The sequence below is a fragment of the Comamonas sediminis genome, assembly GCF_041107495.1.
In the GTDB taxonomy this organism is placed as follows: Bacteria; Pseudomonadota; Gammaproteobacteria; order Burkholderiales; family Burkholderiaceae_C; genus Comamonas; species Comamonas sediminis.
The window spans coordinates 169,796-284,765 of record NZ_JBGBDC010000005.1 but is presented as its reverse complement, the minus strand read 5'-3'; the positions used below and the strand labels follow the sequence as shown (position 1 = coordinate 284,765).

Here is a 114,970-nt window from a genome sequence, read left to right as displayed (position 1 = left end):
CCCAGTCCATCGCCATTGCCTGCGCTGCTGTGGGCCTGGCGGGGCGTGAGTCGGACCTGTTCCGCTTCACCGTCAAGCACAGCCTGGTCTTCGCCGTCATCATCGGTTTGATGACTACGCTGCAGGCCTATGTGTTTCCGTGGATGATTCCAGGCCATTGAAGGTCGCTGCGCCATCCGCCGTTGATGGCTCCCGCGCCGAGAACACACAACCCCTGAAAGCTTCCCATGCGCCTCGCTGACCACGTCGTCGAAAAACTGCTTGCCCTGGTGCAGGCCCGCGGGCTGCAGCCGGGCCAGCGCCTGCCGGCCGAGCGGCAGCTGGCGCTGGAGCTGGGGGTGTCGCGCACGTCAGTGCGCGAAGCGCTGCAAAAGCTCATCAGCCAGGGGGTGCTGTCGGCACGGCGCGGCGATGGCACCTATGTGCAGACGGTGCCATCGGCCGATTGGCTGCAGGAGGCCATGGGCCCGCTGGCCGGCCTGATCGAGTCGGACCCCAACTACCGCTACGACGTGCTGGAGACCCGCCATGCGCTGGAGAGCAGCACCGCCTGGCTGGCCGCGCAGCGCGCCACCGCGCAAGACAAGGAGCGCATCCAGCGCTGCTTTGACGTGATGATCGACCACCAGCAAAGCGGCCATGCCGAGCTGGCCGCGCGTGCCGATGCGCAGTTCCACCTGGCGATTGCCGAGGCCTCGCACAACCTGGTGCTGGTGCAGGTCATGCAAAGCCTGTTCACCGTGGTGCTGTCCACCGTGGAGCGCAACCGCCACGACATGTTCCGCCTGAGCGCCCCCGTCACCCTGCAGCAGCTCACCGTGCAGCACCAAAGCCTGATGCAGGCGATTTTGGAGGGTGACCCGCAGCGCGCCCGCGCCTGTATTGGCGAGCACCTGGAGCATGTGCGCCACACCATCCAGCAGATGGACGAAGAGCGCGCGCGCCGCGAGCGCTCGATGCGCCTGCCCGCCGAGCTGATGCCCAGCCTGCCCGCTGCGCGATAGCCTGCGCTGCGCCACACAAAAACCCGAGACAACAGCCGAGACAAACACCCAGCCCTGAGAGAGCCACCATGATCATCTCTTCCGCATCCGACTACCGCGCCGCCGCGCAAAAGCGCCTGCCGCCGTTTCTGTTCCACTACATCGATGGCGGCGCCTATGCCGAGCAAACGCTCAAGCGCAATGTTGCCGACTATGCCGATGTGGCCCTGCGCCAGCGCGTGCTCAAGGACATGAGCCAGCTCGACACCAGCACCGAGCTGTTTGGCGAAAAGCTCTCCATCCCCGCCATCCTGGCGCCCGTCGGCCTGCTGGGCATGTTTGCGCGCCGGGGCGAGGTGCAGGCCTCGCGCGCTGCCGCCGCCCATGGCATTCCGTTCACCCTGTCCACCGTCTCCGTCTGCCCGATTGAAGAGGTGGCACCCGGCCTGGGCCGGCCCATGTGGTTCCAGCTCTATGTGCTCAAGGACCGGGGCTTTATGAAGAATGCGCTGGAGCGCGCGCAGGCCGCTGGCTGCTCCACCCTGGTGTTCACGGTCGACATGCCCGTGCCCGGCGCCCGCTACCGCGATGCGCATTCGGGCATGAGCGGCCCCAACGCCGCGATGCGCCGCTACTGGCAGTCCGTCACGCACCCGGCCTGGTCCTGGGATGTGGGGCTGAACGGCCGCCCGCATGACCTGGGCAATATCTCCGCCTACCGGGGCAGCCCCACGGGCCTGGCCGACTACATCGGCTGGCTGGGCAGCAATTTTGATCCATCGATCTCCTGGAAGGACCTGGAATGGATCCGCGACTTCTGGAAGGGCCCGATGGTCATCAAGGGCATCCTCGATCCGGAAGATGCCAAGGATGCCGTGCGCTTTGGCGCCGATGGCATTGTGGTCAGCAACCATGGCGGCCGCCAGCTCGATGGCGTGCTGTCATCGGCGCGCGCGCTGCCGGCCATTGCCGATGCGGTCAAGGGCCAGATCAAGATCCTGGCGGACTCGGGCATCCGCAACGGCCTCGATATCGTGCGTGCCATCGCGCTGGGCGCCGATGCCACCTTGCTGGGCCGCGCCTTTATCTATGCGCTGGCCACCTCGGGCCAGGCCGGCGTCAAGCACCTGCTGGAGCTGATGGAAAAGGAAATGCGCGTCGCGATGACCCTGACCAGCGTGGCCAAGGTGGCCGACATCAACGGCGATCTGCTGGTGCGCCAGTAACACCCACCAGCCATTGACCCCCTCACTGCCATGACCGCTGCCACCACCACCCCCGTCTCGCGCGATGCGCTGCTCGCCCAGCTGCGCGCCGCCGTCGGCCCCGCCCATGTGCTGACCGGCGACCAGGCCACGCGCCGCTTTCGCAAAGGCCACCGCACCGGGGAAGGCCCGGTGCTGGCGGTGGTGCGCCCTGGCAGTTTGTGGGAGCAGTGGCAGGTGCTGGAGGCGGCCGTGGCCGCCGACCGCATCGTCATCATGCAGGCGGCCAACACCGGCTTGACAGGCGGATCGACCCCCGACGGCAGCGGCTATGACCGCGAGATCGTGCTGATCAACACCTTGCGCATCACCGGGGTGCAGGTGATTGCCGGCGGCGCCCAGGTCGTCTGCCTGCCCGGGGCGACGTTGGACAAGTTGGAGCAGGTGCTGGCGCCCCTGGGGCGCGAGCCGCATTCGGTCATCGGCTCGTCCTGCATCGGTGCCTCGGTGCTGGGCGGTATCTGCAACAACTCCGGCGGCGCCCTGGTGCGGCGCGGCCCGGCCTATACCGAGCTGGCGCTCTACGCCCAGGTGCAGGCCGATGGCCGGCTGGTGCTGGTCAACCACCTGGGCATTGCGCTGGGCGCCACGCCGCAAGAGATCCTGACCCGGCTGCAAAACGGCGACTACCGCGAGGCCGATATTGCGCACGATGTGCAGCGCGCCGCATCCGATCCGCGCTATGCCGCCGCCGTGCGCGATGTGGACCAGGACTCGCCCGCGCGCTTCAATGCCGATCCCTCGCGCCTGTTCGAGGCCTCGGGCTCGGCGGGCAAGCTCTGCCTGTTTGCGGTGCGGCTCGACACCTTTCCCAAGGTGCCCAGCACCGTCTTCTACATCGGCAGCAATGCGGCCGACGACCTGACCACCGTGCGCCGCCATCTGCTCACCGCCTTGCCCGAGCTGCCCATTGCCGGCGAGTACATCCACCGCACCGCCTACGACATCGGCGAGAAATACGGCAAGGACACCTTCTTGCTGATCGACCGCTTTGGCACGGCACGGGTGCCGGCCGCCTTTGCGCTCAAAAGCAGGGTCGATGGCTTTTTTGAACGGTTGGGCCTGCGCGGCGTCAGCGACCGCATCATCCAGGCCTTGACCAACCTGCTGCCCAGGCACTTGCCGCCGCGCATGCGCCAGTGGCGCGAGCGCTATACGCACCACCTGCTGCTGCGCGTGTCCACCGACACGGCCGATGCCACGCGCGCGTTCCTTACGGAGCATTTCAGCGGCAGTGCCAGCGGCGGCTGGTTTGAGTGTGATGCGGACGAGGGCCGCAAGGCGTTTTTGCACCGCTTTGCGATTGCCGGTGCTGCCATTCGCTACCGCGAAGTGCACCGCGCCGAGGTGGAAGACATCGTGGCGCTCGATGTGGCGCTGCGCCGCAATGACCGCGACTGGGTGGAGCAGCTACCGCCCGACGTCGAGGCCGACATGGTGCACAAGCTCTACTACGGCCATTTCTTCTGCCATGTGTTCCACCAGGATTACATCGTCAAAAAAGGCGTCGATCCGCTGGCGATGGAGCACCGCATGTGGGCGCTGCTCGATGCGCGCCGGGCCGAGTACCCGGCAGAACATAACGTGGGCCACCTCTATGTGGCCAAGCCTGCGCTGGCTGATTTTTATCGGGAACTGGATCCCAGCAACAGCTTCAACCCCGGCATTGGCCACACGGCCCGGGGCAAGAACTGGGAGGCTTGCTGTGATCGGCGAACACGCTGGCCTCAGGGTTATGCGGACTAGGGCTTGAGCCCGTCCATCGTTGTGGCGTTGGCTGGCGGGTAGGCTGGCGGTATCGGAAGGTGCTGGAGGGCGCTGATAAGCGCACATTGCTGGGGTCGGCTTCGTGGGGTGCTGGCACCGCCGGGCACGCTCATAGCTCGTCGCAGAGCATGTCCCAGAAGGTCTGCACCAGCAGCGGCGTATCGGCACGCCGGCCATGCTTCATCAGGCAGATCTTTCTGGCCAGGTGCGGGCGGCTCACCGGCAGGTAGCACAGCTGCGGGTCCTGGTGCGCCTGGCGGCTCATGCTGGAAATCACGCCCACCTTCAGATCGCTGTGCACCACGGCATACAGCGACTCGATCGACGACAGGTTCTGCGGGCCGTTGATCTCCACCCCTTGCTCCTTGAGCGCCGAGGCCACCATGTCGTAAGTATTGCCCCGGCGCAGCACCACCAGCGACTGGTCTTTCAGGTCCTTCCAGTACAGCTTGGGCAGGCGGGCGAGCGGGTGCCGCTGCGACACCACCACCATCATCTCGTCGGTCGTGATCAGACGCGAATCGATGTGCAGCGGCGTGTCGAAGTGCAGGCCGATGGCGATGTCGGCATCTCCTTGCGTGATCGACTCGGCCAAGGTGTCGCTGTGCATGTCATCGAGCTCGAACTGCACCTGCGGGTGGCGCTGCTGAAAGCGCCCCATGCGCGGTGCGATCCACTGCGAGGCCGATGGAATGCAGTGCACGCGAATCAGCTGGCTTTGGCGCTGCAGGCGCTGGTGCATGTCTTCCATGCCCTGGTCAAAGGTGGCGATCATCCAGCTGACCTGGGCGCGTACCGATTCGCCGGCAGGCGTCAGCCGCACGCGCCGCATGCTGCGGTCAAACAACGTGGCCCCGAGGGTGATTTCCAGCTCGCGGATCGCGGACGAGAAAGCCGGTTGGCTCATGTCCAGCGCCTGTGCGGCCTGGGTAAAAGTAGGGTGCTCGGCAGCTTGCTTGAAACAGCTCAGCTGCCGCAGGGTGGGGATGGGTGCCGATCTCTGCGGCTGAAATACGTGCGTCATGATGAATTCATTTTTTCAAATAGCGTTAAATCATCCAATTGTAAATTCCTATGTTATGCAGTTTTTACTAAAAAGTAAGGAATTGAAGAGAATTCACCGTTCCTGTGAGGCCCGTAGCGCAATGCTGCAGCCCGAAACGGGTACTGACTTGTTGCCGGGAAAGCCTTTGTGGATGGGGTTTTCACCGGTTTACAACAGCTTAGAAGGCTCTGATTCGGGTGCGGTTCCGCAGCGGCAAAGGGCGCAAGCACCCAAAGGCATAACATTTGTTAAATTAATTAACTATTATTCCTGATAGGTGTGATATATCATTCGTGCTGCTTTTTTGGGGTGGGCACGCACCCCGCGCTGGCGGCCGGCAACCTGGTGCAGGTGCCTGGCAAAGAATGGGCGTTTGGCAAGGGGCGTGTGCACTAAAGCGCTGCGCCCGGCGGCCTGGCTGCCGCCTCACCTGGGGGTTGCAGGCACCCGGGATGCCGGCGCCCCAGGGTCGCCGTTGCAGGCAACAGCGCGCCTGGTCAACCCGGTGCCTGTATGCCCCGGCCGCCGCAGCGCACGGGGCCTGCGTTGCCGCTTCCTTCCCTCCGCATGCCCATGGCTGCATCGCTCACTGGCGATAAGGCGCAGGCCCGTCTGCCCCCGCAGTGTCCGGTGCTGCAGCCGCGTTGGACACGACACTTTTTTTCTATGTGAGCTCTGTGATGAAATTTTCAGCAATTGATTGGAACCAGGCCCCCGCCAACGCACGCTGGTGGGCGATGGACGGTGACGGCCATGCCTATTGGTACTGCACGCCGCAGATCGCGTCGGCGACGACGTTCTGGTTTGCCGCGCGCCACCCGGCGCCCAGCTTTGGCTATGCCCGCGACTTCCGGCTGTCGCTGCAGGAGCGCCCGGCTGCCGCAGACGATGCACCGGCGCTGGCAGCGGCAGCGCGCATGCTGCGCCGCTGAGCAGGCGCCTCGCGGCCCCACCGCTGCCCCACCGCCCCGGCAGGCACAGCAACGACAACGGCGCCCTCGGGCGCCGTGCTTGTGCCAGTTGCGGGCCGCCTGCCAAGGCCGCCCGCACTGCGTGTTCAGATGATGCCGAGGAACCAGGTCGCCGCCAGCAGCGATAGCGACACGCCCCAGACCCAGAAGAACGAGTAGCGGATATGCTGGCCCATCGACAGCTTGGCCAGGCCCAGCCCCATCCACAGCGCCGGTGAGAACGGCGAGACAAACGTGCCTACAATGCTGCCGATGACCATCGCGTAGGCGGCAGAGGTCGGTGGCACGCCAGCCTGCGAGGTGATCTGCTCGACCACCGGGAACAGCGCAAAGTAATAGGCATCGGTGCTCAGCACCAGCTCCAGCGGAATGCCGATGGCGCCAATGACCAGGTGCACATAGGGCAGCAGCACCTCAGGCAGCACATGGACCAGTGCCAGCGCAATGCTGTTGAGCATGCCCGACTCCTTGAGGATGCCCAGGAAGGTGCCCGCGGCCAGGATGATGCTGGCCATCATGATCGCGCCACCCGCATGCGCATTGATGCGCTCGATCTGCACCTTGGGCTGGGGGTAGTTGATCACCAGTGCCACGCACAGCGCAATCATGAAGGTATAGCCCGGCGGGAACACGCCCATCACCAGCACCGCCAGGGTCAGCAGAAACACCAGCGCGTTGACCCAGCGCAGCCGGGGGCGCAGCAGCAGCTTGCGCGCGTCGTCGGCCGTTCTGGCCGCTGCTTCCTGTATAGCCAGCTCGGTGGCCGCATGCGGCTGCAGCGCTGCGGCCAGATCGGCCAGCGGCGCAGGGGCCACCGCTGCCGCCGGGGCGGCTGCCACTGCTGCGGGCTGTGTAGGTGCCTGCGCATCCAGCAGTGTGGGCGCCGTTGTCTGCGCGTCCGCGTTCATCGCCGCATCGGCCGCCCCATCACCCGCTTGCACTGCCTGCGCTGCGCGGCGCGCCTGCAGGCGAATGCGGCGCTGCTCACGCAGACCCAGGAACACCGCCAATGCCAGCAGCATCGCCAGTCCCATGGCCTGCACCACGATCAGATCGCGCCACAGCACGACGGCATCCATCTCCAGCACCGTCGCCACACGGCCCAACGGGCCGCCCCAGGGCAGCATGTTGACAATGCCTGCACTTGCGGCCAGCAGCAGGAACAGCAGGTAAGGGCTCATCTTGAGCCGCTGGTACAGCGGCAGCAGCGGCGGCACCACCAGCAAAAAGGTTGATGCGCCAGCCCCGTCGAGCTGGGCGATCGCCGAGATCAGCACCGTGCCGACGGCCACCGCAATCACATTGCCGCGCGTGATGCGCACCATCGCGCGGATCAGCGGGTCGAACAGGCCCACATCGTTCATCACGCCAAAAAACAGAATGGCGAAGATGAACATCGTCACCACCTGCACCACCGAGCCGATGCCATGGCGGTAGAAGGCGTTGATCTCGGTGGTACTGAAGCCGGCGACCAGCGCGCCGACCAGCGGAACCAGCACCATGCTGATGACGGGCGAGACTTTCTCGGTCAGCAGCAAGGCGACGATGACAACAATAATGGCTAAACCAATCAACGTGAGCATAGGTACTTGTTTCTTATAGTGCGTGGGGGGAAGTGGCCGCTACCTGTCAGCGGGTGCGGCCGGCGGGCGCGAAGGCCACACACGCAGGGGACGGGGGCACTGGGGCCTCCCGTCTTGTCTCCTCGGCAAACCAGTGCCCGGGTGGGCGGGTTGGCCGGGCCGTGTGGGCAGTTCCTACCGGCTGGGCGGCCGGGGTGTGGCGTTGATCTTGCAAAGGCCTTTGTCCTGGACATAGCGGGCCGACCGCCTGCGGGCGTGGCGCGCCCGCAGGCGCCTGCGCGTGTAGCCGGACCAGTCGGCCCATAGCTTCCACAGCAGCGCCATGAAAGAGGGCAACAGCACCTCCATCCAAAGCCAGCTATTAACCGGTGGAATGTCATAGATTTTCAGCATCAGTACGACGACAGCAATGATCAGCAGGTACATGGCAGCGGTGCGGGAGGGCGTGCACTGCAGGCCGGCTTGCCGCGCTGGGGGAGCATGGTGGCAAGGCGCAGCGGCGCTGCAGTGCGGGCAGGCGGCGTGGGCTCAGACCAGGAGGGGCACGCCTGCCCATGGTGATGGGGGAGCCGGAGCGCCGTGCGGGAAGGCATCTGCCCAACCCCGCGCGGCAAGCGGCACGAAGCATGCCTACCGTGCAGCGCGCTACAGCGTGCGCTGCCGCCAGGCATGACTGCGCAAATTATAGCGATCTACTAAGAAAACAATTAAACCAATCATTAACGTCTATTCAATGCGTTGGTTCCTCCCCCAACCGGTGGCCTGCCTGGGTGGCCGCGTTCTGCCGCCGTCACCCCTTTTTCAGCTGTTTTGGCGCCGTACCGGCATGGCCCGGTGCCCGTGCGGGCACGCCTTTTGCCCTCGGCGCAGCGCGGTGCGGCCCCCATGCAGCGCACTGCGGTTATCCCCGCCGCCATAGGCCCGGCAGCAGCAATATGGGCGGGCTGCCATGGCGCAGCGATTCAGCCCTTTATCCGCTGAAAAAGCCCCGCATTGCCCGACCAGACTGCAGGGTTTGGTTTTCAGAAATTAACAAACAGAAGTATGTGAATAAGCACATTCATTTAACGATTAATGAATCAGAAATGATTGCCGTTCCATCATAAATTAGCAGCGAGAGGAAAATCGTATCCCCTTGCTAATACAGGAAATTTTCGGAGCAGGCCGGGAAGTTACTTTTTGATTCATTGCGCTGAAATCGCCGTGGTTCGATGCGTACATAAACCATTCGTTACAAAATACGCATAAATGCTATACCCATTGATTTTCAGTCAATCTTCAACCCAGGTAGCGCCGTTCAAAAACCGCTTTCTGCGCCATAAGCGCTAGCACTCCAGCGAATACTGGCGGGCAGATTCGGATGTTTCAAGGGGGTGGGAGCGCCCGCCACCACGGGCCGTGCGACGGCTGGGTAAACCCTGGTTTGGTGCACGTCTGCTGCACAAATGTCAATTTTTCTAAACCAATGTAGAAAAGGTGGTTTTTACGCCGTTTGTTGTGACAGATGCTACTTTCATCGCAGCAGCCATTAGAATTCTTAAATATTAATATTTTCAATGAATGGAGTTGTGATGATAAAAAATCGCATCAATCTGCTGTGGCCGGGGGCGCATGCGCACCCGCCCCGCAGCGCCGCCAGGGAGGGGGCGCCGCTACTGGGCGCATTGGGTAAAACACTGCTGGCCTTGGCCGGCTTTTGTGCTTTGGCCGCCCCGGCCCATGCCGCCATCAGCATCACCAGCGTGGTCGTCAGCGCCGATGGCCAAGGCCCCTTTGATGCCGACAACAACCCCGGCAATGACAGTGGCCCGCTGAACGGCGTTGTGCGTACGCAAGACACCGTTCTGTACACCATCAACTACAACGCGTCGAACACCGACAGCAGCACGATTACTGCGACCTTGCCGGCTGGTATGCGCTGGGATCCGACCGCTACTGCTGGTACCGTGTGCAACGGCACCGGTGGTGGTTCGCTGAATGCGGACCGTACCGTGCTGACCTGTAACCGCAAGCCGGACAGTGCGGGTGTTGAATCGTTCCAGGTGCTGAGCTGGGTCGGTGCGGTGGGCAATGGCGCTGCGGTGACGATGACGGCCGCCTCGGGTGGCTCGTCGGCGACTTCGGGGCCGGTGACGGTTTCGGCTACGCCAAGGACCGACACGCGTGTGGTTGGGGTCTCCGGCAGTACCAGTCGTGTAGAAATCTCACCAGGCGTCTGGCACCGCAGGGTGCCGCTCAGAATCAGCCTGGGTGCGTTATTGCCAGCAGCTGGCAATTTCAAGGGATATGAAGCTCTACAAAATCCGGTATCACTTTCCCTAAAAGTACAGCCCGGTGCTGTTGTGTCCAGTTGCCCAGGAGGGGTGAGCTGCACTCAGTCCGCGCCAGGTGGTGATGTAACCTTACAGATACTGAATCCTGTTACCCATTTTCTGGATGCTGCCCCTATACTCGGCCTTGAAGCAGCCTGGCGGCAGACCGCTTTGGTGACTGTAGAAATTGGGGTACCAGAAGACCCTAATTTCCCGCCAGGTGTAACAAGTTATATAACCGCGCAGCTCACTAATTTTGCGCCCTCTGGCCTATCTGGCCAAACCAACGTGGTGCCAGCGCCTGGATATGACCCGGGGTTCACTTGCCCTCCTAACGCCGTCAATGCCTCACAGACCTGTTTTGGTGCGCCTATCAACCGCTCACAACCGGTGCAGCTGACTATTGGTGGAGGTGCACTGTCAAATGCCTCCACGTTCTTGTATAACGATGGCCATGGCTACACGGAAAACCGAGAAAAGGTTTTGCCTGGCCAATCGGTGCTGGCGCTGATGGGTTTGACGAACAATGCGACCTCTGAAGAAGCAGTCACGGATACACAATCCTGCGTGGCCTGGGATCCGGCGTTGCTGGAGTTGCAAGCACCCTCTACGCTGAAAATGGGTATCAATGGACCCCTGTTCTTTCAGCCAACTAATCTGGGTCCAGATGTAGCACCAGCCAACATGGTGCTGGAATATTCTGCACAACCTTATGCGGATAACGCTGCACGTCGTGCCGCCAACTGCGGTGTCGCAGGCGACGGCAACCCATTGTGGACCAGCAACTTTGCATCGCTGCCACCCAATACCATTACCAGCGTGCGCTACGCCTACCTGCCATCGTTAAGCCCAGGCGAAGGCGTTGGCCTGCTGCTGCCTCTGCAGCGCAGTACCAGTGCGGCATCGTTGGCCTTGGCAGATGACGCACCACTGCCCTGGTTCCGCCAGTACTTCACCAATGCCACCGGCCGCGTGTATTCCACTTATGCAGGCAATGGTGGAACCAATGGCAGCACGGGCGGCGGTTTTGTGCAGGCCGCATCGGCACTGGTGCGCCATAGTGTTGACATCCCTGCCAGCGTAGCGCCAGGCGCCATCTTCCCTGTGACGGTGGTCCCACGCACCATTGGTGCTGCTGCGGCAGGCATTGATGCTGTTTCGCGCGGTGTGGAGTACGTGATTGACTTCCCGAACACCTATATCCAGCCGGTTGCCAGCTCCATTGCTGCAGGCCTGCCACCTGGCGCGACCCATACGCTGACAGCGGCTGACTTGGGTTTGGATGGCCTGCCTGGTACGGCGGATGACGGCGCCCCTGCCAAGCTGGTGGTACGCCTGGGTGACTTGGCTGCCCCGGGCGGTGCCGTAGGCCCCGCCCCGCACCAAGGCCATGTAACCACCTATCCGCCCATTACCTTCCAAGCCCAGGCGGCGTTTATCTCGCCGGTCGGTGCCTATCCATTGAGCAGCTTGATCTCGGCCACCAATGACCTGAGCTTTGCTGACTACACCGGTATTGGCAATATCCAGCCGCAAGCTCTGCTGCAAGACCGCCGCGAAGTGGCCAGCACCACAGTATCCGGCGTAGCCGGCTTTCAGATGAGCAAATCGCTGGTCGCAGGCGGCACCGTCGATAACACCGACCCGGCCAACCCTGTGACCCGCATTACTGCCGGCCAGCCCTTTACCTATGCGATCTCCTTCGGCAATGCGACGAGCCTGACCAAGGGCCAGCTGCGCATGGTCGATGTACTGCCGTTTGACGGTGACCTGCGTGGCACGACCGGCCTGGGCGCGCTGCAAATGCTGAGCATTGACGCGAAGATGGCGGACGTGAGCCAGGGCACGATTGGTGTCGAGTACACGACGGACGCTGCAGCCAATGTGCAAACAGCAGTGCGCACGCTGGGCAATGAAGACGCTGCCACCGGAGTGAACTGGCAGCCCTACACGGCGGGTGCCGCCTTCCCCGCGGGTGTAACGGCCTTGCGCTTTACCACCAGCTCGGTGCTGAACCCCGGCTTTAGCGGCCTGGTGAACCTGGAGATGCGCACGGTGTCGCCACTGTCGCCAACGACCCAGCTGTTCAACGATGTGTTTGGCCGCGAACAGGCCCCCGGCGGCCTGGTGCTGACGGCCAGCGGCTCGGTGCAACTGAGCGGCCAGGCAGCGGCCAGCCTGACGGGGAGCGTGTTCCTCGATGCGAACATGAACAACACGCCGGATGCCGGTGAAGCCGGTATTGCCGGTGTGACTGCTACGCTGACCTGCGATGCAGGCCCCGCTTGCGTGGCCGGTGAGACCCATACCGCGGTGACCAACGCGTCGGGCGTCTACAGCTTTGCGCCTGGCGCTACGGTCGATGGCCAAGCCAACTTCCCCGGCCTGGCCAGCGGATCGTGGACCCTGAGCATCACGCCTGCCGCGACGTTGCGCAATGTGGGCTCGACGGCCGGCACGGTCAACGGCGCCGCATCGGGCACGCCCGTGGGCCGCAGCATCAGCGGCATTGTGGTGGCCACCGGCGCTACCGCTGTGGACTACCGCTTTGCCGAGCATGAAGTGGGTGCGCTGACGATCAACAAGGCGCTGGTCGTGCCACCTGGCACCGGTCCGTTTGACTTTGGCTTTACCGCTACCTGCGACCTGCCAACGGCGGGCTTCACCTACCCTGCCACCCTGGTGGGCTACCCCGGCGCCACCTCGGTCGCGATTGAAGGCCTGCCTGCTGGCGCCACCTGCACGGTGACCGAAGACACGCTGCCTGCGGCCCCGGCCTTGTACGAATGGGCAGCGCCGACGACCCCGGCTGCGGTGGTGATTCCTGCCAGCAGCAATGCGGCCGTGACGGTGACCAATGCGCTGAACCCGCTGCTGGGCGGCATCACGATCACCAAGGATCTGGCCTTGCCTGGTGATGCTCCTGGTCCGTTCACGTTCACCTACACGGCGACCTGCGACCTGCCCACGGCCGGCTCGGTGTTCCCTGCGAGCCTGATCTACCCGACCGCAACGTCGACCACGATTGCCGGTGTGCCTGCCGGTGCGCAGTGCGTGGTGGCTGAAGGCCCCCTGCCAGCAGCCCCTGCGAACTACACCTGGGGCCCAGCGGCTGCCAACGCCAACGTGACCGTGCCTTTGAACGCAACGGCCCCGGTGACGATGGCCAGCACCCTGGTGCGTGTGCTTGCCGGTATTGAAGTGACCAAGACCCTGGCACTGCCAGACGGTGTGACCGGTCCCTTCAGCTTTGGCTTTACCGCTACCTGCAACCTGCCTACGCCCGGCTCGGTCTTCAGCGCCACCTTGGCCAACTACCCGGCCAACACGCGGGTGACGATCCCCGGTATCCCATCGGGTGCCAGCTGCGCGGTGACCGAGAACGCTCCGCTGCCTGCGGCGCCGAATGGCTACCAGTGGGGCGCCCCTAGCGTGCCTGCGCCGGTGACGGTGCCTGCCAGCGGTGTGGCGTCGGTCGGTGTGACGAATACGCTGGTTCAGCAGTTCGGCACGATCACCATCAACAAGACGTTGACCCTGCCCCAAGGCGTGACCGGTCCGTTCAACTTCAGCTACACGGCCACCTGCGATCTGCCGACCGCTGGCACCGTGTTCCCTGCCAGCTTGAGCTACCCGGGCGCGACCTCGACCACGATCGCCAACGTGCCTGCCGGTGCGCAGTGCGTGGTGGCCGAAGGCCCAGCGCCCGCGGCCCCCACCAACTTCACCTGGGGCCCTGCGCCTGCCAATGCGACGGTGACCGTGGTGGCCAACAGCGATGTGGCGACGACGATGGCCAGCACCCTGGTGCGCGGACAAGCCGGCATTGAAGTGACCAAGACCCTGGCGCTGCCCAGCGGTGTGACGGGCCCCTTCACCTTTGGCTTTACCGCCACCTGTGACCTGCCCGCTGCCGGTACCACCTACACCGCGACCTTGGCCAACTACCCGGCCAACACCAAGGTGACCATTGCCAACGTGCCTGCCGGCGCCAACTGCTCGGTGGTCGAAGACCAGCCGCTGCCGGCCGCCCCGGCCAACTACAGCTGGGCTGCCCCTTCGGTGCCCGCCCCTGTGGTGGTGCCTGCCACCGGTGCCGTGGCGGTGAGCGTGACCAATGCGCTGACCGGCAAGCAAGGCAACATCCAGGTGAATGCCACCACGACCTTGCCTGACGGGGTGGCCGGTCCGTTCAGCTTTGTGCTGACTGCCATCTGCGACCTGCCCACCGCTGGCACGACCCACAGCGTGACCCTGACCGCGCCGCCTGCGGCGTCGGCCATGATCACCGGTGTGCAAGCCGGTGCCCAGTGCACGATCACCGAGACGCTGCCTGACGCACCTGCCGGCTACCGCTGGGCGGACCCTGCGTTCGACCAGACCACGGTGACGGTGGAGGCGGATTCGGATATGCCGGTGGCGCTGACGAACGAGCTGACCAAGGTGCAAGCGGCTAATCCCGTGCCTGTGCCTGTGGACAGCCGTGTGGCATTGATGTTGCTGGCGATGCTGATGATGGCAGCTGCTGGCGTGCATATGCGCAAGCGTTAAATCCGCTGGGCAGCAGCGCGGGCCACTCCGCGTTGCTGTCTGGTTGATGTGAGTGAGGACCGGGGCTTTGGCCCCGGTTTTTTTGTTTGTGTTTTTGTTTTTGGTGCGGTTTTGCCTTTGCTGATGCCTGCGGCGTTGCTGAGTCTGGTTGGCTGGCCGTTGTGCTTGTTTATTGGTTTTGTTTACTACTGCGTAGGGCGGCTGGCCGGGTCTCGCCCGCCGGGCGAAATCCGGCCAGCAAAACCAAGCCGCGCCGCAGGCACATGCAAAAGCATAAACATGAACATGAACATGAACATGAACATGAACATGAACATGAACATGAACATGAACAGCCAGCTGTAGCTGCCATACATGGCAATGCGTATCCCCATCCACCGGAGCGAAACCAGGCCAGCATAACTAGGCACCGCCGCAAGCCTAAGCAAAAGCAGGCAGCTGCCTTAAAAATCCGCACCGCAGGTCAGCTTCATTTTCCGACCATCCCACTCAGACAGTATTGAAAAGTTAACAGCTTGATAGCCCCTGAATAACAGGGTTCTTTAAATCTATGGACATCCCCCATCAAACGCGCTGATGGAGCACCGTCTAAGTTGTATCTTCGTCAAGCCCAAGAGGTTTGGATACAAATAAGCCATAGCGCATACGTTTAAGCGCGCTGCATGTTGCATGAAGTAGCAGCGCGCCATGTTGTTTATTTCCGCGAAATGCGGTCACCCAATCTTGTGTGTGGCGTATACCCATCATCGCTGGGCAAAGCCAATAAACACGCGGGTTTGGCAGCAGGGGTGTTGTCTGCAGAGCGTCCGGATCGACCTCGAATTGGACGTGAGGCAGCAACATTCGTATGGGATAAACCACAGCGTCGTCAGATTTCTGAAACATCAGCTTTTTGTTGATGCAGATGCAGGAAAAACAGAAAAAAAGCTGGTTTGGACATGGTCACCATTAGACTTCCTAATTATTGATGTTATCAATCAATGGAGTTGAAGTGATTAGAAATATCTTATTTTCTCGGGATGCCAGTGGCGCCCCTTACTTGGGGCAAGCTCGCCCACTCGGTGCGCGCAGCAGCCCCGTTGGCAGGGCAAAGCGCAAGCCGGCCATGTTGGCACTGGCCAGCCTGTGTGCAATGGCGGCGTTGGCGGCACCGGCCCATGCGGCCATCACCATCACCAGTGCGGTCGTTGCGGCAGATGGCAGTGGCCCGTTTGATGCAGACAATGCACCGGGCCATGACAGCGGCACCAACAACGGCGTGGTGCGTACGCAAGACACCGTTCTGTACACCATCAACTACAACGCGTCGAACACCAGCAGCGGCACCATCACCGCGACCTTGCCCGCCGGCATGCGCTGGGATTCCACTGCCACAGCGGCCAGCGTTTGTAATGGCCCGGCCGGCGGTAGCTTGAACGATGCCAGAACCGTGTTGACCTGCGATCGCCAGCCCAGCACGCCTGGGGTGGAGTCGTTCCAGGTGCTGAGCTGGGTGGGCAATGTGGCACATGGCGCTACGGTGGCGATGACCGCTGCAGCGGGCACGTCGTCTGTCACTTCGGCACCGGTGACGGTGTCTGCCACGCCCAAGACCGACACCCGCGTGCGGGTGGAAGTGCCCAACATGACACGGGTGCAAAACCCTGCGGGTTCGGGCGTGTGGATGCGGAGCATGCCGGTGGCTATCAGCCTGGGTGCTGTAAAGCCTGCTTCAGGCAATTACAAGGGATTCGAGGCCTTGCAAAGCCCGGTGTCTGCCACCATCCAGGTGCAGCCCGGTGCAGTGGTGCTGGACTGCCCGAGCGGAGTCACTTGCAGCCAGTCGGCGCCAGGTGCTGATATCACGGTGCTGTTCAACAATCCGACGACCCATTTCCTGGACCCGGCGACCTCGCCTGGCTTTGGCGACACCTGGATGGAAACTGCACAGTTTGTGGTGCAGATCGGGGTGCCCGAGGACCCGAATTTTCCAGCTGGCCAGACCAGCCGGATCACGGCGCAGCTGACGAATTTCGCGCCGCAGGGTTTGTCGGGTCAGGCCAATGCAGCGCCCGCACCCGGGCACCAGCCTGGGTTCAGCTGTGCACCGGATGTGAACCTGAATGTCACGCAAAGCTGCTTTAACACCGTCATCGACCGCTCCCAGCCGCTGTTGCTGGAGGCCAATGGTGGCGCGGTGCATGACGGTAGCGGCTACATATACGGCGATGCCCACGGATACACCATCGGTGCCGAAAAAGTGCTGCCTGGCCAGAACTTTATGGCCACGGTCGGTCTGGTGAACCAGAGCAGTTCTGAGCTGGCAGCCACCGAGGCGCAATCTTGTGTTGCCTGGGACCCCGCCTTGCTCGAGTTACGCGCAGCATCCAGCCTCAAACTGTCCAACTCGCCGTACTTTATCTTCCCCCCCATGGTGGATTTGCCGAATGTAGCCCCAGCGGACCTGGTGCTGGAGTATTCGGCTCAGCCTTATGCCAATAACGATGCGCGCAAGGCCGCTAACTGTGGCGAGGCAGGTGATGGAAACCCGCTGTGGACCAGCAACTATGCATCGCTGCCGGCCAATACGATCACTAGCGTACGCTACGCCTACCGCCCAGAGCTGCAGCCGGGCGAAACGGTTGGTTTGGTGATGCCTTTCCAGCGCAGCACCGGTGCTGCCTCTTTGGCCCTGCCCGATGATGCACCGTTGGCCTGGTTTACCCAGTACTACAGCGAGGCCACCGGGCGCGTCTACTCTCGGTATGCTGGCGATGGATCGACTTCCGGTGGAGACGGGGGCGGGTTTGTGCAGGCCGCCTCGGCGCTTGCCCGCCACAGCATCAGCATGCCCAACAGCGTGGCTCCGGGCGAGATATTTCCAGTCAGCGTGACACCGCGCACGATTGGCGCTGTTGGTGCAGGGGTGGATGGCGTGTCTCGTAACGTCGAGATCACCATTGATTTCCCCAACACCTATATACAGCCTATTGCCAGTTCTATTGCTGCGGCATTGCCACCGGGCGCTACCCATACGCTGACCGAAGCGAACTTGGGCCAAGATGGCCTGCCAGGCACGGGTGATGCGGGTGAGGCACCTGCCAAGCTGGTGCTGCGCCTGGGTGATCTGGCAGCCCCAGGCGGTGCCCAGGGCCCAGGCCTGCACCAAGGCCATGTCACGGAGTATCCGCCCATCACTTTCCAAGCGCAGGCGGCCTATATCTCCCCAGTGGGCTCATACCCGCTGGTGGGACGTGTGGCCGCTACCAACGATCTGAGCGTGGCCGATTACACCGGTGTGGACAACATTTCGCCAGAGACTATGCAGCAAGACCGCACCGAGCGCGTCAGCACCACGGTGTCGGGTGTGGGTGGCTTCCAGATGAGCAAGTCGCTGGTCAGCGGTGGCTCGGTGGACAACTCCGACCCGGCCAACCCCGTCACGCGCATCACCGCGGGTGAGCCTTTTACCTATGCGATCGCGTTTGGCAATGCCACCAGCTTGACCAAGGGCCGGTTGCGCATGGTCGATGTGCTGCCCTTTGACGGCGACAGCCGTGGCACCACGGCCCTGGGCCCGTTGCAGATGCTGAGCGCTCAGGCCGCGATGGCCAGTGCCAGCCAAGGCGCGATCGACATCGAGTACACGCTGACAGGCGCCGCTGCGGTGCAAGCTGCCGTGCAAACGCCAGGCAATGAAGATGCATCGACCGGTGTGGACTGGACTGCGTATACGCCAGGTGCGGCTTTCCCTGTCGGCGTGACTGCGCTGCGCTTGACCACCACCCTGGGTTTGCAACCGGGCTTCAGCGGTATTGCGAATCTGGAGATGCGCAGCACCACGGCACTGACGCCGGCAACCCAGCTGTTCAACGACGTGTTCGGCCGCGAGCTGAGCCCGGGCGGTCTGGTGCTGACGGCCAGCGGAAGGGTGGAGCTGAGCGGACAGGCCGCAGCGAGCCTGACGGGCCAAGTGTTCAACGACCTGAACATGAATGCCAGCCGCGATGCGGGTGAACCTGGTGTGGCGGGTGTGACTGCGACGGTGACCTGTGAAGCAGGCCCTGCCTGTACCGCTGGTGCCTCGCACACGGCGGTGACCGATGCGGATGGTGTCTACCGCTTTGCGCCGGGCGCGACGGTGGACGGACAGCCGAACTTCCCGGGTCTGGCCAGCGGCTCCTGGACCTTGAGCATCGCGCCTGAGGCGAGCTGGACCCATCGCAGCTCGACAGCCGGTACCGTCAATGGTGTTGCGTCGGGTGATGCGGTAGGCCGCTCGATCACCGGCATCGTTGTGCCCACCGGTGCAACCGCAGTGGACTATGTGTTCAGCGAATCCCAAATGGGTAGCCTGACCATCAACAAGGCACTGGCCTTGCCCGATGGCGTGACCGGTCCTTTTGACTTTGCGTTCACCGCAACCTGCGATCTGCCAACGGCCGGTTTCACCTACGCCGCTACGCTGGCAGGCTACCCGGCCAACACGGCGGTGACGATGGACAACCTGCCCGCTGGCGCCAACTGCCTGGTGACGGAAGACCAGCCGCTGCCTGCTGCGCCCGACACCTACCAGTGGGCGGCACCCACGGCGCCAGACGCAGTGGTGATCCCCGGCGGCAGCAATGTGGCTGTGACGGTGACCAATGTGCTCGCGCCCTTTGGGCAGCTGGGCAACATTGTGCTGAACGCCACCACAAACTTGCCCGAGGGCATCACTGGCCCGTTCAGCTTTGTGCTGACTGCCACCTGTGACCTGCCAGAAGCTGGCACCAAGCACAGCGTGACGCTGGACTACCCCAGCAGCTCGTCGGCCATGATCAGTGGCGTGCAGGCCGGTGCGCAATGTGCGCTGTCGGCAGGTCTGCCCGATGCGCCATCGGGGTACCGCTGGGCAGATCCTGCCTTTGACCAGGCCATGGTGACGGTGGAGGCGGATGCCGATATGCCTGTGGCGGTGACGAATAGCCTTGCGCGCATGGAAGTGGGTAGCGCTGAGCGGGTGCCTGTGGATAGCCGGGTTGCTTTGCTGTTGTTGGCGATGGCGATGGCAGCTGCTGCTAGTTTGCATATGCGCAAGCGTTAAATCCGCTGGGCAGGAGCGCGGGCTACTCCGAGCTGCTGTCTGGTCGATGTGAGTGAGGACCGGGGCTTTGGCCCCGGTTTTTTGTTTTTAAGGCTGTGCCTTTGCATATGCCTGCGGCGTTGCTGAGTCTGGTTGGCTGGCCGTTGTGCTTATTTTTTGGTTTTGTTTACTACTGCGTAGGGCAGCTGGCCGGGATGTGCGCCCGGCGGCGCAGTCACTTTCATTTGGCGCCAAATGAAAGTAACCAAAGCAAAGGCGCCCCTGCTGCTTGCGACCCTTCGCGTTGCGAAGGGCAACCTGTGTCGTGGCATTTGCGGGGTGTGCCGCGAAACTCTCTACGCGCCGTAGGCGCTCCGTTCGGACAGACGCGGCAAGCTAGTTGACGATGCACTGGCACTCTGCGGTGCCAGCGCCACCCCGCAAACGCCATGCCCCAGGCGCAAGCAAAAGGGGGGATTCGGGATAGCTTCTTTGGGTGGTGGAGGACTTGGTCCTTTGCAGTTAAGTGTGGCTTCTGGTTTGCTTTCCGCTGCGCATATTTATAGGCGCTGTTTACTACTGGCGTAGGGCGGCTGGCCGGGATGTGCGCCCGGCGGCGCAGTCACTTTCATTTGGCGCCAAATGAAAGTAACCAAAGCAAAGGCGCCCCTGCTGACTGCGTCCCTTCGCTTCGCTGCGGGCAACCTGTGGTGCTCGGGTATGGGCTGCACCGCGAAACTCACTACGCGCCAGGGGCGCTCCGTTCAAACAGACGCGGTGAGTCAGTTCACGAAGCAGTTGCACTCTTCGGTGCAACTGCCCAGCCCCTACCCTGTGCTCCTCGGCGCATTCAGAAGGGGAGATTCGCAGACGCAGGCCATCGCTACGCTCGGCCTCCAAATAGGCCGAGCGCAGCAATGGCCTATTGGTATTTGGCTGTTTGGGGGTTGTTTGCATCCCCCTTTTGCATGCGCCTGGGGCGTGGCGTTTGTGGGGTGGCGCTGGCACCGAAGAGTGCCAGTGCTTCGTCAACTAGCTTGCCGCGTCTGTTCGAACGGAGCGCCTTGGCGCGTAGAGAGTTTCGCGGCACACCCCACAAATGCCACGACACAGGTTGCCCTTCGCAACGCGAAGGGTCGCAAGCAGCAGGGCGACCTTCTTTTGGGTACTTTTCTTGGTCGCCAAGAAAAGTACCTCGCCCGCCGGGCGAAATCCGGCCAGCAAAACCAAGCCGCGCCGCAGGCACATGCAAAAGCATGAACATGAACATGAACATGAACATGAACATGAACATGAACATGAAGAGCCCCGCGCCAAAGCAACGAGGCATGAGGGCACAGTACCCCGTTAGCTGATCAAACCAGCTTGCGGCGCGCCACACCCATCAGCAGCAAGCCCAAACCCGCCAACACCAGCGGATGACCCACCGGCACCGCCTTGGGCACAACCACCACCGGCGCATCCACCTGCAACGTCACATTGGCGGTATCGCACTGCGTCGCCTGCACCGTGCTGCAGATCTGGTAGCCCAAGGTGTACGCGCCAGCCGCCGCTGTAGGGCCGACCAGCACATTGCCATCCGGCGACACGGTGATGCCGGCAGGCCAGGTGCCCACTGCCGTCAGCGTGACGCTGCCCGGGGTGGCCGCCACGCCGTCCACCGTGTCATTGGCCAGCACGTTGACCGCTGTGACGGTGCCCGTGGCGGGGCGGGTCAGCGCAGGGGCTGCGTCGTCGGTGGCATCGACACCGATCAGCTGCACACCGCCAATGCCCTTGAACGCAAAGATGAAGGTGTTGGGCGTGCCATCGGTATTGGGGGTGCCCGGGGGGTTTTCACTGGGCTTGCCCAGCGAATAGGCCTCGGCGCCAAAGGTGGCCAGCGCGGCCAGGGCATCGGCCTGGTTGCCGGCGACACCGTAGCCGATGGTGAACTCGACCTTGGCACCGGGCGCAATGGTGCCGAAGTTGAAGCGGAAGTGCGCGCCATGGTCGGTCGGGCCGCTGTCGTCGACGTCCTGGTTCACAAACAGAATGCCGGGGTCGTCTTCAAGCGGATCGGCGGTATGGAAGCCGTTGTCGCTGGAGAACACCAGCGCCGTGCTGCTGCCGCGCTGGATCGTGGTGTATTCGTTGAACTGGGTGGGAAACACATCCCAGTCCATCGCCCGGCCATAGAGCGCCTCGACCGGTGCGGACGAGATGTTCTCGATCGTTACCTTGACTTCGTAGATGTTGTTGGTCGTCGACGGTGCAAAGGCATGGGTGACGCGGAAGGTGCCAAAGGCGTTGGCGACCGCCGTGGCCGTGGTGGCGGTCGAGGTGAAGGATTCCGAGGTAATGCCATTGATACCGACACTGGCACCGGTGAAACCGGAGGTGCTGGTGACCGCATCGGCAATGCCCCAGGCCTCGCAGTAGCAGCCGGGTGTCAGTCCATCGGCGCCATTGGCCAGGTAGGTAATGCCCGTCAAGGGAGAGATATCCTCCGGCATCAACGAGCCATCGGCCCGCACCCCAATCCGCAATGTTCCGTTCTCGATATTGGCCTGCGCCAACACCATCGCCGGCACACTGACCAGCATGCCCGCCAACCATTTTCCCCATGTCATACGCTCACCTCTTTAAGTATTTAAATTTATGATGAGCATTTCTATCATAGTTATATTGGATATCAAAATTACTATGAGTGTTTTGTTTTGTTAGTAAGAGTGGATTGAAAACATGCACTTAGGCCTGATGGCGCGCTGATTTTGCGGAAGCGTGCGCTCATTCACATTTGTCAAAGATTGTCAAAATCATGAACTCCGTCAATGCGCTGACTTATATCAAAACGGCGTTTTAGACGGTTGGCATACCTAGGGTTTACGCGTATTTAAGCCTCGACGATGGATGGCGGGGAGTTTGTATTGATTAGTGAACAGATCAATAAGCAAAACTCTCGGTATTCAGATTGCTCTGCTACGAGGCCGGTATTGCAGGCCATATGCCTGTAGGCGATTGAAGGAGTCCGGTCCTGCAAAAAAACACAGCGCTAGTCATTGAGTATGTAATATTTGCTTACTAATTCAGCTGCATTTACTTCCAAAATAAACAAGGGCTGGCTCGGGCGGCCCTGCGCTTTCCGGGTGCCTTTTTCGGCAGAGCCAGCCATTGCTGGGCACAGGGCCCTCGCCGCGAAGACTTGCGGCGATGGGGTCAGGTTCGGGTGGGAGAGAGGGCCCTCAGGCTTGCTGGCGGGTAGCAGCCAGCACAATCTCGCGGATGCAGACGCCATCGGGCTGCGCATAGGCGTAGTGGATGGCGTTGGCCACATCCTGGGCCGACAGCACCTTGCTGCCCATGGAGGTCTTCCATTCCTCGTAGCCGGCCTTGATGCTGTCATCGGTGGTGTGGCCGAGCAGCTCGGTCTCGACCGCGCCAGGGGCGATGGTGGTCACGCGCACATTGTGGGCGGCGAGCTCTTCGCGCAGGTTCTCCGTCAGGCCATGCACGGCGAACTTGGTGCCGACATAGGCGACATGGTTGGGGAAGGTCTTGCGGCCGGCCACCGAGCTCACGTTGATGATGCTGCCACGCTGGCGCTGCACCATGCCGGCGGCAACGGCATGCACGCCGTTCAAGACGCCTTTGACATTCACATCCAGCATGCGGTCCCACTGGTCCGGGTCCTGGCGCGTGATCTCGCCCAGCAGCATGACGCCGGCATTGTTGACGATGGCATCGGCCGGGCCAAAGCGGGCCTCGCCTTGCTGCACGGCGGCGGCCAGCGCAGCGCGGTCGGTCACGTCGACGGAGAGGGCCAGGGTGTCGGGCAGGTTCAGCGCCTGCATGTTTTCCAGCCTGCGCGCCAGCAGCAGCAGCGGGTGGCCCAGCGACGAAAACAGCTGGGCGGTGGCCAGCCCAATGCCAGAGCTGGCACCGGTGATGACGATCAGGGGTTTGCGGTTTTGCATAATCCGGGAGCCTTCTTAGAAATAGATATTTCTGATGAATAATTAGAGAATCTAGTGTAGAGCGAGCGTATGGCGTTTGAAAAATGGTTTATTCTTCTTCCACTCATACGTTTTGCTTATGGCTTGCCATGGATTACCGCCAGTTCCGCGCCTTTGTGGCCGTCTTTGAAGAGCGCAATATCACCGCTGCTGCGCAGCGCCTGCGCCTGAGCCAGCCGGCGCTGTCGGGCAGCATCCGCCTGCTGGAAGAGGCGCTGGGCACGGCCTTGTTTGTGCGCAAGGCGCGCGGCGTGGATGTGACGGACGACGCCCGCGCGCTCTACCCCCAGCTGCGCCGCATGGTGGCCGAGGCCGATGACCTGGCCCAGCGCTTTCGCAAACGTGATGAGCGCGAGCGCCTGACCATTGGTGTGGAAGAGGATGTAGCCCGCAGCACCGTGCAGTATTTGGCCGCCACTGCCCGCGCCTGTGTGCCCGGCGTGCAACTGCATTTGCTGGCGCAATGCGATGGCGATGCGCGCCTGGCCAGCGAAGAGCTGCGCTGCGAGGATGAGCTGTTCCTGCCCCTGCTGAGCGAGCGCTATGTGCTGGCCCTGCCCGCGCAGGCCCTGCTGCCAGACAACGCAGCGGCGGCCCCGCAAGACACCGCCACCGACTGGATCGTCTGCCCCACCCACGCCAGCCACCAGCGCCTGATGCCGATCTACGGCAGCCGCTCCGACTCGCCCGCGGCGCTGGCCAGCAACTTCTCGCTGGCGCTGGACTTGGTGGCGGCCGGTGTGGGCCGGGCCATCGTGCCCGAATCCCTGGCGCAAGCAATGCCGGGTGTGCAGACCCAACCGCTGGAGGTGGAGCTCAAACGCCGCATTGGGCTTTGCTACAACGTGCAGGCTTTAGGTAATGGGGCGCTGGCGCGCTTGCGGGATGGGGTGGTGGCTATTTAAGTGGATGCGCATTTGCTGCAGGAATATGGCTGCCATTCAGCACGCTCTTGCGCAAACTGGTTTCTGTCGTCAGGCGTTATCGCGTTGCTGGATGATTTTCAGACGGCTGTTGATACCAACCCATGGGTCTCTTAAGGAGTAACGACGCGTTGCGCTGAAATGAGACATATCGGAACCCGAACACTAAAAAGTACGTTTGTTTTGTATCAAACTGTGTAAATGTGTATAAATATTCCTGACGCTTTGCAGGGTTTGGCGGCTGTATTTGCCAGGAATTTCTAGGACGGCTGGTAATGGCGCATGCCGGTCGTGCCTAGCAGCTGCTATCCAAAAACAGAGCTGATAGCCCAATATGGATAGAGCTAAACAATGGTTTTGGGTGGGAGCGCATTTTTGCCCACACAACACGGCTTAGCGGTTAATGCTTACAAGTCGCTGACAAATAACAAGAAACCCACTGTCATTGTGACGGTTACAAACACACTAGGTGCTTTTGTAAAGCTCGTCTACATTGGCCTCCATAGTTATATCAAATGGAAACAAAATGTATATGGAGGGAGCTTTGGGGAGGGCTGCAGCCGCGCGCTGCACCGATACCGTACCGCTTTGCCGCGTGGACGAAAGCCTCACTTGATGTGTGGTGAGCAATCACTAGCCGGTCATAGTTTTTCGGCCCGTTCCTCTAAATATTGGCTGCTGTAACGCAGTTTGAGCCTGCGCCGCGTTGGCCGGCTCATCGGCCGTGGTGGCGAATCCCGAGATCAACAAACACCTGCAGATCTGAACCAGGCGTGCCTGCGCGCATCCGCCTTTCAGTGTCTGCCGCGATTTTCATAATGAACAGAGATGGATGGTGACGACGATGGTGCCAGAGGGGGAAGCATTTTTTCGTGCGCTGAGCAGGCGTTTATCAACATGGCTGTTACTGCTGCTGTTAATGGCTGCCGGAATGACGGCGGCGCGGGCCGATGGCGTGGCGCAGGCCAAAGGCTTGGCATGGTTGCAAGGGCAGGTTCTGCCATCCGGCAAACTGGCCAATAAATCGCGCTTTGGCACTGCTGCGCAAGCGCAATGCGAGGCAGCACAAACCTTGTTGCGCCTGGCAGGCAATAACAGCCAGGTGACGGCGCTGGTGAACGCCATGCCCGCCTCGGGCGATAACGTGCCCACGGAAACGCTGGCTTGCTGGCAGTCGCTCAAAACCCAGCAGGGTGTGCAGATTACCTCGCCGCTGTCGGGGCGGTTTATCTCCGATAAAGGTTTCGCCACCTATCCCGACGAAATGGTGCCCGGCATCATCGACACGGCCTGGGGCTACAGCACCATGGCCACGCCCGCAGCGGCCGTGCGCCAGGGTGTCATGCAGTGGCTGATGTCCAAACAATCGGGTGGCATGCTCAAGGCCGGCGGCTATGCCAACCTCTACACCACCGCCGTGGTGCTGCGCGCCATCAATGCCGATGCCCTGAAAGACGCTGGCACCCTGGCCTTGGCGCAGACCTTGGCCCAGGCATTGCTGGCCAAGCAAGCGGCCTCTGGCGCCTGGGGCGAGAGCCAGATGCTCAGCGCGCTGGTGTTTGAAGCCGTGCATCCCTATACCGCTTCGGCACCGCAGGTGGCTACCCAGTTGCAAAGCTATTTGTTGGCGAGCCAAAAGTCCGATGGATCTTGGGAAGCTGACAGCTACACCACTGCCCTCGCTTTGAGGGCTTTGGCTTTGGTGGCCGTCAAGCCGGCCGACCCGGACCAGCAGGCCAACTCGGGCACTGTCATGGGCATGGTGCTCGATGGCAGCAGCAACACACCGCTGGAGAACGCTACGGTCACGGTGACACCGGCCTCGGGAGAGGCTCCCATCTCGGTGCAGACCAATGCGCAAGGCTTGTACGAAATAGTGGTGTCGCCCGCCGGCCAGGTGGGCGTTGCGGCGACCAAGGAAGGCTACAGCCTGGTGACCGGATCGGGGGTGGTGCAGGCGCGTGGTAGTTTGACCTTCTCGCCCACGTTGACCAAGGCGATCACGGTGACCCCGCCCGCCAATCCGGACCCTGCAGTGACGACGGTGACGGTGCAGGGCACGGTGACCCAAGAGGCCAATGGCGCGCCCATTGCCGGCGTGACGGTGACGGTCAAGAACACGGCCGCAGGGACGAGCTACCAGGCGAGCACGAATGCCGCAGGCCAGTACAGCATTGCCAGCGTGGCAGCGGGTGCTGTTGTTCTTTCTGCTGACAAAGCGGGCTGGGTCAGTGCATCGGGCACGGCCAATCTGCCTGCCGGCAGCACGGGCGTGTTCTCGCCTGCGCTGATCGATGCGAGCTCTGCCAGCGCTACGTCTGTGCCGGTGAGCGGCCAGGTCATCGATGCGGCGACCAAGGCGCCGCTGGCGGGCGTGTCCATCACCATCCAGGGACCGTCATCGCAGACAACGGGTTTGTCTGGGGCTGATGGCAAGTTCACGATGACGGCTCCCATTGGCGCCATCACCTTGAACTACGCGTTGGCGGGCTACAGCAGCATCAGCCAGTCGGGTACCTCCAGCATTGGCTCGCGCCTGGATGCAGGCACCATTGAGATGTCTGCGGCGCGCCAAACCAGCGTCTTGCACGGCCTGGTGACCGATACATCGGGCGCAGCGATTGCCAATGCGACGGTGGCGGTGGGTGCGAACAGTGCGCTGACCAATGCGGCAGGTGCTTACGTGCTCGATGGGCTGACAGGCACCGCCTGGAATGTGCAGGTGTCTGCCAGCGGCTTCCAGTCGCGTAGTTACCAGCTGACAATTGCCGAGCCCGGCGATATCACGCAGGACTTTGTGATTCCGGCATCGGCAGGGGTGGGCTTTCTGGATCTCGCCGATCTGGTGGTGGTGCCCACAACCACGGGTTTGAACAAGCCCGTCAAGGCGAGCGTCAAGCTGAAGAACAACTCGGCCGCGGCATCGACCACCAGCATCGTGCTGGAGATCCAGGGCCCCGCCGGTGATGTGATGGCCACCTTGTCTGCGCTGGATGCGGCGGCCATCCCGCTGGGCGATGCGACGCTGAACCCTGGTGAAGCGCTGGAGGTGTTTTTTGAGTGGAACACCGCCAGCCACGCAGCGGGCCGGTATGCAGTGATTGCCAAGCTGGTCGAGCCGGGCTCGCGCGGCAAGGACAACCCCACGGGTGTGGTCACCGGCAGCTTGCGTGCCGCGCTGGACATCACGCCGCAGGCCGCCTTCTCTGGCTCGGCCAATGCAGAGCCGCCCGTGGTGCAGGCGGGTGCCAATACACCGGTGGCCTTCAGCGCCTTGGTGAAGAACGCCGGCAATGTGGTGCTGCCCGCATCGGGCTACCTGCTCAAGGTGGTGGATGCCACCACCGGCGCGCTGGTGTACCAGACAACGGCCCAGGCTCCCAGCATTGCGCTGGGCGGTCTGCAGGACATCAGCTTTGGCACCTGGATGCCTGACCAGGCCGCCAGCCTGAAGGTGGAGGTGACGGCCGGTATTGCACCGGGCGCTACCATCCAGTCCAGCCTGTATGTGGGGGATATGGCGCAAGCCGAGTTCACGGTCGACAAGCCGGTGGTACCACCGGGCGACCAGACCGTCAAAGGCAAGATCAAGATCACCGGGCTGGACATGGCGTCGGGCAGCAGCACCGACCCCTTGGCGCCGGTGATCCGCGAAGCGGTGACCAAGGCGGTGCGCTACGGCGACAGCTATGCCTACCAGCACCATGTGAGCGACCTTAAGTGCTTTGCCTGCCATGTGCAAACCCAGGCCGTGGTGGGGGGCGAGAAGAACCTGCGCTTTGTGCAGCCGCTCGACCAGAACAAGCGCAATGAGCTGATGAATGCCATCTTGCAGCAGGTGCGTGGGGACGGCAAAGTCAATTACTCGGGTGATACCTACATCCGCACCACGACCACCTTGGGCCTGTGGGCGACCAAGGAGTGGCACAACCCGCAAGAGATTGCATCGAGCAACCGCAAGCTGGCCGAAGCCATTGTCTCCATCGCCAACAATGGCGAATGGAATCCGGACTACGGTGGCCACTGGTGGGGCTCGACCGGTCAATCGACCGGCATCAATGTGGCCAGCCTGGTGGACTACAGCACGCTGCTGGACAAGCACGGCCCCGGAACCGTCAAAACCAATACGCCTGTGAGCATTGCAGGCCTGAGCACCGGAGACCAGCGCTTGGCCGTGGCGGTTAACGGCCAGGTTTATGTGGGCGACAAGGGCAGGCAAACCGTCTATGCAGTAGATATGGCCTCGGCCCAAGCGACACCAGTGGCGACGGGTTTGCCGATCCAGAACCTGCGCGTGCTGGCCACTGGCAAATTGCTGATCGCCACCACCTCGGGCGTCTACCTGTCGGACACTGTGGGCGCGCCCGTCCAGATCAGCAGCCAGGCCAGCAGCGATGCGATGGCGCTGGCCGGCGGGGGCTACCTGCTCAAGGCCTATGGGCAGACCAAGCTCTTCAAACTCGATGACGCAGGCAACCTGTCGGAGTTCCTCAGCAGCAGCCTGCTTGAATCGGCGGGTGGGCAGCTGGAGCAGGAACCTGATGGCGCCATCCTGGTGACAAACCCTGGGCAGAACCGCGTGCTGCGGTTTGAGCTGGATGGCCGCTTCCGAGACACGCCTGCGGCGTTTACCAATGGCGTGCCCTATCAAATGCTGCGGTTTGGCGACAAGGGCTATCTGCTGAGCACCAGCAATGGGCTGTATTGGTACAACGAGAACTGGATTGTCGAGCGCCTGGGCTTTGCCTCCGTCAACTCGGCGGTGGGCTTGCCCGATGGCTCGCTGCTGTGGAGCGACAGCTACGGCCTCAGCCGCATGGCGTTCACGCCGGCGGACGCGGCGGAGGTTGCAACCAAGATTGATGCGACCTTGGCGCAATCGGCCACCAAGCTGGTGGCGGGCTCCATATTCAATGCATCGAACAATGCGGATATGGCTTTCCGGATGATGGGCCTGTCCAAGCTGCGCGAATACTACCAAGGCAGCGCACGCGCTGGCGAGTTTGACACGCTGATCTACGACATTGCGCAGACCTTGTGGAGCCGCCAGAACAGCGATGGCGGCTGGGGCAATACGACGGGCTACACCACCAGCGACCCGGTGGCCACGGCCATCGTCGGTGTGGCGTTGGACTTTACCAACCCCTCGCGCAGCGACCCGAGGCTGCGGCGCGCCATCCAGTACGTGCTGAACCAGCAACGCGCCGATGGCTCGTGGCTGAGCACGCAGGGGCTGGGCGGATCGCTGCTGTCCTCGACCTGGATCGAGATCTGGCTGCCCACCATGCTGGACCGCCTGGGTGCGCTGGATGCCGATCTGGTGGTGGACTTTGCCGCCAATGCGGTACCCACCAACCTGCAGCCCGCGCCCACCAAGACACTGCCGCAGGCCGATGGCTCCACGCAGTACCTGTGGTCGTTCACCGGCATTACCGAGACCGGCCGTGAAGTGAACTTTGACCTGGCGCTGGCCAACATAGCGATTGAAGAAGTGCGCCCTGCTGCGCGGATCGCCAGCCTGAAGTTCCAGAACAGCTTTGTAGTGGGCGAGGTGGTGTCGCCCATTGTGGTGCCGCGCATTGCCGCCAATGCCAACATCAGCATCCAGGCGTTGACGGACAAGCCGGTGTACACCAGCCAGGAGAGCGCAGTCTTCTCCGGCCCGGTCAGCAATGGCGGCGTGGCTGCGCGCGATGCACAAGTGCGCTTTAGCGTGCTCGATGTCCAGGGTGACCCGGTGGCGACCCTGCCGCTGCCAGCCGCCGTGAGCGTGGCGGCGGGGCACACAGCGCAGGTCAGCAGCAACTGGCCGGTATCGGGCGTGCTGGCGGGCGACTATGTGCTGCTGGCGGAGCTGGTCACCGCAGATGGGGTGGTCTATGGCAGCGCCACGGCTCCCTTCAAGGTGGTGGGCGGCCCGGGCCCTAGCAATGCCACCAAGATCAGCACCGACAAGGCCGAGTACCTGGTGGGCCAGGCCACGCAGATCACCTCACGTGCGGGCAACACCTCATCGAACGTGGTGCAGCAAAACCTGCGCGCAGAAACGGTGGTGCTGCAGTTGGCAAGCAGCAAGCGCGTGCTGGTGGCCAAGGCCGCCACCTCGTTCCAGCAGGTGGAGGCCATCACGCAACTGGTACCAGCCGGATCGCGCGAGTTTGGCTACACCTTGCCGGCCGGACAGCTGGGCGCGGGTACCTACCAGGCGCAGCTGAGGCTGTACGACAGCGCAGGCAACCTGCTGTCTGAAAGCACGACGGGCTTCCAGGTCAAGGCGGCAGCCGCCTGTGTGCCCGGTGCGGCCGGCGCCATCACGGCCACGCCGAGCACGGCCAACATCGGCGACAGCGTTGCGCTGGGCTTCAAGCTGGACAACCCCGGTGCTGCGCTGGCCAACGGCGCAGTCACCCTGCGTGTGGTCAACCCCGACAGCGGCGCGCTGCTGATGGAAGAGGCCAGCGCCAACGTGTCGGTAGCAGCTTCTGGCCAGTGGAGCCAGAACTACCGCTGGACCGTGCCGCAAGGCGCGCCCGCCAACGTGCTGGTGATTGCCAGCTTGGGCGCAGCGGGCTGCGAGGAAGCGGTGGCCACGGCAAGCTTGAAGATTGGCAACGGAGGTAATGGCAATGGCACCGGAACAGACCCCGGCAATGCCAAGAAGGTGCCAGCCAATGGCCCTGTTGGATTGCTGCTGCTGAGTGCCGCACTGGCCTGCTTGGCCGCTGCGGGCCTGCGACGCCGGCAAGCGGGCCGCTAAGCACCACCACAACGGGCCCATGCGCCAGCGCATGGGCCCGCACATGACAACGACAAAAACGAGAGAGAGAACGACATGGCGATCGTTAATGCAAACAGCCAGATGGCAGCCGCAGCGGGTGACGAGGCAACCGAGGCGGTGATGCGCGGCTTCAAAAAAATAATGCGGCCGGTGGCCCATGTGGTGGCTGCGGCCCACATCGCCTTGGCGCTGCAACCGCTCAGTGCCATCGCCCAGGAAAAAGCCGAACAAACCTACAGCCCCTTGGCGCAAAGCCAAATGCAGCGCCTGCACGACTGGGATGCCAAGCTCAAGGCCGCGAATTACCAGGCTCAGAAAAATGACCAAGCCGGCCCCCAGCGCTTGCAATACCTGATCCAACAAGCCAGCGAGCAAACCCAGGATTTGTTGGTGCAGCAGTCGCTGGTGCTGCCCCAGCAAAAAAAGGCAGGTCCAGCGCCCATCTACAACGCCAAGACGACACCTGCATCGCTGCGCGACACCCTCGCCGCCATCCAGGACGAGAGCGGTACTGCGCGCGAAGACCTGCAAAACATGCGTGCCGAGCTGGTGCATAAAGGCCTGAGCGCAGAGATGTTGGCCCGCCATGACGCGGCGGTTGCCGAGTTTGAACAGCGGGTGCAAAGGCTGGATGCGCTGGCTGCACGCCTGGTGGGCAACAACGGCGGCCTGGCGTCTAAATCTGCGGTAGCGGTGAACCGCAGTGATCTGCAGACGCTGGGCGCGTTTCTTGCCGAAAACGCCCATCACCCGGCCGTAAACACCAGCAAAGACTTGCCGTGGCACGCGTCTCAACCGTACAAAAAAGCGCCTGCACAAACACGCCAGGAGTGGAATCTACGGCTTGGCATCGGTGCCCCTGGTTTGGCGAAAGTGACCCAAGTCACGAATGTGGGTGGCGTGCAATTTACAACCCTTCCATCCGCTGAGGAGGCGCTCTCCAACGCCGATTTGGCCGAAACGGAGGAAGTCATTTTGACCGATGCCATCAAAGCCAAGGCGGTAGAACTCCAAAAAGATCCGGTCGCGATTCAGAACTGGGTCAAGAACCACATTGAATGGCTTCCCTCCTGGGGCAGTATGCAGAATGCGGATTCCGTTTTGCAGTCCGGAAAAGGTAATTCTTTAGATATTGCAAGCTTGACCATCGCGCTTTTGAGAGCAAGCGGTATTCCCGCTCGTTACCAGTTTGGCACCATCGAATTACCGGTAGACCGAGCAAAAAACCTCATTGGAAATTTCGATGATGCCTCCTCAGCCCAAAACATGCTGGGCCAAGGCGGTATCGCAAATGTTGGCGTGGTGTCTTCGGGAGTGATTCAGAAGATTAAAATGGAGCATGTATGGGTTTCTGCATATATTAATTATGCAGCCAGCAAAGGCTCGGTTCAGGGGGGCACGGATGTCTCGCCTCCCCAGCATAACAATACCAATGCTTATATCAATGCATGGATTCCATTGGATGCGAGTTATAAACAATACAACTATGGTGCTGGCGTTGATTTTAAAGATTTTTCTGGAATAAGTCAGGCAGAAGCCTTGGCGCTGGCTGGCAATGGATCAGAGGCTAATAACGCCGAAGGCTGGGTGGCAAAAGCAGATTTCGCATCGCTGCAAAATTTTTTGGATGACAACAGCGCGAAGATTCAAGCCCATATCAAAGCCAATCTGAGTGACCTCAGTGAGGATTCGATCATGGGTAAAAAAATCATCAAGGAATCCGCACCTGCGACACTCTCGGGACAGCTGCCTTATGTGGTTGTCACAGAGTCTTCCGCAGTGGCTCAGATTCCAGATTCACAAAAGTGGTCCGTGTCCATCAAATTGTTCGAAAGTGCGATGGACAAGTCTTTTGGTGAAGCCAGCTATACCCAAAAAATACTGCTGTCGAATATTGGGTCTAACAAGATAAGCTCCATTGGTGTTCCCGCATCGGCAGCGGATGCAGAGTTGTTGCAAACTTATGCGGCGCAAAATGCTGAAAGCCTGCCGGTATACCTTGTCAATCAAAAGACAAAACTCCTGCTCAATGACCAGGAATTGTTTACGTCTGGATCGCGGCGGATGGGCAGTGAGCAGTGGTGGGGATTTGATATCTATTCACCCACCTTGGGAAGTGGGCAGAAGAATTTCTCAGTAGATTCGGCTGTCGGTGATGCCATTGTTTTTGGCGTTAGCTCCGTAGGTGTTACGGAAAAAATTGTCAAAGCCCGATACCACAGTACCAACCCCAATACATTCACTGAGAATCTTCATCATTTGAATCTGGGGTATTTTCTCAGGGCCGATGTATCCGATAAAGTGCTTGCTAAATTGAATGGGTTTGCGTATCTAAGGCTTCCTTCGGTGGGGATGTTTTCCAATCCCCTGGAGGTGACTTATTCCTGGGGTGTGCCCAGAATAGGTGCCTATAAAGCTTATTCTATCGATATTCCTCGGATCACCCATGCCATTTCAAAGAACAAAGGGGTTTTCAGCAACCAAGCCTTTGTTAATATGAACATGATGATGGGGATGAAGAACTCTTCATTGGAAGGGTCCGTCATTGATGAAGTGTTTCAGTGGCCTTCCGGGTTGGGCGTGGCGGCTGCTCAAGTTTTATCGCAAGCCAATAAAAATGGTCAGAAAATTTATTCCATCACGAGTGATAATTTGTCCACGTTTCTGTCGTCATCTGGGCTGAATACTACGTTGAAGCAGCAGATAGCCAATTACGCTTCTTATGGATATATTGTTTACGCGCCTCAGAACAAAGTTAGTTCTACCTATTGGGATGCCGAAGCCTATGTGGCGATAGATCCACAAACTGGGAGTGGCGCATATATAATTGGGACTGGCGCCAATGGTGGCGAAGGAATGACGTGCGAGACCAAGTCGGAACCTCTAGCCAGGGCCATTGAGCTTATCGTCACCACACTGATCATCTTGGCGATGATTGCCATGCTGATCGCGCTGGGGTATCTGGTTGCCGGCGTGCTGGGTGGAATTGTCGTCGGCGGCGGTAGCGCTGTGGCACAGGTCATGGCTGCGTTTGGTGTCACGGCGCTTGTTTTCTCTGGATCAGCCTATGCCGGGAAAAATAGTTGTCCGAATGACAATAAATGCCATCGAGGAACTATTCAAGCGCAGGGCCTTGATATCCCCGGAAATGGAAACACCAAGTCTTTGGCTTGGGCGCAACCTATGCCGTTCACCGTCGTCCAAGGCTTGAATATGCTGGAAGGGGTGCAGAATTTGCTGACGCCTGCTGAGCTGAGCAGCCGAGTGGTTTACTTTTCTCAGGCTGCCGCATGGATCTCTGCGCGGCCGCCTGCTGGGGTATGTGCAGGCCCTACCTTTTCTTTTGGCCCCAACCCTGCGGACAAAGACCATGTGAAGAAGCAAATCCGCGTTGATATCAAGGTATACGCTGGAGAAGCGTTCTCTAACTGATGATGTTTATGAAAACCAGCGATCCAGTCATTGAAATAAGGCGGCAGCACCGGATTGTCAATGGGTACATTGCCGTGCCAGGCCTGGTAGTGACCCATTCCGACTTTTTGGAAGTGGCTGAACTTTTCAAAAGCATATCCCACTCCCAACGAGAATACTTTATTTTGAGAATTCCAAATGGGGCGGCAGCAGATGTTAGGTATATCTCACTGCGATGCTGGAATGATAGTGATGTGCAATGTGATTTTTCAAAAATTACGCTGAATGAATTTTCAGCCATTTTGCCCTTTTCCGGATTTGCTGCTGAATTGGTATTTGGTAAAAATACAGCAGAGCCATTTTTAAATTTACCGGTAGCTGGCCTTATAGAGGAGGCTTGGCCCTGTTCAGTCCAGGTCAATGGGAAGACAATAGGCAAAGAACTGAAGCCGCAGACGGCGTACCTTGCTGCGCCAAAGCATATTTTTTATATGCTGGCGCTTATTTTTGAAGAATTTGCCAAGCGCGAAAGTGTGCCTATTTTGAAGTTGGAGCAGTCAGCGGCTGGCGGCGGTGTGGGAATGCCGAGCTATGAGTTGGAGTTCCGAAAAGCAAATTTTTCTGAGTAGGGCCGCAGTTAAAAGCGCCGCAGCGGCAGCCATGTGTTGAAGCCGGGAGTCCCCGGCTCCACGCAAGCTGCCATGGCGTCAGCCTGCCATACAGTGCGCATTCAGGACAGCACATCCCGCAGCGACGCATCCTTGGCGAACTGGGCCTTGGCAAAAGGGCACAGTGGCAGCACCTTGGTGTGCGTCTCACGGGCCCAGGCGACCAGCGCATTGAGCAGCTGGCGGCCGGCGCCTTCGCCGCGCAGCGAATCGTCCACTTCCGTGTGGTCGATGATGATCATCGTGGCATTGGTGCGGCTGTAGGTCATCTCGGCCACGCGCGCGGCATCGCGGTTGATAAAGAACGCGCCTTTGGAATCGGCTTCTTCGTGTTGGACGGTGTAGGGCATGCGGGCCTTTGGCTGAACAAAACCCCAAGAATAAGGGAAGGCTGCAGCCTTGCGATCGGCAGGGCTGTGTTCCTTGTCGTATCAGCTCTCCGTCGCAAACAGCTCGACGGCATCGTCGGACCATTCATGGCCGCTCCAGCCGGAATCTGCATCGGGCGGCGGGAAGGCGGTGCGGCAATAGCCGTGCTTGGCCGCAAAATCAAACACCGCATGCGGGTAGCCATTGATCAGCAGGACGACCTTGCTGCCATCGGTGGACCAGCCCATCGTCACCTCGGACGGCAGGTGCTTGTCCGAGACATCGGCCACGTTGTAGATGTGCAGCGCGTTCTGAATGGGTTGCTCGGCATTCGCAAAATCCAGCGCGTAGAAGTAGGCAGTGTCGCCATCGTCTTCGAATACTGCGGCATAGCTGCCTTCAGGGGCGTTGCCTTGGATGGGCTCGGCGGCGCCGATCTAGATGGTGTCCTGGGCAGTAACGACGATGGGCATGAACAGTCCTTGTCATGAATGAGAGGGAAGCCGTGGCGGCCAGCAAGGGCCCAGCATAAACCGGCTATGGGGCAGCGCTGGGTAGGCCAAGGTAGTTATCGCGTGCCCCGGATATGGGCGATCACTTCGCGCAAGGTGGTGGCATCGGGCACCCACCAGTCGGCCAACGCGCCTAGAGCCACGGCGCAGACCAGGGCGCCGAGCAGCGGCTTCCAGGTCAGTCGCACGGCAGAGGCGAGCCAGCCTGCGCGCTCCACCTGCACCAGCGCGCGGGCGGTCATCATCGAAAAGGCCAGTTCCACCGCGACGGACAGCAGCACATCGACGCCAAAGTACAGCCACAGCAGCGCGCCAAAGCCAAAGAAGGCGAGCAGCAAACCGGCAAACACCGCCAGGATTGGCGCGATGATGATGGCGGCTTCGTCACCGCCGACATCCACCACATCCACGGCGTCAGTCCAGGAGCTGGAGGCCTCTGAAGCGTTGGATGCTGCCGACGATACCTCTATATCGACCCAATCACCCGATGCGCCCCCGCCCCCAAAATCACCACCCCCTCCGGCCTCCCAATCTGGTGTGCGCTCGCCAAACTGCAGGCCCGGTGTAGGGTCCACGCCATCCACCCAGGAGTCATCGCGCTTGCGCGCATAGGCATTGCGCACCAGGTAGGCGGCCCACAGCCGCAGCGCCAGCAAATAGACCCCATACCCGACCCCCAAGCTGATGGCATAGCGCATTGCCATCGAGTGGACCCCGGAATGGAGCAGCGCTGCCGTGACGGCCCACATGACCAGCATGACCAGCAGCCCCATGCACAGGCCATGCAGGCGCAGCCAGTGCTTTTTCTGCAAGGTCGCCGTAATGCGTTGGGGCATGCGCAGCGACGCCCAGCTGGACTTGCGCTTGCGCAGCGCGGCGCGGTTTTGGGGTGCTTGGGCCAAGGCTCTGGGGCGGGGAGTGGGGTCGGCAGCAGTGTAGCAGTGCGGGTTTTGCGGCTGGCTCCTGTAGTCATGGCATGCAAAATCAGGTGCGGTGGATGCATCAGGCGCCTATTACCCCCCAGAGCTTCTGTGAACCGCCAAGCGCATGCGCAGGGGGCGGGCGCATACACCCATTGCGGCGGAAGGCAATTCTCGGACTACCTCCGCCGCTCCAGCATCTCTGCCATCACGATATGGCGCATGGCCAGGGCAACACGCAGGTGTGGTGGGTTGCTCTGGATGTGCGGTGCATCGTCGCGCAACAACTCTGCGGCGGCCTTGTCGATAGGGCCACGCGTCTCATCCAGAATGCGGCCCGCCATGCCTGCAGCCAAGCCCAGCGCGTCCCCGGCTTCAACCACACTGGGCCGCCATTGCTGTACACCACGAGCGCGCGGTTGAAGGGATGCTCAGCCATTGCGGGGCTTGGGCTGTGGCGCCGGCTCGGTGGTTGCTGGCGCCGCTGTCTTTGCCAAGTCCTCCATGGCCAAGTAAAACCCTGAAGGCTGAATCTGGGTGGGAGGCTTGTCCAGCGCTGCCGTAATGCGCTCAACCGCATCCGGGTCGCCGCTGGAGAGCTTGAGCAGCTGCTGCATGGCCTTCGGGTCACAGATGTCGGCATACAAGCGGATACCGAGCTCCTCCAGGTGGCGCAGAACCGTTCCCAAGGACACGGTGTCCTTGTCATATTCCGGATTGGACGTCGTTTGTTTGCTGACGCCGACGATGCCCGAGAGGTCATCCAGCTGAATACCTGAGGCTTTGCGCACGGCTCGGATGGCATGGCCGAGGTCTGATGAGGACTTGATTTCGTGCTTCACTGTTCCTAGTTAACGAGGCATTTTTAAAAATCTCCCACCATGGATTCAACAATGCCTGGCAGACTAGGATTTTGGGATGCAGTCACGCGTTACTTGCTTGAAATCCTAGTGCAATAGGATTTATGGCGGCATAGTCAACCACGTTGGTGGAAAACGAGCGTGCTAACCGCAGGCAGAGTACGACTGCATGCCTGAAGCGGAAGTGCGCCAGCAGACGTAAAAACAGCCGCTTTCGCGGCTGTCTGTAGGGAGGCATTAGGCTGAAGCTAAGCAACAGTCAAAAGAGAGGGTGCTAAAACGGCGCCTCAGTCTTTGACGGCCCACAGGCCATCACACATCAATATTCCCCGCCCGCAGCGCATTGGTCTCGATAAAGTCACGGCGTGGTTCCACCTCGTCGCCCATCAGCATCGTGAAGACGCGGTCGGCTTCGATGGCGTCGCCGACCTTGACTTGCAGCAGGCTGCGGACCTCGGGGTCCATCGTGGTTTCCCAGAGCTGCTCGGGGTTCATCTCACCCAGGCCCTTGTAGCGCTGGCGCGCGGTGGTGCGTTCGGCTTCGCTGATGAGCCATTGCATGGCCTGGCGGAAGTCGGTGACCTTCTCCATCTTGGCTTTTTCGCCTTCGCCGCGGGTGACCTTGGCGCCTTCGGCGAGCAGGCCGTGGAAGTTCTGGGCTTCGGCGGCCAATGCGGCGTAGTCCTGGCCTTCGACGAACTCCTGGGTCAGGATGGAGCTCTTGATGTTGCCGTGGTGGTGGCGGCTGATGCGCAGGATCGGCTTTTCGGTATGCGGATCGAGCTCACCGGTCACCTCGGCGGGCACGCCGGTGGTGGTCAGCTCGCGCAGCTTGGCTTCCAGCACAGGGGCGCAGACCATGGCATCGTCCAGCGTGTCGAGGCGGATCTGCACGCCGTCGGCGATGGCGCGCAGCGCTTCTGCGTCGAGGTAGGACGACAGGCGTTCGATGACGGTTTCGGCTGCCAGGTGCATGGCCGCCAGGCGGCTGAGCTCTTCCCCATCGATGTTGCGCGGGTTGGCGCCGCCGGTGCTGACGCTGGCGCCTTGCAGCGCCACGCGCAGCAGGAACTGGTTCAGCGCGGGGCCGTCCTTCAGGTACAGCTCTTCCTTGCCGTTTTTGACCTTGTACAGCGGCGGCTGCGCAATGTAGATGTGGCCGGCTTCGACCAGGTCAGGCATCTGGCGGTAGAAGAAGGTCAGCAGCAGGGTGCGGATGTGGGCGCCGTCGACGTCCGCATCGGTCATGATGATGATGCGGTGGTAGCGCAGCTTGGCGAGGTTGTAGTCATCGCTGCTGCTCTTGCCCGAGTCTTCGCTGACCTTGCCGATGCCGGTGCCCAGCGCGGTGATCAGGGTGACGATTTCGCTGCTGGAGAGCAGTTTCTCGTAGCGGGCTTTTTCGACGTTCAGGATCTTGCCGCGCAGCGGCAGGATGGCCTGGAACTTGCGGTCGCGGCCTTGCTTGGCCGAGCCCCCTGCAGAGTCACCCTCGACGATGTAGATTTCAGACAGCGCCGGGTCTTTTTCCTGGCAGTCAGCCAGCTTGCCGGGCAGGCCCATGCCGTCGAGCACGCCTTTGCGGCGCGTCATTTCACGGGCCTTGCGGGCGGCTTCGCGGGCGCGGGCAGCTTCAACGATCTTGTTGCAGATGATCTTGGCGTCGTTGGGCTTTTCTTCGAGGTACTCGGTCAGCAGCTTGCCGACGATGTCTTCGACAGGCGCGCGCACTTCGCTGGAGACCAGCTTGTCCTTGGTCTGGCTGCTGAACTTGGGCTCAGGCACCTTGACGCTGAGCACCGCGCACAGGCCTTCGCGCATGTCGTCGCCGGTGACTTCAACCTTGGCCTTCTTGGCCAGCTCGTTGTCGGCAATGTACTTGCCGATGACGCGGGTCATCGCCGCGCGCAGGCCGGTCAAATGGGTGCCGCCATCGCGCTGGGGGATGTTGTTGGTGAAGCACAGCACCTGCTCGTTGTAGCCGTCGTTCCACTGCATGGCCACTTCGACACCGATCTCGGTGCCGGGGATGCCGCCATAGGTTTCTGCCGGGCGGCTGCCTTCGGCGTGGAACACGGTGGGGTGCAGCACTTTCTTGGTGCCGTTGATGAACTCGACAAAGCCCTGCACGCCGCCGGCGCCAGAGAAGTCGTCTTCCTTGCCGTCGCGCTCGTCCTTGAGGCGGATGCGCACGCCGTTGTTCAGGAAGGACAGCTCGCGCAGGCGCTTGGCCAGCACTTCGTAGCGGAACTCGTAGTTTTCCTTGAAGATCTCCTGGTCGGGCAGGAAGTGCACTTCGGTGCCGCGCTTCTCGGTCGCGCCGACGATGCGCATGGGCGAGATTTCCACGCCCCCGACGACTTCGATCAAACGGTTTTGCACAAAGCCGCGCGAGAAGTCGATCTGGTGCACCTGGCCTTCGCGGCGCACGATGAGCTTGAGCTTGACGGACAGCGCGTTCACGCAGGAAACGCCCACGCCGTGCAGACCGCCCGAGACCTTGTAGCTGTTCTGGTTGAACTTGCCGCCCGCATGCAGCTCGGTCAGTGCGATTTCAGCGGCCGAGCGCTTGGGCTCGTGCTTGTCATCCATCTTCACGCCGGTGGGAATGCCGCGGCCGTTGTCCACCACCGACAGCGAGCCGTCGGCATGGATGGTCACCAGGATGTCGTCGCAATAGCCGGCCAGGGCCTCGTCGATGGAGTTGTCCACCACTTCGAACACGAGGTGGTGCAGGCCGGTGCCGTCCGAGGTATCGCCGATGTACATGCCCGGGCGTTTGCGCACAGCCTCCAGCCCTTCCAGGATCTGGATGGCGCCTTCGCCATAGCCGCTGGCATCGGGGCCTGGCGTGCTGGGGGTTTGTTCCGGCTGGTTTTCTGCGGTCATGAAGCTGCCTTGGTACTGCACTGGCAGGGCGCGGCGCCCTGCCATGTCTTTGAATCAAATAAATCTCGGTCCTGCGCCGGCCTGCATCTGCGAGCCGGCGCGCGGGTCGTGTCCGTCGCTTACATGCGCATTGGCATGACCACGTACTTGAAGGTGTCGTTTTCCGGGTTGGTGATCAGCGCCGAGTTGTTGTTGTCGGCAAAGTCGATGCGCACCATGTCTTGGCCCATGTTGGAGAGCACATCGATCAGGTAGGTGACGTTGAAGCCGACTTCGACAGCCGGGCCGCCGTAGTCGATGTCCAGCTCATCCACCGCCTCTTCCTGCTCGGCATTGTTGGCCGCGATGCGCAAGGTGCCGGGCTCGATGGTCAGGCGCACGCCCTTGAACTTGTCGCTGGTCATGATGGCCGTGCGCTGCATGCTGGCGAGCAGCGGCGCGCGGCCCAACGTGATGCTGTTGGGGTGGTTGCGCGGGATGACGCGGTTGTAGTCGGGGAACTTGCCCTCGACCAGCTTGGTGACGAATTCCATGCCGGCAAAGGTGAAGCGCGCCTGGTTGCTGGCGAACTGCATCTCGATGACGGGCTGGTTGTCGCCGCTGGCATCAGACAGGAGGCGCTGGAGTTCCAGCACGGTCTTGCGCGGCAGAATCACTTCCTGCTTGGGCACTTCCACATCCAGGGTGGCGCTGGCAAAGGCCAGGCGGTGGCCATCGGTGGCCACCAGGCTCAGGGTGTTGCCTTCGGCCACGAACAGGATGCCGTTGAGGTAGTAGCGGATGTCCTGCACGGCCATCGCGAACGAGACCTGGCTCATCAGGTCCTTGAGCACCTTTTGCGGCACGCTGAACACGGGGCCGAAGGAGGGCGCCTCCTGCACCAGCGGGAAGTCTTCCGCAGGCAGGGTCTGCAGGGTGAAGCGGCTCTTGCCACCCTTGAGGATCATCTTGGACTGCTGCGTCTCCAGGCTCACGGTCTGGTCGCTGGGCATGGTCTTCAGAATGTCGATCAGCTTGCGGGCACCCACGGTGGTGGTGAAGTCACCCATGTCACCGCCCAGCTCGGCCGTCGTGCGGATCTGGATTTCCAGATCGCTGGTGGTCAGCTGCAGCGCATTGCCGGTCTTGCGGATCAGCACATTGGCCAGAATCGGCAAAGTGTGGCGCCGCTCGACAATACCGGCGACCGACTGCAGTACTGCGATGACTTTGTCTTGTGTGGCCTTCAGAACAATCATTTCAACCTCTTGTCAAATTGCGGTGTTGTTGTGGACGGCAGCTGTGCACGGAGCCCCCTCTGCACCTGTCCCATTTGCCATTGTGCCTGCGGCGCGCAGGCAATTGGCGAAAACAAAAAATTCCATCGGCTAGCCCTTGAGGGTCTGCTCCAGCACGTGCAATTGCTGGTTCAGCTCGGTCAGTTGCTGGCGCTCGCCACCGATCTTGCGCACGGCGTGCAGCACGGTGGTGTGGTCGCGGCCGCCAAACAGCTCGCCAATCTCGGGCAGGCTCTTCTGGGTCAGCTCCTTGGCCAGGTACATCGCAATCTGGCGCGGGCGGGCAATGCTGGCCGGGCGCTTCTTGCTGTACATGTCGGCGACCTTGATCTTGTAGTAGTCCGCGACGGTCTTCTGGATGTTCTCCACGCTGATCTGGCGGTTCTGGATCGACAGCAGATCGCGCAGCGCCTCGCGCGCCAGCTGGATGGAGATCTCCTTCTGGTTGAAGCGCGAGTAGGCGAGGATCTTGCGCAGCGCGCCTTCGAGTTCGCGCACATTGGAGCGCACGTTCTTGGCGACGAAGAAGGCTACTTCCTCGGGCATCTCGGTGCCTTCGACCCTCGACTTGTTGATCAGAATCGCGACGCGCATCTCCAGCTCGGGCGGCTCGATGGCCACCGTCAGGCCGGAGTCAAAGCGCGAGACCAGGCGTTCGTGGATGTTGGCCAGACCCTTGGGATAGGTGTCGGACGTCATCACGATGTGGCTCTTCTTGGCCAGCAGCGCTTCGAAGGCGTTGAAGAATTCTTCCTGCGTGCGGTCCTTGTTGGCGAAGAACTGCACATCGTCGATCAGCAGCAGATCGAGCGAGTGGTAGCGCTCCTTGAACTCGTCAAAGGTGCGGCGCTGGTAGGACTTGACCACATCCGAGACGAACTGCTCGGCATGGATGTAGAGAACTTTGGCGTCCGGGTTGTCGGCCAGCAGCTTGTTGCCCACCGCATGCACCAGGTGGGTCTTACCCAGACCGACGCCGCCGTAGATGAACAAGGGGTTGTACAGATGGCCGGGCGAGGCTGCCACATGCATGGCCGCCGAGCGCGCCATGCGGTTGGCGGTACCTTCGACCAGCGTGTCAAAGGTGAGCACCGGATTGAGCCGGTTGCGGAAATTGCCGCTGGCGTTGCCGGTATCGCCCTCGGCGCTGCCCTGGCTTGCTGGGGCAGCGCTGCCGTCGCTGATCTGGATGCTGTTGCGGTACTGCTCGGCAGCACTGGCGGCGGCTTGGGCAGGGTTGCGGCTGGCCGGCCCGTACGAGGGGCCCAGGCCCAGGCCGGACGAGGTGCCGCTGCCTTGCGCGGAGGCCGCGAGTGCGCCTCCGCTGCGCAGCGGCGGGCGCACGACGGTGCGCACGGCGGCATCGCGCTGCGCAATGGCCAACTCGATGGCCACCGGTTGTCCGTAGGTTTCTTCCAGCATGGCGGCCAGGCGGCCGGTGTATTGGGCGCGGATCCAGTCGAGCTTGAAACGGTTGGCCACATAGAGCGTGACCTTGGACAAGTCGTCCGACACGACAGCGGTCAGCGGCTTGATCCAGGTGTTGAACTGTTGCTCGGGCATTTCTTGGGCGAGTTGCTCTACAACTGCGCGCCACAAACCTTGGCCCAGGCTGGCTTCATCCATTGTTATCCCACGGAAATATTCGTCCCCCACGCTGTTGTTGTTGTGGATAAGGGGGAAGGTTGATCGGCTGCCTATTGTAGCTTGTGCAAAAGTTATCCACACGGCGGACGGGTCTGCACATGCCCCATGCTCGGGTTTCCTCGATGGTCTCGCCGCCGACTTGGCAAAAGTCTGCGCATATTACAGAAAAAACCGAGGACAAAGCCAAGTAATTGCCAAGGACAGTAAACACTGCGATAATTTGCGGTTTCCCTGCATGTCAGGGCGAATTTTACGCGCGTGTCCGCCGCGCTGGCAGCCTGGCTTGCGCCATTGCCATGGGGGTGGTCCGCACTATTTCACCGGTGTTGCGCTTGAGCAGGGCTTGAGCTTGGTTGCCTTTGTGTTCATTCATTTGGGCGCAAGCAGCCAACAAACCGGAACCAAGCCTCTCTAGGAATTGCATCATGAAACGTACTTACCAACCTTCCAAAGTCCGCCGCGCCCGTACCCACGGTTTCCTCGTCCGCATGAAGACCAAGGGTGGCCGCGCTGTTATCAACGCACGCCGCGCCAAGGGCCGCAAGCGTCTGGGCCTGTAAGGCCAGCAGGGTGACAGGCACCTCTCGGGTGCCAGGTAGTGCACCAGTGGATGACACTTATGCATCGCCTTAAGACTCGCCCTCAGTTCCAAGCCGCCATGGCAGGCGGAACCATCGCCCGTACTGCGCACTTTGCGCTGCACAGGCTGGTTTTGTCTGCTGACGCCTCGGGCAGCGATGCTGCCCCATCAGGGCCTGGTGACCAACCTGCCAAGGTTGTGCCACCGGCTCTTTTTGCGTTTGAGGCGACCTGGCTGGGCGCCATGGTGCCCAAGCGCTGGGCACGCCGCGCGGTCACGCGCAATGCCATCAAGCGGCAGATCTATGCCGTCGCTGCGCTGCATGAAGCGCAGTTGCCGGTGGCCGCCCACGTGGTGCGCCTGCGCAGCACGTTTGACCGCAAGCAATTCATCAGCCCCAGCTCCGACGTGCTCAAGCAGGCGGTGCGGGCCGAGCTGATGCAGCTGTTTGCCCGGGCACACAAGAACAGCCTGCCCGCCAAAGCCGAGCGCAACGAGGGCGCCAAGGCGCTTAGCGTATGATGCAACGCTTGCTCATGGGTTTGGTGCGCGGCTACCGGCTGCTGCTGAGCCCTTGGCTAGGTTCTGCCTGCCGGTTCGAGCCCACGTGCTCTGCCTATTCATTGCAGGCGCTGGAACAGCACGGTGCTGCCATGGGCAGCTATTTGACGGTGCGCCGCCTGGTGCGCTGCCATCCCTGGTGCGAGGGCGGCCATGACCCGGTCCCCGCGCATCCGCGCTGGTTCAGTCGTCTGGTGACTCCCGCCGATTCATCCTCTTCCCCCTCTGAGAAGTCTTCATGAACGATATTCGCCGCACCATCTTGTGGGTGATATTTGGTTTCTCCCTGGTCCTGCTCTGGGACAAGTGGCAAATCCACAATGGTCGCAAACCCACATTCTTCCCCACACCTGAGGTGACGGCCCAGGCGCCTGCAGACGCAGTCAGCACCGACAACGGTCTGCCCGCTGCCAGCGCTACCAGCCCTGCGGCAACTGCGAACGCCAGCAACGTGCCCGGCACGGCAGGCGCCGATGCAGCAGCCCCCGCTGCTGCACGCGAGAAGCTGACCGTGGCCTCCGACCTGCTGCGCCTGACCTTTGACAGCGAAGGCGCATCGCTGGTGGGTGCCGAGCTGCTCAAGTACGCGGACCAGGACGACAAGACCAAGCCCGTGAAGCTGCTCGACGAAAGCGCCAACCGCGTCTACGTGGCACAGACCGGTCTGATCGGTGGCAACTTCCCGACCCACAAGACGGCGATGACCCTCAAGCCCGGTCCGCGCGAGCTGGCCGAGGGCCAGAACGAGCTGAACGTGGTGTTCGAGTCGCCCGATCTGGGCGGCGTCAAGCTGGTCAAGACCTGGACGCTCAAGCGCGGTGACTACGCCATTGGCCTGAAGCAAGAGGTGGTCAACACCGGCTCTGCGGCGGTCAACCCGCAGCTGTACCTGCAGCTGACGCGCGACGGCAACAAGCCTGCCGGTGAATCCTCGTTCTATTCCACGTTTACCGGCCCTGCCGTCTACACCGAAGCCAAGAAGTACCACAAGGTCGACTTCAAGGACATCGAAAACGGCAAGACCGACAGCGTGGACAAGGCAGCCGACAACGGCTACGTGGCCATGGTGCAGCACTACTTTGCCAGCGCCTGGCTGCTGCCCCAAGGCACGCAGCGCGACATCTATGTGCGCAAGGCCGGCACCAACCTGTACTCGGTCGGCGAGATCACCCACCTGGGCGAGATTGCACCCGGCCAGAGCAAGGCCATCGATGCGCGCCTGTTCGTGGGCCCGCAGATCGAAAAGACGCTGGAAGCCATCGCTCCCGGTCTGGAACTGGTCAAGGACTACGGCTGGGTGACGATTCTGGCCAAGCCGCTGTACTGGCTGCTCGACAAGCTGCACGGCTTCATCGGCAACTGGGGCTGGTCGATCGTCGCGCTGGTGCTGCTGCTGAAGATTGCGTTCTACTGGCTCAATGCCAAGGCCTATGCATCGATGGCCAAGATGAAGGCGATCAATCCCCGCATCATGGAGATGCGTGAGCGCCTCAAGGACAAGCCCCAGCAGATGCAGCAGGAGATGATGCGCATCTACCGCGAAGAGAAGGTCAACCCCATGGGCGGCTGCTTCCCGATCGTGATCCAGATCCCCGTGTTCATCGCGCTGTACTGGGTGCTGCTGTCGTCGGTGGAAATCCGCAACGCGCCCTGGATCGGCTGGATCCATGACCTGTCGGTGCCCGATCCGTTCTTCATCCTGCCGGTGCTGATGACCCTGTCGTCGCTGCTGCAGACGGCGCTGAACCCCGCACCACCCGATCCGATGCAAGCCAAGATGATGTGGATCATGCCGCTGATGTTCAGCGTGATGTTCTTCTTCTTCCCGGCCGGTCTGGTGCTGTACTGGCTGACCAACAACTTGCTGTCGATTGCCCAGCAGTGGATCATCAATACCCGCATGGGTGTGCCACCGCAGTTCAATCTGCCAAAGTTCAAGTAGCCGGCATTTGTCAATGCAGGGATTGCCTAGGCGGGCATTCCCGGATACTCCTCCCAAACGGTCGCATTTGCGACCGTTTTTTCGTTAGCATCAACTGTTTGAAAGTGTGTTCAACAAAATAGGGGTTCAGGTATGGCGAAAGTATCGGTTTTTCGACCTAGCGCGCTGGCGCTGGCAGTGTTGCTCTGTGCAGGCGCAGCCCAGGCGGCCACCTTGCGCTGGGCAGGTGCCAACGACATCCTGACCCTGGATCCGCACGCACAGAACCACCAGACCACCCATGCGTTCCTGCAGCAGGTCTATGAGCCCCTGGTGCGCTATGGCAAGGATTTCCAGCTGGAGCCCGCGCTGGCCACCAAGTGGACCGAGGTGAGCCCCACCCAGTGGCGCTTCGAGCTGCGCAAGGGCGTCAAATTCCATGACGGCGCGCCCTTCACCGCCGATGACGTGGTCTTCTCGCTGACCCGCATCATGACCCCGCCATCGAACATGATGAGCGCCACGCAGAGCATCAAGGAGGTCAAGAAGGTCGATGACTTCACCGTGGACCTGATCCTCAAGGGCCCCAACCCGATCCTGCTGCGTGAGCTGACCGAGGCGCGCATCATGAACAAGGCCTGGGCGGAGAAGAACAATGCCGTCAAGACCCAGGACTATGCCGGCAAGGAAGAAAGCTACTCCAGCCGCAACACCAACGGCACGGGCTCCTTCATCGCCGTCAGCTGGCAGCCCGATGTGAAGCTGACCCTGAAGAAGAACGCCGCCTGGTGGGACAAGCCCACCGGCAACGTGGATGAGATCGTCTTCACGCCCATCAAGTCGGCCGCGACCCGCACTGCGGCGCTGATCTCCAACCAGGTGGACTTCATGGTCGACCCGCCACCGCAGGACCAGGAGCGCATCAAGAAGACCGCCGAGCTGAAGCTGCTCGAAGGCACCGAGAACCGCACCATCTACCTGGGTCTGGACGTGTTCCGCGACGAGCTGCCAGGCGCTGGCACCCCGGGCAAGAACCCGATGAAGGATGTGCGCGTGCGCAAGGCCATGTACATGGCGATCGACACCGAAGGCCTGCACAAGCGCACGATGCGCGGCATGTCGATCACCGCAGGCACCATGGTCGCGCCAATGGTGCATGGCTGGAGCAAGGAGCTCGAAGAGCGTGCTGCCAAGTACGACGTCGAAGGCGCCAAGAAGCTGCTGGCTGAAGCGGGCTACCCCAATGGCTTCAACCTCAAGCTCGAATGCCCGAATGACCGCTATGTGAACGACGAGGCGATCTGCCAGGCCGTCACCGCAATGTGGACCCGCATTGGCATCAAGACCAGCCTGCAGGCCACGCCGATGGCCCAGTTCGTGACCCGCGTGATGAACTCCGACCCGAACGCCTACCTGTTCGGCTGGGGCGTGGCGACCTTTGATGCGCTCTACTCGCTGGACGCGCTGATCCACAGCAAGGGCGCCGCGGGCGGCGGCGTCTACAACGGCGGCCGCATTGCCGACAAGGAGCTGGACGCCAAGATCGACGCGCTGAAGACCGAAACCGACACGGCCAAGCGCGATGCCTTGATGAACGACGCGTTGAAGATGGCCAAGGACAACTTCTACACGATCCCCGTGCACCACCAGATCTTCCCCTGGGCCATGCGCAAGGGCATCGAGACAGTCTACCGCGCCGATGCACGCCCCATCCCCGCCTGGACCACGGTCAAGTAAGCAGCCGCTGCTGGATCCGACTACCCCAAAGCCTGCGTAAGCAGGCTTTTTTCATGGGCGTTTCAGGGGGGCACCTGGGCGGGCACCGGGCCGGTCAATAGCCTGCGGTGCAGGCGGCTGGCGCAGCCGCCCGATAATGTGGGCCTTGCCCCACTAGCGCCAGAGACCTGCCCATGCTTGCCCGCCACCACGATCCGATTGTTGCCATTGCCACTGCCCCCGGGCGCGGAGCAGTGGGCATTGTGCGCGTGTCGGGCAAGGCGATTGCGCCGCTGGTCGAGCGCCTTTGCGGCAAGGCCCTGAAGCCGCGCGAGGCCAGCTACCTGCCTTTCAAGGCGGCGGACGGCCAGGCCATCGACCAGGGTCTGGCCTTGTACTTTCCCGCGCCGCACAGCTACACCGGGGAGGACGTGCTGGAGCTGCAGGCCCATGGCGGCCCCGTGGTGCTGCAGCTGCTGCTGGCCCGCTGCCTGGAAGCCGCGCAGGCAGAGGCCGATAGCGGCAAGCCGCTGCTGCCCGGCCTGCGCCTGGCCGAGCCAGGGGAGTTCACCGAGCGCGCATTTCTGAACGACAAGATCGACCTGGCCCAGGCCGAGGCGATTGCCGATCTGATCGATGCCAGCACCGAGGCGGCGGCACGCAGCGCCAGCCGCTCCTTGACCGGCGCCTTCTCGCAAGAGGTGCACCGCCTGCGCGATGCGCTGGTGCACCTGCGCATGCTGGTCGAGGCCACCTTGGATTTCCCCGAAGAGGAAATCGACTTTCTGCAAAAGGCCGATGCCTATGGCCAGCTGGACCAGCTGCGCGCCACCGTGCAGGCCGTCATGCAGCGCACCCGCCAGGGCGCCTTGCTGCGCGAGGGCATCAAGGTGGTGATCGCCGGGCAGCCCAATGCCGGCAAAAGCTCGCTGCTCAACGCGCTGGCCGGCGCCGAGCTGGCCATCGTCACCCCCATTGCCGGCACCACGCGTGACAAGGTCGCGCAGACCATCCAGATCGAAGGTGTGCCCCTGCATGTGATCGACACGGCCGGCCTGCGCGAGAGCAGCGACGAGGTCGAGCGCATCGGCATTGCCCGCGCGTGGGAAGAAATCGCTGCCGCCGATGCCGTGCTGTTCCTGCACGACCTGACCCGCATGGCCGCGCCCGACTACGCCGAGGCCGACCGCCAGATCGCCGCCACCTTGCAGCAGCAACTGCCCGCCACCGTACCGGTGCTGCAGGTCTGGAACAAGGCCGATGCCATGACCGCCGACGAGGCCCGCCGCCAAAGCGCCGAGGCCGCCGCGCAGTTTGGCACTGCTGCTGCCGCTGCCCCGGCGGGCGGCCAGGCCCCGCTGGTGCTGTCGGCCAAAACCGGCGATGGCCTCGACACCCTGCGCCAGCAGCTGCTGGCCATGGCCGGCTGGCAGCCCGCCGCCGAAGGCACCTACATCGCCCGCGCCCGCCATGTGCAGGCGCTGCAACAGGTCGAAGAGCACCTGGACATCGCCTATGCCCAGCTGCATGTGGACAGCCCTGCGCTCGACCTGCTGGCCGAAGAGCTGCGCCTGGCCCAGCATGCGTTGAATGCCATCACCGGCGAATTCACGTCGGATGATTTGCTGGGGGTGATTTTTTCGAGCTTTTGTATTGGGAAGTGATCGCGAAGTTCTGGCGCGTGCGCAGCGCCAGTTCACATCTAGGGAAGCTTAGAACTATCCGGAAATTCCGGATAGTTCAGCATGAGGCCACGCCCAACGTATTGGGTTCTGCTGAGCTTTCGGAAGACGGTCACCGGGCTACGTGTAAGAACTGCTGTCGTTCATAGCGGCAGCATCCCCCCGAGGCAACACCAGCACCGCCTCCAACCCGCCTCCATCCGCCGCGCGCAACAACAGCTCGCCACCATGGGCCTGCGCCACCGTCTGCGCAATCGACAGCCCCAGCCCCACCCCCCCGGAATCGGCATTGCGGGAGTGCTCCATGCGGTAGAAGGGCTCCAGCACCCTCGCCATCTGCGCGGCGGGGATACCCGGGCCGTGGTCGCGCACGTGGATGCGCAGTTGTTGGCCATCGTCGTCGACGTGGAGCTGCGCATCGCCGGCATAGCGCAGTGCGTTTTCCACCAGGTTCTGCAGGCCCCGACGCAGGCTTTGGGCGTAGCCGGTGTAGGGTTGCAGCGCCTGCCCACTGACGGGGACCGGCAGGCCGCTGGACTCGTGCATGTCTTGTGCCACGCCATGCACCAGCGCATGGATGTCCATGGTCTGGCGCGGGCCGCTGGCGTGGGCGCCGGTGAGCGTGTCGAGGGTGGAGGCGACCATGTGCTCCATCTCTTCCAGGTCCTTGCGGAACTTGGCGCGCAGCGCATCCGGCTCCAGCATTTCAGCGCGCAGGCGCAGCCGGGTGATGGGGGAGCGCAGGTCATGCGATACGGCGGCCAGGAAGCGGGTGCGCTCGGCCAGGCCTTCGTTGATTTTTTGCTGCATGGCATTGAAGGCCTGCGCAGCCTGCTGCACTTCGCGCGGGCCCCGCGCATCTATCGGCGGGCTATGCAGGTTGCGGCCCAGTGCCTCGGCGGCGGCGGCCAGGCGCTGCAGGGGGCGCATGGCCAGGCGCACTGCCACCAGGGCCACGGCCACAATCACCAGGCTGCGCAGCAGGTAGACGCGCAGCACATAGTCGGCCAGCGCCTGCAAGGGCTGCACCGGCTGGCCGATTTCCCCTTCCTGCGCATCGATCTGCAGCCAGGGGCCGTCCTGCAGTTGCAGCAGCAGGCGTACATGGGCTTCGGGTTTATCGGCCAGCAGTACGGGGCTGCGGTGGCCGTCGGTGCTGCGCTCGCCCAGCAGCGCCAACTGCTGCAATTGCAGCGGCACGGGCTGGCCCAGGCGCTCGCGCACCACCTGGGCCATCAAGGTCTGGGCTTCGGGGTAGGGGGATGTCTGCGTGCCATCGGGTGCATCGACCAGATGCAACTGGTAGCGGCTGCCTTGCCACTGCGCCAGCAGCGCGGCACGCTGCTCGGGCGGGCTGGCTTGCAGCAGGGCCAGCGTATCGGCGCTGCGTGCCGCCACCAGGCGCAAGGGCACATCCAGCAGCTGGCTTCGGCGCATTTCCCACCAGATGGTGCCGGTCATTGCCTGGGCGGCCAGCATGCCGATGACCAGGATGGCGGCAATGCGGCCGGACAGGGTTTGCGGCCACAGCCGCGCCAACCACGACAACCAACTGGGAAGCCAGCGGCCGGTGCGCTGCGTGGCGGGGGTGTCGGGGGTGTCGGGGGCGGTGCTCACGCCAGCGTCTCGACCTCGCAGGCCAGCACATAGCCGGCATTGCGCACGGTGCGCAGCAGCTGGGCCTGGCGTGGCTGGGGCTCCAGGTGCTGGCGCAGGCGGCTGATGCAGACATCGACGGCGCGGTCCAGCGCCTGGCGCTCGCGGCCAAAGGTGTATTCGGCCAGGTAGTCGCGGCTCAGGGTGCGCTGCGGGTTTTGCGCCAGCGCGCAGAGCACGCGGTAGTCCGACTGGGCCAGGCTGATCAGCAGGCCCTTGGGGTCATGCAGGCTGCGGCTTTGCATGTTCAAGGTCCAGCCGGCAAAGCGCAGGGTGGCCAGGTGCTCGGGCTCGTGCATCGATGCCGGCACCTGGCGCGTGCGCCGCAGCACGCCGGTGATGCGGGCCAGCAGCTCGCGCGGGTCAAAGGGCTTGGGCAGGTAGTCGTCGGCCCCCATCTCCAGCCCCAGGATGCGGTCCATCAGCGCGCCACGTGCCGTCAGCATCACCACGGCGATGGGGGTGCGCTCGCGCAGGCTGCGGCACAGCGCCAGGCCATCGACGCCGGGCAGCATCAGGTCCAGCACCACCAGGTCTGCGCTGTGGCGGGCCAGCCAGTCCCACATGCCCTGGCCATCGGCCACGGCAGCCGCCTGCATGCCCTGGGCACGCAGGTAGTCGCAGAGCAGCTCGCGGATCTCGGGGTCGTCATCGACCACCAGGATGCGGGCCTTGCCGGGCAGGCTGGCGGGGGGCGAGGTCACGGTTTTCTCCGGATAAGTAATGGATTGTGTTGGAGGGCAGGGCGAAAACATGGCATTGCAAATCAGGCGGGCGGTGGCGGCTGGGCCGCTGCGGCGCTGATTAGAGTGGCGGCTCACTGATCAATAAGAACGATTTTCATTCTAGTTTGTTGTGACCATGACCGCATCGAAGCTCTCCCCGGCACTGCAAGCTGCAGGCGCATCCCTGGTCCGCATGCCGGACCTTTTTCGTACTGCCGCACAAGCGGGCATGCGCTTGCGCGCCCTGGGTGTGGCGCTGGGGCTGGGCCTGGCCACGGGTCTGACCATGGCAGCTCCGGCGCAAGCTGCAGCTAATGCCCCGGCCGCGCAGGGCAGCACGGTGGTGGATATCGTCGGCCGCACCGTGCAGATCCCCGCCAAGGTGGACCATATTCTGCTGGGCGAGGGCCGTTTTCTGTACGCGCTGGCGCTGATGGAGGGCGCTGAGCCCTTGAAGCGCATTGTGGGCTGGCAAGGCGAGCTGGCCTTTGCCGATCCCAATGGCTGGGCGGCCTACCAGCAGCGCTTTCCGCAGATCACCCAGATTCCGCTGATTGGCCGCAGCTCGGAGGACAGCGTCAGCTACGAGAAATCGGTGTCGACCCAGCCCGATATCGCCATCTTCGGCCTGGGCGGTCATGGCCCGGGCCGCCAAAGCAGCCTGGTGCAGGCACTGGAGAAGTCGGGCGTGCCCGTGGTGTTCATCGACTTTCGCGCCCAGCCGGTGCGCAATACCGCCAAGAGCATCCGCATCCTCGGCCAGGCAGTGCACCGCGAGGCGCAGGCCAATGCCTATGCCGATTTCTACGAGGCGCATTTGCTGCGGGTGCAGTCCCGGGTCAAGGACATCCCTGCGCAGCAGCGCCCGCTGGTGTTTGCCGAGCTGCTGGCCGGTGTCTGGGATGGCTGCTGCCACACGGCGGGCAAGGGCAACGTCGGGGAGTTCATTGACGCCGCTGGCGGCATCAACATCGCGGCAGGCAAGATCCCCGGCGCGATCGGCGACCTGAACCAGGAAGCACTGATCGCCCAGGACCCGGCCATCTACATCGCCACCGGCAGCCGGCCCCAAGGCAGCCGCCCCATGGTGCGGGCGGGCGAAGGAGTGAGCGCCGCGCAGCTGGGCAGCAGCCTGCGCGAGCTGGCCCAGCGCCCCGGTTTTGAGATGCTGAGCGCCGTGCGCTCGGGCCGCGCCCATGGCCTGTGGCACAACTTCTACGATGCGCCCACCAATATTTTGGCGATCGAGGCCATGGCCAAGTGGTTCTACCCCGAGCGCTTTGCCGATGTGGACCCGCAGGCGACGATGACCGAGATCAACCGGCGCTTCTTGCAGGCGCTGCCGATGCAAGGCGCGTACTGGGGCGATATCGCCCCCTTGAAGGCCAAGCCATGAGCGTGTCCCTGCCGCCGCTGGCAGCCACTTCGGCTGCGCTGGGCGTAGATGCAGGGCAGGCTGGCCAGCACGCCAAGGCCTACCGTCGCTTGACGGGCTGGCGCCTGCTGGTGCTGGCGCTGCTGGCTGGTGCCATTGTCGCGGCCCTGCTGTTTGACTTCACCACCGGCCCATCGGGCCTGGCGCTGCGGCAGCTGCTGCAGACCCTGTACACGCCCGATGCCGCGCCGCCGGCGCTGCGGGTGATTGTCTGGGATATCCGCCTGCCCTATGCCTTGATGGCGGTGGCCGTCGGCCTGGCGCTGGGCCTGGCGGGTGCCGAGATGCAGACCGTGCTGGCCAACCCGCTGGCCAGCCCTTTTACCTTGGGGCTGTCGTCGGCCGCCGCCTTTGGCGCAGCGCTGGCGATTGTGCTGGACTGGAACCTGCCGGGCGTGCCTGCATCCTGGGCGGTGCCGGCCAATGCCTTTGTGTTTGCGATGGCCTCGGCCTTGCTGCTCGATCTGGTGGCCCGCTGGGGTGGCATGAGCGCCACCGGCGTGGTGCTGTTTGGCATTGCGCTGGTGTTCAGCTTCAATGCGCTGGTGTCCTTGCTGCAGTTTGTGGCCACGGCCGAGGCCTTGCAGGGTCTGGTGTTCTGGACCATGGGCAGCCTCTCGCGGGCGACCTGGCCCAAGCTGGGTGCGCTGGCATTGGCCTTGGCGGTGGTGCTGCCGCTGTCCATGCGCAATGCCTGGCGGCTGACGGCGCTGCGCCTGGGGGAGGACCGCGCGGCCAGCTTTGGTGTGGATGTGCGGCGCCTGCGCCTGGGTGCGCTGCTGCGCATCAGCGTGCTGGCGGCCCTGTCGGTGGCCTTTGTCGGCAGCATCGGCTTTATTGGCCTGGTCGCACCGCATATTGCGCGCCGGCTGGTGGGCGATGACCACCGCTTTTACCTGCCGGCCTCGGCCTTGACTGGCGCGCTGGTGCTGTCCTTGGCCTCGGTGGCATCCAAGGCGCTGGTGCCGGGCGTCATCGTGCCGGTGGGCATTGTCACCTCGCTGGTGGGCATTCCCTTCTTTCTGGCCATTGTGCTGCGCACCCGGGGGCGGGCATGAGCGGCGGCGGTTTGCAGATCAGCGGACTGCATGTGGCCTATGGCCGGCGCGTCGTCATTCCTTCGTTGTCGGTGGCCGATCTGCAGCCAGGCACCGTCACCGTGGTGCTGGGCCCCAATGGCAGCGGCAAATCGACCTTTTTGCGGGCGCTGGCGGGGCTGACCCGTGCCAGCGGTCAGGTGCGCTTGCAAGGGCAGCCGCTGGACAAGGCCAGCCTGGCCGAGCGCGCCCGGCGCGTGGTCTACCAGCCCCAGGCCTTGCCGGCGGCGGTGCACCTGCGCGTGATCGAATCGCTGATGGCCGCGCGCAAGGCCTCGCCCCACAGCCTGCATGCGGGCGCCGAGCCAGCCCAGGATGCGGTCGTGCAATGCGCTGCTGTGCTGCAGCAACTGGGCATTGACCACCTGGCGATGCGCCACCTCGATGAGCTATCGGGCGGCCAGGCGCAGCTGGCCGGCCTGGCGCAGGCGCTGGTCCGCCAGCCCCAGGTGCTGATGCTCGATGAGCCGCTGTCGGCGCTGGACCTGAACCACCAGTTCCATGTGATGGCGCTGGTGGGCGAACAGACCCGGCGCAGCGGCATGGTCACCCTGGTGGTGCTGCATGACCTGGGCCTGGCGCTGCGCCATGCCGACCGCGTGCTGGTGCTGCAGAACGGCGAGCTGCAGGCCGATGGCCTGCCCAGCGATGCGATCAACCCCGAGCTGCTGGCCCGTGTCTATGGCGTGCAGGCCCGTGTCGAGCCCTGCTCGCGCGGCATTCCGCAGGTGATGGTGGACGGCCTGCTGGCCTGAAGGGCTGCGCATGCACCGCCTCAGCGCCGATTCCCTCTTTCTCAACGACCCAAGCGACCAACCATGAAGATCTCTCTGCACCACCTCGCCCTTTGCGCCGCCACCCTGGGCGCCAGCAGCGCCGCCTTCGCGCAGCCCGCCGCATCCGCATCGGCGCCAGTCTGTGAAGCCCATGTACAAGGCCAGCCCGGCAAAAAGTTTGACCTGACCGAGCTGCGCGTGAGCAAGCGCTGCGTGCAGTTCACCGTGCACCTGCTGCACACCGGCAAAAAGCCTTGGCAGGAAGCGGGCCACAACTGGGTGCTGACGCGCAGCAAGGACACCGAGGCGGTGATCCGCGAAGGCCAACGCTCCGGCCCTGAGCGCGCCTGGCTCAGCCGGGGCGATGCCCGCGTGCTGGCTGCCACCCAGATGCTGTCTGGCGGTGAGCATGCCTCGGTGAGTTTCCCGGTCGAGCGCCTGAGCCAGGGCGAGGACTACACCTATTTCTGCTCCTTCCCCACCCATGCGGAGCCTATGCGCGGCAAGCTGGTGGTTGTTGACTAAGCCCAGCAACCAGTAACCGGCCCAGCCTTAGCTGGGCATGCGGTAGGCCAGCACCTTGAGCGCCCGGTCGGGCGAGACATCGGCAAAGATCGCCGGGTTGGCCACCTGCTCGATGAACTCCAGCGCCGGCGCCAGTTCGGCCATCTGGTCTTGCAAGAAGGCCAGCGGCAGCTCGGGGGCGTTCAGGCAGAGCAGCGCAAAGCCGCCCGGTGCCAGCAGGTCGGGCAGGCGCTTGATCAGGCGCGCGTAGTCCTTGGTAGCCACAAAGCTGCCCTTTTGGTAGCTGGGCGGGTCCATGATCACCAGCTGGTAAGGCCCGGTGCGGGTGATCTTGCCCCAGCTGCTGAAAATGTCATGGCCCCAGAACTGGCCGCCGGCCAGCTGGTTGAGGCGGTGGTTCTGCTGGCCGCTGGCCAGCGCAGCCTTGCTCATGTCGATATTGACCACCTGGCCGGCGCCCGCCTGCAGTGCTGCGACCGAGAACGCGCAGGTATAGGCAAACAGGTTGAGCACCTTGCAGCGCTCGGGTTCCGGCTGGCGCGCTATGAACTGGCGCACCCAGCGCCTACCCTCGGCCATGTCCAGAAACAGGCCATGGTTCTGCCCGCGCAGCACATGCACCTGGTAGCGGGCATCGTCCTCCTGCACGGTATGGGGCTCGGGCAGGCTGCCCTGGACCAGGCGGGTCTCGGCCGCGCCCAGCGCCCGGCATTGGTAGACCCAGGTGAGCGGCTCACCTGGGTAGAGCTGCTGCCAGCGCTGCTGCAGCGCCTCGCCCACGCTGTGCAGCGCCTCGTCGGCCAGCGGCGCAAAGCTGGTCAGCACCACGGCCGGCGGGTACAGGTCCAGCGACAGGTGTTCGCAGCCCGGAAACAGGCCGCCTCGGCCATGGAACAGGCGTTGCGCCTGCTGGCTTGCGGGCATGGTGGCGATGGCCTCAAGTAATGCTTGCATGGATTCAAATGTCGGGAAGAGAAACGGGGGTGCAGTGCTGGACCAGAAATGTGGGCTGCGGGATACTTCTTACAAATATTCCCCGGCCCGCCCTCCAATTGTGCGGCTGCTCGGTTAGATTTCTTGGGTTATGAGTTTCGACAGATCACTGGTGGATCACCGCCAGGATTGAGGAGGAGGTTTTCATGTTCAGTAGCGCCAATGACATCAAGCCCCTGGTGACCGCCATCAACAACTGCCAGGACGAGGAAAGCATGATCAACCCGCTGACGGCAGCGCAGTGGGAGATCCTGGCCCCATATCTGACGCAGACCCAGCTGGCGGCATCCCAGGTGTTGTTTCAGCAAGGCACGCAGGAGCGCACCTTGTTCTTCGTCGAAAGCGGCAGCTTGAGCGTGCATTTCGAGGACGAAAAACAGCGCATTCGCCTGGCCATCGTCGGCGCGGGCTCCATTGTCGGGGAAGGCGCGTTCTTCTCGCACCAGCCGCGCAATGCCACCGTGCAGGCGGTGGCCGGTTGCCGCCTCTGGGGGCTGTCCAGCATCCGCTTTACCGAGCTGTGCAACCGCCAGCCCACCGTGGCCGTCGCGCTGGCGATGGCCGCCGGATCGGTGCTGGCCAAGCGCCTGGGCAACCGCAAACGCCGCGTTGCCGCAACATAAAAGCTTGGCATGTGTCAAATGGCACGCGCTTTTCTGACAAGTGTATGCAATACTCCATCCCTACAATTACAAATGCCTGTTGCATGGTGAAACGGGTGACCGTTTTGCATTCTGATCAGGGTAGGGAGTGGCATGTCTATATTTGCCAAATGGTTCAGTCGACCAGAAAAAAAACCGGCCGTGGCTGCCTTTGGGCCGCAAACAATGTTCGCCGAGCCGTTGGGCCACAGCCAGCACGATATGCTGGCCGCCCAGAGCCCGTTGGTGGGCGCCAAGTCCATGGCTGCGGCGTCCCCGCACGACAGCGCCGCGCCGCGGCCCGGTGAGCGTTCGGCCCGGCGGGAAATGGTGTATTCGGCGGTGCGCGAGTCCATGGTGCGCTCGGGCATTCTGTCGGCAGCTTACAAATTCAAGGTGCTGGCGCTGGACAAGCGCGCGACGCAGTTCATTGTGATGGTGGACCTGGCGCAGCAGCACTGCGCCTCGCCGGACAAGCTCACCCAGATCGAAGCCTTGATCGCCTATTCGGCCAAGACCCGTTTCGAGATCGTCATCACCTCGGTGTACTGGCGCCTCAACGCCCAGCTCGGTGCCGTCAGCAGCAAGGCACCCCGTGTCGCCAGCGCTGGCGCCGCGCCGTCCCAGGCGCCGATGGCACCGGTGCCGCTGGGCATGGACCCGGTCGATGAGGCAGAGATTGCCGCCTTCAAGAAGGCCTTGCTCGACGCCGCGATGAACCCGGTGCCGGCGCTGGAGGGGGCACCGGCCAGCCAGCGCGCCGCGACCAGCACCGCGCCACGGCCGGCGCCGATTGTCCCGCCCGCACGCCGTGCCACTGACCCGACCCAGATCGCACGGGAAGCGGCCCGCCGGGGCGGCGCGCCTGCGCCCACCGCCGACACCAGTTTTGGCGGCCTGAGCAATACCCAGTACGGCGATCTGCATTGAGCGTCCACGCCGCTGCAGCGGAGGCTCAGTGGCCCGCGAAATCCACCAAGGTGAACAGCGGCAGGCCTGCGTCGGTCAGCCGCTTGGAGCCGCCCAGCTCGGGCAGGTCGACAATGGCAGCGCCCTCCATCACCTGGGCGCCGAGTTTCTCCAGCAGGTTCTTGCCGGCCATCATCGTGCCGCCGGTGGCAATCAGGTCATCGACCAGCAGCACCTTGTCGCCGGGCTTGACCGCATCGGCATGCAGCTCCACCGTGGCGCTGCCGTACTCCAGCTCATAGGTCTCCTCCACCGTGGTGAAGGGCAGCTTGCCTTTTTTGCGGATCGGCACAAAGCCCACCTTGAGCTGGTAGGCAATGACGGCGCCGAGGATGAAGCCCCGCGCGTCGAGTCCTGCCACCACATCGGGGCGCATGTCGCGCGACATGTAGCGGTGCACAAAGGCGTCGATCAGCACATGGAAGACCTGCGGGTTCTGCAGCAGCGGGGTGATGTCCCGGAACTGCACGCCCGGCGCTGGCCAGTCGGGGACAGTGCGAATGTGGTGACGCAAAAAGGCGTTGACGTCGGGAGCGTGCATGGTGGGGCCGGAGAAGGGGAGAGGACCCGCCATGGTAGTGCATGTGGGGTTGCTGCAGTCCAGCGGCGGTGCTTTGTTAAGCATGTTTGGCAATGACCTGCGTCCGCCGGGGCGCGGGCGCTCCGATAAAATCGGCCTCCATGAGCACCCTACAGCCCAAGCGCCCCCTCGAAGCGGCGCAGATTCTGCGCCTGGCGGCGTCCACCTTCGCGATCGAGGCCGAGGCCATTGCCGCGCTGACACAGCGCCTGGACGACAACTTTGTCCAGGTCGTGCAGCGCATGCTGGAGATTCCCGGACGTGTGGTGGTCACCGGCATGGGCAAGAGCGGGCATGTCGGACGCAAGATTGCCGCGACCTTGGCATCGACCGGTACGCCCGCATTCTTTGTGCACCCGGGCGAGGCCAGCCATGGCGACCTGGGCATGGTGACCGGCCAGGACCTGGTGCTGGCCATCTCCAACAGCGGTGAGAGTGGCGAGATTTCGGTGCTGCTGCCGGTGCTCAAGCGCCTGGGCGTGCCCATCGTGGCGATGACGGGCAACCTGCAGTCCTCGATGGCCCGCCATGCCGACTGGGTGCTCAACACCCAGGTGGACAAGGAAGCCTGCCCGCTGAACCTGGCCCCCACGGCCAGCACCACGGCGCAAATGGCGATGGGCGATGCGCTGGCCGTCGCGCTGCTGGATGCGCGCGGCTTCAAGGCCGAGGACTTTGCCCGCTCCCACCCCGGTGGCGCGCTGGGCCGCCGCCTGCTCACCCATGTGGCTGACGTGATGCGCAGCGGCGATGAACTGCCTACCGTGTTGCCCAGCGCCAGCTTCAGCGATCTGATGCGAGAGATGAGCGCCAAGGGCATGGGCGCGGCTGCCATCGTCGATGCGAACGGGCTGCTGCAGGGCGTCTTCACCGATGGCGACCTGCGCCGCCGTATTGAGGCCGGTGCCGATTTGCGTGGCCTGACTGCGGCCGAGGTGATGCATGCGGCGCCGCGCCAGATATCGGCTGACGCGCTGGCGGCCGATGCCGCCGCGATGATGGAGGCCCACCGCATCACCAGCGTGCTGGTCACCGATGCGGCCCGGCGCCTGGTGGGCATCGTGCATGTGGGCGATCTGATGCGGGCCAAGGTGATCTGATGGCCAGCACCCTGACCTTGCCCCCCATCACCCCCGCCCAGCAGTGGCCCGCCGGGTTGCTGCTGCGTGCCCAGGGCATCAAGATCGTGTTTTTCGATGTGGATGGCGTGCTCACCGATGGCGGCCTGTACATCAGCGAGCAGGGTGAAACGCTCAAGCGCTTCCACACGCTCGACGGCCATGGCCTCAAGATGCTGCGCGAAGCCGGCATCGTGCCGGCGGTCATCACCGGGCGTGACTCGGCCCCGCTGCGCCACCGCCTGGCGGCATTGGGCATCGCGCATGTGCGCTATGGGACCGAGGACAAGCTGCCCGCCGCCCAGGCCATGCTGGAGGCGCTGGGCCTGGACTGGCACCAGGCCGCTGCCATTGGCGATGACTGGCCGGATCTGCCGGTATTGCGCCGCTGCCAGCTGGCCTGCGCCCCCGCCAATGCCCACCCCGAAGTGCTGGGCGTGGCACACTGGGTGACCACCCGCCACGGCGGCGCAGGCGCCGCGCGCGAGCTGTGCGATGCCGTGCTGGCCGCCAGCGGTGCCTATGTCAACCTGCTCGATCGGTACGGACAATGAAATCTCGTGTGCGACGCCTCATGGACCTGTCGTCCATCTACCTGCCGGTGATCCTGATGGGTCTGCTGGCGCTGGGCACCTGGTGGCTGGTGCGCAATGCCCCCAAGCCGCAGAGCGTGCGTGAGGCGGTGGTGCCCGGCCACGAGGTGGATTACTACATGAGCGATTTTTCGGTGCGCAACTTTGACGGCACCGGCGTGCTGACCAGCGAGATCCTGGGCAACAAGATGCGCCACTTCATCGACACCGACACGCTGGAGATCGATACGGCCACGATGCGCTCGTTGCGGCAGGATGGATCCACGACGGTGGCGACGGCCGACCGCGCGCTGTCCAATGCCGATGGCTCGGAAGTGCAGCTGTTCGGCAATGCCAAGGTGGTGCGCAGCAGCAACAAGCCGGGTGTGCCGCAGATGGAGTTCCGGGGCGAATTCCTGCACGCCTTTGTCAATGAAGAGCGTGTGAGCTCGAACAAGCCAGTCGAGATCATCCGGGGCAAGGACCGCTTCACGGCCGATTCCATGGTCTTCAACAACCTCACCCAGGTGGCCGAGCTCAAGGGCCGGGTCAAGGGTGTACTGCAGCCCGCACGCTGAGCGCCCATGGCCACCCCCCTGAGCGACGCACCGTTGGTGCTGATCACCGGCGCCTCCAGCGGCATCGGCCAGGCGCTGGCCTGGCGCTACTACCAGGCCGGCTACCGGCTGGCGCTGGTGGCCCGCCGCAGCACAGTGATGCAGGCATGGGCGCAGGCACAAGGCATGGACAGCAGCCGCTATGCCATCTATGGCGCCGACGTGGCCAATCAGGACCAGATCATTGCTGCCTGCGCACAATGCCTGCAGCAGCAGGGCCTGCCCGATGTGGTGGTGGCCAATGCCGGGGTGAGTTACGGCATCGACACGGCAGAGCGCGAGGACCTGGACGTCATGGCCCAGACCTATGCCACCAACGTGATCGGCATGGCCGCGACCTTCCACGCCTTTGTGCGGCCCATGCAGGCGCGCGGCAGTGGCAAATTGGTGGGTATTGCCAGTGTGGCCGGCATACGCGGCCTGCCCGGCCACGGCGCCTACTGCGCCAGCAAGGCGGCGGTCATCAGCTACTGCGAGAGCCTGCGGGTGGAGCTGCAGCGCAGCGGTGTGCAGGTGGTCACGATCAGCCCGGGCTTTGTGGCCACGCCGCTCACCAGCCATAACCGCTACGGCATGCCGTTCCTGATGCAACCCGAGGCCTTCGCCGACAAGGCCTTCGCGGTGATTGCCAAGGCGCGCAGCTATGCCGTCATCCCCTGGCAGATGGGCTGGGTGGCCAAGCTGTTGCGCTGCCTGCCCAATGCGCTGTATGACCGCGCGCTGGCCAACCGCCCGCGCAAGCACCGCCACCGCGAACGGGTGCAAGAGCTGCCGCCAGGCCGGGATTGACGCAGGTCTGCGCCGGCCATGAAAAAAGCCCCTGTCGGGGCTTTGTCGTTGCTGGAGGCGCACCGCCAGGGTGTGCCTGCAGACATCAATAATCGTCGTTGTTGTCGTAGCCTTGGTTGCCGCCGCGGTTGCGCGAACCATTGCCGTAGGGGCTGCGGAAGCCGCCATCGCGGTCGCCGCCGCGATCACCGCCACCAAAGCCACGGTCATTGCCGCCACGGCCGCCGCCGCCATCGCGACCGCCACGGTCGCCATAACCACCGCCACCGCCGCCGTAGCCGCCACGGTCACCGCCGCCGCCGTATCCACCACCACCGCCGCCGCCGTAGCCACCGCCACCACCGCCGCCGTAGCCACCACCGCCGCCACCGCCGCCACCGAAGCCGCCGCGGTTACCGCCGCCACCGAAGCCACCACCGCGTGGGCCGCCAAAGCCACCACCGCCGCTGCGGGGAGGACGGGGCTCCATCGGACGCGCTTCGTTCACGACCAGATTGCGGCCGCCCAGAGGCTGACCGTTCAGACCGTTGACCGCTGCTTGGGCTTCGTCATCGCTGCCCATTTCTACAAAACCGAAACCCTTGGAGCGACCCGTGTCGCGTTCCATCATCACCTTGGCGCTGGTTACGCTGCCAAACTGACCAAAGGCCTGTTCCAGATCGTTGTCGCGAACCTGGTATGGCAAATTACCGACGTAAAGCTTGTTGCCCATTTGAGGGACTCCTGATAACTCTTAAATAATGCGATAGCGCCCTGTAGAACACCGGTCATTCATCGCAGTAGCCCGATGGAGGAATACTCCATCCTTTATTTTCTGGCATAAAAACCGACAATGGCATAGTTCCGCCCCTCAGTTGTGGCGCGGAAGCTGCAACCAGATGCAAAAAAGGCCTCAAAGAGGCCTTTTTTTCGGGAAAACCCGTCATCTAACCGTCAAAACCCTTAAGAGGTTTTGGAGGTGAGGTGTTTAGTAGCTGCCGCCACCGTAGCCACCACGGCCACCGCCGCCGAAGCCACCGCGATCGCCGCCGCCGAAGCCGCCACGGTCACCGCCGCCGAAGCCACCGCGGTCACCGCCGCCGAAGCCGCCACGGTTGCCACCACCGAAACCACCGCTGCGTGGAGGACGGGCTTCCATGGGACGGGCTTCGTTCACAACCAGGTTACGGCCGCCGTAGCCTTGGCCGTTCACGCCTTCGATAGCAGCTTGTGCTTCAGCGTCCGAACCCATTTCCACAAAGCCGAAGCCCTTGGAGCGGCCGGTGTCACGTTCCATCATGACCTTGGCGCTGGAGACGGTACCGAACTGGCTGAAAGTGCTTTCCAGATCGCTGTCACGGAAAGAGTAGGGCAGGTTGCCCACGTAAAGTTTGTTGCCCATTTGAGGACTCCGAAAAAAGTAAAAAAAGCGATGGAGCCTGATGCAATCAACAAACCTGTGACAACTTCCAAGACGGATCACCGCGCGCTCTAGTGTACCCGGGGGCACATTGAGCTTCACCATTATGGGTGAATCGCCTTACGCTGTGTTGACAGTTCCCGCAAGCGGGGCTTGGTATTTTCCCTGGCGGCAGTGGGTGTTGCGGCGCAGCATCGCTTTTGGGCGTATGATGCGCCGGTCTTTGGGGAGTAGCCTGCCGGGCGTGCAATGCGCCGCGGAGTGTGCGTCAACAAACTTGGGCCTTCGCGGCCTATGGCGTACACGGCACCTTGTGATGAGGATGCTGGGCGAGACCATTGACCACGTTGCGATCCAATGCCGGAGTCGCGATGCGGTCAATGCTGTCTTGCTATATCCGGCTGCAATAACGATCCCCACTCATGGAAGCCTTTCTCCTCTCAACCGCTGTCGTTGCCCTTGCCGAAATGGGCGACAAGACACAGCTGCTCTCGCTCGTCCTCGCTGCCAAATACCGCAAACCCTGGCCCATTGTGCTGGGCATCTTTGTCTCGACGCTGGTCAACCATGCACTGGCCGGTGCCGTCGGTGCCTGGATCACCACGATGCTCGGCCCCGATGTGCTGCGCTGGATTCTGGGCGTGTCCTTCATCCTGATGGCCGGCTGGATGCTGATTCCCGACAAGATCGACGAGGACGAAGCCGGCAAGAGCAGCGGCCGCTGGGGCGTGTTCGGCACCACGGTGCTGCTGTTCTTCCTGGCCGAGATGGGCGACAAGACCCAACTGGCCACCGTGGGGCTGGCCGCCAAGTATCCGGCTTCCTATTACTGGGTGGTCGCCGGCACCACGATCGGCATGATGCTGGCCAATGCGCCGGTGGTCTGGTTTGGCGACAAGATCACCAAGAAGCTGCCGATCCGCTGGATCCACCGCGTCTGCGCAGTGATCTTCCTGGTGCTGGGCGTGGCTGCGCTGTTCACCACGATGGACTGACAGCGCTGGCAGCGCTAGCAACACCGGCAACGCACTAACTAAATAAAAGGGCTGGGGATCTTGCGATCTCCAGCCCTTTTTGGATGGGGCGGCGCCCCAAGCCTCAGCCTCAGTCCAAGGTCATCAGGCTCGCATTGCCGCCCGCTGCTGCGGTGTTGATGCTGATCGCATGCTCGGCCAGCAGGCGGAACAGTGGCACGCTGCCATCGGCGGCCTGGGCGGTGATCGGCACAATGGCGCCGGGGCGGCCCGCCAGGCTGCTGCCGATGGGCAGCCAGCCGCTGGCGGCATCGGCGATCAGCGCATCGAAGGCTTCGGACTGCAGGAAGGCCTGCGCGCTGTGCGCCGACAGTTGCACCGAGGCACGCACCGATGCGGGCAGCTGTGCCAGCAGGCTGGCGTACTGGCTGTTGGCGGGCCACACGGCGGTGGAGCCAGCCGCCAGTACGGCGGCGAGCTGGGCCAGCAGCAGGCTTGTGGTGCTGGCCACGCAGCCCACGCGCTCGCGGCCGCTCAGCACATACAGATTGCGCTCACCGGTCGGGCCGGGCAGCTCGGCCGCAAAGCCATTGCCGGTATGGGCGGCATAGCGCTGGCACAGCGCTGCCAGCTCGCCCTGGCCTTGCTGGCTGGCCCAGCTTTGCAGCGCATCCAGCGCAGCGGCAGGGGCGGCATCGGCCTGCTCCAGGCCATGGGCATGGCCGCGCTGGCCAGTGGCGGGCGCGGGCGCCTCATTGCCCGCCATGCGGGGCAGGTGGGCCAGCGCATCGACCGTGGCCGTGGCCGGCATGCGGCTGAGCAGGCGCAGCATGTACAGCGGGCCGCCGGCCTTGGGTCCCGTGCCTGACAGGCCTTCGCCGCCAAAGGGCTGCACACCGACGACGGCGCCGACGATGTTGCGGTTCACATAGATATTGCCGGCATGCGCAGCAGTGACCACCTGGCTGATGGTCTCGTCAATGCGGGTGTGCAGGCCCAGGGTGAGGGCGTAGCCGGTGGCATTGATGTCGGCCAGCAGCTGGGGCAGGTGCTCGCGGCGGTAGCGCAGCACATGCAGCACCGGGCCGAAGACCTCGCGCTTGAGCTCGGACAGCTGGCGGATGGCGATCACCGTCGGCGGCACAAAGGTGCCCTGCGCGCTGGCGCCGCCGTTTTGCCAGACCTGGTGGCCGGCGGCCTGCATGCGGGCAATGTGCTGGTCGATGACGCCCTTGGCTTCGGCATCGATGACGGGGCCGACATCGGTCTTGAGCTGGCAGGGGTTGCCGACCTGGAGCTCCTGCATCGCGCCGCGCAGCATGTGCAGCAGGCGGTCGGCGGCCTCTTCCTGCACGCAGAGCACGCGCAGCGCCGAGCAGCGCTGGCCGGCCGAGTCAAAGGCCGAGGACAGCACATCGACCACCACCTGCTCGGCCAGCGCGGAGGAGTCCACGATCATCGCGTTCTGGCCGCCGGTCTCGGCCACCAGGGTCACGGGCTGGCCTTGGGCATCGAGGCGCTGGGCCAGGGTCTTTTGCAGAATGCGGGCCACTTCGGTCGAGCCGGTGAACATCACGGCCTGCACGCGGCTGTCGCCCACCAGGCGCGCGCCGACGGTCTCGCCGGTGCCCGGCAGCAGCTGCAGCACATCGTGCGGCACGCCCGCCTGCCACAGCGCCTGCACGGCAGCGGCGGCGATCAGCGGGGTCTGCTCGGCCGGTTTGGCCAGCACCGTGTTGCCGGCGGCCAGCGCAGCAGCAATCTGGCCGCTGAAGATGGCCAGCGGGAAGTTCCAGGGGCTGATGCAGACCACCGGGCCCAGGGCCTGGTAATCCGCCTGGCCCCAGCTGCGCACCTGGGCGGCGTAGAAGCGCAGAAAGTCCACCGCCTCGCGCACTTCGGCAATCGCGTTGGAGCAGGTCTTGCCCGCCTCGCGCACCAGCACGCCCATCAAGGTGGGCATATGGGCTTCGAGCAGGTCACCGGCCTTGGCCAGGCAATCGGCGCGCTGGGCCGCCGGGGTGGCCTGCCAGCGGGCGGCGGCGGCCTGGGCGGCGGCCAGCGCAAACTCCACCTGATCGGCCGATGCCTGCGTGACCGTGCCGACCTGGTCGCTGTGGTCGGCCGGGTTCAGCACGGGCTCGCTCGGTTGGGTAGAGGCGGGGGCGCCGTCTGCCAGGAGGGGCTGGGCATGCCAGGCCATCTGTGCGCTGGCCTGCAGGTCGTGCTGCAGCGCGCGCAGGCGGTTGTCGTTGGACAGGTCCAGCCCGGCCGAATTGCTGCGGCTTGCGCCATACAGCGCGCGCGGCTGGGCAATGTGCGGGTTGGGCAGGCCCAGCTGGCCTTCGCTCTGCGCCCATTGCTGGGCGGTGGTCACGGGGTTTTCCACCAGCTTGGCCAGGGGGATGTCCTGGTCGGCGATGCGGTTCACAAAGCTGGTGTTGGCGCCGTTCTCGAGCAGGCGGCGCACCAGGTAGGCCAGCAGGGTTTCATGCGTGCCCACGGGGGCATAGATGCGGCAGGGGCGGCCCAGGTTCTCGCTGGCATTGCGGCCCACGACTTGCTCGTACAGCGGCTCGCCCATGCCGTGCAGGCACTGGAACTCGTACTGGCCGGGCTGGTAGCGGGCCGGGTCGGCCAGGTGGTAGATGGTGGCCAGGGTGTGGGCATTGTGCGTGGCGAACTGGGGGTAGACCGCATCGGGCGCGGCCAGCAACTGGCGCGCGCAGGCCAGGTAGGACACATCGGTATAGGCCTTGCGGGTGTAGACCGGGTAGCCTTCGAGACCGTCGATCTGGGCGCGCTTGATCTCGCTGTCCCAGTAGGCGCCCTTGACCAGGCGCACCATCAGGCGGTGCTGGCTGCGGCGGGCCAGGTCGATGATGAAGTCCAGCACATAGGGGCAGCGCTTTTGGTAGGCCTGCACGACAAAGCCGATGCCGGCAAAACCGGCCAGCTCGGGCGCAAAGCAGAGTTTTTCCAGCAGGTCCAGCGACAGCTCCAGGCGGTCGGCTTCTTCGGCGTCGATATTGAGGCCGATGTTGTAGCTTTTGGCCAGCACGGCCAGCTGCAGCACCACCGGGTAGAGCTCGGCCATCACGCGGTCGTACTGGGCGCGGCTGTAGCGCGGGTGCAGGGCCGACAGCTTGATCGAGATGCCCGGGCCTTCGTAGACGCCCCGGCCATTGCTGGCCTTGCCGATCGCATGGATCGCGTTTTCGTAGTCGCGCAGGTAGCGCTTGGCGTCATCGCTGGTCATCGCCGCTTCGCCCAGCATGTCGTAGGAGTAGCGGAAGCCCTTGGCCTCCAGGCGCTCGGCGTTCTTCAGCGCTTCGCCAATCGTCTCGCCGGTGACGAACTGCTCGCCCATCATGCGCATGGCCATGTCCACGCCCTTGCGGATCAGCGGCTCGCCGCCCCGGCCGATCAGGCGGGTGAGCGACTGGCCCAGCGAGCCCTCGCTATGCGTGGCCACCAGCTTGCCGGTCAGCACCAGGCCCCAGGCAGCGGCATTGACGAACATCGACGGGCTCTTGCCCACATGGGCCTTCCACTGGCCGTGGGCGATCTTGTCGCGGATCAGCACATCGCGGGTGGCCGTATCGGGGATGCGCAGCAGCGCCTCGGCCAGGCACATCAGCGCAATGCCTTCTTGCGACGACAGTGCAAACTCCTGCAGCAGGCCTTGCACCAGGCCGGAGCGGCCGCTGTCGGCCTTGCGCTCGCGCAGCGTGCGGGCCAGTTGCAGCGCCAGCGCATCGCCGGCCTGGGCGATGGCGGCGGGTGGCGTGGCCTGGGGCAGCAGTGCTTGCAGCGCTTCGGTCTCGGGCTTGCGGTAGGCGGCAGTGATGGCCGCGCGCAGTGCCGAGGCGGGCTGCAAGGCCGACACCAGCTCATTAAAAACAGGAGCACTGGCGCCAGATGGGCTGCTGCCCGTGGCCGAAAATGGCGAGGTAGTGGAGGGCTGGTTGTCAACAACGGCGTTGGCAGTCATGGCGGGCTCGTGTTCAGAGTAGATAGTGAATGCCGCCAGTGTGATCGTTTGTGGTTTGAATTTCTCTCCATAATGTGGCCCATTCTTAGTGAAAAATTCTGCCCATGACCGCCATCATCGACCCGCCGGACGACCTCGACCGCATCGATCTGCGCATTCTGGCCGTGCTGCAGCGGGACGGCCGCATCTCCAACCTGAAGCTGGCCGAGGCGGTATCGCTGTCGGCCACTGCCGTGCTGGCCCGGGTGCAGCGCCTGACCAAGGAGGGCTACATCACCGGCTACGAGGCCCGGCTGAATCCGCAAAAGCTGGGCGCGGCGATGCTGGTCTTCATCGAGGTGCTGCTGGACCGCACCACCCCGAATGTGTTTGACGAGTTCAAGGCGGCGGTGCAGGTGCGGCCCGAGATCATGGAGTGCCACATGGTGGCAGGCGGCTTTGACTACCTGGTGAAGATCCGTGTGGCCGACATGAACCACTACCGCCACTTTGCCGGTGAGGTCTTGTGGCAGTTGCCCGGCGTGCGCGAGACCCGTACCTACGCGGTGATGGAGGAAGTCAAAAGCTCCAACCGGATCTACCTGGGCGGCAGTTGACGCAGCCCATGCGCGGCCGATTTGCAGTACACTCAAATCTCACGGCGCCGATTTGCTTCAGCTTGCGGGCGCTTTATAAATCCAGCTAAAGACTCGGTAGGCGACTGCATTCCATCGACCCGGCCTCGTTTTTAGCGTTGCCGGGTTTTTTATGTCATTCGTTGCGACACCCCAATCAATGCATTTCCCGGAGGCGCTCCCTCTTCAAAGTGGCGCCTCCATCCGCGACTACCATCTGGCCTACGAGACCTACGGCCAGCTCAACGCCGACCGCTCCAACGCCATCCTGGTCTGCCATGCACTCAATGCCTCGCACCATGTGGCCGGCCATTACGAGGGCCAGGCCAAGAGTGAGGGCTGGTGGGACAACATGATCGGCCCGGGCAAGCCGGTCGATACCAACCATTTCTTTGTCATCGGCGTCAACAACCTGGGCTCCTGCTTTGGCTCGACCGGGCCCATGCACCTGAATCCGGACACCGGCGCGGTCTACGGCGCCGATTTCCCGGTCGTGACGGTGGAGGACTGGGTCAATGCCCAGGCGCTGCTGCTGGACCGGCTGGGCATCCGCCAGCTGGCCGCCGTGCTGGGTGGCAGCCTGGGCGGCATGCAGGCGCTGTCCTGGACCCTGCAGTACCCCGACCGCATGCGCCATGCGGTGGTGGTGGCCAGCGCCCCCTGTCTGTCGGCCGAGAACATTGCGTTCAACGAGGTGGCGCGCCGCGCCATCGTGACCGACCCGGACTTCCACGGCGGCCACTTCTACAGAGAAGGCGTGGTTCCCAAGCGCGGCCTGCGCATTGCGCGCATGATCGGCCACATCACCTACCTGAGCGATGACGTGATGAACCAGAAGTTCGGCCGCCAGCTGCGCGAAGGCCTGGACTTGAAATACAGCACCCAGGATGTGGAGTTCCAGATCGAGAGCTATCTGCGCTACCAGGGCGACAAGTTCAGCGACTACTTTGATGCCAATACCTATTTGCTGATCACCCGTGCGCTCGACTACTTCGACCCGGCCAAGCCGTTTGGCGGCGACCTGACCCAGGCGCTGGCCGGCGCCAAGGCGCGCTTCATGCTGGTGAGCTTCAGCACCGACTGGCGCTTCTCGCCAGCGCGCAGCCGCGAGATCGTCAAGGCCTTGCTCGACAACCGCCGCACCGTCAGCTACGCCGAGATCGACGCGCCCCATGGCCACGATGCCTTCTTGCTCGACGATGCCCGCTACATGGGCGTGATGCGCTCCTATTTTGAAAACATGGCCCGCGAACTGAGCGCCGGCCTGCCCCGCAGCCAGGAGGCCGCATGACCGAGTCTTCTTCCACCTTCCAGGCCATTGCCAACCTGGTACCCAAGGGCGCCCGCGTGCTGGACCTGGGCTGCGGCGATGGCAGCCTGCTGGCCTACCTGCAGCGCGAGCGCGAATGCAGCGGCTATGGCATCGAGTTTGACGACGCCAATGTGCTGGCCTGCGTGCGCCGGGGCGTGAACGTGCTGCAGCTGAACCTGGAAGACGGCCTGGCCATCTTCGAGGACAACAGCTTTGATGTGGTGCTGCAGATCGACACCTTGCAGCATCTGCGCAATGCCGAGGTGATGCTGCGCGAGACTGCGCGCATCGGCAAGCAAGGCGTGGTCGCCTTCCCCAACTTTGCGCACTGGCCCAACCGCCTGTCGATCCTGCAAGGCCGCATGCCGGTGACCAAGCGCCTGCCCTACCAGTGGTACGACACGCCCAACATCCGCGTCGGCACCTTCAAGGATTTCGAGGTGCTGGCGCTCAAGAACAAGCTGCACATTCTGGACAGCTTTGGCCTGCAGAACGGCGAGGTGCGGCGCTGGCTGCCCAATGCCCGTGCCGGCACGGCGGTGTTCCACTTCGAGCACGCCTGAGCCCACGGCGCGCCACGCGGCGGACTCTGCGCTGTACAACGGCAGCAGGGCTTTGCCGCAGGCGATAGCCGGGTGGCGCCTGCGCTGGTACGCTTATGCCTGCGGCTGCCCTTTTCGTGGCAGCACCTCCAGGAGATTCGCCCATGAACGCCCGCCTCGACGCCGCCCAGCTGCAAGCCGATGCTGCCCTCAGCCATATCAGCCAGCAGTGGGACCGCGATATTCTTCGCCAGCTGACCGACTACATCGCCATCCCCGCCAAGTCGCCGGGCTTTGATGGCAACTGGGAGCAGCATGGTTTCATCGACACCGTGGTGCGCAATGCCGCCAGCTGGATCGAGGCGCAGAAGGTCGAAGGGCTGAAACTGGAAGTGGTGCGCGTGCCGGGCCGCACGCCGGTGCTGTTCTTCGAGGTGCCTGCGACCCAGGCCCAGAGCGAGCAGACGGTGCTGATGTACGGCCACCTGGACAAGCAACCCGAGTTCTCCGGCTGGCGCAATGACCTGGGCCCCTGGACCCCCAAATACGAAGACGGCAAGCTCTATGGCCGGGGCGGCGCCGATGACGGCTATGCCACCTACGCCAGCGTGGCCGCCATCCAGGAACTCAAGCGCCAGAATGTGCCGCATCCGCGCATCGTCGGCCTGATCGAGACCTGCGAGGAAAGCGGCTCGGGCGATCTGCCGGTCTACATCGACATGCTCAAGCCCCGCCTGGGCGATGTGGGCCTGGTGATCTGCCTGGACAGCGGCGCCGGCAACTACGACCAGCTGTGGCTGACCACCAGCCTGCGCGGCATGGTCGCGGGCACCCTGAAGGTCGAGATCCTCACCGAAGGCGTGCACTCGGGCGATGCCTCGGGCGTCGTGCCATCGTCCTTCCGCATCATGCGCCAGGTGCTCGACCGCCTGGAAGACAGCAAGACGGGCCGCCTGCTGCCCGAGAGCTTTCACTGCGCGGTGCCGGCAGAGCGCCTGGCCCAGGCGCAGGCCACGGCCGGCATTCTGGGCGACGAGCTGTACAAGCGCTTCCCCTGGGCGCATTTCGACTGCAATGGCTCCAGCCTGTTTGCGCTGCCCACCACCACCGACCCGACGCAGGCGCTGCTCAAGCGCACCTGGGAGCCGACCCTGTCCGTCACCGGTGCCGAGGGCCTGCCCGCGCTGCAGGATGCCGGCAATGTGCTGCGCCCCTACACCGCCTTCAAGCTGAGCCTGCGCCTGCCCCCGCTGGTCGATGCCACGCAGTGCATGCAGGAGCTCAAGACCCTGCTCGAAGACAACGCGCCCTACCAGGCCAAGGTCACCTGGGAAGGCGCCAGCGGCGCCAACGGCTGGAATGCCCCCAACACCAGCGACTGGTTCCTGAACGCGCTCAACCAATCGAGCCGCGCGCACTTTGGCGCGGACTGCGGCTTTATCGGCCAGGGCGGCTCGATCCCGCTGATGGGTATGCTCAGTGCCGGCTTCCCCAAGGCGCAGATGATGGTCTGCGGCGTGCTGGGCCCCAAGAGCAATGCGCACGGACCCAATGAGTTCCTGCATGTGCCGTATGCCAAGAAGCTCACCGCCGCCGTGGCCCAGGTGATTGCCAGCATGCCCACCACGGCGGCCAGCGTATAACGGCCACCAGCCCGCCGGGCAGCTGCTGCGTGCACCCGGGCACGCAGCGGCTGCCTTTTCTTTTTGACGACCACAACCACGACAGCGCGCCCGCCATGACCGAGCCCACCGCCCCCACCATCTTGTTTGACGGCACTGAACCGCTGGGTGCCAGCGCCGACCTGCAGGACAATGGCAAGCCCTTTTTCTTCCAGCTGCCCAATGGCCAGAAGGCCTTTGTGATCCGCTGGCAGGGCCAGCTGCACGGCTGGATCAACGAGTGCCAGCACGCCAGCGTGCCCATGGACTTTGATGGCGACATTCTGGAGAGTGGCCGCCAGTTCATTCTGTGCCCCTACCATGGGGCCATCTACCAGCCCGATACCGGCAAATGCGTCGGCGGCCCCTGCCGGGGTGCCAGCCTCGACGCGGTGGCGGTGGAAGAGCGCGATGGCGCGGTGTGGCTGAAGCAGGGCTGAGCGCCTGCCAGGTCACCATGCCCCAGCGCGCGCCCCAGACATCGCTTTGGCGCGATACTGGCGGCCTTCAAAAATGAGCGGCCGCTCCTGCCGGGCCGCTCGCGCAGCGCCCCGCCATGAAAGCCCCGATCCGAATCGTTGATGTTGACCGCCTGGAGACCTGGACCAAGTACAAGGCCGGGCTCTGCGACAGCTGCGCAGCCAACTGCTGCACGATGCCGCTGGAGGTGCAGCTGCCCGACCTGGTGCGCCTGGGCCTGGTCGATGCCTTCGAGGTCGACAACATCGCGCACAAGCTGATCGCCAAGCGCCTGCTCAAGGCCCGGCTGATCGACCATTACAACCCCAAGCACAATATCTTCACGATGGCGCGCCGCGCCAGTGGCGATTGCCAGTTTCTCGACCCGGTGGCGCGGCGCTGCACCGTTTATGAAAAACGGCCAGAGACCTGCCGCCTGCATCCGAAAAAAGGGCCCAAACCGGGTTTTTGTGCATATGGGCACAAAGATTTGCAATAAATGCCGCGCCCCTGATGATCCAGCGCTGTGCGGAGCGGACTGTTGGCTCAGCGCCCGGCCTGGCTTATACAGAGGCTTAATACTCCTCTAGAATGGCTCGCGCACCTGCCGCAGGTGCTGCCCGGTCCCTGCAAACGCAAGGCTGGGGCACTACTGAGCCAACTAGCCGATGCAAAAATCAAAAATTTTCTGGTCTTTGGGCGTGCTGGCGCTCCTGGCCGCCGTCCTCACGATTTATGGCCTGGGCCTGCACAACAGCCTGGTATTTGACGACGGACGGCTGTCGGACGGCACCATTTTTGGCCGTTATGGCAGCCTGATCGAGCCCAAGGTGCGGATGCTGTCCTATGGCAGCTTTGTCTGGATACAGTCGCTGTTCGGCGAGAGTATGGCCGTGCAGCGTGCCTTCAATATCGTGCTGCACCTGGCCACCTGCTATGCCATTTGGCTGCTGGTGACCGAACTGTTCAGGCACACCGCGTTTTCCGATGAAGCGCGGGCCGAGCCGGGTTTTGACACCCATATCCGCATCGCTATTTTTGCCGCCGTCGCGCTGTTTGCGGTGCATCCCGTGGGCGTCTATGCAGTAGGTTATCTGGTCCAGCGCAGCATGGTGATGATGACCTTGTTTTCCGCGCTGGCCTGCTGGGCCTATATCCGCGCGTTGGCCGGTGCAGGCCTGCAATGGGCAGCGCTGGCGGTGGTCTTCCTGCTCTGCGCACTGGTCAGCAAGGAGCATGCGGTGGTGCTGCCGGCTCTGGCCTTGCCGCTCTATGTGTTTGTCAAACGGCCGTCCTGGAAAAAGCTGCTGGCGATTGGCGCGGCGATCGTGGTGCTCATCGGCGTGCTGACCGCGCTGCTGTGGACGCAGCTGGGCGCCTTTGTCGGCGCCGTGGCCACCGATGACACCTCCTGGGCCTATGTGCGCCAGCTCGAGCAGCTCTACCCGGGGATCACCGCGTCGATCTACCCGCTGAGCCTGCTCAACCAGGGCAAGCTGTTCTTCGAGTATGGCCTGCTGTGGCTGCTGCCCAATGTGCAATGGATGGCGCTGGATCTGCGCCCGGTCTTCCCGCTGGGCTTTGGCAGCCTGCCCCATCTGCTGGGGGGCTTGGGCTACGTGGCGCTGGTGATTGGCAGCGCGGTGCTGCTGCTGCGCAAGCGCGATGCCTGGGGCCTGGTGGGCCTGGTGCTGCTGTGTACGGCACTGTTGTTCAGCACCGAGTTTGTTACCAGCTGGTTGCAAGACCCGTTTGTGCTGTACCGCAGCTACATCTGGGCGATGCTGCTGCCGGCCCTGCTGGCACTGGTGCTGCTGCTCTTTCCGCGCAAGCTGATGGTGGCGCTGGCCTGCGCGGCCGGTCTGGTGCTGACGGCGCTGGCCGCAGAGCGCAGCCTCAGCCTCAAGACCGAATACAGCGCCTGGAGCGATGCGGCCCAGAAGGTGGACCTGCAGGCGCCATTCAATGCCTTTGGCCGCTGGCGCCCGTTCATCAACCGGGGCGCCTACCTGCTGGAGAACCTGAACTACGAGCAGGCGCTGCAGGATTTCGAGAAGGCCGTTGCGCTGCAGGAGCCACTGGGCTCTGCGCAGTTCAACCGGGGCATGGCGCTGGAGCTGCTCAAGCGCTACCCAGAGGCCATCACTGCATTCGACAGCGCCCAGAAGCAGGGCTTTGACAATGCAGCGCTGGCCTACCACCAGGCGACCGCCTACAAGATGACCCAGCAGATGGAGCCGGCGTTCCAGGCTTACGCCAAGGCGCTGAGCATGCAGCCCGAAGCGGTGCTGTTGCCCAAGATTCTGCTCGAGCAGGCCGAGGTGGCCATTCCCTCGGGCCACTACGATGTGGCCATTGCCAATTACCAGCGCCTGCTGCAGATGTCGCCGGGCAACACCCGCCTGGAAGTGGGCCTGGGCATCGCATTCATCGGCAAGCGCGATTTTGCGCAGGCCCTGCAGATCTTTGATGCATCGCTGGCACGCCAGCCCAACCCGCCGGCCTACTACGGCAAGGCCCTGGCCTACCGCGAGCAGGGCGACCGGGCCCAGGCCATTGCCAACCTGCAACGCGCCAGCGCCATGGACCCGGCCAATCCGGTCTACCAGCGGCTGCTGCAGCAACTGCAAGGCGGCCAATAACATGGGGCGCAATTGGTGGCGCCGGCCTGGCGCCGAGCCCTTGCATGCACCGCCCGAGCAGGCGCCGCAGCGGGTGCTGCATGTGGGCAAGTTCTATCCGCCTTACCGGGGCGGCATGGAATCGTTTCTGGCCGATCTGATCGAGCAGCAGCGTGCCAACGGCATCGATGCCCGCGCGGTGGTGCATGGCGACCCCTTGCCCGATGACCCGCCCTGGCTCATCCGCGTGCCGGTGCAGATCACCCTGGTGTTCGCGCCGATTGCGTTGGGCTTTCCGCTGGCGTTGCACCGGGCGATACGCGCCTTCAAACCCGAGGTACTGCATCTGCACATGCCCAATAACGCGGCATTCTGGGCCCTCATCATGCCGGCCGCGCGCCGCGTTGCCTGGGTGACGCACTGGCACTCGGATGTGCTGATCTCCCAATGGGACCGCGTGCTGCAGCTGTGCTACCAGATCTACCGGCCGTTCGAGACCAAGCTGTTGCGGCAAAGCGCGGCCATCCTGGCCACGTCGCCACCGTATATGGCCGCCAGCGTTCCACTGCAGCGCTGGTTGTTCAAAACACTGGCCATTCCGCTGGGCTTGAAGCCGCTGCACCAGGAGGTGCTGGAGCAGGCCCAGGCCGAGGCGCCGCAACTGCAGCTCTGGGGCGATGCGCGGCTGCGCGTGCTGTCGGTGGGCCGGCTGACTTACTACAAGGGCTTTGACACCCTGATCTCGGCGGTGGCCGGCTTTGCCGATGTGCAGCTGATCATTGCCGGTGAAGGCGAGCAGCGCAAGGAGCTCGAAGCGCTGATTGCGCGCGAGCGTGCGCAGCAGGGCTGCGCCAACGTCCTGCTGCTCGGCCAGGTGAGCGAGGCGCAAAAGCATGCGCTGTTCAACAGCTGCGATATCTTCGCGCTCGCGTCGCGCGAGCGCACCGAGGCCTTTGGCCTGGTGCTGATCGAAGCCATGCAGCATGGCAAGCCCTGCATTGCCTCCGACCTCGATGGCTCGGGCATGTCCTGGGTCGTGGGGCAGTCGGGCAGCGGGCAGTGCTATGCGCCCGACCAGGTCCAGGCCTGGAAAGAAGCGATCCGCCAGGCGCTGGCCGCCAAGGCGCTGCTGGCCGAGCGGGGCCTGGCGGCGCAGCAGGCGGCGGACGCCTATTTCACGATCGGCCAGTGCGAGCGCCGCATTGCCGAGGTCTACGCCAGCATCCGGCCTGCCACGGAGGGGCTGCCCATTCTGCGCCCGCCAGCGGCAGCAGCCCGGCCCCTGCAGGTGGCCGTGGTGCAGCAGGCCGCGCAATGGCCGTTGCTGCAGCGGTGGCAGGCTGCCCATCCCGGGAGCCTGCTGCTCTGCGTCGATGCCAGCGGCGAGCGCAGCCCGGATCCGCAAGCGCTGGGCGGCCTAGCGTATGTGTCACTGGCCGAGCTGGGTTGGTCCGATGTGGTGGCACTGATCCAGCGGCTGGCCCGCGAGCAGGTGCTCAGTGCGCTGTCCATCCGGGCGGCTGCCGATCTGCTGGGCGAGACGGGCAGTGAGCCGCCCCAGGCAGCACCAGCGGGCATCTGGCAGCGCTGGCTGGCGCGGCGCGGTATCCGCCACCTGCAGTTGGGGCGCACCGCCTTGCTGCTGCGCGGTGAGGAAGTGGCCGCCTGGGCCCGCGCACGCCATGCGCTGGTCGGCCGGCATTTGTTTGTGCGTTAGGGGTGCCTGGGCGCTGCTGGCTCAGCAGCCCAGCAGCATCGGCGGGCGCACGACGGCCAGCACACTGGCGGCCATGCCCGCGCCCAGCAGCAAGCCCCGGCGCCAGCGCGGCCAAAGGCGGGTGACATGCTCCATGCCCAGCGCAGCGGGTGCTGCGGCAAAGAAGATGCCGTAGTTCAGCACGCGCAGCATCCAGTTGGTGTCCAGCAGCCACCACGAGGCGGCAACGGCCAGCAGGCCCAGCAGCGCAATGCCCGCCAGCACACAGACCAGGAAACGCGCCATGCCCGGATCGATGCGGTGGTGGTGAAAGCCGCCCAGCCAGCGGCCGGCGCCCACCAGCAAGAACCCGGCAAACAGCAGATTGCCGGACTGGAACAGCACAAACCGCAGCCAGGAGCCGCCATAGGGCGCCCAGGCCGCAGGCGGCAGCAGATAGGCCTGCATCGTCAGCATCAGCAGCGCAGCGATGCACAGCGACCATCCCGCAGCGCGCTGGTGGCGCAGCAGGCCTGCCACTGCGGCCGTGGGCCAATGGATGTCGCCGTGCCACCAGCGGCGGCTGGCCCAGGCCGCTGCCGCCACGGCCACCAGCATCGCCAGGGAGGCCGGCAGGCTCAGCGGCCAGTGCTGGAAATGGGCCTGGCGCAGGTCGCGCAGCATATCGGTATACGGCCCGCCGGGCCAGGCATAGACGGCAAAGCTGGCGGTGCACAGCACGCCAACGGTCAGGTGGCGCAGGCTCCAGCGGCGCTGCGCCATGCCATGGGCTGCCACCAGCACCAGGCAGAGAAACACCAGCACCGCATGGCTCAGGATATGGGTGAAGGCCACCCCCGGCAGCGCCAGGAAAAAGGCCAGGCCGCCCCGGTGCTGCAGCCAGCGCCAGGCCGAAATGGTGCCCAGAAACACCGCCAGCTGCCCCCATTGCTGCGGGCGTGCCTCCATCAGCGGTGCCCAGAAGTAGCTTGACAGCGCCAACGTGGCAAACACCGGCACCAAGCTTTTGAGTCCCAGGCGGTAGTAGCCCCAGCTCAGGCCGCCGACGACGATAAACACGCCGCAGACCCCCATCCAGGGCATCACTTGCGCATGGCTGGAATTGGTCACCCATGCCGCCTGGCGCAGCGTGTTCACAAACGCAGGCCCGGAGACCGGCCAGGCAACGCCCTGGTCGAGCTGCTGGGCGATGCCAATCCAGTTGCGCTCGTCGTTGACGCACAGCGGGTAGCTCAGCAGCATGCGCATGGCGCAGGCCAGCAGCGCAAACAGCGCCGCCCAGGCCAGCAGCGACCAGACCCGGGTGCGCAGCGCCAGATAGGGCAGAGGAGGGGCGCCGACGGGCGTTGTCAGGGGCGGGCTGGTCAAAGGCATCAGCGCTGCAGTGTAGAGCGCATCAGCCAATATGGGAGAAATCTGGGCGTTTTTGTTGCATTAATTGGTACAGCGCCTGCGCCACCAGCGACAGGCTGGGCTCGCGCCTGCGCACCATGTAGATCTGGCGGTCCCTGCCGGGCAGATCCAGGGGCCGGGTGACCAGGCCAGGCTGCACAAAGTGAAACAAGGTCAGGGCCGGCACCACGCTGATCCCCAGGCCGGCCTTGACCAGGCCCATCACGGTGGCCAGCTGCTCCACCTCCACCAGGGTCTGCATGGTCTGGGGGAAGAAGGCGGCATCCAGGTACTGGCGCACGCTGCTGTGGCGGGCCAGGTGAACAAAGGGCCAGGCGGCCAGGTCGGACAGCTGGACCTCGTCCCGCGCAGCCAACGGGTGGTCCACCGGGCAGACCAGGTGAAAGCGGTCGCTGCAAAAGGGCTCGGCGCGCAGATCGGGCGTGTCCGCACGGATGGCGGCCAGTGCAAAGTCTGCATCGCCATTGGCCACGGCGGCAATGCAGGGCTCGGACAGCACATCAAGCACCTGCAGTTGCACGCCTGGGTGCTGGCCCGCAAAGCTGCGCAGCACCGGGGGCAGCCAGCCCGCCGCCAGCGACGGCAGCAGCGCCACACTCACCCGGCCCTGGGCGAGCTGGGCGGTATCACGCATGGCTTGTTCGCAGGCAGCGAATTCGGCGGCCAGCCGCTGGGCCGACAGCAGGAACTGCTCGCCCTCGGGCGTCAGCAGCACATGCCGGGTGCTGCGCTCGAACAGGCGCAGGCCCACCGTGGCCTCCAGCGCGCGGATGAGCGCGCTGAACGCCGGTTGGGACAGGTGGCACAGGCTGGCTGCGCGGGTGAAGTTCTTCTGGCTGGCCAGCGCCAGAAAGGCCTGGATATCGCGGTGGGAAAGATTCATTTGCGTTGCAGATTAATCAATCTCAATTATCGATTTCACAACATAGAGCCTATTTTCTATAGTGGCCTGCAGGAGATGCTATGCAGACAGACAAGACACCGAGTGCGCCGATGCTGATTGGCTGCGCGGCTGGTTTTTCAGGCGATCGGGTGGATGCGGCAGCGCCGGTGGTGCAGGCGCTGATCGCGTTGCAGCAGCCCGCGTTTCTGATTTTTGAAACCCTGGCCGAGCGCACCTTGGCGCTGGCCCAGCTCGCCCGGCGCGATGACCCCGATGCCGGCTACGAGCCGCTGCTGCTGGAGCTGCTGCGCCCGGTGCTGGCCGATTGCCTGGCGCACCGCATCCGTATCGTCAGCAATTTTGGCGCCGCCAACCCGCAGGGCGCTGCCCGCGCCATTGCCGCGCTGGCCCGCAGCCTGGGCCTGCGCGCCCCCCGTATTGCCGTGGTGCAGGGCGATGACCTGAGCGGCCCGGCCCACCGGCCCATGTTGGCCCAGGCCCTGGGTGCGCAGATGCCAGAGCAGCCGCTGGTCAGCGCCAATGCCTATATTGGCGCGCGGCCAATTGCCGAGGCCTTGCAGGCGGGCGCCGATATTGTGGTCTGTGGCCGCGTGGCCGATCCTTCACTGGTGCTGGGCCCGGCAATGGCGCATTTTGGCTGGGCCTGGGACGACTGGGACCGCCTGGCCCGCGCGACGATGGCTGGGCACCTGCTGGAATGCGGCACCCAGGTCAGCGGCGGCTATTTTGCCGACCCCGGCTACAAGGACGTGCCCGGCATGGACCAGCTGGGCTACCCGATCGCCGAGATCGACGACAGCGGCCACTGCAGCATCTTCAAGCCCGAGGGCACCGGCGGCTGCATCACCACCGCCACCGTCAAGGAGCAGCTGCTCTATGAGATCCACGACCCGCGCTGCTACCTGACCCCCGATGTGGTGGCCGACATCAGCCAGGCCCAGGTGTGGGCCGAGGGCGAGAACCGCGTGCGGCTGGAGGGCGTCGTCGGCCATCCGCGCCCGGAGGCGCTCAAGGTCAACGCCTGCTATGCCTCGGGCTGGTTTGCCGAGGCCGAGATTTCCTACGCCGGCCCGCGTGCGGCCGAGCGTGCGCGGCTGGCCGCGCAGACCGTCGCCCAGCGCCTGCAGGGCATTGCGCCGCTGCGCAGCGACCTGATCGGTGTCACCAGCGTCTGGGGCAACGATGCCAGCGACTGGCTGGCCGGCGTCGACCTGTCGGCCGCATCGCCCGATGTGCGCCTGCGCATGGCCTGGCAGCATGCCGACAAGGCCACCGCAGCCCGCCTGCCGCGCGAGATCAATGCGCTGTACTGCTGCGGGCCCGCCGGTGGTGGTGGCGTGCGCAGCCATATGCGCCAGCGCCTGGGCATGGTCTCCTGCCTGGTGCCCCAGGCACTGATTGCCACGGGCTTTGTCTGGGCTGCGCAAGAGGAGGCCACCGCATGAACGACCACATCACCGTCCCGCTCTACCGCCTGGCCCATGGGCGCACCGGCGACAAGGGCAACCGCTCCAACATCAGCGTGATCGCCTGGCACCCCGCGCTCTGGGATGCCATCTGCGCACAAGTCACCGAAGCGGCGGTTGCCGCGCTGTTTGCCGACCGCCAGCCCCGCCAGGTGCAGCGCTATCTGCTGCCCCAGCTGCAGGCGATGAACCTGGTGCTCGACGAGGTGCTGGACGGCGGCGTCAACGACGCGCTGAACCTCGACAGCCATGGCAAGACCCTGTGCTTTCGCGTGCTGCAAATGCCCATCGTGCTGCCGCTGCATTTGCAGGCCCATCTGGTGGGGCCGGCCGATGCGGCCCTCCCAGCCCCCACGGAATAAGAAACCAACCGGAGACAAAAAGATGAAATTTTCCACCCGCCGCCACCTGCTGGCCTGTGCCTCGGCCCTGGCCATCAGCCCGCTGGCCTTCGCGCAAACGAGCTTCCCGTCCAAGCCCATCACCTTTGTCGTACCCTTTGCGGCCGGCAGCGCCACCGACCAGTTGGCCCGTGCGCTGGGCCAGGCGGTGACCGAGCAGACGCACCAGCCGGTGATTGTCGAAAACAAGGCCGGCGCCAGCGGCATGATTGCGGCGCAGGCGGTGGCCAAGGCCCCGGCCGATGGCTACACGGTGCTGATCACCACCAACACCACGCATGCGGCCAATATCCACCTCTACCGCAAGCTGTCCTATGACCCGGTCAAGGACTTCACGCCGATCACCGGTCTGGGCAAGGGCGGTCAGGTGCTGGTGGTGCCGGCCAATGCGCCTTACCAATCGGTGGGCGAGCTGCTGGCCTATGCCAAGGCCAACCCGGGCAAGCTCAGCTTTGGCAGCGGCAGCTCGTCCAGCCGGGTGGCCGGCGAGATGCTCAAGCAGCTGGCCGATGTGGACATCCTGCATGTGCCCTACAAGAGCAATCCGCTGGCCATCACCGACCTGCTGGGCGGCCAGATCAACCTGATGATCACCGACGTCTCCACCGGCGTGCCGCAGATCAAGGCCGGCAAGCTGCGCGCGCTGGGCTACTCGACGCAAAAGCGCAGCGCCCAGCTGCCCGATGTGCCGACGATTGCCGAGGCCGGTGTGAAGGGCTATGACATGGGCTACTGGTTTGCCGCCTATGCGCCCGCCAACGTGCCCGCTGCCGTCAGCGCCAGGCTCAACCAATTGCTGGGCCAGGCGGTGGGCAGCGCCGCTGCCAAGTCCTTCTTCGAGATGTCGGGCTCGGATCCCTGGACCACCAGCCAGACCGAGCTGGCGCAGTTCCAGGCGACCGAGACCACCAAATGGGGGCAGGTGATCAAGGCGGCAGGTATTACGCCGGAGTAACCCGCGCTTCTCAAAGAATCCAGCGTTTGGGCAGCATGCGTTTGATTTCTGCCTTGGCCAGGTCGATGAAGGGCTTGAGCACCAGGGTAGAGGCATGGCGGTTGGAGACCACCATCGAGTACTCGCAGGGCACGGCGGGCTCGAACAGCACAAACTTCACATCGGGCCCGTGGTAGCTGCAGGCGGTCAGCGGGTCGATGATCGCCAGCCCGGCGCCAGCCTCGACCAGCTTGATGGCGGCGTACGAGATCTGGGTCTCGATGTTCACGCGGCGCTGCACGCGGTTGACGAGGAACAGGCTGTCGAGCTTGGTACGCGTCTCCATCATCGTCGGCAGCGACACCAGGGGTTCATCGACAAAGTCGACCGGTGACAGGCTGCTTCTGCGGGCCAGCTTGTGGCCGGCGGGCACGGCGACCACCAGCTTGCCGATCACCAGGGTCTCCAGCCCCTTGAAGCGGGTGTGGTCGGGCGAGAGCATCACAAAGCCGATGTCGCAGCGCTCGGCCTGCACCATGTCCAGTGCGGCCGGCGAGGCCTGCATGTGCAAGGTGACCAGGGTCTCGGGGAACTGGGCGCTGAACTTGGCAATGGCGCTGGGCAGGAACGAGGTCGCCATGGCGGGGGCGGCTGTCACCTCCAGCCGCTGCAGACGCCGAAAACGCACGTTCTCGGAGATGTTGCGGATGCGCTCGATGCCCATCAAGGCCTGGTGCACGTCTTCCAGCAGCAAGGTCGCAGCCGACGTCGGCTGCAGCCGGCTCTTGACCCGCTCGAACAGCGGCATGCCGATGCGCGCCTCGAATTCGGCGATCAGCCGTGTCACCACGGGCTGGGTCACTTCCAGCGACTGGGCCGCTGCGGTGACCGAGCGGCGCAGCATCAGCGCGCGAAACGCCTCCAGATGGCGCAGTGTGATCTTCTTATCCATGTTGTAAAGACATGAGTTAATGGCCTAATGCAATCGAATAGTCTACAAAATTACTAATTTTGTCGTTATTTCAATGACTTATCGATTGAGAAATTTCCATCCCATTAAGGCATTGAAGCAGGAATCCACCGATTCAATTTTGCCTGCAGATGCCTATCATTGGCTACCAGACAGATTGAATTCCACTTGGTTCCCATCTACTTTCTGGAGGTAATTTCGATGACTGCATCCCGTCTGGCTCTCTCCCTGGCCGCAGCCTTTGCTGCCACCGCTGGCATCGCCCATGCTGAAGACATTTATGTCGGTGGTTATGGCGGCTCTACCGAGACCGCCTTCAAGCAAAAGATCATTCCGGCCTATGAGAAGCTGACCGGCAACAAGGTCATCTATGTGCCCGGCAACTCCACCGACACCCTCGCCAAACTGCAGGCCGAAAAGAACAACCCGCAATACGATGTGGCGCTGATGGACGACGGCCCGATGGAGCAGGCGGTGCAGTTCGGTTTCTGCGGCGACATCGAGGCCGCACCGGTCTACAACGACCTCTACCCGATGGCCAAGACGGCGGGCAACAAGTCGCTGAACCTGGGCGTCATCGCCACGGGCCTGTTCTACAACGAAGAGGCCTTCAAGAAGGCCGGCTGGGCCGCTCCCAGCTCGTGGAACGACCTCAAGGACAAGAAGTTCAAGAGCAAGACCGTGATCCCGCCGATCAACAACGGCTACGGTCTGCAGACCCTGCTGATGTTTGCCGAAATGAACGGTGGCGGCGCCAACAACATCGACCCCGGCTTCCAGGCGCTGATCAAGGAGGTGGGCCCGAATGTGCTGGCCTGGGAACCATCGCCGGGCAAGATGACCGAGCTGTTCCAGAACGGCGATGCCGTCATCGGCGTCTGGGGCAGCGGCCGTGTCAAGGCGCTGGCCGATACCGGCTTTCCGGTGAAGTTCGTCTACCCCAAGGAAGGCGCGTTTGCGCTGTTCACCTCCGTCTGCCCTGTGGCCAAGAAGCAGCCCAAGGCGGGCGCGCAGAAGTTCGTGCAGTTCCTCTACACCCCGGAGGCGCAAACCGCGCTGGCCGAGACCCAGGCCTGGGGCCCCATGAACAGCAAGGTCAAGCTCGACGACAAGGTCGCCAAGCAAGTGCCTTATGGCCCGGAACAGATCGCCCAGTTGAAGACCGTGGACTACAAGATCGTCAACGTCAAGCGCTCGGAGTGGACCAACCGCTGGAACCGTACGGTAGAGCGTTAAACCTTCATCCCTGGCCCCACTCAGGACGCCAGGGATAGGCGTTCACCCGCCAGCAGTCATACACAGGCCTGCCGCGCCGCCCCACGCGGGCTGCAGGCCCCGGAGTTTCACATGAGTTTTCTACGTATCGAGGGCCTCGCCAAGAGGTTCGGGGATTTTGTTGCCGTTAAGGACTTCCACCTGGACGTCCATCGCGGGGAGTTTGTATCGCTGCTCGGCCCTTCGGGCTGCGGCAAGACGACCACCTTGCAGATGATTGCCGGCTTTCTGGACCCCAGCCAGGGCCGCATCGTGCTCGACGGCAAGGACATCACCCAGCTGCGACCCGAGCAGCGCGGCATGGGCGTGGTGTTCCAGAGCTATGCGCTCTTCCCCCACATGACGGTGGAGCAGAACATCTCCTTCGGGCTGGAGATGCGCAAGCTCAGCCGCGACGTGATGCAAAAGCGCATCCAGGACGCGCTGGCGCTGGTGCGCCTGCATGGCCTCGGTGCCCGTTACCCGCGTGAACTCTCCGGCGGCCAGCGCCAGCGCGTGGCCATTGCCCGCGCCCTGGCGATCCAGCCCGAGGTGCTGCTGCTGGACGAACCCATGTCCAACCTGGACGCCAAGCTGCGCCAGGAAATGCACGTCGAGATGCGCGCCATCCAGCGCCAGCTGGGCATCACCACCATCCTGGTGACGCATGACCAGGTCGAAGCGATGACGATGAGCGACCGCATTGCGGTGATGCACAACGGCCAGATCGCCCAGGTCGATACGCCGCAGAACATCTACGACAAGCCGAGCTGCGACTTTGCCTCGGTGTTCCTGGGCAAGACCAACCGCTTCGAAGGCCAGGCCCAAAGCCGCGAGACCGTGAAGATTGCCGACATGGTGCTGGGCGCGCCCAGCCCGGTGGACAGCGGCCCGGTCGTGGTCTACCTGCGGCCCGAGCGCATCGCGGTGGCCCCGGCTGGCGAAGGCGGCCTGCCCGGCACGATCAAGACCTTGCTGTTCCTGGGCAGCCAGTGGGTGGTCAATGTCAGCACCGCGCTGGGCGACATCCACATCAGTCTGCCCAATGCGCGCCGCGCTGCGTTGCATGAGGGCGATGAGGTGGGCCTGAACTGGTCGCCCGACGATGTGCGCGTGCTGACCCAGCAGGAGGCCAGCCGTGGATAGCAAGAACCGCTGGAAACCCTGGGCCATGTCCGGGCCCGGCCTGCTGGTCTTTGTGACCATGCTGCTGGCGCCGCTGGCGTTGACGGCCATTCTGTCACTGAATGTCTTCAATGGCATGGAAGGCATCCAGAAGGTCTATTCGCTGAAGAACTACCTGGAGATCTTCAGCGACAGCTACTACCTGGAGATCTTTGGCCGCACCGCGCTGATGTCGGCCATCGTCACCGTGCTCTGCGTGGTGCTGGGGGTGCCCGAGACCCTCATCATCTCCCGCATGCGCGGCCGCTGGCGTGGTGTGTTTCTGCTGATCATCCTGGCACCGCTGCTGATCTCGGTGGTGGTGCGTACCCTGGGCTGGTCCATCCTGATGGGCAACAACGGCCTGATCAACAAGGGGCTGATGCTGTTCCACATCATCGATGAGCCACTGCGCCTGGCCTTCACGATGACCGGCGTGACCATTGCGATGGTGCATGTGATGGTGCCCTTCATGGTGATCTCCGTCTGGGCCTCGCTGCAAAAGCTCGACCCCCAGGTCGAGAACGCCGGCCTCTCGCTGGGTGCCAGCCCGCGCACCGTGTTCCGCCGTGTGGTGCTGCCCCAGCTGCTGCCGGGCATCCTCTCGGGCAGCATCATCGTCTTCGCGCTGTCGGCATCGGCCTTTGCCACGCCGGCACTGCTGGGCGGGCGCCGCCTCAAGGTGGTGGCCACGGCCGCCTACGACGAGTTCCTCAACACCCTGAACTGGCCGCTGGGCGCTGCCATTGCCGTGGTGCTGCTGGTCGCCAATGTCGTCATCATCGTGGGCTGCAATCGCTGGATCGAGCGCCGCTTCAAAGCTGTCTTCGAGGGTTGAGCCATGCAAAAAAACAGTCCTCTGGCGCTGGTCTACCACGCGCTGTTCATCACCTTCATCCTGGCGCCGCTGGCCGTCGTGGTGGCGGTGGCCTTTACCGACAAGGGCTTCATCTCCTTCCCCACCGATGGCCTGTCCTTGCGCTGGTTCCGCGCCATCCTCGACGCGACCGAGATCAAGTCGGCCTTCTGGTTCTCGGCCAAGCTGGGCCTGGCGTCGGCATCGATCGCCATCGCGCTGGCGGTGCCCGCTGCGCTGGCCATTACCCGCTACCGCTTTGCCGGCCGCGAGGTGCTGATGGCCTTCTTCATGTCGCCGCTGATGATCCCCCACGTCGTGCTGGGTGCGGCTTTCCTGCGCTTTTTCAACATCGCCGGGCTGTCGGGCTCGTTCTTCTGGCTCATGTTCACCCATGTGATCTGCATCATGCCCTATGCGTTGCGCATGGTGCTGGCTGCGGCCACCGGCATGAACCGCGAGATCGAGCATGCCGGCCTGTCGCTGGGCGCATCGCGCAGCACCGTCTTCATGCGCATCACCGTGCCGATGCTGATGGCCGGTATCGCCGGCGGCTGGATGCTGTCCTTCATCCAGAGCTTTGACGAGCTGACCATGACGGTGTTCGTGGCCACCCCCGGCACGATGACCTTGCCGGTGGCCATGTACAACCACATCGCGCAGACCATCGACCCGCTGGTGACCTCGGTCTCCACCGTGCTGATCGTCGGCACGCTGGTACTGATGGTCATCCTGGACAAGCTGGTCGGCCTGGAGAAGGTCCTGATTGGCAAAGGTTGAGAGACAACAATGAACAACAACACACATAGCAGCGATGTCATTGTGATCGGCGGAGGCCTGGTGGGCAGTTCCGTGGCTTACGGGCTGCTGCGCCAGGGTCTGTCGGTCACGGTCCTCGATGGTGCGGACGACACGATTCGCCCTTCGCGCGGCAATTTCGGCCTGGTCTGGGTGCAGGGCAAGGGCCACGGCATGGCGGACTACGCCCGCTGGAGCTTTGGCTCGGCCCGCCAGTGGCCTGCGCTGCGCGATGAACTGCAGGCGCAGACCGGCATCGACGTCGAGCTGATGCAGCCCGGCGGCCTGCACATCTGCCTGAGCGAGGAAGAGATGTCCCAGCGCGTGGCCAAGCTCCAGTGGCTGGAGTCCGAGGTGGGCGACCCCGGCTACCGCACGACGGTGCTGAGCCGCGACGAGGCCGCGCAGCACCTGCCGGGCCTGGGCCCGGAGGTCGCGGGCGCCACCTACTCGGCGATGGACGGCCACTGCAACCCCTTGAAGCTGCTGCGCGCGCTCTACAGTGCCAACATCGCCAACGGCGCACGCATCCACAACCGCATGCAGGTCAGTGCGATCCGGCAGGAAGGCGGCATCTTCCATGTCAGCGCGGGCGCGCATGTCTGGCAGGCGCCGCGCATCGTGATTGCCGCCGGCCATGCCACGCAACAGCTGTCGGCGATGGTGGGCATGTTCGTGCCGGTGCGGCCCAACAAGGGCCAGGTCTTCATCACCGAGCGGGTGCAGCCCTTTTTGCCGCACCCCACCAACTATGTGCGCCAGACCGATGAGGGTACGGTGCAGATCGGCGACTCGATGGAAGAGCTGGGCTTTGACGACATGGTGCGCGTGCCGGTGAACGCCAGGATTGCGGCGCGCGCGGTCAAGTGCTTCCCGGCGCTGGCCAACGCCCGCGTGGTGCGTACCTGGGCTGCGCTGCGGGTGATGTCGCCCGATGGCTTCCCGATGTACCAGGAGTCCGAGAGCCACCCGGGCGCGTTTGCCGTGACCTGCCACAGCGGCGTCACCCTGGCGGCCCAACACGTCTTTTGCATCGCCCCCTGGGTGGCCACGGGCCTGCGGCCGGCCGCCATCGAGGCATTCCCGGCAACCCGATTTACGCCGGAAACGGAAGTGAAACCCTATGGCATCTAAAGCCCTTTTCAAATACCTCCCTGGCCACCAGGCCGGGGCCGCTGGCACGGTGTCGGTGCTGGTCAACGGCACCGTGGTGCGCATGTCGCCGGCCGCCAGCCTGGCCGCTGGCCTGTTGGCGGCCGGCATCACCGCGGTGCGCGTCTCGCCGGTGGGCCAGGGCGCCCGCGCGCCGTACTGCATGATGGGCGTGTGCTTTGAGTGCATGGTCGACGTCAATGGCCGGCCCAACCAGCAGGCCTGCCTGATCACCCCCGCAGACGGCATGGAAGTGACCACCATGCAGGCGGCGCCCAGCCTGCTGGACGCGCAGGAGGCCAAGCATGTCTAACCCCGCTATCCCTTTGAACGACGCGCCCAGCCAGGTGCGCGACCTGGTCGTGATCGGCGCCGGCCCTGCCGGCATGGCCGCCGCGCTGGCGGCCCAGCGGCGCGGCCTGGATGTGCTGCTGCTCGACGAGCAACCCCAGGTGGGCGGCCAGATCTACCGCAGCATCACCGAGACCGATGGCCAGCGCGAGCGCATCCTGGGTGCGGACTATGTCTACGGCAAATCGCTGGCCGGGCAGGTCCGCGCCAGTGGCCTGGCGCACTGGGCCGGCGCCTCGGTCTGGCAGATCGACCCCGACAAGACCGTGCATGTGCTGCGCAATGACCGCACCATCCGCATCGAGACCCGGTCGCTGGTGATCGCCACCGGTGCGATGGAGCGGCCCTTCCCGGTGCCGGGCTGGACCCTGCCCGGTGTGATGACCGCCGGTGCCGGCCAGATCCTGCTGAAGAACGCCGCCGTCGTGCCCCAGGTGCCGGTGGTGCTGGCCGGCTGCGGCCCCTTGCTCTATCTGCTGGCGGCGCAGTACCTGCGCGCCGGTGTGGACATCCGCGCGGTGCTCGACACCTCGGCGGGCACCGACTGGCGTTTGGCGATCCGCCATGCCACATCCTTGCTGGCCGGCTGGGGCTATGTGCGCAAGGGCCTGGGCCTGCTGCGCGAGATCAAGTCGGCCGGCATTCCCTTCTTCAAGGATGTGGGTGGCTTGCGCATCGACGGGGATGACGCGGTGCGGCAGGTGGGCTTTACCAGCGCCGGCCGCGCCCAGCAGATCGACTGCGAGCTGGTGCTGCTGCACCAGGGCGTGGTGCCCAACACCCAGGTGTCCTGGTCCTTGCGGGCCGAGCACCGCTGGGACGATGAACAGCTGTGCTGGGTGCCCGTGCTCGATGGCTGGGGCCAGACCAGCCTGCCCGGCATCTATATCGCCGGTGACGGCGCCGGCATTGGCGGCGCGCTGGTGGCCGAGCTGCAGGGTGCGTTGGCCGGCATAGCCGTGGCCAACAGCCTGGGCTTTGGTGCGAGCGAAGACGGTGCCCAGCAGCGCGCGCAGATTGCGCAGCACCTGCGCATCCGCCCCTTCCTGAACCAGCAGTACCGCCCCAAGGACGAGTTCCGCATCCCGGCCGACGAGGTCGTGGTCTGCCGCTGCGAAGAGGTGACCGCCGGCGCGATCCGCGAGCAGGTGCAGCTGGGCTGTGTGGGCCCGAACCAGACCAAGTCCTTCAGCCGCTGCGGCATGGGCCCCTGCCAGGGCCGCCAATGCGGTTTGACGGTGACCGAAATCATCGCCAGGGAAGCGAAGCTCTCACCGCAGGACGTGGGCTACTACCGCATCCGTCCGCCGCTCAAGTCGTTGTCGCTGGCCCAGCTGGCCGCAGGCGTGTGACATGGGCGGCATAGCCAGCCCGGCATCGGGCAGCAGCGATGTGCTGGTGATTGGGGGCGGCCTGCAAGGCCTCTCCAGCGCCTTCCAGCTGGCCAAGGCAGGTTTGCGCGTGCGCCTGCTGGAGGCCGAGTACTGCGGCCGCCATGCCTCCGGCGTCAATGCCGGTGGCGTGCGCACCCTGGGCCGCCATGCGGCCGAGATTCCGCTGGCCTTGGCCGCGCGTGAGCAGCTCTGGCATGGCCTGGCCGACATCATCGGCAGCGATGGCGGCTTTGTGCCCTCGGGCCAGCTGCAGGTGGCCGAGAACGAGGCCGATGCCATCAAGGCCAAGGCACGCGTGGCCATGCTCAACGGCCTGGGCTTCTTCCACGAGCAATGGGTGGACCAGCAGCAGGTGCGCGAGCTGGTGCCCAGCATCTCGCCCCATGTGGTGGGCGGCATCTGGGCCGACCGCGATGGCTATGCGCTGCCTTACAAGGTGGCCACGGCCTACCGCCTGGCGGCAGAAAAACGGGGCGTGCAGATCGTCGAGCAGGCGCCGGTGCTGCGGGTGGACCACCAAAGCGGCATGTGGCAGGCCAGCACCGCGCAGGGCGCGTTCCATGCGCCCTGGCTGGTCAACACAGCGGGCGCCTGGGCGGCCGATTTTGCCGCGCAGGTGGGCGACCCGGTACCGATGGTGGCGGGCGGCCTGATGCTGATGGTGACCCAGCGTGTGGCCCCTTTCGTCAAGCCGGTGCTGGGCGCGATGGGCCGGCCGCTGTCGTTCAAGCAGTTCGACAATGGCACGGTGGTGATTGGTGGCGGCCTGCGCTGCGAGGCCGATGCCAGCCAGCGCCATGCGATGGTCGACCTCAACCGCATGCCCAAGAGCGCGCAGACGGTGATCGACCTGTTCCCGCATCTGCGCGATGTGAGCATTGCACGGGCCTGGACCGGTATCGAGGGCTTCATGCCCGACGAGATTCCGGTCATCAGCCCGAGTGCCGGGGCTGATAACCTCGTGCACGCCTTTGGCTTCTCTGCCCATGGCTTTGAGCTCAGTCCGATTACCGGCTGCATTGTGGCCGAGCTGGTGACCCAGGGCACCAGCACCTTGCCGATTTCGGCGTTTCGTGTGGACCGCTTTACCGCAGCCTAGCGGCGCGGCGGTCGTATTTTTATCTCAGGGAGTAAATGATGAGCAACGACATCCAACGTATCGACAGCAATGAACGCCTCAGCCGCATCGTTGTGCACGGCGGCGTGGTCTATGTGGCGGGCGTGACCGCTGGCGATATCTCGGGCGATATTGGCGCCCAGACCCGCGACGTGCTGGCCAAGATCGACGGCTACCTGCAGCAAGCCGGCACCAGCAAGTCGCGCCTGCTGACCGTGCAGATCTGGCTCAAGGACATCGACAAGGACTTCGCCGGCATGAACCAGGTCTGGGGCGAATGGGCCGACAAGGCCAACATGCCCACCCGCGCGACCTGCGAAGCCAAGCTGGCGCGTCCCGAATTGCTGGTCGAAATCATCGTGAGCGCAGCCGTCTAAGCAACCGCCTGCAAAGCAAAATGCCAGCCCTCGGGCTGGCATTTTTTGCTAAGAACAAAGCAGATCAGGGGATCAGCAAACCGCGCTGCACGGCCGGACGCTGCAGCCAGTGGCTGAGCACGCGGCTGACTTCGGGGTACTGGCCCCAGCCGATCAGGGCCTCGGCGTTGTAGCGCACGATCATGTTGCGGATCCAGGGGAAGATGGCCATATCGGCAATCGTGTAGGTATCGCCGGCCACCCATTCCTTGCCCGCCAGGTGCTTGTTCAGCACGGTCAGCAGGCGCTTGGATTCGTCCACATAGCGGGTCAGCGGGCGCTTGTCCTCAAAATCCTTGCCGGCAAAGATGTTGAAGAACCCGACCTGGCCAAACATCGGGCCGATGCCGCCCATCTGGAACATCAGCCACTGCAGCGTCTCGTAGCGCAGCACCGGGTCCTGCGGCAGGAACATGCCGGTCTTCTCGGCCAGGTAAATCATGATGGCGCCGGACTCGAACAGTGCAATCGCCTGGCCGCCCGGGCCGTTGGGGTCGATGATGGCCGGAATCTTGTTGTTCGGGAAGGTGCCGACAAACTCGGGCGAGGTCTGGTCACTGCTCTCGAAGCTGATCTTGTGCACTTCATAGGGCATGCCCAGCTCTTCGAGCAAGATGGAGACTTTGACGCCATTGGGCGTGGGCAGCGAATACAGCTGCAGCAGATCGGGCCGGGTGGCCGGCCATTTGCGGGTGATACTGAAATCGGCAAGGGTGCTCATGGGGAAATCTCCAGACGATAGGCAGGCGGTTGGCAGGTGTGCGCCCTGCCAGCAGCATAAAGCAGATTGTGCGCGGACCTGTCGGCCTACTTCGCGTCCTGGGGCTTCACAAATTCGATGCGCAGGCCTTCGGCGGTGACCTGGAAGGTGGCAGGCAGATCGGCCGCCTTGTCCAGCCGGTCGAGGTCTTCCTGGCGCAAGGTGTGCACGACCACATCCTCCATCGCATGCTCGGCTGCGCGCGGCGCATAGGCATGCAGCATCGCTTCCATGGCCTCGGGCAGGCCGTTCATCTGCAGCGACTGGACCTGCACCTGGGTGGCGCGCAGGCTGTGGTCGGCGGGCGAGTAGCGCAGTGCAAAGTCCAGCACCATCGTGCCATCGAGCCGGTGGGGCAGCACCTTGCCCGACATCTCGGCGCGCATCGTCGCCTGGATGCGGTTGGTCTCGGGCAGCAGCTGCAGGCTGGGCGCCTGCACATCAAGCTGCAACAGGCCGAGCAACGGATAGGAGCGGGGGAAGGACTTGGCCACAATCGTCTGCAGCTCGGCGGCAGACAGCGTGTAGCTCGGAGGGGCAAGCAAGGAGCAGGCGGCCAGCAGGCTGGCGGCGAGCAGGCTGGAGGCCAGAAAAAGGCGGCGGCGCATAGGGAGTGGAAAGCGTATTGGCAGAGGTCGGGTGGAGCGCATCGTACCTATCGGAGGCCGGGCGCTGTGCTGGATTTTCCCACCCACAGGGATCGCATTGTTGCGCAGCTTGCATAACATTGTGTGTTGCACGAACAATAAGCTTTGATTAATTCCCATCTCCTTGTTTTATTGGGGTAAATGCCCACTTTTCGCAGTCTGCGTGCGCGTGAGTCGATGTAATTTTCGTGTGAGAATTCGCAGGCTTTCCGGCTGCGGACGATGGCGCACGCGGGTGCGCCATCGTCCTGCCTTCCGGCTCGAAAGCGCTGCCTGCGGGCAGTGCTAGCCAAGATCCCAAGGACAGACATGAATTTCGCATTGAACAAGCGCGCCCTGGCGCTGGTGGGTGCCTCGCTCATTGGCGCAGCCCACGCCCAACACCTGACCATCGCCCTGGCCTCCGAGCCGACAGCGGCCGATCCCCACTACCACAAGATGACGACGAACGACTCGTTCTCGGCGCATGTCTATGACTCGCTGGTGGGCCGTACCGCGAGCATGGAGCTGGTGCCGTCGCTGGCCACTTCATGGAAGAACCTGGACGACCTGACCTGGGAGTTCAAGCTGCGCAAGGATGTGAAGTTCTCCAACGGCGCGCCTTTCACGTCGCAGGACGTGCTGTTCACCATCTGCCGCACGTTGAACAACGAGACCAATGTCTCGCAGTCGTACATGGATACGACCAAGCTGATCACCGATGTGCAGACCCCCGATGACCTGACGGTGATCGTCAAGACCGCCGAGCCGGTGCCGCTGATCCCGGCCGAATTTGCACGCAACCTGCCCATCATCTCCAGCAGCATCATCAAGCACGACAAGCTCAGGTTCGCGCCCAAGGAAGGCTGCGGCTACAAGGGCCCCTGGCCCACGGTGGCCGACTTCAACAGCGGCAAGATGGCCATCGGCACCGGCCCGTTCAAGCTCAAGTCCTATGTGAAGGGCAATGCCATCACCCTGGAGCGCAATGACGGCTACTGGGGCGCCAAGCCTGCCTGGCAGACCGTGAAGATGGTGGCCGTGCCCAATGCCGGCCCGCGCCTGACGGGTCTGATGTCCGGTGACTACGACCTGATCGAGAACCCGGCCGCCCGCGACCTGGCCCGCATCAAGGAAGACAAGAAGCTGGCCTTTGTTGCCACGCCATCCACCCGCCTGGTGTTCTTCCAGCCCGACATCGGCCGCGACAAGTCGCCCTTTGTGACCGCCCCCGATGGCAAGAACCCGCTGCAGGACCTGCGCGTGCGCAAGGCCATCAACATGGCGATCGACCGCAAGGCCATCGTGCAGCGCCTGATGGACGGCATGGCCACCCCCGCCTACCAGTACATGCCCGATGGCATGTTTGGCAGCGTGAAGGCCCCCGAGATCAAGTTCGACCCCGAAGGCGCCAAGAAGCTGCTGGCCGAAGCCGGCTATCCCAATGGCTTCGAGATGACCCTGTCGTCGACGAACGACCGCTACATGAACGATGCGCAGATCTCGCAAGCCGTCGCGCAGTACCTGACCCGCATCGGCATCAAGACCAAGGTCGATGCGATGACCGCCTCGATCTACTTCCCCAAGCGCGCCAAGCGTGAGTTCAGCTTCCCGATGGGTGGCTGGCCTTCGGAGAACGGCGAAGCCTCGGGCCTGTTCCAGCTGTGGGTCGCCAGCACCGATTCGCCCAAGGGCCTGGGCACCAGCAACTACGGCGCGTTCAGCAATGCCGATTTCGACAAGGTCTACATCCCGGCGGCCAAGACGGTGGACTCTGCCAAGCGCAAGGCCATGCTGGAGCAAGCCACGCAGATCGCACTGGACAACGTGCCGCTGATCCCGCTGCACTTTGAAAGCAGCATCTGGGCTTTCAAGAAAGAGCTGAGCTACGAAGGCCGCCGCGACCAGTACACGCTGGCGACGTCGGTCAAGCCCGCCAAGTAAGCAAGGCGCTTGCGGCAGCCGGGGTGTTGCACCCCGGCGTGGGCGATGAGGAATAGGTAGTGGCACGGCACTTGCATTGCCCTACGAGGCTTTTAACCAAGGAGGAACGACCTGTGTCTATCAAGAAGATCTCGCGCCGCACACCCTTGTCGCTGGCCAGCCTGGCTGCGTTGGCCCTGCCTGCGGGCATGGCTGCCGCCCAGTCGCTGACCATCGGCCTCGCCTCCGAGCCCACCGCCGCTGACCCGCATTACCACAAGGTCACCACCAACGACGCGTTCTCGGCCCATGTCTTCGAGTCGCTGATCAACCGCAATGCGCAGATGGAGCTGGTCCCGGGCCTGGCCCAGTCCTGGCGCGCCATCGATGACAACACCTGGGAGCTGAAACTGCGCCAGGGTGTGAAGTTCTCCAATGGCGAGCCCTTCACCTCCAAGGATGTGCTGTTCACCCTGTGCCGCGTGCTGAACAACGAGACCAATGTTTCGCGCTCCTACATGGAGCCGGCCCAGAGCTTCAGCGATGTGCAGACGCCCGATGACTACACCGTCATCATCAAGAGCGAGCGGCCCATCCCGACGATGCCCAATGAGCTGGCGCGTTCGCTGCCCATCATCTGGAGCGGCATCGCCAAGTTCGACAAGCTGCGCTTTGCGCCCAAGGAGGGCTGCGGCGTCACCTCGCCCTGGCCCACGGTGGCTGATTTCAACACCGGCAAGCTATCCATCGGCACGGGCCCGTACAAGCTCAAGTCCTATGTCAAGGGCACTGGCATCGAGTTGGAGCGCAATGAAGGCTACTGGGGCAGCAAACCGCACTGGAAGACGGTGAAGATGGTGCCTGTGCCCAATGCCGGCCCGCGCCTGACAGGCCTGATGTCCGGCGACTACGACATCATCGAAAGCCCCGCTGCGCGCGACCTGCCGCGCATCAAGGACAACAGCAAGCTCGACTTTGTCGCCACGCCCTCGACCCGGCTGGTCTTCTTCCAGCCGGACGCGGGCCGCGCGCAAAGCCCGTTTGCCAAGGCTGCCGATGGCAAGAACCCGCTGCAGGACCTGCGTGTGCGCCAGGCCATCAACATGGCCATTGACCGCAAGGCGATCGTGCAGCGGCTGATGGATGGCATGGCCACCGTCGCCAACCAGTACATGCCCACCGGCATGTTCGGCAGCCTCGACCAGCCGACCGAGATCAAGTTCGATCCCGAAGGCGCCAAGAAGCTGCTGGCCGAGGCCGGCTACCCGCAAGGCTTTGAGCTGACCCTGACCACCACCAATGACCGCTACATCAACGACGGCCAGATCGCGCAGGCGGTGGCCCAGTACCTGACGCGGATCGGCATCAAGACCACGGTGGATGCGCAGGCGGCAGCCATCTATTTCCCCAAGCGCGCCAAGCGTGAGTTCAGTTTCGCGATCGGCGGCTGGCCCTCGGAGAACGGTGAGGCCTCGGGCCTGTTCCAGTACTGGGTGGCCACCACCGACAAGGACAAGGGCCTGGGCACCAGCAACTACGGCGGCTTTAGCCTGCCCGCGTTTGACCAGGTGTTTGTACCGGCGATGTCGCAGATGGACGCGAACGCACGCAAGGCCGCCTACCAGCAGGCCACGCAGATTGCGCTGGCCAACGTACCGCTGATTCCGCTGCACTTCGAGAGCAGCATCTGGGCATTCAAGAAAGGGTTGAGCTACGAAGGCCGACGCGACCAGTACACGCTGGCCATGTCGGTCAAACCGAAATAGCAAGCTGATGCCACACCGGGCGCAACGCAAGGCCCGGTCCCTGGCATGGCCCGCATCCAGCTCCAGTGGTGGGGCCATGCGGGCTTTGTGATTTTGTACGCCCCCCGATGAAAAGACTCCACAGAGGGCGACAACCATGCAGGTGACAGCGCATGGCATTCTAATTTTGAGGACGTAATGTGATCGTCTATATCCTGCGCCGCATGGTGCAAAGTTTTCTGGTGCTGCTGGCGGTCTCGCTGGTGGTGTTCATGGCGGTCTACGCGGTGGGCGACCCCATCGAGCTGCTGGTGAGCGCCGAGGCCAGCGATGCAGACCGCCAGGCGATGATCCAGCGCCTGGGCCTGGACCTGCCGGTCTGGCTGCAGTACTGGAGTTTTCTGACGCGCGCCTTCCAGGGTGACCTGGGCACCTCGTTTGTGCATGGCATTCCTGCGATCGAGCTGATCGTGCAGCGCTTTCCGGCCACCTTCGAGCTGGTCGTGGTGGCCATTGGCCTGACCTGCCTGATCGGCATTCCGCTGGGCCTGGTGGCCGGCCTCTTCAACGACAAGCCGCTGGGCCGCAGCCTGATGGGCGGCTCGGTGCTGGGCTTTTCGCTGCCCAACTTCTGGCAGGGCATGATGCTGATATTGATGTTCGCCGTCTGGCTGCAATGGCTGCCGTCGTCGGGCCGGGGTGACACGGTGAATGTGCTGGGCGTGCCGCTGTCGCTGTTCACCGCCGATGGCTGGAGCCATGTGATGCTGCCAGCCATCAACCTGGCGCTGGGCAATATCGCGCTGGTGCTGCGGCTCACCGCCACCGGCGTGATGGAGGCCAAGACCCAGGAGTATGTGAAGTTCGCGCGCGCCAAGGGCATCAGCGAGCGCCGCATCCTGACCCGCCACATCCTGCGCAACATCCTGATCCCCGTGGTCACCGTGATCGGCATGGAGTTCGGCACCCTGATTGCCTACTCGACCATCACCGAGACCGTCTTCGCCTGGCCCGGCATGGGCAAGCTTTTGATTGACAGCATCTACAAGCTCGACCGCCCGGTGGTGGTGGCCTATGTGATGCTGGTCACCTTCATCTTCGTGATGATCAACCTCCTGGTGGACCTGGCCTATGCCGTGCTGGATCCGCGCGTACAGCTGCAGGAGGCCCCATGATGCAGCCCGACAAATCCCTGATGACCATCGATCCCAGCAAGCGGGCCCAGCCCCTGCAAGACACGCCCCAGCGGCGTGCCATCCTGAAGAAACTGCGCAGCAAGCCCTCCGTCAAGGGTGCGGTGATTGCCCTCGTGCTGCTGCTGGCCGTGGTGCTGCTGGCGCCGTTTCTGTCGCCGCAAAACCCCTATGACCTGGGCGCGCTCGACCTGATGGACGGCCGCCTCAAGCCGATGTCCGAAGCCGCTTCGGGCATGACCTACTGGCTGGGTACCGACGACCAGGGCCGCGACATGCTCTCGGCCATTCTGCATGGCCTGCGCATCAGCCTGTTGGTGGGCCTGAGCGCCGTGGTGCTCGCCACCATCATCGGCAGCCTGGTGGGCCTGGTCGCCGCCTATTTTGGCGGCTGGGTCGATACGGTGCTGATGCGCATCGTCGACTTCATCCTCGGCTTTCCCACCATCCTGGTGGCGCTGGTGCTGCTGGCCATTCTGGGCCGGGGCGTGGACAAGGTGGTGATCGCCATCGTGATGGTGCAGTGGGCGCATTACGCGCGCATCATGCGCGGCCGTGCCCTGCAGGAGCGCAAGAAGGAATACATCGAGGCGGCCAAGAACCTGGGCTTCCCCGGCTGGCGCATCATGACGCGCCACCTGCTGCCCAACTGCATGGGCCCGGTGATGGTGTTTGCCACCATCCAGATTGCCAATGCCATCGTGCTCGAAGCCACCCTGTCCTTCCTGGGCGTGGGGGTGCCGATCACCGAGCCCTCGCTGGGTCTGCTGATTGCCAACGGCTTTCAGTACCTGATGTCGGGTGACTACTGGATCAGCATGTTCCCCGGCCTGGCGCTGCTGGCCCTGATCCTGTCGATCAACCTGATCGGCGACCGCCTGCGTGAAGCTCTGGACCCGAGGAAGTAATGACTATCCCTTTGCTTGAAGTACAAGATCTGCAGACGGTGTTCCACACCGAAGAGGGCGCATGGCCCGCCGTCAGCGACATCGATATCCGCCTGGAGGCGGGTGAAATCCTGGGCCTGGTCGGTGAATCCGGCTCGGGCAAGTCGGTCACCGGCTTCTCCATCTTCGGCATGATCGATGCGCCCGGCGAAGTCACCCAGGGCAAGGTGCTGTTCAAGGGCCAGGACCTGCGCGCGCTGTCGGCCGAGTCCATGCGCAAGCTGCGCGGCGACCGCATCGCGATGATCTTCCAGGATCCGCTGATGACGCTCAACCCGGTGCTGCGCATCGAAGAGCAGATGCTTGAGGCCATCGACGCGCACCAGAAGCTGCCCAAGGCGCAGGCGCTGCAGCGCTGCGTGGAGGCGCTGGCGATGGTCGGCATCCCCGCGCCGGAGAAGCGCCTGCGCAGCTACCCGCATGAGTTCTCGGGCGGCATGCGCCAGCGCGTGGCGATTGCCATTGCGATGCTCAACCGCCCCGACCTGATCATCTGCGACGAGCCCACGACGGCGCTGGATGTGACCATCCAGGGCCAGATCCTCTACCGCATGCAGCAGATCTGCCAGGCCCAGGGCACAGCGCTGATCTGGATCACCCACGACCTGGGCGTGATCGCCGAGCTGGCCGACCGGGTGGCCGTGATGTATGGCGGCCGCATTGTCGAGACCGGCACCGTTGCCGAGGTGCTGGATGCCCCGCGCCACCCCTACACCCAGGGCCTGCTCAATTCGCTGCCCGCCCAGGCCACGCCAGGCGAGCGCCTGACGCAGATCAACGGCATGGCGCCCAGCCTGTCGGGCCGCGTGCCCGGCTGTGCCTTTGCGCCGCGCTGCAGCCGCGCCATCCCGCGTTGCGTTGATGAGCAGCCCCCCGTCACTACCATTCCCGGCCGCGCATTCCGCTGCTTTGTACCGCTGGAGGCACCTGCCGCATGACCGCGATGACCCCCCCTGTGATTGAACTGCGCGATGTGCACAAGCGCTTTGTCAGCGCGCCCGACCTGCTGCAGAAAATCGTCGGCGCCGTCGCCCGGCAGCCCGCGCAGACGCGCACCGTGCATGCCGTCAACGGCGTCAACCTGCAGATCGCCAAGGGCGAGGTGCTGGGCCTGGTGGGCGAATCCGGTTGCGGCAAGTCCACCTTGGGCCGCGTTGTGGCCGGCCTGCACCCTGCGACCGAAGGCAAGCTGCTTTACCAGGGCCAGGATGTGAGCCAGCTGGGCGGCCAGGACAAGCTGGCCTACACCCTGGGCGTGCAAATGGTGTTTCAGGACCCGCAGGCCTCGCTCAACCCGCGCCAGAAGCTGCACCAGATTCTGGGCGAGGCACTGCATGTGCACAAGCTGGCCCCTGCGGCCGAGGTGCCCGCAAAGGTCGATGCCGCGCTGGCCGAAGTGGGCCTGGCCAGCGAGTACCGCGCCCGCCTGCCGCACCAGATATCGGGCGGCCAGCGCCAGCGCATCGGCATTGCCCGCGCGCTGATGGTGACGCCGGAGTTCCTGGTCTGTGACGAGCCGGTGGCCGCACTCGATGTGTCCATCCAGGCGCAGGTGATCAACCTGTTCATGGACCTGCGCGCCCAGCGCGGCCTGACCTACCTGTTCATCAGCCATGACCTGGGCGTGGTGCGCCACATCTCCGACAAGGTGGCCATCATGTACCTGGGCAAGATCGTCGAGATGGCGCCCACCGCCGAGATCTTTGGCCAGGCCCAGCACCCCTACACCCAGGCGCTGCTGGCCGAGGTGCCCGATGTGGGCCGGCGCAGGCGCGTGTTCACCCCTATCAAGGGCGAGATCCCTTCGCCGCTGAACCCGCCCTCGGGCTGCACCTTCCACCCGCGCTGCCCGCATGCGATGGAGCGCTGCAAGCAGGAGGTGCCACGCCTGCGCGAGACGGCAGCCGGCCATGTGACCGCCTGCCATTTGTTGGACTGACCGCCTGGACGGCTACAAGGAACACCACCGCATGGACTGGCAACGTTTTACCCGGCAGCACGGCCGTTTTGCCATCGACTGGCAAGCCGGTGACGGCGCGCTCTACCTGCCGATCACCCTGAACTGCTACCGCCCCGAAGGCGTGGCCGCCGATGCGCCGGTGGTGCTGGTGCAGCACGGCGTGCTGCGCAATGGCGACGACTACCGCGACTTCTGGATGCCCGCTGCGGACCGCTATGGCCTGCAGATCATCGCGCCGACCTTTGGCAACGCGCACTGGCCGGGGGTGGAGAGCTACAACAACGGCAGCGTCTGGAGCGAAGAGGGCGACCTGCAGCCGCGTGACTACTGGGCCTACCAGGCGGTGATGAATCTGGTCCGGCAGCTGCGCGATGCCGGGGTGGTGCAGCAGCAGCCGCTCTACCTGTTTGGCCATTCGGCCGGCGGCCAGTTTGTGCACCGCCTGGTCAGCACCCTGGGCGCCGACGGTTTTGCCGGCGTGGCGGCGGGCAACCCGGGCTGGTACACCTTGCCCGATGCCCAGCAGGACTTTCCGCAAGGCCTGGCCGGCATTGGCCTGGCCGATGGGGCGCTGGCCCGGCTGCTGCGCACCCCGCTGGTCATTTTGGCGGGCGACCGCGACACCGACACCCAGGACCCCAACCTGCCGGCCGAGCCCGCCGCGCTGCGCCAGGGCCCGCACCGCTTTGCCCGTGCCCGCCACTACTACGCAGCCGGCCTGCAGGCTTCAGCACGGCTGGGCATGCCGCTGGCCTGGCAGCTGCATGAGGTCGCAGGCATCGGCCACGATGGCGAGGCCATGAGCCATGTCTGCGCCCATCTCTGGTTTGAAGGGCGCATGCCCGATGCGGACTGGCTGGCCCCCTGGGCCGGCCGCGTGACCGCCTGACTCCCACCGATCACTTTTCGACAAGACCCAAGGAACAAGGATGCAAGCAACAACGCAACAACTGGTGGACGGCATCTCGGAATGGATGCGCTGCGAATCGCCATCGAACAACCCCGCATCGATCGCCCGCATGGTCGAGATGATGCGCGCCCAGGCCGCAGCGGCGGGCCTGCGTGCCACGGTGATCGAGACCCAGGCCGAGGGCAAGCATGCGCCCGGCCCGGTGCTGCCCGTGCTGCACATCACCAACCGCGCCGAGGGCGATACCCGTGAAGGCCTGCTGATTCTGGGCCACGCGGACACCGTGCACCCCATCGGCATGCTGGCAGACAACCCCATCCGCATCGAAGGCGACCGCCTCTACGGCCCCGGCGGCTACGACATGAAGGCGGGCATCTACCTGGCACTGACCGCACTGAGCGCGGTGGCCACGCCGGGCAGCACCCCGCTGCCGGTGGACCTGCTGATCGTGCCCGACGAGGAAACCGGCAGCCACGCATCACGCAAGCACATCGAGGCCTTTGCCCGCCATGCCCGCTACTGCCTGGTGGCCGAGCCTGCCCGTGCCAATGGCGGCCGCTGCGTGACCGCGCGCAAGGGCACCGGCATGCTGCGCCTGGGCGTCAAGGGCCTGGCATCGCATGCCGGCGTCGCCCATGACAAGGGCCGCAGCGCGATCCGCGAAATGGCGCACCAGATCCTGGCGCTGGAAGCGATGACCGACTACCAGCGTGGCGTGACCGTGAGCGTGGGCACCATCGAAGGCGGCACCACCACCAACACCGTGCCCGCCTTCTGCAAGTGCGTGGTCGATTTCCGCCTGCCCGATCTGCAGGCTGCCGATGAGCTGGTGGGCAAGATGCGCGCACTGCGCCCTGTCGGCGAAGGCCTGGCGCTGGATATCGATGTGGAGGTGAACCGCCCGCCAATGGTCAAGGACGCGCGCGCCGAAGCGCTGCTGGCCAAGGCCCAGCAATCGGCCCGCGAGGCCGGCTTTGCGCTGGAAGAAGCGCCCCCTACCGGTGGCGGCAGCGATGCCAACTTCACCTCGGCCATGGGCGTGCCATCGCTGGACGGCCTGGGAGCCGATGGCGACGGCGCCCATACGGTGTACGAGCACATCCTGGTATCCACCCTGGAGATGCGGGCACGCTTCTGGCTGCACCTGCTGACCCATCTGGATTAAGGCGCCAAGGCTGGCACTGAGGAGGTGCCAGTCTTATTCGGGCTGCTGCCCTTTGAAGGCTACCTGTGCGGTGCGTCCGCCCTTGCGGCGCACCACCACCGTGCCGGCAATTTTGTCGTGCCAGCCCTGTTTGCGGGTGTCGAATGCGACCCAGATGAGGCCCAGGCACAGCGGCGCGGTTGACAGGAAGTAGCCCAGGTAGCGGATGACCGCTTGCTTAAGGCTTATGGTTTCGCCAGTAGTGGCGTCCACCACCTCGGCACCCACCAGCATCTTGCCTGGCGTAGCCCGCAGCTTGTGCCACAGCCAGATATAGGCGACTGCTGGCAGCACCCAGCTGATCAGCACATCGGCAGGGCCTTTTATCAGCCCCTCGTCCAGGAAGTAGTCCCCACCGTACACGAGGTAGAGCGCCGGTATCAAGAGCACCAGAAGCACTAACGAGTCGATCAGCGCTGCCCCTACGCGCGGCCAAAAGCCGACATACTCCAAATCGTTGCTATCCATTTTGATTCCTCCTAGTTTGGTTTCTATCATTGTGAATGCCTATCATAGGCTTGAAGGCAAAAGCCCAGGTGCTATAGGCGTCGTGTTGGCATGGCAAAATGCGACCCTTTTCACTGCCCAGGCACGCCAATGGAACAACCCCATCCCGAGCCCCGCATGGCCCCCGATATGTGGGCCTTTGAAGCGCTGTACGCCCAGCCGGCGATGCTGGATGGCGAAACCCTGCGCGCCGCGCTGGCAGAGCGCCTGGGCGCGGTAGATCTGGTCGCAGACGGCGACACCATCTTGCTGGCGTTGCGCGACTACTGCGTGGACTACAGCGACAAAAAAGGGGTGCCCAGCGAGATCGCGATCATCCGCGCAGGCGAGGCTATGGACCCCACCGACTACGCCAGCGCGCTGGAGCAGACCTGGGACTGGCCCGAGAAAGAAAGCGCATTGGCCCAGTGCCAGCACTGCGTGCTGGTGAGCGAGTTCATGGGTAGAGGTCTTTCAGTGCCCGAGCGGCTGGAGATTCTGCAAGCGGTCATGCATGTGCTGATCGAGAACGGGGGCGTCACGGCGATCAGCCAGACCAATGCCGGCTGCCTGCTGAACCCGCAGCGCTACCTGCAGGCCCATGCCGACGGCTTTGTCTACTACGGCGTCGTCAATGTGCGCTTTTTCAACATCAGCAACCGCCCCGGCGAGATGCTGATGGACAGCCTGGGCGGCGCCACCTTTGGCGTGCCTGATGTGCAGTTGCTGTTCTCCGAGCTGGACCCTGCTGAAGTCTCGCGCTTTGTGTTCAATACCAGCGTCTACCTGGTCGAGCACGGCGATGTGATCGCCGACGGCCACACGGTGGCCGGCATCGATGGCCACAGCAAATGGGCCTGCAAGCACCTCGATGCGCTGGTCGAGCCGGAGCGGCTGGTGGTCGATATCGATCCACGGCCTGCTGACGGGGCCGACCAAGCGAACTGAGGCTCAGACCGGTGCGTAGCTGCCGGTGCCGTTCGGCCAGGTGGTCAGCACCTCATGGCCATCAGGCGTCACCGCCACCATGTGCTCCCACTGTGCCGACAGCGAATGGTCCTGGGTCACGACGGTCCAGCCATCGGCCAAGGTCTTGACCTGGCGCTTGCCGGCATTGAGCATGGGCTCGATCGTGAACAGCATGCCGGCCTCCAGCACCAGGCCCTCGCCCGGGTTGCCGTAGTGCAGCACATTCGGGGCATCGTGGTAGGTCTGGCCAATGCCATGGCCGCAGAACTCGCGCACCACACCAAAGCCCGCGCCCTTGGCCACCGTCTCGATCGCATGGCCGATATCGCCCAGGGTGGCGCCCGGCCGCACCTGGGCAATGCCGGCACGCAGCGCCTCGTAGGTGGTCTCGACCAGGCGCTTGGCCAGAATGCTGGGCGTGCCGACAAAGTACATGCGGCTGGTGTCGCCAAACCAGCCATCCTTGATGACGGCGACATCGATGTTGACGATGTCGCCCTTTTTCAGCACCCGGTCCTCGGACGGAATGCCATGGCAGACAACATGGTTCACCGAGGTGAGGATGGTCTTGGGGTAGCCCTGGTAGCCCAGATTGGCCGGCACCGCCTTTTGCACGTTCACGATGTAGTCGTGGCAAATGGCATCCAGCGCCGCGGTGCTGACCCCCGGCACCACATGGGGTGCAATCATCTCCAGCACCTCGGCCGCCAGCTGCGCGGCCTGGCGCGCACTGGCCAGCTCGCTGGCGGTATGCACAGGCGTGATGCGCTGCGTCATGCCGCCATCCTTGCCTTGGCCACCAGCGAATGGATATCCAGGCCGCCGTCCAGCTCCGCCTGCACCAGCACCTGGCAGATTGCGCGGTGATCCAGATCGGGGTACATCTCGGCGAGCATGCCCACCCGCATCCAGTGCTCGGCCTGCGCATTGATAGAACGGCTCAGCGCCGCGCCCGCGACCCGCAGGTTCTCATGCATCGGGTCGGAAATTTTGACGATGCCCATGGCGATCCTCTATAAAACATATGCGGATTGTATATGTTTTATATATCTCTGGCATGAAGGCGTCGATATATCCCTTCCGAGCCGCTTGTCAGCGTCAACAAATCAGGTGTTGCGTTGCGCGAGTCGACGCAACGTAGACCAACCGGGCTTCCAGCGCAGCGTCCTTATGCACGTCCTTGGCCTTGCGCTCTACATCGCTGGTGACCACCGCTACCACCGGCCATTCAAGGCCCTTGCTGACATGCATGGTCATCAGTTTGATGGCGTTTTCTTCAGGCTTGAACTGCCCGGAGCGCTCACGCACGCGGTGAGGCAGATTCCGGTGGCGCAGCGCGTCGGCGCAAACCAAGAGCTCGTCCTTGTGGCGGCAGAGTACGGCCATCTCTCCCCAGGCCATGCCTTGTGCATGTTGATCCGCTAGGAGTTCCGCGACGCGTGCAGCCCTTTGGGCCAAGCTGGGCATGTCGATGATGACCGGGTCAGGACCTTCGCGGCCACAGCTCAAAGGCTTGAGCAATGGTATGCCGTCGTCATCCTTGGCATCTTCCTGCACAAGCATGTCACCGGCTACACGGTGTGCCAGCTGCAGTATCTGCCTGGTGTTGCGGTAGTTGATCTTGAGGATGGTGGTTCGGCCGGCTGCCTGGATTCCCACGCTCTTCAGGCTGAAATTGCGCTTTTGTCCCCGGTCGTAGATGCTCTGAGCATCGTCGTAGAGCAGCAGCAGGCTATTGGTACTCGGGTCCACCATCTGGGTGACGAGTTTGAGCCATTCGGGTGCGAAATCATGGCCTTCATCGATCAGGATGGCATGGTACTGACCTGTGGGTATCGATTTGCTTTCTACGCCCTGGATGAGGCACTGCTCAAACTCCCGCATGGCCTTGCTTGGAGGCCAGTTATTGCTGCCTTCTGGGAGCTGGTTGTAGGCGACGAGCTGGTCGCGACACCACTTGTGAAAATGGCGTACATGCACACGGTCTTGCAAGCCCTTGGCTTCGATGCTGGCCGCCAGCTTGATGCCCAGAGGCTCGTTGTAGCAGAGCACCAGAATGGGCTTGCTGCCTGGGCCCTGGGTCTGAGACAGATGTTCGGCGCGGTAGCCTAGGATCATGGTCTTGCCCGAGCCCGCTACGCCGTGGATGACGCGGTGGCCGTCGCCCAGGCTGCGCGCCAGCTGTTCCTGCTGTATGTCCATTACGCGCATGATGTCCGGCAGATCTTCTGCAGGGTCGCCAGCATCGCCGCCAAACAAATGCTGCTGCTGGGGAACGCGCACCTCCGGGAAAAGCTGCCACCGGATACGGTCCAGCTGGCTGGCTGTGATGGTCTGCTTGAACCGGTAGGGAAACATCGCCCACAACCGCTGCTGGAAGGCCTCCGGATCAGCATCTTCCTGCATCTCGTCCTGGCAGATCACCAGATGGCTCGGAATGGCCGCATCCAGCCCCGCTTGTTCAAATTGCTTTCTGCTGATGCGGGTGAGCACGACACCATGGCCCCAGGGAAAAGCCAATTTTCCTTGGTAGTCGCCATCGGTCTGTACCAATTGAGCATCGCGCTCCAAGGCGTTGACGACCTGGATGGCGCAGTGGCGCGCCTGTTGCAGCGGGCTCATCACCACCTTGGGCTGTGGGCTGTCACTGGCCAAAATCTCGAAGTACTCCCGGGTGGCCTTGCGAATCGTGCTGAGATGCCAGTCCTTGGTCTCCAAAATCAGCGCGCCTCGACGGGGGTGCACGAGCACGAAGTCTGGCCGGGTCTGCCTGGGCCCGATAGGCACATCCCACCAGAGCAGGTAGTCGGCATCCAGCTTTTGCTGCAAACGCTCGGCCAAGCGCTTTTCTCCTCCGGTCATCCTTCCAGCGCAGCTGCTCAGTGCAGGTATCAGCACGGCCATCCCATCTCCTTCGCTCTCATTTCGTTGTGTGTAAATGTAAACCACTGAGCACATATATCAATGTCAGGACTTCTGCACATCGACGTGGAGCATGAAGTTGCCAAGGATAAAGATATATCTTTACAAAAACCCGCTTGAAATCTTTGGTTGAAAGATATATCTTAGATGCATCTTAGTAAAGGAACACAGATGCCACATCCCCATCACCACTTTCAGCACCACCATCACCTGCACAGCCCCCGTGGACGCCATATGGGCGACGAGGGCGGCCCTGGCCGCGGGCCGCGCCACCATGGCGATGGACCCGGCCACGGCCCGCACGGCCATGGCCACGGGCCGGACGCTGCGCGCCACCTAGCGCACAAGCGCGAGCGCATGTTCGAGGCCGGCGGCCTCAAGCTGCTGGCGCTGCATTTGATTGGCCAGCAACCCAGCCATGGCTACGACGTGATCCGCGCCGTGGGCGAGCTGGTCGGCGGCGACTACCAGCCCAGCCCCGGCACCATCTACCCCACCTTGAGCTACCTGGTGGACATGGGCCACGCAACGGCCAGCGAATCCGAAGGCGGCCGCAAGCGCTACACCATCACCGCCGAAGGCGAGCAGGCCCTGGCCGAGCAAGCCGATGCACTGCAGCTGCTGCTGACGCGCCTGGCCCGTGGCAAGGACCGCGATGCCCGCCAGCGCCCGCCGCAGCTGGTGCGTGCGATCGAGAACTTCAAGATGGCCCTGCGCCTGAAGATGGCCGGTGACGGCGAGACGGCGCTGTCGGCCGAGCAGATCGACAAGATCGCTGCGCTGCTCGACGAGGTCGCTCTGAAGATCGAAAAGGCCTGAGCGCGTTCCGGGCCTGTTGCCCGGGCGCCGCAAAGCTTGCGCCATATCGTGTCGCCAGGCCCTGGGCCGGGGTATGCTCGGTAGCTATCCATCCTCCGGGATGACAACCACCTCTACCGAGCAAAACCATGCAACGACGCCACTTTGTAGCCGCCACCCTGGTCATGGGTAGCGGCTCCGTTTTTGGCCTGGCCGGATGCGCATCCCGCCAGTCTGCCCATCCCCGTGCCGACCGTGCCTTGCACAAGGCGCTGACCCTGATTGAAGCCCAGAGCGGTGGCCGCCTGGGCGTTTATGCGTTCGATGCCGAGACCGGTGGCGAGGCCGGCTACCGCAGCGATGAACGCTTTCCGATGTGCAGCACTTTCAAGACCCTGCTGGCCGCCCATGTGCTGTACCTGGGGCAGACCGGTGCGCTCGACCTGGGCCAGCAGGTGCTGGTGACCTCGGCCGACATGGTGCCCTATGCGCCGGTGACGGAAAAGTACAAGGACCAGCCTGGCGGCATCAGCCTGCTGGAGCTGAGCGAGGCGATTGTGGTGCTGAGCGACAACGTCGCCGCCAACCTGCTGCTGCGCGCCAGCGGCGGGCCCGAAGCCTTGACGGCCTGGCTGCGCACCCTGGGCGACAAGGCGACACGCCTGGACCGCATCGAGCCCCTGCTCAACACGGCAGAGCCCGGCGACCCGCGCGACACCACGACGCCGCGTGCGATGCAGGCCACCCTGCAGGCACTGCTGCTGGGCGATGTGCTCAAGGGCTATGGCCGCGCGATGCTGCAGCAATGGCTGAGCGACAGCCGCACCGGCGACAAGCGCGTGCGCGCGGGCCTGCCATCGGAGTGGCGCGTGGGCGGCAAGACCGGTGCCGGTGCCCACAGCACCGCCAACGACTGCCTGATCGCCTGGCCCCATGCGGCGTCGGAAGGCCTGATCATCACCGCCTACCTGACCGGCGGCGAGCGCACGACCGCGCAAAGCGACGAGGTGATGGCCAAGGTGGGCGCAGCGATTGCGCAATGGCACGCCGCGCTGTAAGCGAGCCTGCTCCTACGATTTGGCAACTGGCTGGCGTGGCCCCGCCAGCAAGCCCTTGCACAGCTGCAGCAGCGCCCAGACCAGCACCAGCGGTATTACCAGGGTCTGCAGCGCAAACACCACCATCAAGGTCACGAGCCGTTCCACCTGCTGGTCGAGCTGCTGCTGCAGCTCGCCGAGCTTGTCGCGCAGCGCATCGCCCGGGTTGCGCACGAGATCCTGCACCCCCGATGCCGCCTGGCTGGCCGATTGCTGGGCCTGCTGCCCCCATAGTTTGAAGCGCTCCCAGAGGCTGGATGACGGCGCCACGGCGGGGCTGGCCGGCGGGGTCGGCGTGGCTGCGTCCGCAGCTGGCGCCTTGGCCGGGGCGCGCACATCAAACTGCTGCAGCTGGCCCACCGCACCTTCGGTGGCGATCTGGTTTTCCTGGTAGGTCTGCGCGATGAAGTGCTGGAACAGCGCCTCGCTGCCGATGATGGTGACGGGCATCACCAGCCGGGTGAACAGCAGCACCACCAGCAAGCGGCTGAGCCAGGTCGGCACCGCCTGCTGGCGCCAGCGCAGCAGCAGCCAGGCCAGTGCGATGAGGCTGAGCAGCCCCGTCACACCATAGCTGCCCCCCATCGACAGCAGCAGCTTTTGCAGCCCAAACGCAATGCTGGCCCAGAGCATCCAGTCGGCAAACTGGGCGACCAGGTCGCTGATGGGGGCCAGCACCTGGCCCAGGGTCAAGGTCAGGCCCACGCCCATGGGCTGCACCGCCAGCTCGGTGCCCTGCAGCACCGAGACGACGCTGTGCAGCGCACGGGCGGTGGCAAAGCTGAGCAGGGAGCGTTGCAGGCCGTCATCCACATAGCGGTCGGCCATGGTCTGAAAAGCCGGCAGCCAGCACAGCACAACGGCCAGCACCAGCAGGCTGGCCAGTGCGATCTGGCGAGCTGTCCAACGGAAGGCGCCCGGCGGGCGCGGGGAGGAGGGAAGATTGTTCATCGGCGGGCGGCCAGCGGGATGGCCGTGGGTCGAAGGAACAACCGATTATTCCAGATACATCTGCGCGAGCTTTTGCTGGGCTTTTGCATCCACGCCCAGCACCTTTTCCACATAGTTGGGGATGCTGCCGTAGTCTTGCAGCACCGGCTGGATCGCGGCGGTCAGGAAGGGCTCCTGCACCCGCCACAGCACCTGCAGCACGTCCTCGGGGATGTGGGCGGCAGCGGCCACGGCTTCGGCCGGGCGGTGGTAGTAGTCGTTGGTCAGCAGGTAGTCCTGCAACACAACATCCTGGGGCACGCCCAGGGTGGTCAGCAGCAAGGTGGCGGCCCAGCCGGTGCGGTCCTTGCCGGCGGTGCAGTGGAAGACGATGGGCGCATCGCTGTCAAGCAGCATCTCGAAGAACTGCGCAAACGGGGCCGCATGGTCGTGGATGAAGCTGCGGTAGGTGTCCTGCATCAGCTCCACCGTGTGGGCGGGGGTCAGGCGCTGGCCCTGCTGCATCAGGCTGAAGGCGCGCTGCACCAGGGTCGGCTCGATGGCCAGCGAGTGGTGCTGGAGGCCGTCGATCGCATAGTGGTCCACCGTCTGCTCGCGCTGGCCACGAAAATCGGCCGAGCGGGCCACGCCCAGCTCGCGCAGCAGCTGCAGTTGGGATTCGGGGCTGAGCAAGGCCAGGTGGTCGGAGCGGAACAGCTTGCGCCAGCGCACCGTGCGGCCGTCCAGGCCCTGGTAGCCGCCCAGATCGCGGAAATTGGTGGTGCCCGCCAGCGGCAGGTGGCGGGTATAGGCCTCAGCGGTGGCCACGGGGGTAAGAGCTGCAGATTCGGCTTGGATGGGCATCCTTTGTTTATAGCCCATCTCCAAGTCCGGGGTACGACGCCAGGGCGTCTTGGGCAGGCGCTGGTGTGCAGTGCCGGGCCGCTCTGTCTCAACTGTGACGGCCTGGCACGCGGCGCATGGCACCATTTGCAGGCCCCCTTACCCGAAGACCGCACCATGGATTTTTCCCTGTCCCCCGAACTGCTGGCGCTGCGCGACAAGACCCGCGCCTTTATCGCCGAGCAGGTGATACCGCTAGAGAACGATGCCCGGCAAAGCCGCCATGGCCCCGATGAGGCGCTGCGCCGCGAGCTGGTCGGGCGCGCCCGCGCGGCCGGCCTGCTCACGCCCCATGCGTCGCGCGAGCTGGGCGGGCTGGGCCTCACCCATGTCGAGAAGGCGGTGGTGTTTGAAGAGGCCGGCTACTCCTGGCTGGGCCCGACGGCGCTGAACATCCATGCGCCCGATGAAGGCAATATCCACCTGATGGAGGCGGTGGCCACCCCGGCCCAGCAGGCGCGCTGGCTGCGCCCGCAGGTCGCGGGCCAGCTGCGTTCCTGCTTTGCGATGACCGAGCCCGCGCCGGGTGCCGGCTCCGACCCGGCCGCGCTGGCCACGGTGGCGGTGCGCGATGGCGATGACTACCTGATCAGCGGGCAGAAATGGTTCATCACCGGCGCCGAAGGGGCGGACTACGCGATCATCATGGCCCGCACCGAAGACGGTGGCGCGACGATGTTTCTGAGCGATATGGACCAGCCCGGCATCACGCTGGAGCGCTCGATGGATGCGATGGATGCCTGCTTTACCGGCGGCCACGGCGTGCTGCGTTTTGACAAGTTGCGTGTGCCCGCCAGCGCCATTCTGGGCGAGGTCGGCAAGGGCTTTCGCTATGCCCAGGTGCGCCTGGCGCCCGCGCGGCTGACGCACTGCATGCGCTGGCTGGGCCAGGCCCGGCGCGCGCAGGATGTGGCGCTGGCCTATGCCCGCCGCCGCACGGCCTTTGGCAAGCCGCTGTCATCGCACGAGGGCGTCGGTTTTATGCTGGCCGACAACGACATGGACCTGCACACCGCGCGCCTGCATATCTGGCACACCGCCTGGCTGCTGGACCAGGGCGAGCAGGGCAGCTATGAATCGAGCCGCGCCAAGGTGGTCTGCTCCGAGGCCGAATGGCGCGTGGTGGACCGCTGCGTGCAGATCCTGGGCGGCCAGGGCGTGACCATGGAGACCCCGGTGATGCGCATCTTCATGGACATGCGCGCTTTCCGCATCTACGACGGCCCCAGCGAAGTGCACCGCTTCAGCATGGCGCGCAAGCTGGTGCAGGCGGCCGAGAAGGATGCGCAGGCCGAGCGCGGCGTGCCCGCGACCATCCAGGCGGTGCCCGCAGCGCCGCGCCCGCTGTGAGCGCTGCCAGCCACAGCCCGCAGGCGCTGGCGCAGCGGCTGCAGCCCTATCTGCACGGCCTGGGCCTGTCGAATGGGGAGCCGGTTGCCGTCAGCGTGCTGGCGGGCGGCCAGTCCAACCCCACCTACAAGCTGCAGGTGGGCGGCCGGCAGATGGTGCTGCGCAAGCAGCCCGCGGGCAGCCTGGTGGCCGGTGCACATGCGATCGACCGCGAGCACCAGGTGATGCAGGCCTTGGCCGGCACAGCCGTACCCGTGCCCCGCATGCTGGCCTACTGCGACGATGCCGGGCTGCTGGGCACGCCGTTTTACCTGATGGATTTTCTGGACGGCCGGGTGCTGGTGGACCCGGCCTTGCCCGGCATGCAGCCCGCCGAGCGCGGCGCGCTGTATGGCGAGATGAACCGCGTGATTGCCGCGCTGCACCAGCTGGACCCGGCTGCGCTGGGCCTGGGCAGCTATGGCCGCCCGGGCGGCTATGTGGCGCGCCAGACCAGGCGCTGGAGCCAGCAGACCCAGCAGCTGCGCGTGCCGGTAGACCCTGCGATGCAGCAGCTGATGGACTGGCTGCCCCTGCATCTGCCGCAGGCCGAGGAGACCACGCTGGTGCATGGCGACTACCGGCTGGACAACCTCGTCTGGCACCGCAGCGAGCCGCAGATCATCGGCGTGCTGGACTGGGAGCTGTCTACCCTGGGCGATCCGCTGGCCGACCTGGCCTACCACGGCATGGCCTGGCGCGTGCCGCCTGCGCTGTGGCGCGGCATGGGGGGTTGTGATCTGGCGGCCTTGGGCATCCCTGACGAGCGCCAATACCTGGCGCTGTATGCCGAGCGCACGGGCCGCGACCCGGGCCCCTTGTGGGAGTACTACCTGGCCTTCAACCTGTTCCGCATGGCCGCCATCCTCTACGGCATTGCGCAGCGCGCTGCCGATGGCACGGCCGCTGCTGCCGATGCCGTGGCCACCGGTGCCAAGGCCGGCCCGCTGGCAGCGCTGGGCTGGCAATGTGCGCAGGCTTTTGAGCGCGGCTGATCGGCTTTGAGGCGGCTGCACGCCCGGCGGCAGCGGCGGGCGTGCAGGCCCCTTTCAAACGCAGCACCCAGGCGGCCGGTGGGCAGCCTGGGTGGCCAGGTTCAATGGTCAGGCATGGCCTTGGGCGGGGTGGTTCACCGACAGGAAATGCTGGACCACCGGGGGTTCGCTGCCTTGGTGGTACTGCGCCACTTCGCTTTGCACATCGGCATCGCTATGGGTCACCCGCTTGTGCTGGCGCAGGTGCTCGGCCCAGGATTCCACCTGGAACCACTCCATGAAGTGGTCCTCGGAAGCGGTGTCCTGCACAATGCCCCAGGCATAGGCGCCATCGCGGCGGCGGGCGGCAGACAGGCGGGCGAGGGCCTTGAGGAAGGGGGCGTGGTTGTCCTTGGCCACGTGGTAGCGGATCTGGATCATCACCGGGCCCCGGTCCTTGTCGACCGGGTGGGCGGTCAGCGGTTCGGGCCAGTGGTTGGACGGCACCAGGTCGGCCTCGCCTTCGGGCAGCTTGATGCGGTGGGCGATCAGCCCCATCACGACCAGGCCAGCAGCACCCGCCAGCAAGGTGTTGGGCACTCCCAGGGCCTTGGCGGTAAAGCCCCAG

General features: G+C 64.0%; 97 protein-coding genes and 1 riboswitch (2 of these 98 cut by a window edge). Of the genes, 63 read left to right on the top strand and 34 right to left on the bottom strand.

Annotated elements, in window-relative coordinates:
* The 4 genes from lldP to dld form a co-directional block, all read left to right on the top strand.
* Positions 1 to 161 carry the final stretch of an L-lactate permease gene (gene lldP / locus AB7A72_RS13435; RefSeq protein WP_369460263.1) on the top strand. It extends 1,522 nt beyond the left edge of the window, so the window shows 161 of its 1,683 coding nt (coding positions 1,523-1,683); its start codon lies beyond the left edge, outside the window; its stop codon occupies positions 159 to 161.
* A gap of 66 nt (positions 162 to 227) precedes the next feature.
* On the top strand, positions 228 to 1,004 hold the full coding sequence (lldR, locus tag AB7A72_RS13430) for a transcriptional regulator LldR (RefSeq protein WP_239809951.1): 777 nt from the start codon (positions 228 to 230) through the stop codon (positions 1,002 to 1,004).
* Positions 1,005 to 1,072: 68 nt separating this feature from the next.
* Positions 1,073 to 2,209, top strand: coding sequence for an FMN-dependent L-lactate dehydrogenase LldD (gene lldD / locus AB7A72_RS13425; protein ID WP_369460262.1), 1,137 nt, complete (start codon positions 1,073 to 1,075; stop codon positions 2,207 to 2,209).
* Between the two features lie 30 nt (positions 2,210 to 2,239).
* Positions 2,240 to 3,994, top strand: coding sequence for a D-lactate dehydrogenase (gene dld / locus AB7A72_RS13420; protein WP_369460261.1), 1,755 nt, complete (start codon positions 2,240 to 2,242; stop codon positions 3,992 to 3,994).
* Between the two features lie 130 nt (positions 3,995 to 4,124).
* Here the strand turns inward: dld and AB7A72_RS13415 are convergent, their stop codons facing one another.
* Positions 4,125 to 5,039 (bottom strand): LysR family transcriptional regulator, encoded by a 915-nt coding sequence (locus AB7A72_RS13415; protein ID WP_239809948.1) that lies wholly within the window; start codon positions 5,037 to 5,039, stop codon positions 4,125 to 4,127.
* 1 nt (position 5,040) lies between these two features.
* On the opposite strand from AB7A72_RS13415, the gene AB7A72_RS13410 reads away from it, so the two are divergent.
* A complete protein-coding gene (locus tag AB7A72_RS13410) occupies positions 5,041 to 5,334 on the top strand; it encodes a hypothetical protein (protein ID WP_369460260.1) in 294 nt (97 codons plus the stop codon).
* Between the two features lie 406 nt (positions 5,335 to 5,740).
* Positions 5,741 to 5,992, top strand: a complete 252-nt coding sequence (locus tag AB7A72_RS13405; RefSeq protein WP_239809947.1) for a hypothetical protein — start codon at positions 5,741 to 5,743, stop codon at positions 5,990 to 5,992.
* A gap of 125 nt (positions 5,993 to 6,117) precedes the next feature.
* Here the strand turns inward: AB7A72_RS13405 and AB7A72_RS13400 are convergent, their stop codons facing one another.
* The 3 genes from AB7A72_RS13400 to AB7A72_RS13390 form a co-directional block, all read right to left on the bottom strand.
* Complete coding sequence (locus AB7A72_RS13400; protein WP_369460259.1) at positions 6,118 to 7,614, bottom strand: CitMHS family transporter; 1,497 nt, start codon at positions 7,612 to 7,614, stop codon at positions 6,118 to 6,120.
* 174 nt (positions 7,615 to 7,788) lie between these two features.
* Complete coding sequence (locus tag AB7A72_RS13395; RefSeq protein ID WP_239809945.1) at positions 7,789 to 8,040, bottom strand: TIGR04438 family Trp-rich protein; 252 nt, start codon at positions 8,038 to 8,040, stop codon at positions 7,789 to 7,791.
* Positions 8,041 to 9,472: 1,432 nt separating this feature from the next.
* Positions 9,473 to 9,775 (bottom strand): hypothetical protein, encoded by a 303-nt coding sequence (locus tag AB7A72_RS13390; RefSeq protein WP_369460258.1) that lies wholly within the window; start codon positions 9,773 to 9,775, stop codon positions 9,473 to 9,475.
* Positions 9,776 to 10,610: 835 nt separating this feature from the next.
* Between AB7A72_RS13390 and AB7A72_RS13385 the strand changes: the two genes are divergently transcribed.
* The 3 genes from AB7A72_RS13385 to AB7A72_RS13375 all read left to right on the top strand — a co-directional run bounded on the left by AB7A72_RS13385 (position 10,611) and on the right by AB7A72_RS13375 (position 19,542).
* Positions 10,611 to 14,477, top strand: a complete 3,867-nt coding sequence (locus AB7A72_RS13385; RefSeq protein ID WP_369460257.1) for a DUF5979 domain-containing protein — start codon at positions 10,611 to 10,613, stop codon at positions 14,475 to 14,477.
* A 48-nt stretch (positions 14,478 to 14,525) separates the two neighbouring features.
* Positions 14,526 to 14,822, top strand: a complete 297-nt coding sequence (locus tag AB7A72_RS13380) for a hypothetical protein (RefSeq protein ID WP_369460256.1) — start codon at positions 14,526 to 14,528, stop codon at positions 14,820 to 14,822.
* 760 nt (positions 14,823 to 15,582) lie between these two features.
* Positions 15,583 to 19,542, top strand: a complete 3,960-nt coding sequence (locus tag AB7A72_RS13375) for a DUF5979 domain-containing protein (protein ID WP_369460255.1) — start codon at positions 15,583 to 15,585, stop codon at positions 19,540 to 19,542.
* Between the two features lie 901 nt (positions 19,543 to 20,443).
* Here the strand turns inward: AB7A72_RS13375 and AB7A72_RS13370 are convergent.
* From AB7A72_RS13370 to AB7A72_RS13360, 3 genes are all read right to left on the bottom strand, one after another.
* Entirely contained in the window at positions 20,444 to 20,821 is a 378-nt protein-coding gene (locus AB7A72_RS13370) for a hypothetical protein (RefSeq protein ID WP_369460254.1), read from the bottom strand.
* A gap of 55 nt (positions 20,822 to 20,876) precedes the next feature.
* The gene (locus AB7A72_RS13365) at positions 20,877 to 22,133 is read right to left on the bottom strand and encodes a hypothetical protein (protein ID WP_369460253.1); all 1,257 of its coding nucleotides are present in this window, start codon (positions 22,131 to 22,133) and stop codon (positions 20,877 to 20,879) included.
* A gap of 612 nt (positions 22,134 to 22,745) precedes the next feature.
* Positions 22,746 to 23,477: an SDR family oxidoreductase gene (locus AB7A72_RS13360; RefSeq protein WP_239809939.1), complete on the bottom strand. Its 732-nt coding sequence runs from the start codon at positions 23,475 to 23,477 to the stop codon at positions 22,746 to 22,748.
* A gap of 128 nt (positions 23,478 to 23,605) precedes the next feature.
* On the opposite strand from AB7A72_RS13360, the gene AB7A72_RS13355 reads away from it, so the two are divergent.
* The 4 genes from AB7A72_RS13355 to AB7A72_RS13340 all read left to right on the top strand — a co-directional run bounded on the left by AB7A72_RS13355 (position 23,606) and on the right by AB7A72_RS13340 (position 35,257).
* Positions 23,606 to 24,421, top strand: a complete 816-nt coding sequence (locus tag AB7A72_RS13355) for a LysR family transcriptional regulator (RefSeq protein WP_369460252.1) — start codon at positions 23,606 to 23,608, stop codon at positions 24,419 to 24,421.
* Positions 24,422 to 25,358: 937 nt separating this feature from the next.
* The gene (locus AB7A72_RS13350; protein ID WP_369460251.1) at positions 25,359 to 31,196 is read left to right on the top strand and encodes a carboxypeptidase regulatory-like domain-containing protein; all 5,838 of its coding nucleotides are present in this window, start codon (positions 25,359 to 25,361) and stop codon (positions 31,194 to 31,196) included.
* Between the two features lie 75 nt (positions 31,197 to 31,271).
* Entirely contained in the window at positions 31,272 to 34,649 is a 3,378-nt protein-coding gene (locus tag AB7A72_RS13345; RefSeq protein WP_369460250.1) for a transglutaminase-like domain-containing protein, read from the top strand.
* A gap of 8 nt (positions 34,650 to 34,657) precedes the next feature.
* Positions 34,658 to 35,257 carry a hypothetical protein gene (locus AB7A72_RS13340; protein ID WP_369460249.1) on the top strand — a complete coding sequence of 200 codons (600 nt, stop codon included), beginning with the start codon at positions 34,658 to 34,660 and terminating at the stop codon, positions 35,255 to 35,257.
* A 101-nt stretch (positions 35,258 to 35,358) separates the two neighbouring features.
* Here the strand turns inward: AB7A72_RS13340 and AB7A72_RS13335 are convergent, their stop codons facing one another.
* The 8 genes from AB7A72_RS13335 to dnaA form a co-directional block, all read right to left on the bottom strand.
* Entirely contained in the window at positions 35,359 to 35,646 is a 288-nt protein-coding gene (locus AB7A72_RS13335; protein WP_133859135.1) for a GNAT family N-acetyltransferase, read from the bottom strand.
* Positions 35,647 to 35,727: 81 nt separating this feature from the next.
* Entirely contained in the window at positions 35,728 to 36,084 is a 357-nt protein-coding gene (locus AB7A72_RS13330; RefSeq protein WP_369460352.1) for a DUF2251 domain-containing protein, read from the bottom strand.
* A 149-nt stretch (positions 36,085 to 36,233) separates the two neighbouring features.
* The gene (locus AB7A72_RS13325) at positions 36,234 to 37,079 is read right to left on the bottom strand and encodes a hypothetical protein (RefSeq protein WP_369460248.1); all 846 of its coding nucleotides are present in this window, start codon (positions 37,077 to 37,079) and stop codon (positions 36,234 to 36,236) included.
* 197 nt (positions 37,080 to 37,276) lie between these two features.
* The gene (locus tag AB7A72_RS13320; RefSeq protein ID WP_369460247.1) at positions 37,277 to 37,480 is read right to left on the bottom strand and encodes a hypothetical protein; all 204 of its coding nucleotides are present in this window, start codon (positions 37,478 to 37,480) and stop codon (positions 37,277 to 37,279) included.
* Between the two features lie 48 nt (positions 37,481 to 37,528).
* A complete protein-coding gene (locus tag AB7A72_RS13315) occupies positions 37,529 to 37,939 on the bottom strand; it encodes a helix-turn-helix domain-containing protein (RefSeq protein ID WP_369460246.1) in 411 nt (136 codons plus the stop codon).
* 330 nt (positions 37,940 to 38,269) lie between these two features.
* Positions 38,270 to 40,846 carry a DNA topoisomerase (ATP-hydrolyzing) subunit B gene (gene gyrB, locus AB7A72_RS13310; RefSeq protein ID WP_239809929.1) on the bottom strand — a complete coding sequence of 859 codons (2,577 nt, stop codon included), beginning with the start codon at positions 40,844 to 40,846 and terminating at the stop codon, positions 38,270 to 38,272.
* A 119-nt stretch (positions 40,847 to 40,965) separates the two neighbouring features.
* Positions 40,966 to 42,084 (bottom strand): DNA polymerase III subunit beta, encoded by a 1,119-nt coding sequence (gene dnaN / locus AB7A72_RS13305; protein WP_133856196.1) that lies wholly within the window; start codon positions 42,082 to 42,084, stop codon positions 40,966 to 40,968.
* 129 nt (positions 42,085 to 42,213) lie between these two features.
* A complete protein-coding gene (gene dnaA / locus AB7A72_RS13300; protein ID WP_312414898.1) occupies positions 42,214 to 43,749 on the bottom strand; it encodes a chromosomal replication initiator protein DnaA in 1,536 nt (511 codons plus the stop codon).
* Positions 43,750 to 44,195: 446 nt separating this feature from the next.
* On the opposite strand from dnaA, the gene rpmH reads away from it, so the two are divergent.
* The 6 genes from rpmH to mnmE all read left to right on the top strand — a co-directional run bounded on the left by rpmH (position 44,196) and on the right by mnmE (position 50,212).
* A complete protein-coding gene (rpmH, locus tag AB7A72_RS13295) occupies positions 44,196 to 44,330 on the top strand; it encodes a 50S ribosomal protein L34 (protein ID WP_084635723.1) in 135 nt (44 codons plus the stop codon).
* Positions 44,331 to 44,389: 59 nt separating this feature from the next.
* A complete protein-coding gene (locus tag AB7A72_RS13290; protein ID WP_239812800.1) occupies positions 44,390 to 44,872 on the top strand; it encodes a ribonuclease P protein component in 483 nt (160 codons plus the stop codon).
* Entirely contained in the window at positions 44,869 to 45,153 is a 285-nt protein-coding gene (yidD, locus tag AB7A72_RS13285) for a membrane protein insertion efficiency factor YidD (RefSeq protein WP_084635722.1), read from the top strand. The genes AB7A72_RS13290 and yidD overlap by 4 nt, the downstream gene beginning before the upstream one ends.
* A complete protein-coding gene (gene yidC / locus AB7A72_RS13280) occupies positions 45,150 to 46,853 on the top strand; it encodes a membrane protein insertase YidC (protein WP_239809927.1) in 1,704 nt (567 codons plus the stop codon). Before yidD ends, yidC begins: the two co-directional genes overlap by 4 nt.
* A gap of 132 nt (positions 46,854 to 46,985) precedes the next feature.
* Positions 46,986 to 48,569 carry an ABC transporter substrate-binding protein gene (locus tag AB7A72_RS13275; RefSeq protein ID WP_239809926.1) on the top strand — a complete coding sequence of 528 codons (1,584 nt, stop codon included), beginning with the start codon at positions 46,986 to 46,988 and terminating at the stop codon, positions 48,567 to 48,569.
* Between the two features lie 173 nt (positions 48,570 to 48,742).
* A complete protein-coding gene (mnmE, locus tag AB7A72_RS13270) occupies positions 48,743 to 50,212 on the top strand; it encodes a tRNA uridine-5-carboxymethylaminomethyl(34) synthesis GTPase MnmE (RefSeq protein ID WP_312835108.1) in 1,470 nt (489 codons plus the stop codon).
* Positions 50,213 to 50,350: 138 nt separating this feature from the next.
* Here the strand turns inward: mnmE and AB7A72_RS13265 are convergent, their stop codons facing one another.
* Complete coding sequence (locus AB7A72_RS13265) at positions 50,351 to 51,847, bottom strand: ATP-binding protein (RefSeq protein ID WP_369460245.1); 1,497 nt, start codon at positions 51,845 to 51,847, stop codon at positions 50,351 to 50,353.
* Positions 51,844 to 52,590 (bottom strand): response regulator, encoded by a 747-nt coding sequence (locus AB7A72_RS13260; protein WP_369460244.1) that lies wholly within the window; start codon positions 52,588 to 52,590, stop codon positions 51,844 to 51,846. Before AB7A72_RS13260 ends, AB7A72_RS13265 begins: the two co-directional genes overlap by 4 nt.
* Before the next feature lie 250 nt (positions 52,591 to 52,840).
* Here AB7A72_RS13260 and AB7A72_RS13255 point away from each other — a divergent pair, with 250 nt between their 5' ends.
* From AB7A72_RS13255 to azu, 4 genes are all read left to right on the top strand, one after another.
* Positions 52,841 to 54,007 carry an ABC transporter substrate-binding protein gene (locus tag AB7A72_RS13255; protein ID WP_407064984.1) on the top strand — a complete coding sequence of 389 codons (1,167 nt, stop codon included), beginning with the start codon at positions 52,841 to 52,843 and terminating at the stop codon, positions 54,005 to 54,007.
* Complete coding sequence (locus AB7A72_RS13250) at positions 54,004 to 55,104, top strand: FecCD family ABC transporter permease (RefSeq protein ID WP_369460242.1); 1,101 nt, start codon at positions 54,004 to 54,006, stop codon at positions 55,102 to 55,104. The genes AB7A72_RS13255 and AB7A72_RS13250 overlap by 4 nt, the downstream gene beginning before the upstream one ends.
* Positions 55,101 to 55,898, top strand: coding sequence for an ABC transporter ATP-binding protein (locus AB7A72_RS13245; RefSeq protein WP_369460241.1), 798 nt, complete (start codon positions 55,101 to 55,103; stop codon positions 55,896 to 55,898). The genes AB7A72_RS13250 and AB7A72_RS13245 overlap by 4 nt, the downstream gene beginning before the upstream one ends.
* A 63-nt stretch (positions 55,899 to 55,961) precedes the next feature.
* Positions 55,962 to 56,444: an azurin gene (gene azu, locus AB7A72_RS13240; protein ID WP_369460240.1), complete on the top strand. Its 483-nt coding sequence runs from the start codon at positions 55,962 to 55,964 to the stop codon at positions 56,442 to 56,444.
* A gap of 27 nt (positions 56,445 to 56,471) precedes the next feature.
* On the opposite strand, the gene AB7A72_RS13235 is transcribed toward azu, so the two are convergent.
* A complete protein-coding gene (locus tag AB7A72_RS13235; RefSeq protein WP_369460239.1) occupies positions 56,472 to 57,398 on the bottom strand; it encodes a class I SAM-dependent methyltransferase in 927 nt (308 codons plus the stop codon).
* A gap of 185 nt (positions 57,399 to 57,583) precedes the next feature.
* Between AB7A72_RS13235 and AB7A72_RS13230 the strand changes: the two genes are divergently transcribed.
* Together AB7A72_RS13230 and AB7A72_RS13225 are read left to right on the top strand one after the other, a co-directional pair.
* The gene (locus AB7A72_RS13230) at positions 57,584 to 58,060 is read left to right on the top strand and encodes a Crp/Fnr family transcriptional regulator (RefSeq protein ID WP_021024746.1); all 477 of its coding nucleotides are present in this window, start codon (positions 57,584 to 57,586) and stop codon (positions 58,058 to 58,060) included.
* A gap of 204 nt (positions 58,061 to 58,264) precedes the next feature.
* On the top strand, positions 58,265 to 59,008 hold the full coding sequence (locus tag AB7A72_RS13225; RefSeq protein WP_239809917.1) for a hypothetical protein: 744 nt from the start codon (positions 58,265 to 58,267) through the stop codon (positions 59,006 to 59,008).
* Positions 59,009 to 59,033: 25 nt separating this feature from the next.
* On the opposite strand, the gene AB7A72_RS13220 is transcribed toward AB7A72_RS13225, so the two are convergent.
* Positions 59,034 to 59,588: an adenine phosphoribosyltransferase gene (locus AB7A72_RS13220; protein WP_133856207.1), complete on the bottom strand. Its 555-nt coding sequence runs from the start codon at positions 59,586 to 59,588 to the stop codon at positions 59,034 to 59,036.
* Between the two features lie 140 nt (positions 59,589 to 59,728).
* Between AB7A72_RS13220 and AB7A72_RS13215 the strand changes: the two genes are divergently transcribed.
* The 4 genes from AB7A72_RS13215 to AB7A72_RS13200 are packed head-to-tail and all read left to right on the top strand — an operon-like array spanning position 59,729 to position 62,723.
* A complete protein-coding gene (locus AB7A72_RS13215) occupies positions 59,729 to 60,727 on the top strand; it encodes a KpsF/GutQ family sugar-phosphate isomerase (RefSeq protein WP_312835113.1) in 999 nt (332 codons plus the stop codon).
* The gene (locus AB7A72_RS13210) at positions 60,727 to 61,299 is read left to right on the top strand and encodes a KdsC family phosphatase (RefSeq protein ID WP_239809915.1); all 573 of its coding nucleotides are present in this window, start codon (positions 60,727 to 60,729) and stop codon (positions 61,297 to 61,299) included. The genes AB7A72_RS13215 and AB7A72_RS13210 overlap by 1 nt, the downstream gene beginning before the upstream one ends.
* Positions 61,296 to 61,895, top strand: a complete 600-nt coding sequence (gene lptC, locus AB7A72_RS13205) for an LPS export ABC transporter periplasmic protein LptC (RefSeq protein ID WP_312835114.1) — start codon at positions 61,296 to 61,298, stop codon at positions 61,893 to 61,895. Before AB7A72_RS13210 ends, lptC begins: the two co-directional genes overlap by 4 nt.
* Positions 61,896 to 61,901: 6 nt before the next feature.
* Positions 61,902 to 62,723 (top strand): SDR family oxidoreductase, encoded by an 822-nt coding sequence (locus AB7A72_RS13200; RefSeq protein ID WP_369460238.1) that lies wholly within the window; start codon positions 61,902 to 61,904, stop codon positions 62,721 to 62,723.
* A gap of 85 nt (positions 62,724 to 62,808) precedes the next feature.
* Here AB7A72_RS13200 and AB7A72_RS13195 read toward each other — a convergent pair whose 3' ends face one another.
* Together AB7A72_RS13195 and AB7A72_RS13190 are read right to left on the bottom strand one after the other, a co-directional pair.
* Positions 62,809 to 63,435, bottom strand: coding sequence for an RNA recognition motif domain-containing protein (locus AB7A72_RS13195; RefSeq protein WP_369460237.1), 627 nt, complete (start codon positions 63,433 to 63,435; stop codon positions 62,809 to 62,811).
* Positions 63,436 to 63,690: 255 nt separating this feature from the next.
* Entirely contained in the window at positions 63,691 to 64,104 is a 414-nt protein-coding gene (locus AB7A72_RS13190) for an RNA recognition motif domain-containing protein (RefSeq protein WP_256460942.1), read from the bottom strand.
* 231 nt (positions 64,105 to 64,335) lie between these two features.
* A riboswitch (yybP-ykoY riboswitch) is annotated at positions 64,336 to 64,449 on the top strand.
* A 95-nt stretch (positions 64,450 to 64,544) separates the two neighbouring features.
* Here AB7A72_RS13190 and AB7A72_RS13185 point away from each other — a divergent pair.
* Positions 64,545 to 65,117: a TMEM165/GDT1 family protein gene (locus AB7A72_RS13185; RefSeq protein WP_021025439.1), complete on the top strand. Its 573-nt coding sequence runs from the start codon at positions 64,545 to 64,547 to the stop codon at positions 65,115 to 65,117.
* Positions 65,118 to 65,226: 109 nt separating this feature from the next.
* Here AB7A72_RS13185 and putA read toward each other — a convergent pair whose 3' ends face one another.
* Entirely contained in the window at positions 65,227 to 69,090 is a 3,864-nt protein-coding gene (putA, locus tag AB7A72_RS13180; protein WP_369460236.1) for a trifunctional transcriptional regulator/proline dehydrogenase/L-glutamate gamma-semialdehyde dehydrogenase, read from the bottom strand.
* Between the two features lie 104 nt (positions 69,091 to 69,194).
* On the opposite strand from putA, the gene AB7A72_RS13175 reads away from it, so the two are divergent.
* The 8 genes from AB7A72_RS13175 (at position 69,195) to AB7A72_RS13140 (ending at position 78,016) form a co-directional block, all read left to right on the top strand.
* Entirely contained in the window at positions 69,195 to 69,686 is a 492-nt protein-coding gene (locus tag AB7A72_RS13175; RefSeq protein WP_369460235.1) for an Lrp/AsnC ligand binding domain-containing protein, read from the top strand.
* Positions 69,687 to 69,837: 151 nt separating this feature from the next.
* A complete protein-coding gene (gene metX, locus AB7A72_RS13170; RefSeq protein ID WP_312412145.1) occupies positions 69,838 to 70,995 on the top strand; it encodes a homoserine O-succinyltransferase MetX in 1,158 nt (385 codons plus the stop codon).
* Positions 70,992 to 71,579 carry a methionine biosynthesis protein MetW gene (gene metW / locus AB7A72_RS13165; protein WP_239809909.1) on the top strand — a complete coding sequence of 196 codons (588 nt, stop codon included), beginning with the start codon at positions 70,992 to 70,994 and terminating at the stop codon, positions 71,577 to 71,579. Before metX ends, metW begins: the two co-directional genes overlap by 4 nt.
* A 143-nt stretch (positions 71,580 to 71,722) precedes the next feature.
* Positions 71,723 to 73,201: a M20 family metallopeptidase gene (locus AB7A72_RS13160; protein ID WP_312412144.1), complete on the top strand. Its 1,479-nt coding sequence runs from the start codon at positions 71,723 to 71,725 to the stop codon at positions 73,199 to 73,201.
* A gap of 95 nt (positions 73,202 to 73,296) precedes the next feature.
* Positions 73,297 to 73,659 (top strand): Rieske (2Fe-2S) protein, encoded by a 363-nt coding sequence (locus AB7A72_RS13155; protein WP_312412143.1) that lies wholly within the window; start codon positions 73,297 to 73,299, stop codon positions 73,657 to 73,659.
* A 116-nt stretch (positions 73,660 to 73,775) separates the two neighbouring features.
* On the top strand, positions 73,776 to 74,177 hold the full coding sequence (locus AB7A72_RS13150) for a YkgJ family cysteine cluster protein (RefSeq protein ID WP_369460234.1): 402 nt from the start codon (positions 73,776 to 73,778) through the stop codon (positions 74,175 to 74,177).
* A gap of 169 nt (positions 74,178 to 74,346) precedes the next feature.
* Positions 74,347 to 76,320, top strand: coding sequence for a tetratricopeptide repeat protein (locus AB7A72_RS13145; protein ID WP_369460233.1), 1,974 nt, complete (start codon positions 74,347 to 74,349; stop codon positions 76,318 to 76,320).
* A gap of 1 nt (position 76,321) precedes the next feature.
* Positions 76,322 to 78,016, top strand: a complete 1,695-nt coding sequence (locus AB7A72_RS13140; RefSeq protein ID WP_369460232.1) for a glycosyltransferase — start codon at positions 76,322 to 76,324, stop codon at positions 78,014 to 78,016.
* Between the two features lie 21 nt (positions 78,017 to 78,037).
* Here AB7A72_RS13140 and AB7A72_RS13135 read toward each other — a convergent pair whose 3' ends face one another.
* Together AB7A72_RS13135 and AB7A72_RS13130 are read right to left on the bottom strand one after the other, a co-directional pair.
* Positions 78,038 to 79,390 carry a hypothetical protein gene (locus AB7A72_RS13135; protein ID WP_369460231.1) on the bottom strand — a complete coding sequence of 451 codons (1,353 nt, stop codon included), beginning with the start codon at positions 79,388 to 79,390 and terminating at the stop codon, positions 78,038 to 78,040.
* Positions 79,391 to 79,412: 22 nt separating this feature from the next.
* Positions 79,413 to 80,312 carry a LysR family transcriptional regulator gene (locus AB7A72_RS13130; RefSeq protein WP_239809902.1) on the bottom strand — a complete coding sequence of 300 codons (900 nt, stop codon included), beginning with the start codon at positions 80,310 to 80,312 and terminating at the stop codon, positions 79,413 to 79,415.
* A gap of 80 nt (positions 80,313 to 80,392) precedes the next feature.
* Between AB7A72_RS13130 and AB7A72_RS13125 the strand changes: the two genes are divergently transcribed.
* Genes AB7A72_RS13125 through AB7A72_RS13115 form a run of 3 tightly spaced genes read left to right on the top strand, consistent with a single transcriptional unit; the run spans position 80,393 to position 83,155 of the window.
* Positions 80,393 to 81,778 carry an acyclic terpene utilization AtuA family protein gene (locus AB7A72_RS13125; RefSeq protein ID WP_369460230.1) on the top strand — a complete coding sequence of 462 codons (1,386 nt, stop codon included), beginning with the start codon at positions 80,393 to 80,395 and terminating at the stop codon, positions 81,776 to 81,778.
* Positions 81,775 to 82,161 (top strand): AtuA-related protein, encoded by a 387-nt coding sequence (locus AB7A72_RS13120; protein WP_369460229.1) that lies wholly within the window; start codon positions 81,775 to 81,777, stop codon positions 82,159 to 82,161. Before AB7A72_RS13125 ends, AB7A72_RS13120 begins: the two co-directional genes overlap by 4 nt.
* Positions 82,162 to 82,183: 22 nt before the next feature.
* Positions 82,184 to 83,155 carry a Bug family tripartite tricarboxylate transporter substrate binding protein gene (locus AB7A72_RS13115; protein WP_369460228.1) on the top strand — a complete coding sequence of 324 codons (972 nt, stop codon included), beginning with the start codon at positions 82,184 to 82,186 and terminating at the stop codon, positions 83,153 to 83,155.
* A gap of 10 nt (positions 83,156 to 83,165) precedes the next feature.
* Here the strand turns inward: AB7A72_RS13115 and AB7A72_RS13110 are convergent, their stop codons facing one another.
* Positions 83,166 to 84,086 (bottom strand): LysR substrate-binding domain-containing protein, encoded by a 921-nt coding sequence (locus AB7A72_RS13110; RefSeq protein WP_021028161.1) that lies wholly within the window; start codon positions 84,084 to 84,086, stop codon positions 83,166 to 83,168.
* 219 nt (positions 84,087 to 84,305) lie between these two features.
* Between AB7A72_RS13110 and AB7A72_RS13105 the strand changes: the two genes are divergently transcribed.
* The 9 genes from AB7A72_RS13105 to AB7A72_RS13065 all read left to right on the top strand — a co-directional run bounded on the left by AB7A72_RS13105 (position 84,306) and on the right by AB7A72_RS13065 (position 92,567).
* Positions 84,306 to 85,340, top strand: coding sequence for an ABC transporter substrate-binding protein (locus tag AB7A72_RS13105; RefSeq protein ID WP_239809898.1), 1,035 nt, complete (start codon positions 84,306 to 84,308; stop codon positions 85,338 to 85,340).
* 111 nt (positions 85,341 to 85,451) lie between these two features.
* A complete protein-coding gene (locus AB7A72_RS13100) occupies positions 85,452 to 86,504 on the top strand; it encodes an ABC transporter ATP-binding protein (RefSeq protein WP_312835125.1) in 1,053 nt (350 codons plus the stop codon).
* Between the two features lie 25 nt (positions 86,505 to 86,529).
* A complete protein-coding gene (locus AB7A72_RS13095; RefSeq protein ID WP_312412202.1) occupies positions 86,530 to 87,360 on the top strand; it encodes an ABC transporter permease in 831 nt (276 codons plus the stop codon).
* A gap of 3 nt (positions 87,361 to 87,363) precedes the next feature.
* Positions 87,364 to 88,158: an ABC transporter permease gene (locus AB7A72_RS13090; protein ID WP_230780082.1), complete on the top strand. Its 795-nt coding sequence runs from the start codon at positions 87,364 to 87,366 to the stop codon at positions 88,156 to 88,158.
* A gap of 9 nt (positions 88,159 to 88,167) precedes the next feature.
* On the top strand, positions 88,168 to 89,310 hold the full coding sequence (locus AB7A72_RS13085; protein WP_369460227.1) for an NAD(P)/FAD-dependent oxidoreductase: 1,143 nt from the start codon (positions 88,168 to 88,170) through the stop codon (positions 89,308 to 89,310).
* Positions 89,300 to 89,641, top strand: a complete 342-nt coding sequence (locus AB7A72_RS13080) for a (2Fe-2S)-binding protein (protein ID WP_312527823.1) — start codon at positions 89,300 to 89,302, stop codon at positions 89,639 to 89,641. Before AB7A72_RS13085 ends, AB7A72_RS13080 begins: the two co-directional genes overlap by 11 nt.
* Entirely contained in the window at positions 89,634 to 91,031 is a 1,398-nt protein-coding gene (locus tag AB7A72_RS13075) for an FAD/NAD(P)-dependent oxidoreductase (RefSeq protein ID WP_369460226.1), read from the top strand. Before AB7A72_RS13080 ends, AB7A72_RS13075 begins: the two co-directional genes overlap by 8 nt.
* A gap of 1 nt (position 91,032) precedes the next feature.
* Positions 91,033 to 92,172, top strand: coding sequence for an NAD(P)/FAD-dependent oxidoreductase (locus AB7A72_RS13070; RefSeq protein ID WP_369460225.1), 1,140 nt, complete (start codon positions 91,033 to 91,035; stop codon positions 92,170 to 92,172).
* 38 nt (positions 92,173 to 92,210) lie between these two features.
* Positions 92,211 to 92,567 carry a RidA family protein gene (locus AB7A72_RS13065; protein WP_230780068.1) on the top strand — a complete coding sequence of 119 codons (357 nt, stop codon included), beginning with the start codon at positions 92,211 to 92,213 and terminating at the stop codon, positions 92,565 to 92,567.
* A gap of 64 nt (positions 92,568 to 92,631) precedes the next feature.
* Here the strand turns inward: AB7A72_RS13065 and AB7A72_RS13060 are convergent, their stop codons facing one another.
* The gene (locus AB7A72_RS13060; protein ID WP_239809892.1) at positions 92,632 to 93,327 is read right to left on the bottom strand and encodes a glutathione S-transferase N-terminal domain-containing protein; all 696 of its coding nucleotides are present in this window, start codon (positions 93,325 to 93,327) and stop codon (positions 92,632 to 92,634) included.
* Between the two features lie 86 nt (positions 93,328 to 93,413).
* Positions 93,414 to 93,974: a DUF1439 domain-containing protein gene (locus AB7A72_RS13055; RefSeq protein WP_239809891.1), complete on the bottom strand. Its 561-nt coding sequence runs from the start codon at positions 93,972 to 93,974 to the stop codon at positions 93,414 to 93,416.
* A 348-nt stretch (positions 93,975 to 94,322) separates the two neighbouring features.
* Here AB7A72_RS13055 and AB7A72_RS13050 point away from each other — a divergent pair, with 348 nt between their 5' ends.
* The 8 genes from AB7A72_RS13050 (at position 94,323) to AB7A72_RS13015 (ending at position 103,835) form a co-directional block, all read left to right on the top strand.
* A complete protein-coding gene (locus tag AB7A72_RS13050) occupies positions 94,323 to 95,936 on the top strand; it encodes an ABC transporter substrate-binding protein (RefSeq protein ID WP_369460224.1) in 1,614 nt (537 codons plus the stop codon).
* 128 nt (positions 95,937 to 96,064) lie between these two features.
* Entirely contained in the window at positions 96,065 to 97,681 is a 1,617-nt protein-coding gene (locus AB7A72_RS13045; protein ID WP_239812798.1) for an ABC transporter substrate-binding protein, read from the top strand.
* 179 nt (positions 97,682 to 97,860) lie between these two features.
* The gene (locus AB7A72_RS13040; RefSeq protein ID WP_239809889.1) at positions 97,861 to 98,835 is read left to right on the top strand and encodes an ABC transporter permease; all 975 of its coding nucleotides are present in this window, start codon (positions 97,861 to 97,863) and stop codon (positions 98,833 to 98,835) included.
* Complete coding sequence (locus AB7A72_RS13035; RefSeq protein ID WP_312528277.1) at positions 98,835 to 99,761, top strand: ABC transporter permease; 927 nt, start codon at positions 98,835 to 98,837, stop codon at positions 99,759 to 99,761. The genes AB7A72_RS13040 and AB7A72_RS13035 overlap by 1 nt, the downstream gene beginning before the upstream one ends.
* A complete protein-coding gene (locus AB7A72_RS13030; RefSeq protein WP_312412115.1) occupies positions 99,761 to 100,738 on the top strand; it encodes an ABC transporter ATP-binding protein in 978 nt (325 codons plus the stop codon). The genes AB7A72_RS13035 and AB7A72_RS13030 overlap by 1 nt, the downstream gene beginning before the upstream one ends.
* Positions 100,735 to 101,739, top strand: a complete 1,005-nt coding sequence (locus tag AB7A72_RS13025; RefSeq protein ID WP_369460223.1) for an ABC transporter ATP-binding protein — start codon at positions 100,735 to 100,737, stop codon at positions 101,737 to 101,739. Before AB7A72_RS13030 ends, AB7A72_RS13025 begins: the two co-directional genes overlap by 4 nt.
* Positions 101,740 to 101,770: 31 nt before the next feature.
* Positions 101,771 to 102,649 carry an alpha/beta hydrolase gene (locus AB7A72_RS13020; RefSeq protein ID WP_369460222.1) on the top strand — a complete coding sequence of 293 codons (879 nt, stop codon included), beginning with the start codon at positions 101,771 to 101,773 and terminating at the stop codon, positions 102,647 to 102,649.
* A 40-nt stretch (positions 102,650 to 102,689) separates the two neighbouring features.
* Entirely contained in the window at positions 102,690 to 103,835 is a 1,146-nt protein-coding gene (locus tag AB7A72_RS13015) for a M20 family metallopeptidase (protein ID WP_239809885.1), read from the top strand.
* A 33-nt stretch (positions 103,836 to 103,868) separates the two neighbouring features.
* On the opposite strand, the gene AB7A72_RS13010 is transcribed toward AB7A72_RS13015, so the two are convergent.
* Complete coding sequence (locus AB7A72_RS13010) at positions 103,869 to 104,342, bottom strand: RDD family protein (protein WP_312450989.1); 474 nt, start codon at positions 104,340 to 104,342, stop codon at positions 103,869 to 103,871.
* A gap of 129 nt (positions 104,343 to 104,471) precedes the next feature.
* On the opposite strand from AB7A72_RS13010, the gene AB7A72_RS13005 reads away from it, so the two are divergent.
* Entirely contained in the window at positions 104,472 to 105,308 is an 837-nt protein-coding gene (locus tag AB7A72_RS13005; protein ID WP_369460221.1) for a DUF4261 domain-containing protein, read from the top strand.
* A 3-nt stretch (positions 105,309 to 105,311) separates the two neighbouring features.
* Here the strand turns inward: AB7A72_RS13005 and map are convergent, their stop codons facing one another.
* From map to AB7A72_RS12990, 3 genes are all read right to left on the bottom strand, one after another.
* On the bottom strand, positions 105,312 to 106,106 hold the full coding sequence (map, locus tag AB7A72_RS13000; protein WP_312450986.1) for a type I methionyl aminopeptidase: 795 nt from the start codon (positions 106,104 to 106,106) through the stop codon (positions 105,312 to 105,314).
* Positions 106,103 to 106,333 (bottom strand): ParD-like family protein, encoded by a 231-nt coding sequence (locus AB7A72_RS12995; protein ID WP_133856246.1) that lies wholly within the window; start codon positions 106,331 to 106,333, stop codon positions 106,103 to 106,105. Before AB7A72_RS12995 ends, map begins: the two co-directional genes overlap by 4 nt.
* 94 nt (positions 106,334 to 106,427) lie before the next feature.
* On the bottom strand, positions 106,428 to 108,233 hold the full coding sequence (locus tag AB7A72_RS12990) for a DEAD/DEAH box helicase (protein WP_369460220.1): 1,806 nt from the start codon (positions 108,231 to 108,233) through the stop codon (positions 106,428 to 106,430).
* A 189-nt stretch (positions 108,234 to 108,422) separates the two neighbouring features.
* Here AB7A72_RS12990 and AB7A72_RS12985 point away from each other — a divergent pair, with 189 nt between their 5' ends.
* On the top strand, positions 108,423 to 109,070 hold the full coding sequence (locus tag AB7A72_RS12985; protein ID WP_312527843.1) for a PadR family transcriptional regulator: 648 nt from the start codon (positions 108,423 to 108,425) through the stop codon (positions 109,068 to 109,070).
* A 128-nt stretch (positions 109,071 to 109,198) separates the two neighbouring features.
* A complete protein-coding gene (gene bla, locus AB7A72_RS12980) occupies positions 109,199 to 110,107 on the top strand; it encodes a class A beta-lactamase (RefSeq protein WP_239809880.1) in 909 nt (302 codons plus the stop codon).
* 12 nt (positions 110,108 to 110,119) lie between these two features.
* On the opposite strand, the gene AB7A72_RS12975 is transcribed toward bla, so the two are convergent.
* Together AB7A72_RS12975 and AB7A72_RS12970 are read right to left on the bottom strand one after the other, a co-directional pair.
* Entirely contained in the window at positions 110,120 to 111,097 is a 978-nt protein-coding gene (locus AB7A72_RS12975; protein ID WP_369460219.1) for a hypothetical protein, read from the bottom strand.
* Positions 111,098 to 111,142: 45 nt separating this feature from the next.
* A complete protein-coding gene (locus AB7A72_RS12970) occupies positions 111,143 to 111,940 on the bottom strand; it encodes a tyrosine-protein phosphatase (protein WP_312412093.1) in 798 nt (265 codons plus the stop codon).
* A 156-nt stretch (positions 111,941 to 112,096) separates the two neighbouring features.
* Between AB7A72_RS12970 and AB7A72_RS12965 the strand changes: the two genes are divergently transcribed.
* On the top strand, positions 112,097 to 113,329 hold the full coding sequence (locus tag AB7A72_RS12965; protein WP_369460218.1) for an acyl-CoA dehydrogenase family protein: 1,233 nt from the start codon (positions 112,097 to 112,099) through the stop codon (positions 113,327 to 113,329).
* Entirely contained in the window at positions 113,326 to 114,363 is a 1,038-nt protein-coding gene (locus AB7A72_RS12960) for a phosphotransferase family protein (RefSeq protein ID WP_407064980.1), read from the top strand. The genes AB7A72_RS12965 and AB7A72_RS12960 overlap by 4 nt, the downstream gene beginning before the upstream one ends.
* Before the next feature lie 108 nt (positions 114,364 to 114,471).
* On the opposite strand, the gene AB7A72_RS12955 is transcribed toward AB7A72_RS12960, so the two are convergent.
* Positions 114,472 to 114,970 carry the 3' end of an MFS transporter gene (locus AB7A72_RS12955; RefSeq protein WP_369460217.1) on the bottom strand. The gene runs 1,145 nt beyond the window's last position, so 499 of the gene's 1,644 nt are visible here — the last part of the coding sequence; its start codon lies off the right edge, out of view; its stop codon occupies positions 114,472 to 114,474.

Coding starts and splice junctions, on each gene's coding strand:
- lldR (WP_239809951.1), top strand. CDS start 228: ATGCGCCTCGCTGACCACGTCGTCGAAAAACTGCTTGCCCTGGTGCAG.
- lldD (WP_369460262.1), top strand. CDS start 1,073: ATGATCATCTCTTCCGCATCCGACTACCGCGCCGCCGCGCAAAAGCGC.
- dld (WP_369460261.1), top strand. CDS start 2,240: ATGACCGCTGCCACCACCACCCCCGTCTCGCGCGATGCGCTGCTCGCC.
- AB7A72_RS13415 (WP_239809948.1), bottom strand. CDS start 5,039: ATGACGCACGTATTTCAGCCGCAGAGATCGGCACCCATCCCCACCCTG.
- AB7A72_RS13410 (WP_369460260.1), top strand. CDS start 5,041: ATGAATTCATTTTTTCAAATAGCGTTAAATCATCCAATTGTAAATTCC.
- AB7A72_RS13405 (WP_239809947.1), top strand. CDS start 5,741: ATGAAATTTTCAGCAATTGATTGGAACCAGGCCCCCGCCAACGCACGC.
- AB7A72_RS13400 (WP_369460259.1), bottom strand. CDS start 7,614: ATGCTCACGTTGATTGGTTTAGCCATTATTGTTGTCATCGTCGCCTTG.
- AB7A72_RS13395 (WP_239809945.1), bottom strand. CDS start 8,040: ATGTACCTGCTGATCATTGCTGTCGTCGTACTGATGCTGAAAATCTAT.
- AB7A72_RS13385 (WP_369460257.1), top strand. CDS start 10,611: ATGGTGCTGGAATATTCTGCACAACCTTATGCGGATAACGCTGCACGT.
- AB7A72_RS13375 (WP_369460255.1), top strand. CDS start 15,583: ATGTTGGCACTGGCCAGCCTGTGTGCAATGGCGGCGTTGGCGGCACCG.
- AB7A72_RS13370 (WP_369460254.1), bottom strand. CDS start 20,821: ATGTTCATGTTCATGTTCATGTTCATGTTCATGTTCATGTTCATGCTT.
- AB7A72_RS13365 (WP_369460253.1), bottom strand. CDS start 22,133: ATGACATGGGGAAAATGGTTGGCGGGCATGCTGGTCAGTGTGCCGGCG.
- AB7A72_RS13360 (WP_239809939.1), bottom strand. CDS start 23,477: ATGCAAAACCGCAAACCCCTGATCGTCATCACCGGTGCCAGCTCTGGC.
- AB7A72_RS13355 (WP_369460252.1), top strand. CDS start 23,606: ATGGATTACCGCCAGTTCCGCGCCTTTGTGGCCGTCTTTGAAGAGCGC.
- AB7A72_RS13350 (WP_369460251.1), top strand. CDS start 25,359: ATGGCTGCCGGAATGACGGCGGCGCGGGCCGATGGCGTGGCGCAGGCC.
- AB7A72_RS13345 (WP_369460250.1), top strand. CDS start 31,272: ATGGCGATCGTTAATGCAAACAGCCAGATGGCAGCCGCAGCGGGTGAC.
- AB7A72_RS13340 (WP_369460249.1), top strand. CDS start 34,658: ATGAAAACCAGCGATCCAGTCATTGAAATAAGGCGGCAGCACCGGATT.
- AB7A72_RS13335 (WP_133859135.1), bottom strand. CDS start 35,646: ATGCCCTACACCGTCCAACACGAAGAAGCCGATTCCAAAGGCGCGTTC.
- gyrB (WP_239809929.1), bottom strand. CDS start 40,846: ATGACCGCAGAAAACCAGCCGGAACAAACCCCCAGCACGCCAGGCCCC.
- dnaN (WP_133856196.1), bottom strand. CDS start 42,084: ATGATTGTTCTGAAGGCCACACAAGACAAAGTCATCGCAGTACTGCAG.
- dnaA (WP_312414898.1), bottom strand. CDS start 43,749: ATGGATGAAGCCAGCCTGGGCCAAGGTTTGTGGCGCGCAGTTGTAGAG.
- rpmH (WP_084635723.1), top strand. CDS start 44,196: ATGAAACGTACTTACCAACCTTCCAAAGTCCGCCGCGCCCGTACCCAC.
- AB7A72_RS13290 (WP_239812800.1), top strand. CDS start 44,390: ATGCATCGCCTTAAGACTCGCCCTCAGTTCCAAGCCGCCATGGCAGGC.
- yidD (WP_084635722.1), top strand. CDS start 44,869: ATGATGCAACGCTTGCTCATGGGTTTGGTGCGCGGCTACCGGCTGCTG.
- yidC (WP_239809927.1), top strand. CDS start 45,150: ATGAACGATATTCGCCGCACCATCTTGTGGGTGATATTTGGTTTCTCC.
- AB7A72_RS13275 (WP_239809926.1), top strand. CDS start 46,986: ATGGCGAAAGTATCGGTTTTTCGACCTAGCGCGCTGGCGCTGGCAGTG.
- mnmE (WP_312835108.1), top strand. CDS start 48,743: ATGCTTGCCCGCCACCACGATCCGATTGTTGCCATTGCCACTGCCCCC.
- AB7A72_RS13255 (WP_407064984.1), top strand. CDS start 52,841: ATGCGCTTGCGCGCCCTGGGTGTGGCGCTGGGGCTGGGCCTGGCCACG.
- AB7A72_RS13250 (WP_369460242.1), top strand. CDS start 54,004: ATGAGCGTGTCCCTGCCGCCGCTGGCAGCCACTTCGGCTGCGCTGGGC.
- AB7A72_RS13245 (WP_369460241.1), top strand. CDS start 55,101: ATGAGCGGCGGCGGTTTGCAGATCAGCGGACTGCATGTGGCCTATGGC.
- azu (WP_369460240.1), top strand. CDS start 55,962: ATGAAGATCTCTCTGCACCACCTCGCCCTTTGCGCCGCCACCCTGGGC.
- AB7A72_RS13235 (WP_369460239.1), bottom strand. CDS start 57,398: ATGCAAGCATTACTTGAGGCCATCGCCACCATGCCCGCAAGCCAGCAG.
- AB7A72_RS13230 (WP_021024746.1), top strand. CDS start 57,584: ATGTTCAGTAGCGCCAATGACATCAAGCCCCTGGTGACCGCCATCAAC.
- AB7A72_RS13225 (WP_239809917.1), top strand. CDS start 58,265: ATGTTCGCCGAGCCGTTGGGCCACAGCCAGCACGATATGCTGGCCGCC.
- AB7A72_RS13220 (WP_133856207.1), bottom strand. CDS start 59,588: ATGCACGCTCCCGACGTCAACGCCTTTTTGCGTCACCACATTCGCACT.
- AB7A72_RS13215 (WP_312835113.1), top strand. CDS start 59,729: ATGAGCACCCTACAGCCCAAGCGCCCCCTCGAAGCGGCGCAGATTCTG.
- AB7A72_RS13210 (WP_239809915.1), top strand. CDS start 60,727: ATGGCCAGCACCCTGACCTTGCCCCCCATCACCCCCGCCCAGCAGTGG.
- lptC (WP_312835114.1), top strand. CDS start 61,296: ATGAAATCTCGTGTGCGACGCCTCATGGACCTGTCGTCCATCTACCTG.
- AB7A72_RS13200 (WP_369460238.1), top strand. CDS start 61,902: ATGGCCACCCCCCTGAGCGACGCACCGTTGGTGCTGATCACCGGCGCC.
- AB7A72_RS13195 (WP_369460237.1), bottom strand. CDS start 63,435: ATGGGCAACAAGCTTTACGTCGGTAATTTGCCATACCAGGTTCGCGAC.
- AB7A72_RS13190 (WP_256460942.1), bottom strand. CDS start 64,104: ATGGGCAACAAACTTTACGTGGGCAACCTGCCCTACTCTTTCCGTGAC.
- AB7A72_RS13185 (WP_021025439.1), top strand. CDS start 64,545: ATGGAAGCCTTTCTCCTCTCAACCGCTGTCGTTGCCCTTGCCGAAATG.
- putA (WP_369460236.1), bottom strand. CDS start 69,090: ATGACTGCCAACGCCGTTGTTGACAACCAGCCCTCCACTACCTCGCCA.
- AB7A72_RS13175 (WP_369460235.1), top strand. CDS start 69,195: ATGACCGCCATCATCGACCCGCCGGACGACCTCGACCGCATCGATCTG.
- metX (WP_312412145.1), top strand. CDS start 69,838: ATGTCATTCGTTGCGACACCCCAATCAATGCATTTCCCGGAGGCGCTC.
- metW (WP_239809909.1), top strand. CDS start 70,992: ATGACCGAGTCTTCTTCCACCTTCCAGGCCATTGCCAACCTGGTACCC.
- AB7A72_RS13160 (WP_312412144.1), top strand. CDS start 71,723: ATGAACGCCCGCCTCGACGCCGCCCAGCTGCAAGCCGATGCTGCCCTC.
- AB7A72_RS13155 (WP_312412143.1), top strand. CDS start 73,297: ATGACCGAGCCCACCGCCCCCACCATCTTGTTTGACGGCACTGAACCG.
- AB7A72_RS13150 (WP_369460234.1), top strand. CDS start 73,776: ATGAAAGCCCCGATCCGAATCGTTGATGTTGACCGCCTGGAGACCTGG.
- AB7A72_RS13145 (WP_369460233.1), top strand. CDS start 74,347: ATGCAAAAATCAAAAATTTTCTGGTCTTTGGGCGTGCTGGCGCTCCTG.
- AB7A72_RS13140 (WP_369460232.1), top strand. CDS start 76,322: ATGGGGCGCAATTGGTGGCGCCGGCCTGGCGCCGAGCCCTTGCATGCA.
- AB7A72_RS13135 (WP_369460231.1), bottom strand. CDS start 79,390: ATGCCTTTGACCAGCCCGCCCCTGACAACGCCCGTCGGCGCCCCTCCT.
- AB7A72_RS13130 (WP_239809902.1), bottom strand. CDS start 80,312: ATGAATCTTTCCCACCGCGATATCCAGGCCTTTCTGGCGCTGGCCAGC.
- AB7A72_RS13125 (WP_369460230.1), top strand. CDS start 80,393: ATGCAGACAGACAAGACACCGAGTGCGCCGATGCTGATTGGCTGCGCG.
- AB7A72_RS13120 (WP_369460229.1), top strand. CDS start 81,775: ATGAACGACCACATCACCGTCCCGCTCTACCGCCTGGCCCATGGGCGC.
- AB7A72_RS13115 (WP_369460228.1), top strand. CDS start 82,184: ATGAAATTTTCCACCCGCCGCCACCTGCTGGCCTGTGCCTCGGCCCTG.
- AB7A72_RS13110 (WP_021028161.1), bottom strand. CDS start 84,086: ATGGATAAGAAGATCACACTGCGCCATCTGGAGGCGTTTCGCGCGCTG.
- AB7A72_RS13105 (WP_239809898.1), top strand. CDS start 84,306: ATGACTGCATCCCGTCTGGCTCTCTCCCTGGCCGCAGCCTTTGCTGCC.
- AB7A72_RS13100 (WP_312835125.1), top strand. CDS start 85,452: ATGAGTTTTCTACGTATCGAGGGCCTCGCCAAGAGGTTCGGGGATTTT.
- AB7A72_RS13095 (WP_312412202.1), top strand. CDS start 86,530: ATGTCCGGGCCCGGCCTGCTGGTCTTTGTGACCATGCTGCTGGCGCCG.
- AB7A72_RS13090 (WP_230780082.1), top strand. CDS start 87,364: ATGCAAAAAAACAGTCCTCTGGCGCTGGTCTACCACGCGCTGTTCATC.
- AB7A72_RS13085 (WP_369460227.1), top strand. CDS start 88,168: ATGAACAACAACACACATAGCAGCGATGTCATTGTGATCGGCGGAGGC.
- AB7A72_RS13080 (WP_312527823.1), top strand. CDS start 89,300: ATGGCATCTAAAGCCCTTTTCAAATACCTCCCTGGCCACCAGGCCGGG.
- AB7A72_RS13075 (WP_369460226.1), top strand. CDS start 89,634: ATGTCTAACCCCGCTATCCCTTTGAACGACGCGCCCAGCCAGGTGCGC.
- AB7A72_RS13070 (WP_369460225.1), top strand. CDS start 91,033: ATGGGCGGCATAGCCAGCCCGGCATCGGGCAGCAGCGATGTGCTGGTG.
- AB7A72_RS13065 (WP_230780068.1), top strand. CDS start 92,211: ATGAGCAACGACATCCAACGTATCGACAGCAATGAACGCCTCAGCCGC.
- AB7A72_RS13060 (WP_239809892.1), bottom strand. CDS start 93,327: ATGAGCACCCTTGCCGATTTCAGTATCACCCGCAAATGGCCGGCCACC.
- AB7A72_RS13055 (WP_239809891.1), bottom strand. CDS start 93,974: ATGCGCCGCCGCCTTTTTCTGGCCTCCAGCCTGCTCGCCGCCAGCCTG.
- AB7A72_RS13050 (WP_369460224.1), top strand. CDS start 94,323: ATGAATTTCGCATTGAACAAGCGCGCCCTGGCGCTGGTGGGTGCCTCG.
- AB7A72_RS13035 (WP_312528277.1), top strand. CDS start 98,835: ATGCAGCCCGACAAATCCCTGATGACCATCGATCCCAGCAAGCGGGCC.
- AB7A72_RS13030 (WP_312412115.1), top strand. CDS start 99,761: ATGACTATCCCTTTGCTTGAAGTACAAGATCTGCAGACGGTGTTCCAC.
- AB7A72_RS13025 (WP_369460223.1), top strand. CDS start 100,735: ATGACCGCGATGACCCCCCCTGTGATTGAACTGCGCGATGTGCACAAG.
- AB7A72_RS13020 (WP_369460222.1), top strand. CDS start 101,771: ATGGACTGGCAACGTTTTACCCGGCAGCACGGCCGTTTTGCCATCGAC.
- AB7A72_RS13015 (WP_239809885.1), top strand. CDS start 102,690: ATGCAAGCAACAACGCAACAACTGGTGGACGGCATCTCGGAATGGATG.
- AB7A72_RS13010 (WP_312450989.1), bottom strand. CDS start 104,342: ATGGATAGCAACGATTTGGAGTATGTCGGCTTTTGGCCGCGCGTAGGG.
- AB7A72_RS13005 (WP_369460221.1), top strand. CDS start 104,472: ATGGAACAACCCCATCCCGAGCCCCGCATGGCCCCCGATATGTGGGCC.
- map (WP_312450986.1), bottom strand. CDS start 106,106: ATGACGCAGCGCATCACGCCTGTGCATACCGCCAGCGAGCTGGCCAGT.
- AB7A72_RS12995 (WP_133856246.1), bottom strand. CDS start 106,333: ATGGGCATCGTCAAAATTTCCGACCCGATGCATGAGAACCTGCGGGTC.
- AB7A72_RS12990 (WP_369460220.1), bottom strand. CDS start 108,233: ATGGCCGTGCTGATACCTGCACTGAGCAGCTGCGCTGGAAGGATGACC.
- AB7A72_RS12985 (WP_312527843.1), top strand. CDS start 108,423: ATGCCACATCCCCATCACCACTTTCAGCACCACCATCACCTGCACAGC.
- bla (WP_239809880.1), top strand. CDS start 109,199: ATGCAACGACGCCACTTTGTAGCCGCCACCCTGGTCATGGGTAGCGGC.
- AB7A72_RS12975 (WP_369460219.1), bottom strand. CDS start 111,097: ATGAACAATCTTCCCTCCTCCCCGCGCCCGCCGGGCGCCTTCCGTTGG.
- AB7A72_RS12970 (WP_312412093.1), bottom strand. CDS start 111,940: ATGCCCATCCAAGCCGAATCTGCAGCTCTTACCCCCGTGGCCACCGCT.
- AB7A72_RS12965 (WP_369460218.1), top strand. CDS start 112,097: ATGGATTTTTCCCTGTCCCCCGAACTGCTGGCGCTGCGCGACAAGACC.